This window comes from Lelliottia sp. GFLA7 (genome assembly GCF_056490165.1).
Genome location: NZ_JBWLAQ010000004.1, coordinates 1 through 115,343, shown reverse-complemented (window position 1 = coordinate 115,343; position 115,343 = coordinate 1). Strand labels below are relative to the sequence as shown.

Sequence of the window (115,343 nt, the reverse complement as noted above, 5' to 3'; positions counted from 1 at the left end):
TCGAGCTGCAAAAGGCCGGCTGCTTGTTTCACCAGTTCCAGCGTTTTGGCGTCCGTCACCCGTGTATGTTTATGGTAAATCGGTTCGTGGTGGTGAGCCGCCAGGTTGGCGTCGATCTGTGGACGAGCGCCGTAGACGACGACCAGACGAATGCCCAGGCTGTGCAACAGGCCGATATCATTGACGATACTGGAAAAGTTTTCATGTTCAATGGCTTCGCCACCCAACATGATGACAAACGTTTTTCCCCGGTGGGTATTGATGTAGGGAACGGAATGGCGAAATCCCTGGACCAACTCGGTTCTACGTTCCTTTACCACGGCACAACCCTCAGTGAATGTTTATTCGTATTTTGTGTATTTTTATTCGATTATTGCCGCGCGTGCAAGCCTAAATTCTTAGTGAACCACAGAATTTATTGAGTGATGCGTGCGTTAACGTATGATTGTTTACCCTTTTATTGATGACAGGTTATGCGTCATTCGTTAAAGTTTTCGGTCAATTTGGACGTTTTACTTATTAATTTGATGTATTGCTCGGGAGAGGCATGTCGGGATCCAAAACAGCAATAAGCCGCCGCCGTTTGTTACAAGGGGCCGGGGCGATGTGGTTGCTAAGCGTCAGTCAGGTTGCACTTGCCGCCGCAAGCCATGTTGTGGCGGTGCGCGTCTGGCCGTCTTCGACGTATACCCGCGTGACGGTAGAGTCCAATCAGGTGCTGAAATATAAGCAATTTGCTCTCAGCAACCCGGAACGCGTCGTGGTGGATATCGAAGGGGTGAATCTGAACTCTGTGCTGAAAGGTATGAGCGCGCAGATCCGCGGTGACGATCCTTATATTAAATCCGCCCGTGTTGGCCAGTTTGATCCGCAAACCGTGCGAATGGTATTCGAGCTGAAACAGAACGTGAAGCCGCAACTGTTTGCGCTGGCACCGGTTGCCGGTTTTAAAGAGCGTCTGGTGATGGATCTCTATCCGGCAAATGCGACAGATATTCAGGATCCGCTGCTGGCTCTGCTCGAAGATTACAACAAAGGCGATCTCGACAGCCATGTCCCGCCTGCGCAAAGTGGCCCTCAGCCGGGTAAAGCAGGGCGCGATCGCCCGATCGTGATCATGCTGGATCCTGGACATGGCGGAGAAGATTCTGGCGCGGTGGGCAAATATCGCACGCGCGAAAAAGATGTGGTGCTACAAATTGGCCGGCGTCTGAAAGCGCTTATTGATAAAGAAGGCAATATGCGCGCGTATATGACACGAAATGAAGATGTCTTCATTCCGCTGAAAGTGCGGGTGGCCAAGGCGCAGAAACAGCGTGCTGACCTGTTTGTCTCCATTCACGCCGATGCCTTTACCAGCCGACAGCCCAGCGGTTCGTCCGTGTTTGCTCTCTCAACCAAAGGGGCGACCAGTACGGCGGCGAGATTATTGGCGGATTCCCAGAATGCCTCGGACCTTATCGGTGGGGTGAGTAAAAGCGGTGACCGTTATGTCGATCATACTCTGTTCGATATGGTGCAATCGCTCACCATTACCGACAGCCTGAAATTTGGTAAAGCGGTGCTGGGTAAACTTGGGAATGTGAACAAGCTGCACAAGAATAGCGTGGAACAGGCAGGTTTTGCGGTATTGAAAGCCCCGGATATTCCCTCGATCCTCGTCGAAACGGCGTTTATCAGCAACGTCGAAGAGGAGCGAAAGCTCAAGACGGCGAAATTCCAGCAGGAAGTGGCTGAGTCGATTCTGGCAGGGATAAAGGCGTATTTCTCAGATGGCGCAACGTTGGCCAGAAGAGGGTAGATTCTAAAGCCGGGTTCACGCCCGGCGAATCAGCAAATCACAAACTGCAGATACAAAAAAACACCCGAAAGGGTGTCAATTGTTTAGAAGAATTGGTTGCGGGGGCCAGATTTGAACTGACGACCTTCGGGTTATGAGCCCGACGAGCTACCAGGCTGCTCCACCCCGCGTCCGTCTTTTACTCTTCCATCGAGTAAATCTTCTTACTACTTATTCTACAGCTTAGTTGGTTGCGGGGGCCAGATTTGAACTGACGACCTTCGGGTTATGAGCCCGACGAGCTACCAGGCTGCTCCACCCCGCGTCCGGTTTTACTCTTCCATCGAGTAAACTAACTAACTGCTTTACTTCTTACGACTTAATTGGTTGCGGGGGCCAGATTTGAACTGACGACCTTCGGGTTATGAGCCCGACGAGCTACCAGGCTGCTCCACCCCGCGTCCGTGGATGCGCACTATACTCGGATGACTTTTTGATGCAACCCTTTTTCAAAGAAAAAGTTAAATTAGTATGTAATTTGAACGACATCGGGCATTCGGGTTATTTAGTGCGCAAAATCTGCCTTAGGGTGCGGTATCACATTTCCTTCGCTCTGGCGGTTTGTTATCTTCATTAAGAAGACATAGGGCAACTTTAAGACGAGATATAATGAAAGGACGTTGGGCGAAGTATCTGATGACGGGCGCAATGGTAGCGATTCTTGCGGCTTGCTCTTCCAAACCGACCGATCGCGGTCAGCAATATAAAGATGGGAAATTCTCTCAGCCTTTCTCATTAGTTAACCAGCCAGATGCCGTCGGCGCACCGATCAATGCCGGTGACTTTGCCGAGCAGGTAAACCAGATCCGCAGCGCATCGCCACGTTTATATGGTTCGCAGAATAGCGTCTATAACGCTGTTCAGGACTGGTTACGTGCCGGGGGCGATACGCGCACCATGCGTCAGTACGGAATTGATGCCTGGCAGATGGAAGGTGCCGATAACTATGGCAACGTTCAGTTTACTGGTTATTACACGCCTGTCATCCAGGCGCGACACACCCGTCAGGGCGAATTCCAGTATCCTCTTTATCGTATGCCGCCAAAACGTGGGCGTCTGCCATCCCGCGCCGAAATCTATTCGGGTGCGCTGAACGAGACCTATGTGCTGGCCTACAGCAACTCCCTGATGGACAACTTCATTATGGACGTTCAGGGCAGCGGATATATTGATTTTGGTGATGGTTCGCCGCTTAACTTCTTCAGCTACTCCGGTAAAAATGGTCACGCGTATCGCAGCATTGGCAAAGTGCTGATCGACCGGGGCGAAGTAAAGAAAGAAGATATGTCGATGCAGGCGATCCGCGAGTGGGGCGAAAAACACAGCGAAGCCGAAGTGCGTGAGCTGCTGGAGCAGAATCCGTCCTTCGTATTCTTTAAGCCGCAAAACTATGCCCCTGTGAAAGGTGCAAGCGCCGTACCGTTAGTTGGCCGCGCGTCGGTGGCCTCGGATCGATCCATTATTCCGGCAGGAACCACGCTGTTGGCCGAAGTCCCACAGCTGGACAATAACGGTAAGTTCAGTGGTCAGTATGAGTTACGCCTGATGGTGGCGCTGGACGTAGGCGGCGCAATTAAAGGCCAGCACTTCGATATTTATCAAGGCGTGGGTCCTGATGCGGGCCATCGCGCGGGTTGGTATAACCACTATGGTCGCGTGTGGGTGTTGAAGCCTGCTCCTGGCGCAGGCAGCGTTTTCAGCGGCTGATTGTGGTAATATCGAGCACATAGTTTTCCTCCTTCCCCTTATGGGAGAAGGGCGGGGTGAGGGTAATTCCTCACCCTTTTTACATCTGAGGTCATATGTCTGTGGTAATCAGTGATGCCTGGCGTCAACGCTTTGGCGGTACGGCACGTTTATACGGTGAAAAAGCCCTGCAACTGTTTGCGGAGTCGCACGTCTGCGTCGTGGGCATTGGCGGGGTAGGGTCATGGGCGGCCGAAGCACTGGCGCGCACAGGTATTGGTGCCATCACATTGATTGATATGGATGATGTCTGCGTCACCAATACCAATCGTCAGATCCATGCGCTGCGCGATAGCGTCGGTCTGGCGAAATCAGAAGTCATGGCCGATCGCATTCGACTGATTAACCCCGAGTGCCGTGTGACGGTCATTGATGATTTCGTGACGGCAGAGAATGTCGCGGAATATATGAGCGCAGGTTTTAGCTATGTGATTGATGCGATTGACAGTGTCCGTCCCAAAGCGGCCCTGATTGCCTATTGCCGTCGCTATAAGGTTCCTCTGGTGACAACCGGCGGCGCGGGTGGACAGATTGATCCTACGCAGATCCAGGTCACCGATCTGGCGAAAACCATTCAGGATCCTCTGGCCGCAAAACTGCGTGAGAGGCTGAAGAGCGATTTCAACGTGGTGAAAAACAGCAAAGGAAAACTGGGCGTAGACTGCGTGTTCTCAACGGAAGCGTTGGTCTATCCACAGGCTGATGGCTCAGTTTGCGCGATGAAAAGCACTGCGGAAGGGCCAAAACGGATGGATTGTGCCTCCGGATTTGGCGCAGCCACGATGGTGACTGCGACTTTTGGCTTTGTGGCGGTGTCGCATGCGCTGAAGAAAATGATCGCCAAAGCAAACCGTCAGGCCTGAGCCTGTCGCGCCGCGTTTTGCACGGCTTCGCACAGCGCAGCAAGTCCCTGGCTGCGCGAGGCACTCAGCTGACCGCGCAGCCCCAGTTCATCAAACAGAGCCAGCGGATCGTTGTTAAGAAGATGATCCGCACTTTTGCCTTCCACCGCCGTTAACAACACGGCCAACAGACCGCGCACAATACGTCCCTCGCTGTCACCAAAGAAATGCAGCTCATTCCCTGATGCCCTAGCACCCAGCCAGACGCGGTTTTCGCAGCCTGCAATTTCTGTTGCCTGTGCTTTTAGCGCGTCGGAAAGCGGCGGAAGCTGTTTACCGAGCATAATCAGCTGACGGTATTTATCTTCCCACTGCGTGAGCGGAATAAAGGTTTGCCGTAGCGTCTCTTCAGTAATCACGCTGCCGAAGGGGTGTCCGGCTAAGGCTGAACTTGTCATTAATCCACCAAAAGTTGAAGAGCGCGGTCGACGGCGGCAACGAGGGCGTCGACGTCGTTTTGCGTATTGTAAGGCGCAAAAGAAGCGCGAAGCGTTCCGTCTACGCCGAGCGCGGCGAGAAGCGGCTGGGCGCAATGTTGTCCAGCGCGTAAAGCGATGCCGTAACCCGCGAGCAAAGTCACCAAATCGCTATGATGTACCCCGGCAAAATCAAACGCCAGCAGGCTGGAATCCTGTACGCGGAAAGAGCGAAAACCAGGGCGTTTTTTCAGTTCTTCCTCAGCGAGTGTTGCCAGCCCGCGACTCCAGTTCTCTGCTTGCACGACGTCGGTTTGCGACAGCCATTCCAGTGCGGCGCTCAAGCCAATCACGCCCGCCACGTTTGGCGTCCCGGCTTCCAGACGATAGGGTATTTCTTGCGTTTTAAACCCGTCGAAAGTCACCTCGGTGATCATCTTGCCGCCGCCCAACCATGGGCTCATTTGCGCCAACAGTTCAGCTTTGCCATACAACGCGCCGATGCCCGTTGGGCCATAGAGTTTGTGCGCGGAGAAGGCGTAGAAGTCGATATCCAGTTTTTGCACGTCAGCCGGAAAATGCACCACGCCCTGTGCGCCGTCGACCATCACGACAACATTGTTCGCATGTGCAATCTCAATGGCTCGTGCGAGATCAGGGCAGCCCCCCGTAACGTTAGACATCTGTCCCAGCGCCAGAATCCGACTGCGCGAGGTGATGAGGTCAGGCAAGCAGGCAATATCTGGCAATAAATCTGCCCCCAGCGGGAGCTTAACTACACGCGCGCCGGTTTGTTCTGCAACCATGAGCCACGGCACCAGGTTAGCGTGATGCTCTGCTTCGCTGACAATAATTTCATCACCAGGCTGCAGGCGTGGGCGCGCGTAGCATTGCGCGACCATATTGATGGCTTCGGTGGTGCCGCGCGTCCAGACGATATTTTTACCGCTTTCGGCATTTAACAACTCAGCCACCTGATCGCGCGCGGCCTCGTAACGTGCGGTCAATCGCTGGGCTTCTGCAAACTGGCTACGATGGACGTTTCCGGCGCTCAGGCTATAAAAATCCTGTGTTGCCTCGATAACGGCCAGCGGCTTTAAAGCCGTGGCAGCACTATCAAGATAAACACCGGCATCGGCCAGCGCGGGAAACTGCGCGCGAAAGTGCGCAGGGCTGAAAGCGTTCATAGAATTCCTCATTTCAATCACGGGATCGTCGCGCAAATTTCGCAAGAGGGCAAGGCAGTTGATCTGTATCGGAATTGTCTGCTTATCCTGGCACTCCCTGAGAAGCAGGTTATGCTGAATAGTGTTAGGCGAAAGCATAAGCCTGTTACTCATTAAGATTTTAATAGCATGAATTGCTAAAGGAGATAAATCATGAATAAGACTGCCGCAATCATCTCTGCCTGTGTAATGACCTTTGCGCTGAGCGCATGTTCCGGTAATAACTACGTTATGCACACCAATGATGGCCGCACCATCGTGTCAGATGGCAAACCTAAAACCGATAACGAAACCGGAATGATCTCGTATAAAGACGCGAACGGTAACAAGCAGCAGATTAACCGCTCTGATGTGAAAGAGATGGTAGAGCTGGATAAATAAGTCGCTGAATTTTAGCCAAAAAAAAGCACCGCAAATAGGCGGTGCTACATTAATCACTATGGACAGACAGGGTAAATGTACAGGAAGTGAAAAAAGGGTAGCTTTGCTACCATGATCTGAATAGCAGACCAATTGCAAACACAACAACACAACATCACAACCGCAAGCCAAAAGCCCTTCAGAACACGCATTCCAAAAAAAGCTTTTCGTTCCGGCTCAGGAAGTGCCGCCACTATAGGTATTTGCTGGTAGTTCCTCAACGGACAAATTATAATGGCTCAGATAAAAAAAACTAATAGGTTAAACGTTGTTTCCTATCTGTTAAATGCCTTTAACATCTAAGCCTGAAAACCATGTCAAAGCGATTACCACCCTTAAATGCATTACGTGTTTTTGATGCCGCAGCGCGCCATCTTAGCTTCACGCGTGCGGCCGATGAGCTTTTTGTGACACAGGCCGCAGTAAGTCACCAAATCAAGTCACTTGAGGACTTTTTGGGGCTTAAGCTGTTTCGTCGTCGCAATCGTTCATTGCTTCTGACGGAAGAAGGCCAGAGCTATTTTCAGGATATTAAAGATATTTTTTCCCAGCTAACGGAAGCCACACGTAAACTTCAGGCGCGTAGTGCCAAAGGTGCGCTGACGGTCAGTTTATTGCCCAGTTTTGCTATTCATTGGCTGGTGCCAAGACTCTCAAGCTTTAACTCAGCTTATCCGGAAATTGATGTCAGAATCCAGGCCGTAGACCGTCAGGAAGATAAACTCGCGGACGACGTCGACGTGGCGATTTTTTATGGCCGCGGCAATTGGCCGGGCCTGCGCGTCGAAAAATTATACGCAGAATATCTGTTGCCGGTCTGTTCACCTTTGCTGCTCACAGGCGACAAAGCGTTGAAAACACCTGCTGATTTAGCGCAACATACGCTTTTGCATGATGCTTCTCGCCGCGACTGGCAAACTTATACCCGCCAGTTGGGTCTAAACCATATAAATGTGCAGCATGGCCCCATCTTTAGTCACAGCGCGATGGTGTTACAGGCTGCCATACACGGGCAGGGCGTTGCGTTAGCGAACAACGTGATGGCTCAGTCCGAAATTGAGGCAGGCCGCCTGGTCTGTCCGTTTAATGATGTTCTGGTCAGCAAGAATGCTTTTTATCTGGTTTGTCATGACAGTCAGGCAGAACTGGGTAAAATAGCCGCCTTCCGGCAGTGGATACTGTTGAAGGCGGCACACGAACAAGAAAAATTCCGCTTTCGGTATGAGTAATCACTTCTTTTGTGTGCCGGGCACGCATAACTTTAGGACAGAGACATGACCAGCCGTTTCATGCTGATTTTTGCCGCAGTCAGTGGCTTTATTTTTGTCGCACTGGGCGCTTTTGGTGCGCATGTATTGAGCAAATCCTTAGGGGTTGTGGAGATGGGCTGGATTCAAACCGGCCTTGAATATCAAGCGTTTCACACGCTGGCCATCTTTGGGCTTGCAGTGGCAATGCAGCGCCGTATCAGCATTTGGTTTTACTGGAGCAGTGTCTTTATGGCGCTCGGAACCGTGCTGTTTAGCGGCAGTTTGTACTGCCTCGCACTTTCGCATTTACGCCTGTGGGCGTTTGTTACACCGGTCGGAGGCTTTAGCTTCCTGGCGGGTTGGGTATTAATGTTTATCGGAGCTATCCGTCTGAAACGCAAGGGCGTTGGTCATGAATAAGGTTGTTTTATATTGTCGCCCGGGGTTTGAGAAAGAGTGCGCCGCGGAAATCACTGATAAAGCGGCGCGCCGCGAGGTGTTCGGCTTTGCACGCGTGAAAGAGAACGCGGGCTATGTGGTCTTCGAGTGCTATCAGCCGGATGACGCCGACAAGCTGGTACGTGAGTTACCGTTCAGCTCATTAATTTTTGCCCGTCAGATGTTTGTTGCGGGTGAACTGTTGCGCGATCTGCCACCAGAGGATCGTATTTCGCCTATCTCCGGAATGCTGCAAGGCGTTGTGGAAAAGGGTGGCGATCTGCGCGTTGAAGTGGCTGATACCAACGAAAGCAAAGAGCTGATGAAGTTCTGCCGCAAATTGACCGTTCCGCTACGCGCGGCATTGCGCGAAGTGGGCGTGCTCACTAATTACGAGACGCCTAAGCGCCCTGTCGTTCATGTGTTCTTTATTGCGCCAGGCTGTTGTTATACGGGCTATTCCTACACGACAAACAATTCACCGTTTTATATGGGTATCCCGCGTCTGAGATTCCCTTCAGATGCGCCGAGTCGTTCCACGTTGAAACTGGAAGAGGCATTCCACGTCTTCATTCCTGCCGACGAGTGGGATGAACGCCTGGCGAACGGGATGCACGCGGTCGATCTGGGTGCTTGCCCTGGCGGCTGGACCTATCAGCTGGTGAAACGCAACATGTGGGTGGCTTCGGTTGATAACGGTCCGATGGCGCAAAGCCTGATGGATACCGGGCAGGTCACCTGGCTGCGTGAAGACGGCTTCCGCTATCGTCCGACCCGCAACAACATCACCTGGATGGTGTGCGATATGGTTGAAAAGCCTGCAAAAGTGGCGGCGCTGATGGCGACCTGGCTGGTGAACGGCTGGTGCCGTGAGACGATTTTTAACCTCAAATTGCCAATGAAAAAGCGCTACGAAGAGGTGTCTCAAAACCTGGCATACATTCAGGAACAGCTGAATGCTCAGGGGATTAACGCTGAGATTCAGGCGCGGCAGCTCTATCATGACCGCGAAGAAGTGACGGTGCATGTCCGTCGCTGGTGGGCGGCTGTGGGTGGTCGTCGCGACGAGCGATAATACCTTTGCCCTTCATTCTTCACGGATGAAGGGCAATTATTTAACTAACCTGAGTTGCTGCAAGTTCCCGTCTAGCTGTAAATCAATCTGTAATCTCGCCACATCCCGGCAGATAAACGCCATCTCTTTATGTGCCTCCAGCCTCTTGCGCCACTTTTCGGGTACGTCATCTATATGTGCGTAAATCCCCTCGAGATCCTGAAAATCGGTCAGCAGCTGTGCGGCACTTTTGGGACCAATGCCCGCGACGCCCGGGACTTTTGAACTGCTGATCCCAGCTAGTCCCCAGTAGTCAGGGAGTTGCTGAGGCGACACGCCAAACTCGCTGGCGATAAAAGGTGCATCAAGCCAGCGTTTCTGGAAATAATCACGAATGCGGATGGTGGGGGAAAGCAGCTGGCAATAGCCTTTGTCGGTCGAAACAATCGTTGCCTGATGGCCCGCACCCGCCACTTTTATCGCCAGCGTAGCTGCCAGATCGTCAGCTTCATTTCCTTGTGCGCCCCAGCAGGGAACGCCGCGGTGCTCGAACGCTGCGCGGATAGTGGGCATCTCGGCATGCAGGTCATCGGGCATGGGCGCACGTCCGGCTTTATAGTCCGGTAACAGCTGATGGCGCCAGCCAGTGTTACGGGCTTCGTCATCGAAGACGGCAACCACATGGGTCGGCTGACTGTGGCGGATAAGATGCTCCAGCGCGTTCAGGCAAGTGTCCTTGCAGGGCGTGCCTTGTACCGCATGAATACGGCGGATTAGATTTAACGCATCAACAATCAGCAAATGAACGGCCACAGACATTCTCCCTTTTATCCAGTCGATTAAGGGTAACACTGCGAAGAGAAGGAAACTATGAAAGGCGGAGATAGCGGGAAGGTGCCTCGCAGAACGAGGCACCTTTTGACTTAATCGCAGGTCACGATTTTCATCGCCAAACCGCCACGAGAGGTTTCGCGGTATTTAGCATTCATGTCTTTGCCCGTTTCATACATCGTTTCGATAACTTTATCGAGACAGACGCGCGGCTCGCTGGTGCGGCGCAGCGCCATACGCGAAGCGTTGACCGCTTTAACGGAGGCAATTGCGTTACGCTCAATGCAAGGCACCTGAACCTGTCCGGCGACGGGATCGCAGGTCAGCCCAAGGTTGTGCTCCATACCGATTTCTGCTGCGATGCAAACCTGCGTCGGGCTACCGCCCAACAGCTCAGTAAGGCCTGCTGCTGCCATTGAGCAGGCAACGCCGACTTCGCCCTGACAGCCAACTTCAGCGCCAGAAATGGACGCGTTCATCTTGTAAAGTGAGCCAATCGCGCTGGTCACCAGCAGATAGCGCGCCAGTGAGTTGGCGTTAACTTCACGGATAAACTTATCGTAATAAGCCAGAACCGCCGGAACGATACCGCACGCGCCATTAGTCGGTGCAGTTACCACGCGACCACCCGCAGCGTTTTCTTCATTTACCGCCAGCGCGAACATGTTGATCCAGTCAACAACGGCCATCGGGTCGGTCGTGGTTTTGTCGGTGCTGACCAGCATACGGCGCAGCGCAGCGGCACGACGCGGAACGCGCAGTTTGCCCGGCAAAACGCCTTCGGTGGTGATGCCGCGTTCAATACCGCCACGCATCACATCCCAGACGTTATTGAAGTGCTGCTCGAGCTCTTCTTTGCTGTGCAGCGCCAGTTCGTTTTTCATCATCAGGCCGGAGAGCGACAGGCCCGTTTCCTGGCAGTGACGCTGTAAATCCGCCGCGTTTTTGTACGGATAAGGCACGGCAACGGATGAATCACTCGACTGACCAAAGTGCTCTTCGTCGACGATAAAACCACCGCCGATGGAATAGTAAGTCTGGCTGTGAATAGCCTTTTCGCCTGCCAGCGCGGTAATACGCATACCGTTCTCGTGCAGGGAGAGGTTGTCGGCATGAAAATTCATGCACTTATCAACCGGGAATTCCACTTCATGCTCGCCGTTTGCCAGAAGCAGGCGGCCATGAGTGTTAACGTCCTGGATAAAACCAGGGATGGCATCGATGTCGACACTGTCCGGCAGGTTACCCGCCAGGCCCATAATGATGGCGATATCGGTGTGGTGGCCTTTACCCGTCAGGGAAAGGGAACCGTATACATCAACAACCACGCGCGTTACGTCGTGCAGAATGCCGCGTGCAATCAAGTCATCCGTGAATTGTTTACCGGCTTTCATCGGCCCGACAGTGTGAGAGCTGGAAGGACCAATACCGATTTTAAAGATATCGAATACGCTAATCATGATGCGTCCATTGCTTTCAGTCAGAGGAAGAGTGCGCCGTCCAAAGACGGCGCGGGAGGTATTAGCTGAACAGCGAGAAGAAGATAGCGGAGATAGCAATCAGACCCATAATCACAACGAATACGTTGCTGACGTGGCCGCTGTACTTACGCATCGCCGGAACTTTCTGAATCGCATACATCGGCATCAGGAACAGAATCATCGCAATGATTGGGCCGCCCAGGGTTTCGATCATGCCGAGAATGCTCGGGTTCATGGTCGCTACCGCCCAGGTGGTCAACAGCATGAACAATGCAGTGATTTTGTTCAGTTTGTTGATTTCAATGCTTTTGCCTTTACCACGCAGAGATTTAATCACCATACCGTTGAAGCCTTCACGTGCGCCGAGGTAGTGGCCCAGGAAGGATTTGGTAATAGCGATAATCGCGATGATTGGCGCCATCCACGCAATCAACGGTGCGTTAAAGTGGTTAGCCAGGTAAGACAGAATTGAAATGTTCTGTGCTTTTGCTGCTGCCAGATCCGCTGGGGACAGGCTCAATACACAGCTGAAGACGAAGAACATAACGGTAATGACCATCATGACGTGAGCGCGTGCCAGGATGCTGGAGCATTTCTTCTCTGCGCCCTGACCGTATTCTTCACGTTTCGCGACTGCGAAAGAAGAGATGATCGGGGAGTGGTTGAAGGAGAAAACCATGACCGGGATAGCCAGCCATAGGGTCATCCATAAACCGTTACCGGTGGCAGACGCACTGCTGAAGGAGAGGGTTTCCAGCGCTGAGCTGTTCCACTGTGGGATCAGGTAGCATGCCAGCACCATCAGGGCAATCACGAACGGGAACACCAGAATACTCATCGCTTTCACGATCATCTGCTCGCCGAAACGAACGATAGTCATCATGCCCACGATCAGAATCAGAGACAGAATGGCACGCGGTGGTGGCGTCATGTGCAGCTGGTGCGTCATGAAGCTTTCCACGGTGTTGGTGATCGCCACGCTGTAAACCAGCAGAATCGGGTAGATAGCGAAGAAGTAAAGCAGGGTAATCAGTTTACCTGCGCCAATACCAAAGTGTTCTTCAACAACTTCAGTGATGTCTTCGCCTGGGTTTTTGCCGGACAGAACAAAACGGGTGAGGCCGCGGTGTGCAAAGTAAGTCATCGGGAAGGCAATGATTGCCATGATGATCAGCGGAATCAGACCGCCAACGCCTGCGTTAATTGGCAGGAAAAGAACGCCAGCACCGATTGCTGTACCGTACAGGCCCAGCATCCACATGGTGTCCGTTTTGCGCCATCCACTTCTGGATTCTGTTGAAGCAATGGTGCTGGTTTGAGTGGTTTCCATCTATTTCTCCTGGAGGAAGCAATTTGTCAGGTTTCTGGTCAAATCCATTAAAAAAACGCCTGACGGTAATATGAAATTCGTTTAGTGACGGTTTTTTTATAATTTTTCCCCGTAACTATTTGCGGGCGGAAAGATACATTTAAGTAATGAATGTATCAGTGATCCTGATCCCAAATGCAATAATCCACTTATAATGTGGGCATTATTAGACCAAAAAACTGTAATTAAAACGTCAAAGCGGATTTACGGGCGCGAAGGCTACCATTAACGACATATGGCAGGATAGCTTAGTGCTCCATATACGCGTGATTGGCTGTAAACATTGGCTTTTTTAGTTTTATCTGGTGGGTAATTTAGATTAAGGCTGATAATTGACGGTTTGGAAATGTAGGTAATCGTTTGCGTGCAAGTCGAAAATGTAAATCAGATAAGTAATACCTATGATTAATCAGATGAAATTAAAAAGCCGGGTGAAAACCCGGCTTGGAATAGTGCAGTAGATTATGCGGCTACGCGCAAATTTCGTAGCAAGGGATATAGGCAGAGCCGGGCAGCTTCATTCGATGCTGTGCGACAAAGCCCTGTAGCAGGTCGTCCATGCGACGCATCATCTCGCTATCGCCGTGGATTTTGTACGGACCAAACTCTTCAATGGCACGAATGCCCACCTCTTTGACATTGCCCGCCACGATGCCGGAGAACGCACGACGCAGGTCTGCCGCCAGTACTTCAACTGGCTGATCCGGATACAGTTTAAGATTGGCCATATTTTCATGGGATGGCTCAAACGGCATTTGCAGATCCGGTGGAATACGAATTGACCAGTTAAAGCTGTAGGCATCACCCGTGTCGCGGCGGTTTTCTTTCACCAGCGGCATCGCTTTTTTCATCTGACGCGCCACTTCTGCCGCATCGTCAACAATAATGCGGTAATGGCTTCGTGCGGCTTCGCCGAGCGTATGGACAATAAATTCATCCAGAACGCGGAAATAGTCCGCGCTCTCTTTAGGGCCGGTCAGGATCAACGGAAGAATCTGGTTTTTATTGGCCGGATTCATCAGGATACCCAGCAGGTAAAGCAGTTCTTCAGCGGTACCCACACCACCCGGGAAGATGATTATCCCGTGCGCGATACGCACGAACGCCTCAAGACGTTTTTCGATATCCGGCATGATAATCAGTTCATTAACCAGCGGATTCGGCGGTTCAGCGGCAATAATAGACGGTTCGGTCATACCAATAAATCGGCCTTCTTTATAACGCTGCTGCGCGTGGCCAACCGCCGCGCCTTTCATTGGGGCTTCCATCGCGCCTGGGCCGCAGCCGGTACAAATATTCAGTTCGCGCAGTCCAAGCTGTGTGCCAACCCGGCGGGCGTAAAGATATTCCGTTTCATTGATGGAGTGGCCGCCCCAGCAGACGACCATGTTCGGCGCTTCGCCCACGTGCAGAGCACGGGCGTTACGCAGAATGGAGAACACCAGGTTAGTCATGTGGACCGAGCTTTCCAGATTTAGATGCTGGAAGCGACCGGCGTTGTGAATTTGTCCGTTAACAAACAGGATATCGCGCAGGACGGCGAACAGGTTGGCCTGCAATGAGCGAATAATTCGCCCGTCGACAAAGGCATCTTCCGGTGGGTTAATCACTTCAAGCTTTACGCCACGTTCGCGGCGTAACACGTTGATATCAAAACTTTCAAAACGAGACAGCAGCTCTTTGCTGTTATCTGTCAGACTTCCGGAGTTCAGAACGGCAAGTGAACAGTTGCGAAACAGTTGATACAGGTCACTGCTGGCCGTGCGTTTAAGCATGTCCACTTCCAGCTGAGACAACATATCCATTGAGCCAAGCGGGCTAATATGTGTAATCAAGTGAGCTCCTTATGGGACGAAGATCTTCTTTCCCTGTTGATTACAATAGCCCTGGCTTATGACGTTTCACAACCTCAAGCGCGGAATGAACCGCGCAAATCGTGAAAAAAATTACTGACGGACCAGACGCCCAATCGCGGGAGCAAATTCGGTATTGGTGCGCCACGGGTTAATATCCAGGCCGCCGCGACGGGTGTAACGCGCATAGACGCTCAGTTTTTCCGGTTGGCAGAAGCGCTGAATATCATTAAAGATACGCTCTACGCACTGCTCGTGGAATTCGTTGTGATGACGGAACGACACCAGATAGCGGAGCAGTTTTTCCCGGTCAATTTTCGGGCCACGATACTGAATCTGCACCGAGCCCCAGTCTGGCTGATGGGTGATCAGACAGTTCGATTTCAGTAAATGGCTAACCAGCGTCTCTTCCACCACTTTGCTGTCGGTGGCGTTTTCGAGATAGTCAGTGCTGAATTCGTAGTTGTCGATTTCAATATCCTGATCGTCAATGCAGGCGCCATGGAAGTGGGCGATGGGCTGTCCTTCCAGCTCGTGCAGACAATACAAGGCCACAGTCACGTTGCCCTGCGCACAGGCGCTGAGATCGCGCTCAAGCGTACGTTGCACGTCATTCCAGGAATCAAATCGTGTCTGATTAAAGCTGTTCAGGTAAAGCTTGAAGCTTTTAGATTCCACCAGGTTCACGCTGGCGTAATCCAGCTCAACGTGACCTACGGCCACCTGTGGCAAGCCGCGCGCATTCAGCCAGGAGAGTTCATAGAGCGTCCAGATATCGCCGCCGACAAAAGGTAGCGCGTCGGCGCGCAGCCCGAGTGGATCGCGATTAAGACTGCGCGGAACGCCTTGCAGCAGGCTAGCGTCGTAGGTGTCGCGGTAATCGGTTGTTTTGCCCAGCGTTAAACCCGTTAACGCCTGATGATTTTCGTAAGACATGTTTCATTGCCACTTTGCAGGTACACTATAAACCCAAGTTTATCCTGTCTGACGTGAAGAGAGAAATCGGTGGATATTGAGACTGCAAATGCCCTGACGGCATTCACTGCACGCTATTGCGACGCATGGCATGAAATGAATGGAACGTGGCCGCAAAGTGAAGAGTTATACGGTGTGCCGTCGCCATGCATTATCACCACGATGGACGACAAAATTCTCTGGCAGCCCCAGCCGTTCTCACTTGAGCAGACTGTAAATGCAGTTGAGCGCGCGATGGACATCGTGGTACAACCAGCGGTTCATGCGTTTTACACCACACAGTTTGCCGGGGATATGCAGGCTCGTTTCGCTAATGAAACGATGACGCTGCTCCAGACCTGGAGCGAAAATGATTTCCAGCGGGTTCAGGAGAATCTGATTGGGCATCTGGTGACGCAAAAACGCCTGAAACTTGCCCCGACGCTCTTTATCGCCACGCTGGACAGCGAACTGGATGTGATTGCTGTCTGTAATCTGAATGGTGAAGTCATTAAAGAAACGCTCGGCACCCGCAAACGCGACGTTCTCGCGCCCTCACTTGCGAATTTCCTCAATCAACTTGAGCCGGTTTTGTAATCCAACGCCGTACGTCTTTTGTGAGAGATCTCTTACACGGGTTGTGAGAGATCACCGTTACACGCCGCTTTGATTTCGTAAGTCTCCTCATTAAATTCGTTTACTTTCAATTGATTGATATGAATTTTAAGCGCTTTTATTGTGAGTGGGCTTGCTGTGAGCCTCTTCGGATGGGTTGTAAGACGAAGCGGAATGGGTAATCCTATACAGGTCGACAGGATGCCGACACGAGAAGCGAACATCAGGATGATGACGTTTTTCACCGAGGATACGTCAGGATGGCGCTGCAGGAAGGCTTCAGGATGAAGTAAAAAGGATCACGCAGGACGCGTAAGGGACACCTCCAGGAAGGAGAAAGAGAACCGGTCAGGATGCCCGGTGGGTCAGGAAGATCAGGACGTTTCGGGATGAAACATTCACATCAGGATGATGTGAGCAGGATGCGCGGTTTACGGACGACCAGGCCCTCGGGCCACAGGAAAAGTTGTCACGGACGAGCAGGGAGCACAAATTGTAGCTGGAATGCTGCGAAACGAACCGGGAGCACTGTTTATACAGTGCTCCCTTTTTTTGTTTCTGCGTCACGCAATGCTATGCTGCGCGCCGTTCAGTTTTTCAGTTGAGGTATTTATGACGCATCACGACAGCGTTCGTGCTCAGTTGCACGCTATCGAATCCCTTTTGCGCCACCACCAGCTGTGGCAAGAAATGGCGCCGCAGGCAGAGGCTTTCGAAAGCACGCAGCCATTTTGCCTGGATACGCTCGAGCCTTTCGAGTGGTTACAATGGGTGCTGATTCCGCGCCTGCACGCTTTGCTGGACGGCGGTCACCCCCTTCCGCATGATTTTGCCGTTAGCCCCTATTATGAAATGGCGCTCGATACGTCCCACCCGCAACGGGAAGGGGTATTGATTGAGCTGCAGCGTCTGGACAAACTCTTTGCCGGAAATAACGTATGACCATTGAGATCCTGTATCAGGATGAATGGATCGTTGCCGTTAACAAGCCGTCAGGCTGGTTGGTTCACCGTAGCTGGCTGGATCGCGATGAAAAAGTCGTGGTAATGCAAACCGTGCGCGACCAGATTGGTCAGCACGTTTTTACCGTACACCGCCTCGACAGACCCACGTCCGGCGTTTTGCTGATGGGCCTTTCCAGCGAAGCCGGACGTTTGCTCTCCCAGCAGTTCGAGCAGCATCAAATTCAAAAACGCTACCACGCTATCGTGCGTGGCTGGCTGATGGATGAAGCGACGCTCGATTATCCGTTGGTTGAAGAGCTGGATAAAATCGCAGACAAATTTGCCCGCGAAAACAAAGATCCTCAGCCTGCAGTGACGGATTACCGTGGTCTCGCCACCGTTGAAATGCCCGTTGCGACAGGGAAGTTCCCAACGACACGTTATGGTTTGGTAGAACTGGAACCCAAAACTGGACGTAAACACCAGTTGCGTCGCCATCTTTCTCACCTGCGTCATCCGATTATTGGTGACAGCAAACACGGCGATTTGCGCCAGAACCGCAGTGCGGCCGAGCACTTTGGTTGTGACCGATTGATGCTACACGCCAGCCAGCTCAGCCTGACGCACCCTTTTACCGGCGAACCGCTGGTGATTCGTGCGGGTCTGGACGATGTATGGATGCATGCGCTATCACAGTTTGGCTGGCTGGGACAACTCCCCGAAAATGAAAGGGTTGAGTTTGTCGCCAGCAACGTTCAGGATGAACAGCAAGAGCAATAATCGAGGGCGTTAAGCATGGCTGAAGTCGGAATTTTTGTCGGCACGATGTACGGCAACTCGCTACTGGTGGCCGAAGAAGCCGAAGCGATCCTGGCCGGGATGGGCCATAAAGCGACCGTCTTTGAAGATCCGGATCTGGCCGACTGGGAAAAGTACAAAAATCAGTATGTGCTGGTGGTGACCTCTACAACCGGACAGGGCGATCTGCCCGACAGCATCGTTCCGCTTTTCCAGGGCATCAAACATAAGCTGGGTTATCAGCCTGATGTTCACTACGGCATTATCGCTCTGGGTGACAGCAGTTATAGCCATTTCTGCGGCGGCGGTAAGCAGTTTGACGCGCTACTGCAGGAGCAAAGCGCTCAACGCGTCGGCGATATGCTGATGATTGATGCAAGCGAGCATCCTGAGCCTGAAAGTGAATCAAACCCCTGGGTCGAAAACTGGGGCTCGTTACTCAAATAATCTTTCGCCCTCCCGTCTGCGGAGGGCGTTATCCTCGCGTCAAGCGACCTGATTCACACTCTTCTGTTTACTTCTCTCTCTTTATTCCCGTATCTGCGTTTTCGTGAAGTCCCTTCCATTGCGTTGTGCTTATGCCTCAAACAACCTCAAACACGCCCGTCAATGTTGTGTCGTTGCACGGTGAGAGGGGCGAGAGTCCTTACATATACTTTCCTCGTCAGTTACCAAAAAGGCAGTTAGACACAATAAAACGGCACAAAGCCGTACCAAAACTGCAAACACTAACCTCTCATTCTGATTACCCTACAGGTTGTGCCGTACAGAATGAACCTGGCGAAAGCTACGATTCAGGAGTGCAACAATGAGTACATTAAGCCACGCGGCGAGCAGCGCAGAGAAGCGCACCAATGCTCGCTACTGGATAGTGGTGATGCTGTTTATCGTCACGTCCTTCAACTATGGCGACCGCGCCACACTGTCGATTGCCGGTTCTGAAATGGCAAAAGACATTGGTCTCGATGCGGTCGGTATGGGATATGTCTTCTCTGCATTTTCTTGGGCCTACGTGATTGGCCAAATCCCCGGCGGCTGGTTGCTTGACCGCTTCGGCTCAAAACGTGTCTATTTCTGGTCCATCTTTATATGGTCCCTGTTTACGCTGTTGCAGGGCTTTGTCGATGTCTTCAACGGTTTCGGCATTATCATTGCACTCTTCACCTTACGTTTCCTGGTGGGGCTGGCCGAAGCGCCATCATTCCCGGGCAATAGCCGTATCGTCGCCGCCTGGTTTCCCGCTCAAGAAAGGGGCACGGCAGTCGCGATTTTTAACTCCGCACAGTATTTCGCCACGGTGATCTTCGCGCCGATCATGGGCTGGTTAACGCATGAAGTGGGTTGGTCACATGTGTTCTTCTTTATGGGCGGCCTTGGGATCATCATCAGCTTTGTCTGGCTAAAAGTGATCCACGAACCCAATCAACATCCGGGCGTAAACAAGAAAGAGCTGGAATACATTGCTGAAGGCGGTGCGCTGATCAACATGGATCAGAAAAGTACCAAAGAAAAAGTACCGTTCAGCCAAAAATGGGGCCAGATCAAACAGCTTATCGGCTCACGCATGATGATCGGTATCTACCTCGGTCAATACTGCATCAACGCTTTGACTTACTTCTTTATTACCTGGTTCCCGGTGTATCTGGTGCAGGCACGCGGCATGTCGATTCTGAAAGCGGGCTTTATCGCCTCTGTCCCTGCGGTGTGCGGCTTTATCGGCGGCGTGCTGGGCGGGGTGATTTCAGACTGGCTGATGCGGCGTACCGGATCGCTCAACATTGCACGTAAAACGCCGATCGTGGTGGGAATGCTGCTTTCAATGTCGATGGTGTTCTGTAACTACGTCGACGTAGAGTGGATGATTGTCGGCTTTATGGCGCTGGCGTTCTTCGGCAAAGGCATTGGCGCATTGGGTTGGGCGGTCATGGCGGATACGGCGCCGAAAGAGATCAGCGGTCTCAGCGGCGGTCTGTTCAACATGTTCGGCAATATCTCCGGGATCGTCACACCGATTGCGATTGGCTATATCGTCGGCACCACCGGATCGTTTAATGGGGCGCTCATCTATGTTGGCGTTCACGCTCTGGTCGCAGTCTTGAGCTATCTGGTGCTGGTGGGCGATATCAAACGTGTGGAATTGAAACCTATTGTGGGGCGCACATAATGAATACGCAATCCAGCCCAGTGATTACCGATATGCAGGTCATTCCGGTGGCCGGCTACGACAGTATGCTGCTCAATATTGGCGGCGCGCATAATGCGTATTTCACGCGCAATATCGTGGTTCTCACCGACAGCGCCGGGAACACCGGCGTAGGGGAAGCGCCAGGCGGCGAAGTGATTCTCCAGACGCTGCTTGATGCCATTCCGATGGTCATCGGTCGGGAAATTGCCCGACTGAACAACGTGGTGCAGCAAGTGCACAAGGGCAATCAGGCGGCTGATTTCGATACGTTCGGCAAAGGTGCCTGGACGTTTGAACTGCGCGTGAACGCTGTCGCCGCGCTAGAAGCGGCGCTGCTTGACCTTCTCGGAAAAACGCTGAACGTCCCGGTGTGTGAACTGCTCGGCCCGGGCAAACAGCGCGATGCGGTGACGGTGCTGGGATATCTCTTCTACGTGGGCGATCGCACTAAAACCGATCTGCCGTATCTGGAAAACACTGCGGGCAATCATGACTGGTACCACTTGCGTCACCAGGAGGCACTGACCCGCGACGCGGTGGTTCGTCTGGCAGAAGCCGCAGAGGATCGCTATGGGTTTAAAGATTTCAAACTGAAGGGCGGCGTACTGCCGGGTGAGCAGGAAATCGAGGCCGCTCGCGCACTCAAAAAACGTTTCCCGGATGCGCGTATTACCGTCGATCCCAACGGGGCGTGGCTCCTGGATGAAGCCATTTCCCTGTGCAAAGGGCTGAACGACGTGCTGACCTATGCGGAAGATCCTTGTGGCGCGGAACAGGGTTTTTCAGGACGCGAAGTGATGGCTGAATTCCGTCGCGCAACAGGATTGCCGGTGGCGACCAATATGATCGCCACCAACTGGCGAGAAATGGGTCACGCGGTCATGCTGAATTCAGTCGATATTCCGTTGGCCGATCCGCATTTCTGGACGCTTTCAGGCGCAGTGCGTGTCGCGCAACTCTGCGACGACTGGGGCCTGACCTGGGGTTGCCACTCCAATAATCATTTTGATATCTCACTGGCGATGTTCACGCACGTTGGTGCCGCTGCGCCGGGTACGCCAACGGCCATCGACACCCATTGGATTTGGCAGGAGGGCGACGCGCGCCTGACCAAAAATCCCCTTGAGATTAAAAACGGCAAAATCGCCGTACCGGATGCACCGGGATTAGGCGTCGAACTGGACTGGGATCAAATCCATAAGGCGCATGAGCTTTACAAGAAGCTGCCAGGCGGCGCGCGTAATGATGCGGGTCCGATGCAATATCTTGTTCCCGGCTGGACATTTGACCGCAAACGCCCGGCGTTCGGTCGCCACTGATTAAAAGGATGGAATGATGAGCACTTTCTCTACCCCTGTTGTGACGTCAATGCAGATTGTCCCGGTGGCGGGCCACGACAGCATGCTGATGAACCTGAGCGGCGCGCATGCCCCGTTCTTTACCCGCAATATCGTCATCATTAAAGACAACTCAGGCCATACCGGCGTGGGTGAAATTCCGGGCGGCGAGAAGATCCGCAAAACCCTGGAGGACGCGATCCCATTAGTGGTGGGTAAAACGCTTGGCGAATACAAAAACGTCTTAAACGTGGTGCGTAACACCTTTGCCGATCGCGATGCGGGCGGTCGAGGGCTACAAACATTTGACCTGCGCACCACCATTCATGTGGTGACGGGGATCGAAGCGGCGATGCTGGATCTGCTGGGGCAGCATCTCGGCGTTAACGTCGCCTCATTGCTGGGCGAAGGCCAGCAACGGAGCGAAGTCGAAATGCTCGGCTATCTGTTCTTCGTGGGCGATCGCACACTGACGCCGCTGGAATACCAAAGCCAGCCGGACGAAAAATGCGACTGGTATCGTCTGCGTCACGACGAAGCCATGACGCCGGATGCGGTGGTACGACTGGCTGAAGCCGCCTACGAAAAATATGGCTTTAACGATTTCAAACTGAAAGGCGGCGTTCTGGCGGGGGAGGAAGAGGCTGAGTCGATTGAAGCCCTGGCGAAGCGCTTCCCGCAGGCGCGCGTCACGCTCGATCCCAACGGTGCCTGGTCGCTCAATGAAGCCATCAGCATTGGTAAGCGGCTGAAAGGCGTGCTGGCCTATGCCGAAGATCCGTGTGGCGCTGAGCAAGGGTTTTCCGGTCGTGAAGTGATGGCCGAATTCCGTCGGGCGACGGGTCTGCCAACGGCGACAAATATGATTGCCACCGACTGGCGTCAGATGGGGCACACCCTTTCGCTGCAATCGGTTGATATTCCGCTGGCCGATCCGCATTTCTGGACCATGCAAGGCTCGGTGCGTGTGGCGCAAATGTGCCACGAATTCGGGCTGACCTGGGGTTCGCACTCCAACAACCACTTTGATATTTCGTTAGCAATGTTTACCCATGTAGCTGCCGCAGCGCCAGGGAAAATCACCGCTATCGACACCCACTGGATCTGGCAGGAGGGCAACCAGCGCCTGACCAAACAGCCGTTCGAGATCAAAGGCGGAATGGTAAACGTACCCACCACCCCAGGCTTAGGCGTCGAACTCGATATGGATCAGCTAATGAAAGCGCACGAGCTGTATCAGAAGCATGGCCTGGGCGCACGTGATGATGCGATGGCGATGCAGTATTTAATCCCGGACTGGACCTTTAATAATAAGCGTCCTTGCATGGTGCGTTAGGTGTGAATGCCGGTTCCTGCGGGAGTCGGCATTTTTGCACTCTGCACGGGTGTATGCTCAACGAAGTTAACAGGCGTAAGGATGGCTTATGAAAATTGTAATCGCACCGGACTCGTATAAGGAAAGTTTGAGTGCTCTTGAGGTGGCGACGGCGATCGAGCAGGGATTTAGCAAGATCTTTCCTTCGGCGCAGTATGTCAAATTACCGGTAGCCGACGGCGGCGAAGGCACGGTCGAAGCGATGGTGGCGGCCACACAGGGCAAAATCATTAACGTCCAGGTCACCGGGCCGTTGGGCGAAAACGTTGAAGGGTTCTACGGATTATCCGGGGACGAACAAAGCGCGTTTATCGAAATGGCGGCAGCGAGCGGCCTTGAACTTGTCGCCTCATCCTTACGTAATCCACTCAAAACCACCTCCTGGGGCACAGGCGAACTCATTCGTCATGCCCTGGATGCGGGGGTAAAACACATCATTATTGGTCTTGGTGGAAGTGCCACTAACGACGGCGGAGCCGGAATGGTGCAGGCGCTGGGGGCGAAACTGCTGAGCGCCCAAGGCCATCAAATTGGGCACGGCGGCGGCGAGCTGGGCACGCTGGCACGTATTGATACCAACACGCTGGATTCCCGTCTGGCGGAGTGCTGCATCGAAGTGGCATGCGATGTCACCAACCCGTTAACCGGCGATGAAGGCGCATCAGCGGTGTTTGGCCCGCAAAAAGGGGCGACCCCGGAAATGGTCAGTAAGCTGGATCAGTCCCTGGCGCACTTTGCGCGAATCATCTCCCGCGATCTGGATAAAGACGTGCTCAATCTTGCGGGCGGCGGCGCAGCGGGTGGCATGGGCGCAGCGCTGTACGCGTTTTGCGGCGCGGAGTTACGCCAGGGCATTGAGATTGTCACCGACGCTTTGCATCTGGATAAGCATGTTGCTGATGCCGACTTAGTGATCACCGGCGAAGGGCGCATCGACAGCCAGACGATACATGGCAAAGTGCCGGTCGGCGTGGCGAAAGTCGCCAAACGTTACAACAAGCCCGTGATCGGTATTGCGGGGAGCTTGACGGCGGATGTTGGCGTGGTGCATGAGCACGGCATCGATGCGGTGTTCAGCGTGATTTATAGCGTTTGCTCTCTGGAAGATGCGTTAGAAAATGCCGCAGAAAACGTGCGCATGACCGCGAGAAATATCGCGGCGACGTTGCTGGCGGGAAAGGGGATGTAATATCCCCTGATTTTCTTATCCCAGCATTTTTCTCGCTTCGCGCGTAACGTTATCCATTTCATCCAGCAATTCGAGAAACTCTGGCTCCAGCTCTGACTCAGGCGTACCGGAACGCAACTGCTGCTCAAGCAATTGGCAGAGACTTTTCAGGCGCGGCACGCCGCTGTAGCTGCAACTGCCGTGCAATTTATGAATGGCCTCAAGCAGATCTTCCGGGTTTTCACCCACCAGCTGTTCTTCTACTTTATTCCGGATTTCCGGCAGGAAGGCGATCAGCATTTGCAGCATCTCTCGCGCTAAATCCGGTTTACCCGCCGCCTGATGCAGCGCCAGTTGCCAGTCGAGTGTGGCATTAGGATTAAAGGTCATTTCCACGGGTTCTGACGGGGCAATGTAGGCGCCCCCCGCGAGGCCGGGTTTATAGCGTAACAGCAAGCTGTGCAGCTTCTCTTCGTCGATCGGTTTCGCCAGATAATCATTCATTCCGGCACTCAACAGCTTCTCTTTTTGCCCCGCCATGGCATGAGCCGTCACTGCAATCACCGGTGTTTGCTGCTGATGTGGGAGCTGGCGAATCAACTCACAGGCGCGAATGCCATCCATGTCCGGCATCTGAATATCCATCAGTATCAGATCAAATTGCATCTGCTTCGCATGTTCCACCGCCTGTGCGCCGCTGCTGCATAGCTCAACGTGCTGCACCTGATCTTCCAGTAACACACCGATGAGTTTGAGGTTGGCCGGATTGTCATCGACAGCCATGACGCTCATTGGCAGCTTGTGGTCATCATGAGCGACGGGGAGTGCATGATGATTGATGCGGCAATATTCGGTCAGCGCTGGCAGCAGACGTGTTGCGGTCAGCGGTTTTAACAGACAGGCAGCCGCACCGTCATTTTTTAGCTCCTCCGCGTTCAGCTGCGCGTGACACGGCAGCGCCAGAAGCAGGTAATCGGTCATGGAAGCGGCTTTCGTCAGCCGCTCCTGCTGCATCGTCAGTTCGCCCGTAAAGGTGACCGGAATACCCATCAGCAAAATGTCGTAATGATCGACGGCGAGGGCAGAGAACGTGGGGCTGTATATGACCTCCAGCGGCGTAGTGCTGAGCACATCCAGCGTACTTTGGGCCGCTGCGGCGTTCGGTTCGACATAGGCCAGACGCATGCCGCGCAGGCAGTGTGTCATTGGGCCGTCGGTCACCACGTTGGGATTCAGGTCGAGACTGATATGGAACCAGAACGTCGATCCGCGATTGGGCTGGCTGTGGAAGGAGATATCCCCGCCCATCTCTTTGAGCAGTTTTTGGGTGATCACCAGCCCTAATCCTGTCCCGCCGTGGCGACGAGAAATACTGGCATCCGCCTGGCGGAAAGCCTGGAACAGCCGCGACTGATCCCGCTCAGGGATCCCAATGCCGGTATCGCGGATCTGCACCTCAATCTGGAGTTTGTTATTGCTGATCGCACGCTTTTCGACCAGAACGTCAATGTTTCCGTTTTCGGTAAATTTAATCGCGTTCCCCACCAGATTAGTGATCACCTGCTGGAGACGCAGCGGATCGCCGATGACATTATCCGGCACGTCATTTTTGATGTTCAGCGTCAGCTCAAGACCTTTGTCGTGCGAGGAGTGCGCAAGTAGCGTCACGATTTCATCCAGGGTGCTGCGCAGCGGGAAAGGAATGCTTTCGAGGATCAGCTTGCCCGCTTCCAGCTTAGAGAAATCAAGCACGTCGTTAATGATCGCCAGCAGATTATTGGCTGAACGCTCAATGGTATGCAGATGATCGCGCTGGGTGGGATTGAGCTCCGATTTTAACGTCAGGCGCGTAAAGCCAATTACCCCGTTCAGCGGCGTGCGCAGCTCGTGGGACATATTGGCGAGGAATTCTGATTTAATACGCGCGGCTTCCTGAGCGCGTTTTTTCGCTAAATCCAGCTCGACGTTCTGGATCTCCATCTGCTCAAGGGTTTCGCGCAGATCCGAGGTGGCCTGATCGACGTTATGCTGCATCTCTTCGTGATAGGCCGCCAGCGACATCGCCATCGAGTTAATGCCGTTTTTCAGCATATCCAGTTCGCCGAGCATAAACCCTTCGACACGACTGTCGAGCTGCCCGCGGCGGATACGGTCAACGGTATTCACCATATTACGAATGGGACTGGTGACGTCGCGCATTAAACGCCAGCCGAAAATGAGCGCAATCCCGATACAAAACAGCATCATCACGCTGGAGATAAATATTTCTTTGTACTGCTGGAGCCGCACTGACTTGAGATCCAACTCCAGCGCCACATATCCCAACATATTCTTGCTGGCCTTGGCGTCTGATACGGCGGATTCATCCGGCGAATAGCTCTCCGATAAAATCGGCGTACGCAGAATCATAATATCGCCACGCCTTACCACCGTCAGATGACGCGGGAAGGGCACGCCGTCGGCGATTTTCAGCTCACTGGGATCGAGATGAAAATTCGAGGTGACGAACAGGCGATTATTTTCGTCATACACGGAAATAGCGCGCACGATCTCTGAATGGCGGCGATGCAACACGCTGATGAGCTGCCCGAGAGAATCACGATTTTGCAGATTCATGCCGTATTCACTCGACACGGCCAGCGGTTCGATGATGCTGGCGCCCGCATCTTCCAGTTGACGCTGCAAGTCATTGTAACGGTGCACAACAAAGAAGATGCTCAACAGCAAACCGATCAGAACGGTCGGGGCGAGAATCAAAATCATCATGCGTGCGCGCAGGCTGTAGTTGGTCATGGCGTTCCGTTATGGGACAATTAGGGTCATTATGTTTTTTTGAGAAAATTCTCGGCGATGGCGCAATTCTACTCTGCAAAGCGACGCGTGACGACGCGTCAGATCATAACTGTTGAAGCCACAGACCTGGACCCGTTTGGTCAGGGCGTTGCGCGTCATAATGGCAAAGCCTTGTTTATTCCCGGATTATTACCGAATGAACGGGCCGAAGTCACCCTGACGGAAGACAAAAGCAAGTATTCACGTGGTCAGGTAAAACGTCGCCTTAATGATAGTCCTGAACGCGTTGCGCCACGCTGTCCGCATTTTGGCGTGTGCGGTGGCTGCCAGCAGCAGCATGCGAGCGTTGCGCTACAACAGAGCAGCAAAAGCACTGCGCTGGCGCGTCTGATGAAACATGAGGTGAATGAGATCATCTCCGGGGAGCCCTGGGGATATCGCCGCCGGGCGCGTCTGAGCCTGAGCTATGAACCCAAAACGCAAAAACTGGCGATGGGTTTTCGCAAAGCCGCCTCCAGTGACATCGTGGATGTGAAGCAGTGCCCCGTTTTGGTGCCCCATCTTGAGGCATTGCTCCCGCATTTGCGCAACTGTCTTTCTGATTTGCAGGGCGCGCGTGCGCTGGGACATGTTGAGCTAGTCCTTGCTGATAATGGGCCGCTGATGGTACTGCGCCACACTGCGCCACTTTCCGCTCCGGATCGCGAAAAACTGGAACGCTTTTCGCATTCTCATGAACTGACGCTTTTTCTCGCGCCACAAAGCGAGATACTTGAGCGCGTGTCGGGTGACGATCCCTGGTATCTCTCTGACGGACTACGCTTAACGTTCAGTCCGCGCGATTTCATCCAGGTGAACGACGGTGTGAACCAGCAGATGGTCGCGAAAGCGATTGAGTGGCTTGATATTCAGCCCGGTGACCGAGTGCTCGACCTGTTTTGCGGCATGGGGAATTTTACCTTGCCTCTGGCGCAACGAGCAGCCAGCGTCGTCGGCGTCGAAGGCGTCAATGCGCTGGTCGAAAAAGGGCAGCAAAATGCGCGTCATAACACGTTGGATAATGTGACATTCTTCCATGAAAACCTTGAAGAGGATGTCACTCAACAGCCCTGGGCGCAGCACGGTTTTGATAAAATTTTACTCGATCCCGCACGCGCGGGTGCGCCAGGCGTAATGCAGCATATAATTAAACTCGCGCCAAAACGCGTGGTCTATGTTTCCTGTAACCCAGCGACATTAGCGCGGGACAGCGAGGCATTATTAAGTGCGGGTTACCAAATTCAGCGTCTGGCAATGCTGGATATGTTCCCGCACACTGGGCACCTGGAATCAATGGTGTTGTTTCAGCTCTAGTGATTAGTTTCGGCTTGTCGAATTCGACAGGCCCTTGTCCCTAAAGGAGAGGACGATGGTTGCGGTAAGAAGTGCACATCTCAATAAAGCTGGTGAGTTTGACCCACAAAAATGGATCGCAAGTCTGGGGATTTCCAGCCAGCAGTCGTGTGAACGCTTAACCGAAACCTGGGCCTATTGTCTGCGCATGACGCAGGGCCATGCTGACGCCGATTTGGTGTTATGGCGCGGCATCGAGATGGTCGAAATCCTCTCCATGCTCAACATGGATATCGAAACGCTGCAGGCCGCGCTGCTGTTCCCACTGGCGGATGCCGACGTGGTCAGCGAAGATGTGCTGCGTGAGAGCGTAGGAAAACCCGTAGTTGAACTGATTCACGGCGTGCGCGATATGGCTGCCATTCGTCAGCTTAAAGCGGCTCACACGGACTCGGTCTCCTCCGAACAGGTTGATAACGTTCGCCGCATGCTACTGGCGATGGTGGATGATTTCCGCTGCGTCGTCATCAAGCTGGCCGAACGCGTTGCCCACCTGCGCGAAGTGAAAGATGCACCTGAAGATGAGCGCGTGCTGGCAGCAAAAGAGTGCACCAATATCTATGCGCCTCTTGCTAACCGTTTAGGCATCGGACAGCTGAAATGGGAGCTTGAGGATTACTGCTTCCGCTATCTGCACCCTGCGGAATACAAACGCATTGCCAAACTGCTGCACGAGCGCCGTATCGATCGCGAGCACTATATCGACGAGTTTGTCGGTGGATTGCGTCAGGCGATGAAAGAAGAAAACGTGCGGGCCGAAGTGTATGGCCGACCGAAACACATCTACAGCATCTGGCGCAAAATGCAGAAAAAGCATCTTGCCTTTGATGAGCTGTTTGACGTGCGCGCTGTGCGCATCGTCGCCGATCGTTTGCAGGACTGCTACGCCGCGCTGGGGATAGTGCATACTCACTTCCGTCATTTACCGGATGAGTTTGACGATTACGTCGCCAACCCCAAACCGAACGGCTATCAGTCTATTCACACCGTTGTGCTGGGTCCTGGCGGCAAAACGGTTGAAATTCAGATTCGTACCAAACAGATGCATGAAGACGCCGAGCTTGGCGTCGCGGCACACTGGAAATACAAAGAAGGCCCGTCTACCGGAACGCGTACCGGCCACGAAGATCGTATTGCCTGGCTGCGTAAGCTTATCGCCTGGCAAGAAGAGATGGCCGATTCGGGCGAATTGCTCGACGAAGTGCGCAGCCAGGTCTTTGACGACCGGGTGTATGTCTTTACGCCAAAAGGGGATGTAGTTGACCTGCCGACAGGTTCAACGCCGCTCGATTTTGCTTACCACATTCACAGCGATGTGGGGCATCGCTGCATCGGGGCGAAGATTGGCGGCCGCATCGTGCCGTTTACCTATCAGCTACAGATGGGCGATCAGATTGAAATCATCACCCAGAAACAGCCGAACCCAAGCCGCGACTGGCTAAACCCGAACCTCGGTTATGTCACTACCAGCCGTGGCCGCTCCAAAATCCATGCCTGGTTCCGTAAGCAAGATCGCGACAAAAATATCATCGCGGGTCGCCAGATTTTGGATGATGAGCTGGAACATTTAGGCATCAACCTGAAAGAAGCAGAAAAACACCTGTTGCCGCGCTACAACTTCAACGAAATGGATGAGCTGTTGGCGGCTATTGGCGGGGGCGATATTCGCCTCAACCAGATGGTGAATTTCCTGCAGTCGAAGTTCAATAAGCCGAGCGCGGCTGAACAAGATGCAGCTGCGCTGAAACAGCTTCAGCAGAAAACCTACACGCCACCGCATCGCAGCAAAGACAATGGCCGCGTAGTGGTTGAAGGTGTCGGCAATTTGATGCACCACATTGCCCGCTGCTGCCAGCCGATCCCTGGCGATGACATTGTCGGCTTTATTACTCAGGGGCGGGGAATTTCAATTCACCGTTCGGACTGCGACCAGTTGGCCGAGCTGCAATCTCATGCGCCGGAACGCATCGTGGATGCGGTGTGGGGCGAAAGCTATTCCGCCGGTTACTCGCTGGTGGTGCGCGTCACGGCCAATGACCGTAGCGGTTTGCTGCGTGACATCACCACGATTCTTGCCAATGAGAAGGTCAACGTGCTGGGCGTGGCGAGTCGTAGCGACACGCGCGAGCAGCTCGCCACCATCGATATGACGATCGAAATCTACAACCTGCAGGTGCTGGGCCGCGTGCTTGGCAAACTGAACCAGGTGCCGGATGTGATTGACGCCCGTCGTCTGCACGGCGGTTAATCCTCTTTTATCAGCCGGGTAAGGCGTCATTGCCGCCCGGCGTTTCTCATTTTTACCAGGAACTCCTCATGACCCAAATCGACCGCCTGCTCGGCATAATGAAACGCCTGCGTGACCCGGAAAACGGCTGTCCGTGGGACAAAGAGCAGACTTTCGCCACCATCGCGCCTTACACCCTCGAAGAAACGTACGAAGTGCTGGACGCTATTTCGCGCGAAGATTTTGACGATCTGCGCGGCGAACTGGGCGACCTGCTGTTCCAGGTGGTGTTTTACGCGCAAATGGCTCAGGAAGAAGCGCGTTTCGATTTCGACGATATTTGCGCTGCCATCAGTGACAAACTTGAGCGTCGTCACCCGCACATCTTTGGTGAGGCGACAGCAAACAACAGTACCGAAGTGCTGGCCCGTTGGGAGCAAATCAAAAGTGCTGAACGGGCTGAAAAATCGCAGCATTCCGCGCTGGATGATATCCCGCTGAACCTGCCAGCGCTCATGCGCGCCCATAAAATTCAGAAACGTTGCTCAACCGTAGGGTTTGACTGGACCTCATTAGGACCGGTGCTGGATAAAGTGCATGAAGAAATTGATGAAGTGATGCACGAAGCAAAGCAGGCCGTGGTTGATGAAGCCAAACTGGAAGAGGAGATGGGCGATTTACTTTTTGCGACGGTTAATTTATCCCGTCATTTAGGGGTAAAAGCGGAAACCGCGCTGCAAAAAGCCAACCTTAAATTTGAGCGTCGTTTCCGCGAAGTTGAGCGCATTGTCGCCGCCCGAGGCCTGGAAATGACCGGTGTTGACCTCGATTTGATGGAAGAGGTGTGGCAGGAAGTAAAACGCCAGGAACATGATCTCTAACGAAATTTCGCGATCAAGCGCATTATGTGTGATTTTTTAAATGACAAGCGCTTGATTTGCGTCAAAAACAATTACCCAAAAGCGGCTATTTTCTCACTCCCTATGTTTGTCAAAGCCTGAGTCAGGAGACGGAGAATGAAAGTTTGTGGCACTCGCCGTGTTCGGGTATACTACTTTCCCGTCCTGGTTATTCCATCATTCCAACCTAACTTCTCAGGTTCAGCATGACAACGAACTATATTTTTGTGACCGGCGGGGTTGTATCCTCTCTGGGTAAAGGCATTGCCGCAGCCTCTCTCGCGGCCATTCTTGAAGCCCGTGGCCTCAATGTGACCATGATGAAATTGGATCCGTACATCAACGTCGATCCAGGCACCATGAGCCCAATCCAGCACGGTGAAGTGTTCGTTACCGAAGACGGCGCTGAAACCGATCTGGACTTAGGTCACTACGAGCGCTTCATTCGTACCAAAATGAGTCGCCGCAACAACTTCACTACGGGTCGTATCTACTCTGACGTTCTGCGTAAAGAGCGCCGTGGCGACTACTTAGGCGCAACCGTTCAGGTTATCCCGCATATCACCAATGCAATCAAAGAGCGCATCGTTGCCGGTGGCGAAGGCCACGACGTTGTGCTGGTTGAAATTGGCGGTACGGTCGGTGATATCGAATCTCTGCCATTCCTGGAAGCGATTCGTCAGCTGGCGGTAGATATTGGCCGCGAACACGCGCTGTTTATGCACCTGACGCTGGTGCCTTACATGGCCGCTGCCGGTGAAGTGAAAACTAAACCGACTCAGCACTCCGTGAAAGAACTGCTCTCTATCGGTATCCAGCCGGATATCCTGATTTGCCGTTCCGATCGTGCCGTTCCAGCTAACGAACGTGCGAAAATTGCATTGTTCTGTAACGTTGCTGAAAAGGCTGTAATTTCTCTAAAAGACGTCGATTCCATTTATAAAATCCCGGGCCTGTTGAAATCACAGGGTCTGGACGATTATATTTGTAAACGATTCAGCTTGAACGTTCCTGAAGCTAACTTGTCCGAATGGGAACAGGTTATTTACGAAGAAGCGAATCCGGCAGGCGAAGTGACTATCGGTATGGTTGGCAAGTACATTGAACTGCCAGATGCCTATAAGTCAGTCATCGAAGCGCTGAAACACGGTGGTCTGAAGAATCGCGTCACTGTTAACATCAAGCTGATTGATTCGCAGGATGTTGAAACGCGCGGCGTCGAAATTCTGAAAGATCTGGATGCTATTCTGATCCCTGGCGGCTTCGGCTACCGCGGTGTAGAAGGCAAGATCGCTACCGCACGCTTTGCGCGTGAAAATAATATTCCTTACCTTGGCATTTGCCTGGGTATGCAGGTTGCATTGATTGAGTTTGCTCGTAACGTAGTGGGTATGGAAAACGCGAACTCTACGGAATTTGTGCCAGACTGTAAGTACCCTGTTGTGGCGCTTATCACCGAATGGCGTGATGAAGACGGTAACGTCGAAGTCCGTACCGAGAAGAGCGATCTGGGTGGCACGATGCGTCTTGGCGCACAGGCTTGTCAGGTTTCTGAAGACAGTCTGGTTCGCAAGATGTATGGCTCGACAACCATTACCGAGCGCCATCGTCACCGCTACGAAGTCAACAACATGCTGTTGAAACAAATTGAAGCCGCGGGTCTGCGTATTGCGGGCCGTTCCGGGGATGATCAGTTAGTCGAGATCATTGAAGTGCCAAACCATCCTTGGTTTGTTGCTTGTCAATTCCACCCGGAATTTACTTCAACGCCGCGTGATGGGCATCCGCTGTTTGCAGGCTTTGTGAAAGCCGCCAGCGAGTATCAGAAGCGCCAGGCGAAGTAAAAAAAGTTAGAACGGCAACGCGTACCTTGGGTACGCGTTGTTTGTCTGGAGTTTTAGTTTAACTTGTACTGAGGAAAATCTAATGTCCAAAATTGTTAAAGTCATCGGTCGTGAAATCATCGACTCCCGTGGTAACCCTACCGTAGAAGCTGAAGTTCACCTTGAAGGTGGTTTCGTTGGTATGGCTGCTGCGCCGTCAGGTGCTTCTACTGGTTCCCGCGAAGCGCTGGAACTGCGCGATGGCGACAAATCCCGTTTCATGGGCAAAGGCGTACTGAAAGCTGTTGGCGCGGTAAACGGCCCAATCGCTCAGGCTGTTCTTGGCAAAGATGCCAAAGACCAGGCTGGTATCGACAAGATCATGATCGATCTGGACGGTACTGAAAACAAATCTAACTTCGGTGCGAACGCAATCCTGGCTGTGTCTCTGGCAACGGCTAAAGCGGCTGCTGCTTCTAAAGGTCAGGCGCTGTTCGAACACATCGCTGAACTGAACGGCACCCCAGGCAAATACTCTATGCCGGTTCCGATGATGAACATCATCAACGGTGGTGAGCACGCGGATAACAACGTTGATATTCAGGAATTCATGATTCAGCCAGTTGGCGCGAAATCCCTGAAAGAAGCGGTTCGTATGGGTTCTGAAGTGTTCCATAACCTGGCTAAAGTTCTGAAAGCTAAAGGTATGAGCACTGCTGTTGGTGACGAAGGTGGCTATGCGCCAAACCTGGGTTCCAACGCAGAAGCACTGGCTGTTATCGCTGAAGCTGTTAAAGCTGCAGGTTATGAGCTGGGCACCGACATCACTCTGGCGATGGACTGTGCAGCATCTGAATTCTACAAAGACGGTAAATACGTTCTGGCTGGCGAAGGCAACAAAGCGTTCACCTCTGAAGAATTCACTCACTTCCTGGAAGATCTGACCAAACAGTACCCAATCGTTTCTATCGAAGACGGTCTGGACGAATCTGATTGGGACGGTTTTGCATACCAGACTAAAGTTCTGGGCGACAAAATCCAGCTGGTTGGTGACGATCTGTTCGTAACCAACACCAAGATCCTGAAAGAAGGTATCGACAAAGGCATCGTTAACTCCATCCTGATCAAATTCAACCAGATCGGTTCTCTGACCGAAACTCTGGCTGCGATCAAAATGGCGAAAGACGCTGGCTACACTGCCGTTATCTCTCACCGTTCAGGCGAAACTGAAGACGCTACCATCGCTGACCTGGCTGTTGGTACCGCTGCTGGCCAGATCAAAACGGGTTCTATGAGCCGTTCTGACCGCGTTGCTAAATACAACCAGCTGATTCGTATCGAAGAAGCACTGGGCGAAAAAGCGCCGTACAACGGTCGTAAAGAGATCAAAGGTCAGTAATACTGAGCTTTTGATTTTAAGAAAAACCCGCTTCGGCGGGTTTTTTTATGCCTGAATTACAGCAACAGGGGAAGCGTCGCACTGGCCGTTTGCTGACTGGCGTCACCATACCGATCGTCCAGCGAAATCATGGTCGTTGCCAGAAGCTCCACAAGCAGCATCACGCCGACTTTGGCATTCAGCGCACCCGCGCTGAGCGGGCCTTCAGGCTTCGCTGCTACCAGCAACATATCGCTTAAAGATGTCAGCGGGCTTCGCGGCGTATTACTCAGCGCCAGTACGTGTGCGCCACGTTTTCGCGCGAGTTTCACGACGTGTAAAAGATCCCGTGTCGAGCCAGAACTCGAAATGGCCACCACCAGATCATCAGACGTTAAGGTCGTCGCATTCATCGACGCACGATGCATATCGCTAAATAACTGCGCCGGCTTGCCGAGGCGAAGCAATTTGTAGTGCAGGTAATCCCCGATAATCGCGCTTGCCGCCACGCCATAAATATAAACGGAACGCGAATGGTGTAATGCCTGAGCGGCTTTTAACAGAATCTCCCGGTCGAGCAGACGAGAAGTATCCTGTAGCGCCAAAATCGACTCTTCGACGATTTCGTCAATCTCATCGCCTTTCTTTAGCGGCACGTGTTCACGCTGAACATCCAGCGCCAGCGCCATCTTAAATTCGGTATATCCCTTGCACCCTAGCGTGCGGCATAGCCGCGTCACGCTCGCTTCGCTGGTGTCGCTTTCGCGCGCCAGCTCGGTAATCGTCAGGTAGAGCACTCTGGAAGGATCGTTCAGGACAAACGATCCCAACTTTTGCTGTGTCGGGCTGTATCCAGAGACGCCCTGGCGCAGCCTGAGCAGCAGATTTTCATTTTCTGACATGCCTGATCCTTGATGCGTTTTTCTACCGGCTAGTGTGGCGGAAAGCGGGGGAAAGATGCCAGTCATTTTAAAAAAGTATGATCCACATCCGCCTTTCTGGTGATAATTTTCATTTTATTATTTTTACGTGGTAAAAATTTTCATCAGTTAATGGGGGAGTGAAAATAATGATGCAAATGTTCATCGGTGCCTCATCAGGCGCGTGGTTTGAAAAGGCCCAGCGGTTTGGTAAGTCGTTTATGTTACCGATTGCCGTGTTGCCTGCGGCGGGTTTGCTGTTAGGAATTGGCGGCGCGTTATCAAATCCGAACACGCTTACGGCCTATCCATTTCTCGATATCGGCTGGCTGCAGGCCATTTTCACCATTATGAGCAGCGCGGGTTCGATTGTTTTTGCAAACCTGTCGGTGCTGTTTGCGGTTGGCGTTGCGGTTGGTCTGGCAAAAACGGACAAAGGCACGGCTGGGCTTGCAGCATTGCTCGCGTTCCTGGTGATGAATGCCACCATCAATGCATTGCTGATTCTGACGGGCAAGCTCGCGCTGGAAAATCCAGGTGCCGTGGGGCAGGGGATGACCCTTGGCATTCAGACGCTGGAGACCGGCGTCTTTGGTGGCGTGGTGATGGGTCTGGTCACCTGCACTCTGCATCATCGGTTCAATAAAATCGCGCTGCCGCCGTTCCTCGGCTTCTTCGGCGGCTCACGCTTTGTGCCGATTATCAGCTCTCTGGCAGCCATCGTCGTCGGCGCGGCGATGACGGTTGTGTGGCCGCACTTTCAGAAACTGATCTTTGGCCTCGGTGGCCTGGTGGATGCGACGGGTTATCTCGGCACGCTACTGTACGGTTTTATCCTGCGGATGCTCGGCCCGTTTGGTTTGCACCATATTTTCTATCTGCCTTTCTGGACGACGGCGCTGGGCGGCAGTGAGATCGTTAACGGTCATCTGGTCGAAGGCACGCAGCGGATCTTCTTTGCACAGCTTGCCGATCCGAATACCCAACAATTTTACCTCGGCACTTCACGTTTTATGTCCGGGCGCTTTATCACCATGATGTTCGGCCTGCTCGGGGCGTGTCTGGCGATGTATCACACTGCCAAACCCGAGAATAAAAAGCGCGTCGCGGGGCTGCTGATTTCTGCGGCGTTGACCTCTTTCCTGACGGGCATTACCGAGCCGATTGAGTTCTCGTTCCTGTTCGTGGCACCGGTGCTTTATGTCATCCACGCGTTCTTCGATGGACTGGCATTTATGCTCGCCCACATTCTGCATATCACCATTGGACAGACATTTTCCGGCGGCTTTATCGATTTCATCCTGTTTGGCGTCCTGCAAGGCGAGGCCAAAACGAACTGGATGTATGTTCCGCTGGTCGGCGTGCCGTGGTTCTTCCTCTATTACTTCACCTTCCGCTTCATGATCACCCGATTTGGCTACGCCACGCCGGGACGCGAAAAAGAGGCGGTGGTCGAAAGCACGCTCCTACAAAGTGAACGCGCGGCGGCGGTGATCGCCGGGCTTGGCGGCAGAGAGAATCTTGAAGAGGTGGACTGCTGTGCAACGCGGTTGCGCGTGACGGTCAAGGATGGCGGAAAGGTCAATGAGGCCGCGCTAAAAGCCACTGGCGCACGCGGTGTGATCGTCCGCGGTAACGGCGTTCAGGTCATTTACGGCCCGCATGTCACCATTATCAAAAACGAAGTTGAAGAGATTTTATCGTGATGAAGACTGTACTGGATGTATTGAAAGGCAAATTAATCGTCTCATGTCAGGCGCTGGAAAACGAACCGCTGCACAGCCCGTTCATTATGTCGCGCATGGCACTGGCCGCGGCGCAGGGCGGTGCGGCAGCGATTCGGGCCAACAGCGTGGTGGATATCGCCGCCATTAAACAGCAGGTTTCCCTGCCGGTGATTGGCATCATTAAGCGCGATTATCCGGGCAGCGAGGTGTTTATTACCGCGACGCTCAAGGAGATCGATGAACTGATGACGGTGAAACCAGAGATTATCGCGCTGGACGCCACCGCCCGACCGCGTCCGGATGGACAAACGCTGGAATCGTTTGTCGGGCAAATCCGCGCGCGCTATCCTTCGGTGCTGTTGATGGCGGATATCGCTACGCTGGCGGAAGCGAAAGAGGCGCAAGCGTTAGGCTTTGATTGCGTAGGCACCACACTTTACGGCTATACGGCGGAAACGCAGGGCCATTCGCTTCCCGAAAATGACTGTGAGTTTTTACGCGATGTGGTGGCTGCCGTGAATATTCCTGTCGTGGCTGAAGGCAATGTCGACACGCCTGAGCGTGCTGCGCGGTGCCTTGCGCTAGGCGCTCACACGGTTGTGGTGGGGGGCGCTATTACGCGTCCTCAGCAAATCACGACACGTTTCGTCGCGGCGATTGAGGCACACAGCATCGATCGGGCATGAAACATGGGCGGGGATCTGCGATAATTAACGATTATCCCCAAAGTGAGATGACTATGCAGTACCCGATTAACGAGATGTTCCAAACCCTGCAAGGCGAGGGTTACTTCACTGGCGTTCCTGCTATTTTTATTCGTTTACAGGGATGCCCGGTTGGCTGTGCCTGGTGTGATACCAAACATACGTGGGACAAACTGGCAGATCGGGAAGTATCGCTGTTTAGCATTCTTGCCAAAACCAAAGAAAGCGATAAATGGGGAGCCGGGAGCGCAGAAGATCTGCTGGCGATAATTGGTCGTCAGGGATGGACGGCGCGCCACGTGGTGATAACCGGCGGTGAACCATGCATTCACGATCTCATGTCGCTGACCGATTTGCTGGAAAAGAACGGCTACAGCTGCCAGATTGAAACCAGCGGCACGCATGAAGTGCGCTGCTCTCACACCACCTGGGTGACTGTATCGCCAAAAGTGAACATGCGCGGTGGCTACGACGTACTTTCGCAGGCGCTTGAGCGTGCCGATGAGATTAAGCATCCGGTTGGCCGCATGCGTGATATCGAAGCGCTGGATGAACTGCTAGCGACGTTGACCGATGAAAAGCAGCGAATCATCGCCCTTCAGCCGATCAGTCAGAAAGATGACGCGACGCGTCTGTGCATTGAAACCTGCATCGCCCGCAACTGGCGATTGTCGATGCAGACGCACAAGTATCTGAATATTGCCTGAAAAAAAGCCCGGTCATTTCGCCGGGCTTTTTCTTACTCTCCGCGATACACGCAGCCTGCGGTACACGTCTCTTTGATCATCACCGAGCTTAACAGCGGCAGCAGCGGTTTCATCTGATCCCAGATCCATTTTGCCAGCACTTCGCTGGTTGGGTTTTCCAGCCCGGGAATATCATTCAGATAGTAATGATCGAGGCGATCGTACGTCGGCTTAAACGCCGCTTTCAGTTCGGAGAAGTCCATAATCCAGCCAGTATGTGGATCGACTTCACCAGTAATCTCAAGACGCACCATAAAAGAGTGTCCGTGCAGACGGCCACATTTATGCCCTTGCGGGACATGCGGGAGGTGATGGGCGGCTTCGAAGATGAAATCTTTAAACAGTGTGGTGGACATCATGTGCTCTCAGTAGTGCGGAAAAAACCGCCGCATAGTACCGGAAAGCACATTTTTAATCATTAACTAAAACGGCCATCATTCGTAGTGCAGTTGCTCGGGGCAGATTTGGTAAATTTTATGGTTATATTTCAGTAGGTTGATTAACCAGTTTTGTTGTTAACAACCATGACTAAAACAGGTTAGTTCTTTTGGTTATTTGTTATTTCCATCCCTTCTTTAATTGTTATTATCCCCGCCGTTAACCTTATCTTCAGTTTGGATTTTATGCCCGTCATACTTCAGTTGTCGCTGCGTTGGCTGCAACTCGAACTATTCAGGACATATTACTTGAAGTCCGCTTTGCTACTGGAACATAACGACGCATGACAACACAGGCCCCACCTTCGAATTTGCTTCCTCTTAACCCGGAGCAACTGGCGCGCCTTCAGGCGGCCACCACTGATTTTTCACCTACTCAGCTTGCCTGGGTTTCCGGCTATTTCTGGGGAATGCTCAATCAGCAGCCTGGAGCGGTCGTGAATGCGCCAGCCACAGCGGTTGAAATTCCGGCTATTACGCTGATCTCTGCTTCGCAAACGGGTAATGCCCGTCGCGTGGCGGAAGCGCTACGTGACGATCTGCTCGCCGCCAAACTGAACGTGAACCTGGTGAACGCCGGGGATTATAAATTTAAACAAATCGCGTCAGAAAAACTGGTTGTCGTTGTGGCGTCTACGCAGGGCGAAGGCGAACCGGCCGAAGAAGCGGTCGCACTGCATAAATTCCTGTTCTCGAAAAAAGCGCCAAAACTCGACGGCACCGCGTTTGCCGTGTTTGGTCTGGGCGATACGTCCTATGAGTTCTTCTGCCAGTCTGGCAAAGATTTCGACAGCAAGCTGGCGGAACTGGGCGCAGAGCGTCTGCTGGATCGCGTGGATGCCGACGTTGAGTATCAAGCCGCGGCCGCCGAATGGCGCGCACGGATTGTGGATGTGCTGAAAGCGCGCGTACCGAAGGATACGCCAGCACAGGCGGCGATCAGTGCTTCGGGTGCGGTCAATGAAGTCTCTACCAGCCCGTATACCAAAGAAGAGCCGCTGGTTGCGAGCCTGTCCGTAAATCAAAAAATTACCGGTCGCGATTCGGAAAAAGACGTTCGTCATATCGAAATTGATCTGGGTGATTCCGGCTTGCGCTACCAGCCGGGCGATGCGCTCGGCGTCTGGTATCAAAACGATCCTGCATTAGTGAAAGAGTTGGTGGAACTGCTGTGGCTGAAAGGCACCGAGCAGGTCAGCGTCGATGGTAAAACGCTGCCGCTTTCCGAAGCGCTACAGTGGCATTTTGAGCTGACGGTTAACACCGCCAATATTGTCGAGAATTACGCCACGCTGACCCGCAGCGAAACGCTGCTGCCGCTGGTGGGCGACAAAGCCAAACTGCAGCATTACGCCGCAACCACCCCAATTGTCGATATGGTGCGATTCTCTCCGGCACAGCTGGACGCCGAGGCCTTAATCGGTCTGCTGCGCCCGTTAACGCCGCGCCTCTATTCCATTGCCTCGTCTCAGGCAGAAGTGGAAAGCGAAGTGCATATCACCGTAGGGGCCGTACGCTTTGATATCGAAGGGCGTGCGCGAGCGGGCGGGGCATCCAGTTTCCTGGCCGATCGCGTTGAGGAAGAGGGCGAAGTCCGCGTCTTTATTGAGCATAACGATAACTTCCGCCTGCCAGCGAACCCTGAAACACCGGTTATCATGATTGGTCCAGGCACCGGTATCGCACCGTTCCGCGCGTTTATGCAGCAGCGTGCCGCCGAGGAAGCGCCAGGCAAAAACTGGCTGTTCTTTGGCAACCCGCACTTTACGGAAGATTTCCTTTATCAGGTTGAGTGGCAGCGCTACGTCAAAGAAGGCGTGCTCTCGCGCATCGATCTGGCGTGGTCTCGTGACCAAAAACAAAAAATATACGTACAAGACAAACTGCGCGAACAGGGCGCAGAGCTGTGGGCGTGGATCAATAACGGTGCCCACCTTTATGTCTGCGGCGACGCCAATCGTATGGCGAAAGACGTTGAGCAGGCTTTGCTGGAAGTGATTGCCGAATTCGGTGGTATGGATATCGAAACGGCGGATGAATTTTTAAGTGAGCTGCGCGTAGAGCGCCGTTATCAGCGAGATGTCTACTAATGAGTGAAAAACACCCTGGCCCACTGGTGGTCGAAGGCAAACTGACTGACGCCGAGCGCATGAAGGTTGATAGTAACTATCTGCGCGGCACCATTGCCGAAGATTTAAACGACGGTCTGACCGGCGGTTTCAAAGGCGACAACTTCCTGCTGATCCGCTTCCACGGTATGTATCAGCAGGATGACCGCGATATTCGTGCAGAACGTGCGGAACAAAAGCTGGAGCCGCGTCATGCGATGCTGCTGCGCTGCCGTCTGCCGGGTGGGGTCATCACCACGAAACAGTGGCAGGCGATTGATAAATTCGCCCACGACAACACGATTTACGGCAGTATTCGTCTGACCAACCGTCAGACCTTCCAGTTTCACGGCATTCTGAAAAAGAACGTGAAGCCGGTACACCAGATGCTGCATTCCGTCGGGCTGGACGCGCTGGCGACTGCGAACGACATGAACCGTAACGTGTTGTGTACCTCCAACCCGTATGAGTCAGAGCTGCACGCCGAGGCGTATGAATGGGCGAAGAAGATCTCTGAACATCTGCTGCCGCGCACCCGCGCGTATGCGGAGATCTGGCTCGATCAGGAAAAAGTCGCGACCACAGATGTCGAGCCGATTCTGGGTCAGACCTATCTGCCGCGTAAATTTAAAACCACGGTGGTCATTCCGCCGCAGAATGATATCGATCTGCACGCCAACGACATGAACTTCGTGGCGATTGCGGAAAACGGCAAGCTGGTTGGCTTTAACCTGCTGGTGGGCGGCGGTTTGTCCATCGAACACGGCAACAAGAAAACTTACGCACGCACCGCGAGCGAATTTGGTTATATCCCGCTGGAGAACACGCTGGCCGTGGCTGAAGCGGTAGTGACCACCCAGCGCGACTGGGGTAACCGTACCGATCGTAAAAATGCGAAAACCAAATATACGCTGGAGCGCGTCGGCGTAGAGACGTTCAAAGCAGAAGTCGAACGTCGCGCGGGGATCACCTTTGAGCCTATCCGTGCGTATGAATTTACCGGTCGTGGCGATCGCATCGGCTGGGTCAAAGGCATCGACAATAAATGGCACCTGACGCTGTTTATCGAAAACGGCCGTATTCTGGATTATCCGGGCCGTCCGCTGAAAACCGGTCTGCTGGAAATTGCTAAGATTCATAAAGGCGAGTTCCGCATCACTGCGAATCAGAACCTGATTATTGCCGGCGTGCCGGAGAGTCAGAAAGCGAAGATCGAGAAGCTGGCGCGCGAACATACGCTGATGGATGGCGTTAAGCCTCAGCGTGAGAACTCCATGGCCTGCGTTTCATTCCCAACCTGTCCGCTGGCGATGGCGGAAGCCGAGCGTTTCCTGCCGTCCTTCACCGATAAAGTGGAAGCGGTGCTGGCGAAACACGGTATTCCGGATGAGCATATCGTGATGCGCGTGACGGGTTGCCCGAACGGCTGCGGCCGTGCGCTGCTGGCCGAGCTTGGGCTGGTGGGTAAAGCGCCGGGTCGCTACAACGTGCATCTGGGCGGCAACCGCAGCGGAACGCGCATTCCGCGTATGTATCGCGAAAACATTACTGAACCCGAAATTCTCGATTCACTTGACGAGCTTGTCGGGCGCTGGGCGAAAGAGCGTGAAGCGGGTGAAGGCTTCGGCGACTTTACGGTGCGTGCGGGCATCATTCGCCCTGTGCTCGATCCCGCCAGAGATTTTTGGGAATAAAAGAGAGGTAGCTATGTCCTTACTCGATCTGAATGCCCTTAACGATTTACCGAAAGTGGAACGCATTCTGGCATTGGCGGAAACCAACGCCAAACTGGAAAAACTGGATGCCGAAGGACGCGTGGCGTGGGCGCTGGAAAACCTTCCAGGCGAGTATGCGCTCTCATCAAGTTTTGGTATTCAGGCGGCGGTGAGTTTGCACCTGGTGAACACGATCCGCCCGGATATTCCGGTGATCCTCACGGATACGGGCTATCTGTTTCCGGAAACCTATCAGTTCATTGATGAGCTGGCAGATAAGCTCAAGCTGAACCTCAAAGTTTATCGCGCGGAACAGAGTGCGGCGTGGCAGGAAGCGCGCTACGGCAAGCTGTGGGAGCAGGGCGTTGAGGGCATTGAGAAATACAATGACATCAACAAAGTCGAGCCGATGAACCGGGCGCTTGAAGAGCTGAATGTGAAAACGTGGTTTGCGGGTCTGCGTCGCGAGCAGTCCGGCAGTCGCGCCAGCTTGCCGGTGTTGGGCATTCAGCGCGGCGTGTTCAAAGTGCTGCCGATTATCGACTGGGATAATCGTACTGTTTATCAGTATCTGCAGAAGCACGGGCTGAAATACCATCCGCTGTGGGATCAGGGCTATCTTTCAGTGGGTGACACTCACACCACACGGAAATGGGAGCCGGGAATGGCGGAAGAAGAGACGCGATTCTTTGGGCTTAAGCGCGAATGCGGATTGCACGAGGGGTAATTTTTCCCTCACCCTCTCCCAAAGGGAGAGGGAACTGTTCCGAGCGCTAATTTGTTCCCTCTCTGCCATTGGTAGAGGGGGGTGCACAGAGCTTTTTTCGACTCTCCAACAAGGAGAGGGAATCACCCGGAGATGTCTTTTCGCCTCACGCGCAGGTTGAGAGAGTCGTCTGATACTGTCCTTTCTCCTTACCCGCAGGTTGAGAGAATCACTCGGTACTGTTTTTCTCCCTCTCCCTGTGGGAGAGGGGCGGGGTGAGGGCATCAGACCGCACTACGCTTTATTCGCTTTTGCCAGCTCTTTGACCAGCGGTAGCATCACTTTCACCACGTCGCGAGTGCGCCGCTCAATGCGTTGCGGGAGCGCCGTGTCAATGTACTGCTGGTTGTCGAGTCGCACGTCATGCCAGCTCGTTCCGTCCGGGAATGCTTTCGATTTAGTCCGCTGCTGATACCCGTCTTTTTTGCCTAAAGACCAGTTGGTCGCTTCGACGTACAGCACCGGAATACCCGCTTTATCAAATATTTCACCGTCGGTACAACATCCCGTGCCTTTTGGGTAATTCGGGTTGCGTCCTGGATTGATCGCCGCCTGAATGCCCTGACCCCGGGCAATCGCCAGCGCGCGGTCGCGCGTAAGCTTGCGTACTGAGTTTGGCGTCGTTTTGCCGCTGTTGAAATAGAGTTTGTCGCCCACGATCAGGTTATCGAGATTAATCACCAGCAGGGTATTTTTCTTCTCAGCCGTGCTCATGCGATTAAGCAGATTCTCCGCGCCGAGTTTACCCTCTTCTTCACCGCTGGTGGCGACAAAGCGAATGCCGTATTTCGTCGGGGTATTTTTCAGACGTTCGGCCAGCTCAAGCATGACACCCAAACCCGCTGCGTTATCGTCCATTCCCTGTAGCGTCAGGCCGCCGAGATTATGATCGGTATCCTCATCGCTCATCGGCGCGAAGGTATCCAGGTGCGCCATGATGATAATTTGCTGCGCTGTCTTACCTTCATGCGCAGCAATGACCGTACTGCCGGTCACGTTGTGCCAGTTTTTACTGTTGTTGCGCGAAGTATAAATGTATCGGCTGTGAAAGGCGCGAATATCGCTCTGGTAGCCCATGTCGGCAAACTGTTGGCGCAGATAATCAGCGGAGAGCATTTCTGCTGGCGTGCCGGTCATCCTTCCTGGAAAAACGGTGGCAATGTGGCGCGCCTGCGTTGAGGCGATTTCACCGAAAGCGTTAGCTGTTGCGTGAGCCGGAAGAATAAAGCAAACGCCGAACGCCAGGGCAGCGATACGGTGGCGCATTGCGGAAAACATAGTGAGTCCTTAAAAAACAGCGCTAATTTTAACTCGCCTAGTATGAAACTGTGATCGCGCTTACACAATTTCATTTGCTCTTAAACGCCCGAAATTCCGCGTGTTAAGCACTTTTTGATATTAGCTTTTCCAGGTCGTTATTCCATTGAGTAACTACTCATTCCAATTCGTAATTTCATTCACCCTGAGTCGCCCCCTATAGTCCCACTATTCCTGTTTGTGAGTGAGTTGTCACATCGCACCCTGTCTGTCCGCATCAAAGCCTATCCGGAGCTTGCGACCGACACCGTCAATATCGTGAACATCTTGCCAAAAATGCCCCCATGCCCGCCCTGAATGTGGCGGGAGAATAAGGAACGGTTATGGACCAAAAACGACTTACCCACCTGCGGCAACTCGAAGCAGAAAGCATTCATATCATCCGCGAGGTGGCTGCCGAATTCTCCAATCCCGTGATGATGTATTCCATCGGGAAAGACTCCAGCGTGATGCTGCATTTGGCGCGTAAAGCGTTTTATCCGGGGACGCTACCGTTCCCGCTGCTGCATGTGGATACCGGCTGGAAATTCCGTGAGATGTACGAATTCCGCGACCGTACCGCGAAAGCTTATGGCTGCGAACTGCTGGTGCATAAAAACCCGGAAGGCGTGGCGATGGGCATCAACCCGTTTGTACACGGCAGCGGTAAGCATACCGACATCATGAAAACCGAAGGGCTAAAGCAGGCGCTGAACAAATACGGTTTTGATGCTGCGTTTGGCGGCGCGCGCCGTGACGAAGAGAAATCCCGCGCTAAAGAGCGTATTTACTCTTTCCGCGATCGCTTCCATCGCTGGGACCCGAAAAATCAGCGCCCTGAGCTGTGGCATAACTACAACGGTCAGATTAACAAAGGCGAAAGCATCCGCGTGTTCCCGCTGTCTAACTGGACCGAACTGGATATCTGGCAGTACATCTATCTGGAAAATATCGACATCGTTCCGCTGTATCTGGCGGCAGAGCGTCCGGTGCTGGAGCGCGACGGCATGCTGATGATGATCGATGACGATCGGATTGATTTGCAGCCTGGCGAAGAGATCAAAAATCAGATGGTGCGTTTCCGTACTCTCGGCTGTTGGCCGCTGACCGGCGCCGTGGAATCAAACGCGCAAACGCTGCCGGAGATCATCGAAGAGATGTTGGTCTCCACCACCAGCGAGCGGCAGGGGCGCGTCATTGACCGCGATCAGGCCGGCTCAATGGAGCTGAAGAAACGCCAGGGTTATTTCTAAGGAGCCGCCATGAACACCACGATTGCACAACAAATTGCTGATGAGGGCGGCGTCGAAGCGTATCTGCACGCTCAGCAGCACAAAAGCCTGCTGCGTTTTCTGACTTGCGGCAGCGTCGATGACGGCAAAAGCACGCTGATTGGTCGTCTGCTGCATGACACCCGTCAGATTTACGAAGACCAACTCTCCTCGCTACATAACGACAGCAAGCGTCACGGTACGCAGGGCGAAAAGCTCGACCTGGCCTTGCTGGTGGACGGCCTTCAGGCTGAGCGCGAGCAGGGCATTACCATTGACGTGGCTTATCGTTATTTCTCCACCGAAAAACGCAAATTTATCATTGCCGATACCCCAGGCCACGAACAGTACACCCGTAACATGGCGACCGGGGCCTCGACCTGTGAACTGGCGATTCTGCTGATGGATGCGCGCAAAGGCGTGCTGGATCAAACGCGTCGCCACAGCTTTATCTCCACGCTGTTGGGGATCAAGCATCTGGTCGTTGCGGTCAATAAAATGGATTTGGTGAACTTCAGCGAAGAGGCTTTCGAAGCAATCCGCGAGAGCTACCTGACGTTTGCCGAGCAGTTGCCAGGTCATCTGGATATTCGCTTTGTGCCGCTTTCGGCGCTGGAAGGGGATAACGTCGCTTCTCAGAGCGTCAATATGCCGTGGTACAGCGGCCCAACGCTGCTGGAAGTGCTTGAAACCGTCGAAATTCAGCGCGTAGTGGAAAACCAGCCGATGCGTTTCCCGGTGCAATACGTGAACCGTCCGAACCTCGATTTCCGGGGTTTCTCCGGCACGATCGCGTCGGGCACTGTGAAGGTCGGCCAGCGCGTTAAAGTCCTGCCGTCGGGCGTGGAATCGGCGATTACCCGTATTGTCACCTTTGACGGTGACTTGCAGGAAGCGGGCGCGGGTGAAGCGGTGACGCTGGTGCTGAAAGATGAGATTGATATCAGCCGTGGCGATCTGCTGCTGGATGCCGAGGAAAGTGTCCCTGCGGTGCAAAGCGCGTCGCTGGACGTGGTGTGGATGGCGGAGCAACCGCTGACCGCGGGCCAGAGCTACGACGTTAAAATCGCGGGTAAGAAAACACGAGCACGCGTAGACGGTATTCAATATCAGGTGGACATCAACAGTCTGGCGCAGCATAAAGCGGATGAGTTACCGCTGAACGGCATTGGCCTGGTGGATTTCACGTTTGACGAACCGCTGGTGCTCGATAAATACCAGCACAACCCGGTCACCGGTGGTTTGATCTTTATCGACAGGCTGACCAACGTCACTGTGGGCGCAGGGCTGGTAAACGAACCGCATCTGCAGGCCAACGCGACGCCGTCAGAATTCAGCGCGTTTGAGCTGGAGCTGAATGCCCTGGTGCGCAAGCACTTCCCGCACTGGGGCGCGCGCGATCTGCTGGGAGGCAAGTGATGGCTCAGCATGATGAGAACGTCGTCTGGCATCCTCATCCGGTGACTGTCGCTCAGCGCGAACAACTCCACGGTCACCGTGGGGTTGTGCTGTGGTTTACCGGGCTGTCTGGCTCCGGTAAATCGACGGTTGCGGGCGCGCTGGAAGAGGCCCTGCATCAGCAGGGCGTTAGCACCTATCTGCTGGACGGTGACAACGTGCGTCATGGCCTGTGCAGCGATTTGGGTTTTAGCGATGACGATCGCAAAGAGAATATTCGCCGCGTCGGTGAAGTGGCGAGCCTGATGGCCGATGCGGGGCTGGTGGTGCTCACGGCGTTTATCTCGCCGCATCGCGCGGAACGTCAAATGGTGCGCGAGCGAGTCGGACACGATCGTTTTATCGAAGTTTTCGTTGATACGCCGCTGGCGATTTGCGAAACGCGCGATCCGAAAGGGTTGTATAAAAAGGCGCGTGCCGGAGAACTGAAGAATTTCACGGGGATTGATGCGGTTTACGAAGCGCCTGAATCGCCTCAAATTCACCTGGATGGTCAACAATTGGTAACAAATTTAGTCAGCCAATTATTAGACCTGCTCCGCCAGGACGATATTATCAGATCCTGAGACGGTATCGGATAGTGAGCTATCCGATTGTCATCGGCCACAGGATTCGTTATGCGCAACAGTCAGAATTACATTATCAGCGGGTCGGAAACGCTATCGACCAATGACGAGACGACCTGGTCACTGCCTGGGGCCGTGGTCGGCTTCGTCTCGTGGTTGCTGGCGCTCGGCATTCCGTTCCTGATCTATGGCCGCAACACGCTGTTTTTCTTCCTCTACACTTGGCCGTTCTTTTTGGCGTTGATGCCCGTTGCGGTTGTGGTCGGCATTGCGCTGCACTCTCTGCTCAATGGCAAACTGCTTTACACCACTCTGATTACGATTGTGGCGGTTGTCGCCATCTTCGGTCTGCTGTTTTTATGGCTGATGGGTTAAGTTCAGCCATAATTCAAATCGTAACGAATAATGTGCCTTTGTTGTGCTTACGTATCCGTGGCAAAAATGTGGTACATTTGCCCGCGATGTTGCGGCATCTCCGTCGCCCCAGAGTAGAGTCAGGGGCAAAGTTGTGGGATGATGATGCCGTTTTTCAGGGGGCAGGATGGGTAAACTAACGCTGCTGTTGCTGGCCTTGCTGGTCTGGCTGCAGTATTCGCTGTGGTTCGGTAAGAATGGTCTTCATGACTACGGTCGCGTTAACGATGACGTGACGGCGCAGCAGGCAACGAACGCAAAACTTAAAGCGCGAAACGATCAACTTTTTGCCGAAATTGATGACCTCAATGGCGGGCAAGAGGCGATTGAGGAACGCGCACGTAACGAACTCAGTATGACTAAACCGGACGAAACCTTTTATCGTCTGGTGCCGGATGCGTCTAAACGCAACCAGGGCTCAGCACAAAATAATCGATAATCAGGCCCAGGATTACGACATGGCAGTGACTTTTTCGGATGTATGCGCCGTGGTACCGGCCGCTGGCTTTGGTCGGCGCATGCAGACAGAGTGCCCTAAGCAATACCTTTCAATCGGTGATAAAACGATCCTTGAGCATACCGTGGCGGCACTGCTGGCGAATCCACGGGTGACGCGCGTCGTTATCGCTATCAGTCCGGGCGATGCCCGTTTTGCCGCGTTACCGCTGGCGAATCATCCGCAAATTACCGTTGTTGACGGTGGCACAGAACGTGCCGACTCGGTGCTGGCAGGCATTCGGGCGGCGGGGAATGCCGCGTGGGTGTTGGTTCACGATGCCGCGCGTCCGTGTTTACATCCGGACGATCTCGCACGTTTGCTGGCGATCAGCCAGACAAGTACTGTGGGCGGTATTCTGGCCGCGCCGGTGCGCGACACCATGAAGCGTGCGGCACCAGGGCTGAATCATATTGCTCACACCGTTGAGCGCGTTGATCTTTGGCACGCGCTGACGCCCCAATATTTCCCTCGCGAACTGCTCCACGACTGCTTAACCCGTGCGCTCAATGAAGGCGCAACCATCACCGATGAAGCCTCGGCGCTGGAATATTGTGGTTTCCATCCAGAGCTTGTAGAAGGACGCGCTGATAATATCAAAGTGACGCGCCCCGAAGATTTACAGCTCGCGGAATTTTATCTTACCCGTATGACCTATCAGGAGAACGCATAATGCGAATTGGACACGGTTTTGACGTACACGCCTTTGGCGGCGTTGGCCCGATTATCATTGGCGGCGTGCGCATCCCTTATGAAAAAGGGTTGCTTGCACACTCCGACGGCGATGTGGCGCTGCACGCCCTGACCGACGCCCTGCTGGGTGCTGCGGCGCTGGGCGATATCGGCAAGCTGTTCCCGGATACCGATCCGGCCTTTAAAGGGGCGGATAGCCGCGAACTGTTGCGCGAAGCCTGGCGACGTATTCAGGCGAAGGGCTACACGCTCGGCAACGTGGACGTGACCATTATTGCGCAGGCGCCAAAAATGCTGACGCATATCCCGCAGATGCGCGTGTTTATTGCTGAAGATCTGGGTTGTCATATGGACGACGTGAATGTTAAAGCGACCACCACCGAAAAACTTGGCTTTACCGGGCGCGGTGAAGGCATCGCCTGCGAAGCGGTTGCGCTGCTGGTGAAGGCGGCCAAATGACAGCGTTTGAGAATCTAACCTGGCTGCACGGAAAACCGCAGGGCGCTGGCCTGCTAAAAGCCAATCCTGAAGATTTCGTGGTGGTAGAAGATTTGGGTTTTGAGCCTGACGGTGAGGGTGAACACATCCTCGTGCGTATTTTGAAAAATGGCTGTAACACCCGTTTTGTCGCCGACGCGCTCGCGAAATTCCTTAAAATCCACGCCCGCGAAGTGAGTTTTGCTGGTCAGAAAGACAAACACGCCGTAACGGAACAGTGGCTTTGCGCCCGCGTTCCCGGCAACGCGATGCCTGATTTGAGTCAATTTGAGCTTGAAGGCTGTAAAGTGCTGGAATATGCCCGGCATAAACGCAAGCTGCGTTTAGGCGCGCTCCAGGGCAATGCTTTCACTTTGATTCTACGCGACGTGACAGATCGTGACGACGTCGAAAAACGCCTGGCCGCAATCGCGGAGCAGGGCGTGCCGAACTACTTCGGCGCACAGCGTTTCGGTATTGGCGGCAGTAATTTGCTGGGTGCGCTGCGCTGGGCGCAAAGCGATGCGCCGGTGCGTGATAGGAATAAGCGCAGTTTTTGGTTGTCTGCGGCCCGCAGTGCGTTGTTTAATCAGATTGTGAGTGAACGGCTGAAAAAACCGGACGCGAATCAAGTTGTTGTCGGCGATGCGCTACAATTAGCGGGACGCGGCAGTTGGTTTGTGGCTACGGCGGAAGAAATGACCGATGTACAGACGCGCGTCGATAATAAAACGCTGATGATTACCGCCGCGATGCCCGGCTCGGGAGAGTGGGGCACGCAGGGCGATGCGCTCGCGGCTGAACAGGCGGCGATTGCGGATGCGCCAGAATTACAATCATTGCTGATGCGGGAGAAAGTCGAGGCGGCGCGCCGTGCGATGCTACTCTATCCGCAGATGCTTAGCTGGAACTGGTGGGACGACGTGACCGTCGAGTTACGCTTCTGGCTACCGGCAGGTAGCTTCGCCACCAGCGTTGTCAGGGAACTTATCAACACCTCGGGTGATTATGCGAATATTGCTGAGTAACGATGATGGGATACATGCGCCGGGCATTCAGACGCTGGCGAAATACCTGCGCGAGTTTGCCGACGTGCAGGTTGTTGCTCCTGACCGTAACCGCAGCGGGGCGTCTAATTCATTGACGCTGGAATCGTCACTTCGTACGTTTGCGTTTGAGAATGGCGATATCGCCGTGCAAATGGGCACGCCGACCGACTGCGTGTTTTTGGGCGTCAATACGCTGATGCGTCCTGGGCCGGATGTGGTCGTGTCGGGGATTAACGCGGGGCCAAATCTGGGTGACGACGTGATTTACTCAGGGACCGTCGCCGCAGCGATGGAAGGCCGCCATTTGGGATTCCCTGCGCTGGCGGTTTCCCTGAATGGCCACCAGCACTACGATACGGCCGCAGCGGTAACCTGTTCGATTCTGCGTGCGCTCAGCCGTGAACCGCTGCGCACCGGGCGTATTTTGAATATCAACGTTCCCGATCTGCCTCTTGACGAAATCAAAGGCATTCGCGTAACGCGCTGTGGCAGTCGACATCCGGCTGACCAGGTGATTCCGCAGCAGGATCCGCGCGGCAATACGCTTTACTGGATCGGTCCTCCTGGCGATAAATGCGACGCTGGCCCGGATACCGATTTTGCGGCTGTCGATGAAGGGTATGTGTCCGTCACGCCGTTGCACGTAGATTTAACGGCGTACAACGCGCAAGATGTGGTGTCAGGCTGGCTTGAACGTGCCGGGGTGAACACGCAATGGTAAGTCAACGTGTACAAGCACTTCTGAATCAATTGCGCACCCAGGGCATCGCCGACGAGCGTGTGCTGGAGGCTATCGCGCAGGTACCGCGCGAGAAATTTGTGGATGAGGCGTTTGAACACAAAGCGTGGGAAAACGTGGCCTTACCCATAGGACAGGGGCAGACAATTTCTCAGCCCTATATGGTCGCGCGCATGACGGAATTACTGGAGCTGACACCGGAGTCTCGCGTTCTCGAAATTGGAACGGGATCGGGCTATCAGACGGCGATTCTGGCGCATCTCGTTCATCATGTCTGCTCTGTTGAACGAATCAAAGGCTTGCAATGGCATGCGCGCCGTCGTCTTAAACAGCTTGATTTACATAATGTTTCAACACGTCACGGTGACGGATGGCTGGGGTGGCAGGCTCGCGCTCCGTTTGACGCTATTATCGTGACGGCAGCACCGCTTGAAATCCCCGCTGCGCTCTTGTCGCAGCTGGATAATGGCGGCATTCTCGTGTTACCCGTGGGCGATGAACATCAGCTGTTAAAGCGTGTTCGTCGGCGGGATGGCGAGTTTATCATCGATACTGTAGAAGCCGTGCGTTTTGTGCCTCTCGTGAAGGGAGAGCTGGCCTGAGACTCGGAATTTTCCAGGGTTTTTCAGGAAAATTCAGCGTATGGTGAGGCGCAAACCGTTTGTGCGATTACGGTTAATTTTAAGTCACTGGTAGTTAACACATTCCTGGGGGATAAATGAGCGCGGGAAGCCCAAAATTCACCATCAGCCGTGTTGCGGCATTGTCACTGGTTTCGCTTTGGCTGGCGGGTTGTACGAATTCAAATAACGCCCCTGCTCCGGTGAGCTCTGTCGGTGGTAACAGCGGTTCCGGAAGTTCGTCCGGCGGAATGCTAATTACCCCTCCACCCAAAATGGGCACAGCAACAACACAACAAAATCCGCCAATTCAGCCGATGCAGCCTCCTGCTGCGCAGCCAACGCAGATTCAACCAGTGCAACAGTCTGTGCAGACCGAGAATGGCCGCATAGTCTATAACCGTAAGTATGGGAACATTCCTAAAGGAAGCTATACCGGCGGCAGCACTTATACCGTTAAACGTGGCGATACGCTTTTCTATATCGCGTGGATCACCGGGAACGATTTCCGTGACCTCGCGCAGCGAAATAGCGTGCAAGCCCCGTATGGTCTGGAAGTTGGGCAAACGCTTCAGGTCGGTAATGCGACCGGTACGCCATTGACGCCAGGCAACTCTGTATCTGCAGCGGATGTTACCGCTCAAAATAACAGCGTTAAACCTGCGCAAAATACAAGCGCAGTGGTTGCTTCGCAACCCACAATTACGTATTCTGAGGACTCAGGTGAACAGAGTGCTAACAAAATGTTGCCGAATAATAAGGCGTCTGCGACTGTCGTCACAGCACCGACTACGGCACCTGTGGTTAGCTCTACCGTACCGACTGCCAGCAGTATGACCTCCAGTGCGCCTATCTCTACCTGGCGCTGGCCAACTGACGGCAAAGTATTCGAGAACTTCTCTTCCTCCGAGGGGGGAAATAAAGGGATCGATATCGCAGGAAGTAAGGGACAGGCTATCACCGCGACCGCAGATGGACGCGTTGTATATGCCGGTAACGCTCTGCGCGGTTACGGTAATCTTATTATCATAAAACATAACGATGATTACCTGAGTGCCTACGCCCATAACGATACAATGCTGGTCCGGGAGCAACAAGAAATCAAGGCGGGGCAAAAAATCGCTACCATGGGTAGCACCGGAACCAGTTCTACACGCTTGCATTTTGAAATTCGTTACAAGGGGAAATCCGTAAACCCGCTGCAGTATTTGCCGCAGCGATAATTTGACGGGGCATACCACTTCAGGATGTCTCGTTCAGGGATCACGGGTAGGAGCCACCTTATGAGTCAGAATACGCTGAAAGTTCATGATTTAAATGAAGACGCGGAATTTGATGAGAACGGAACCGAGTCTTTTGATGAGAAAGTCTTAGTTGAAGAGGAACCCAGTGATAACGATTTAGCTGAAGAAGAGCTGTTATCGCAGGGCGCCACACAGCGTGTGCTTGACGCGACTCAGCTTTACCTTGGGGAGATTGGTTATTCCCCACTGCTAACAGCCGAAGAAGAAGTGTATTTCGCGCGTCGCGCACTGCGTGGAGATGTTGCCTCACGCCGTCGCATGATTGAAAGTAACTTGCGCCTGGTTGTGAAAATTGCCCGTCGTTATAGCAATCGTGGTCTGGCACTGCTGGATCTGATTGAAGAGGGTAACCTGGGCTTGATCCGCGCCGTTGAGAAGTTTGACCCTGAACGTGGGTTCCGATTCTCAACTTACGCAACCTGGTGGATTCGTCAGACCATCGAACGGGCAATCATGAACCAAACCCGTACGATCCGTTTGCCGATTCACATCGTCAAAGAGTTGAACGTCTACCTGCGTACTGCGCGCGAGTTGTCCCATAAACTGGACCACGAGCCAAGTGCAGAAGAGATTGCCGAGCAACTCGATAAACCGGTTGATGACGTAAGCCGTATGCTGCGTCTCAATGAGCGCATTACCTCAGTCGACACCCCGCTGGGTGGCGATTCCGAAAAAGCGCTGCTGGACATCCTGGCCGATGAAAAAGACAACGGCCCGGAAGACACCACGCAAGATGATGATATGAAGCAAAGTATCGTCAAATGGCTGTTCGAACTGAACGCCAAACAGCGTGAAGTGCTGGCACGTCGTTTCGGTCTGTTAGGGTATGAAGCTGCGACACTGGAAGATGTTGGCCGTGAGATTGGCCTGACGCGTGAACGTGTTCGTCAGATTCAGGTTGAAGGTTTGCGTCGCCTGCGTGAAATTCTGCAGGGGCAAGGACTGAATATCGAAGCGCTGTTCCGTGAGTAAGACACTTTTCATCAAAAAAAGGCCGGTCGAAAGACTGGCCTTTTTCTTTTATGGCGCTACGGCAACGCTGCTTCGTGCGGGTTGCGCTACCTGATTTTACGCCATCCCGATTAAGCACCGTCGCTGACCGGCGCGCCTTACTGGCATTTTCCAGCAGAGTCTGTAATTCGCGATAGTGAATCGCCGAACCGTGACTTTCGCTTTCAAGTGCCTTTAATTCTTTGGGGCAGGAAAGCTAGCCTTGCATCATTTTTTTAATCAATTCAGCAAACTGTGTACGCTCATCCGCGCTAAGTTTGCCTAAAAAGGCTTCATCAACCTTGTTCCCCGTTGGTTTACAGCGCTCCAGTAAACTCTCACCCTCAGGCGTTAGAAAGACAAATCTTCTGCGTTTGTCCGCCGGATCGGCCTCTCGCTTAACCAGACCACGACCCTCCATACGGCTTAGCATCTCTGCCAGTGTAGCTTTGGTGCTGACAGCGACTTCAGTCAGCGCGACCTGCTCAATCCCTGGATGTTCGTCAATAGAACGCAGCACCGCATATTGTGGCTTTGTTAATTCCGGCAGAGCATTCTGCCAGTGCGCAGTATGTTGTTGAAAAAGTTGACGCAGCAGGTGGAACGCTTCTTGTCTCAGTTCCATGAACTCTCCAGGATAAAAATTCTGCCCCTATGATAGCCGCTATTGCGAATAAATTTAACGCGACTTTCCCATACAAATAATGTGATCGTATACGAACGATCTTGTCAGACGCATTTTTGAAGCGTATTTTAATTATAAAGTTCGTATGCGAACAAATATATTGAGGCGATGAATGAGACTGATTGTTGGGATGACCGGGGCAACCGGTGCGCCGTTAGGTGTCGCTTTACTTCAGGCGCTGCGGGAAATACCTGACGTCGAAACGCATCTGGTGATGTCGAAATGGGCCAAAACCACGATTGAACTGGAGACGCCTTATACCGCTCAGGAGGTCGCTTCTTTGGCTGATTTTACGCATAGCCCAGCCGACCAGGCCGCCACTATCTCATCCGGTTCGTTTCGTACCGAAGGCATGATTGTTATCCCATGCAGTATGAAAACACTGGCTGGCATTCGCGTGGGTATGCCGAAGGGTTGATAGGGCGCGCCGCAGACGTGGTGTTAAAAGAGGGGCGAAAGCTGGTTCTTGTTCCACGGGAAACGCCCCTCAGTACTATTCATCTGGAAAATATGTTGGCCCTTTCCCGCATGGGGGTGGCGATGGTGCCGCCAATGCCAGCGTATTACAACCATCCGCAGAGTGCCGATGACATCACTCAGCACATTGTGACTCGGGTACTCGATCAGTTTGGACTGGAACATAAAAGCGCGTGTCGCTGGAACGGTCTGCAAGCGGCAAAGCATTTTTCACAGGAGAATAAAGATGGCATTTGATGATTTGAGAAGCTTTTTGCAGGCGCTCAATGAGCAAGGGCAACTGCTGAAAATAGAGGAAGAGGTCAATGCAGAACCCGATCTCGCCGCGGCGGCCAATGCGACCGGACGCATTGGCGAAGGTGCACCCGCGCTATGGTTTGACAACATTCGTGGGTTTACCGATGCTCGTGTAACGATGAACACCATTGGTTCATGGCAAAACCACGCCATCTCTTTGGGGCTGCCGCCTAACACGCCAGTCAAAAATCAGATTGATGAGTTTATCCGTCGATGGGATAAATTCCCGGTGACACCAGAGCGCCGGGCGAATCCGGCCTGGGCTGAGAATACTGTCGATGGGGATGAGATTAACCTTTTTGATATTTTGCCACTGTTCCGTCTGAACGACGGCGATGGTGGTTTTTATCTCGATAAAGCCTGTATGGTCTCACGCGATCCGCTCGATCCGGATCATTTCGGCAAGCAAAACGTGGGTATTTACCGCATGGAGGTGAAAGGTAAACGCAAGCTTGGCCTACAGCCTGTGCCAATGCACGATATCGCGCTGCATCTGCATAAAGCGGAAGAGCGCGGCGAAGATTTGCCGATTGCGATCACGCTCGGAAACGATCCTATTATCACCCTGATGGGGGCCACGCCCCTCAAATACGATCAGTCTGAATACGAAATGGCGGGCGCACTTCGCGAAAGCCCGTACCCCATTGCGACCGCACCGCTTACTGGTTTCGACGTCCCGTGGGGCTCAGAGGTCATTCTTGAAGGGGTTATTGAGAGTCGTAAGCGTGAAATCGAAGGGCCGTTTGGTGAATTCACCGGGCACTACTCCGGCGGGCGTAACATGACCGTCGTGCGTATTGATAAGGTCTCTTACCGCTCGAAACCTATTTTTGAATCGCTCTATCTCGGGATGCCGTGGACGGAGATCGACTACCTGATGGGCCCGGCGACCTGCGTGCCTCTGTATCAACAGTTGAAAGCAGAATTCCCGGAAGTACAGGCTGTGAATGCGATGTATACCCACGGGCTGCTGGCCATCATCTCTACCAAAAAACGCTACGGTGGTTTTGCTCGCGCGGTGGGGTTGCGTGCCATGACCACGCCGCACGGTTTGGGCTATGTGAAGATGGTGATCATGGTTGATGAAGATGTCGACCCGTTCAATCTTCCGCAGGTGATGTGGGCGCTTTCGTCAAAGGTCAATCCGGCAGGTGATCTGGTACAGCTACCGAATATGTCCGTGCTGGAACTCGATCCTGGCTCCAGCCCGGCGGGAATCACTGACAAAATGATTATCGATGCCACGACTCCGGTTGCGCCGGATAACCGTGGTCACTACAGCCAGCCGGTTCAGGATTTACCTGAAACCAAAGCCTGGGCTGAAAAACTGACTGCGATGCTGGCCGCACGCCAATAAGGAGGAAGAAATGATTTGTCCACGTTGTGCCGATGAACATATTGAAGTGATGGCGACGTCGCCGGTAAAAGATGTCTGGACGGTTTACCAGTGTCAGCACTGTCTGTATACCTGGCGCGATACTGAACCGCTGCGCCGCATCAGCCGCGAACACTATCCTGAAGCGTTTCGTATGACGCAGAAAGATATTGATGACGCTCCGCAGGTGCCAGCTATACCGCCGCTACTGTCCGATTATCATCGCTAATACAGCCCCTCTTCCCTTATCAGGAAGAGGGTTTTTTGGTTTATACCAGACTTTTCAAACGATAAATCCATTCCAGCGCCTGACGCGGTGTCAGGGAATCCGGATCGAGATTTTCGAGCGCTTCCACCGCAGGAGATGTCTCTTCCGCTGTCATCAGCAACGACATTTGCGAGCCATCTACCTGAGTGGCAGCCGCATTTGGCGATAAGCTTTCCAGTTCCCGCAGTTTCTGACGCGCACGTTTAATCACTTCTTTTGGCACACCGGCCAGTGCAGCAACGGCAAGGCCGTAACTCTTGCTCGCAGCGCCATCCTGAACCGTATGCATGAACGCGATGGTGTCCCCGTGCTCCAACGCATCCAAATGCACGTTCGCCACGCCTTCCATTTTCTCGGGTAGCTGTGTTAGCTCGAAATAATGCGTCGCAAAAAGGGTCAGCGCTTTGATCTTATTCGCCAGACTTTCGGCGCAAGCCCACGCCAGAGAAAGTCCATCATAGGTTGATGTCCCGCGACCAATCTCATCCATCAGCACCAGACTGTTTTCTGTCGCGTTATGCAGAATATTCGCCGTCTCGGTCATTTCGACCATAAAGGTTGAGCGGCCGCTTGCCAGATCGTCCGCAGCACCCACGCGGGTGAAGATACGATCGATAGGACCGATTTCCACTTTCTGCGCGGGAACGTAGCTACCAATGTATGCCAGCAGGGCAATCAAGGCAGTCTGTCGCATATACGTACTTTTACCGCCCATGTTCGGACCGGTAATAATCAGCATACGGCGTTGCGGAGAAAGATTGAGCGGGTTGGCAATAAAGGGTTCGCGTAATACCTGCTCGACAACGGGATGACGCCCCTCAGTAATACGAATGCCGGGTTTATCAATAAACGTTGGGCAGGCGTAATTTAGCGTGTCGGCGCGTTCTGCCAGGTTTATCAGCACATCCAGCTCAGCCAACGCACTTGCGCTCGCCTGTAAATCAGCAAGGTGCGGCATCAGCATATCGAACAGCTCTTCATAAAGCTGTTTTTCAAGCGCCAGCGCTTTCCCTTTGGAGGTGAGAACTTTGTCCTCATACTCTTTCAGTTCAGGAATGATGTAACGCTCGGCGTTCTTGAGGGTCTGCCGACGGACATAGTGAATGGGTGCATGGTGGCTCTGACCCCGGCTGATTTGAATGTAATAGCCGTGGATGGCGTTGTAGCCCACTTTCAACGTATCAAGCCCCAAACGCTCACGCTCGCGGATTTCCAGCTTATCGAGATAATCCGTTGCACCATCAGCCAGAGCACGCCATTCATCGAGTTCCTCGTGATAGCCAGGAGCAATGACCCCGCCATCGCGAACCAGAACCGGGGGAGCTTCCACGACCGCGCGTTCCAGTAATTCGCACAGCTCGGTGAATTCACCCATCGTTTCGCGCAGTTTTTGCACGGGAGCGCTGTTCACTTCAGCCAGCTGTGCACGTAACGTGGGAAGCTGCTGGAAGGCATGACGCATGCGGGCCAGATCGCGTGGGCGCGCGGTGCGCAACGCGAGACGGGCAAGAATACGTTCTAAATCGCCTACCTGGCGCAGCACGGGTTGGAGCTCTGTAAAGCGATCCTGTAACGCACCGATGGTTTGCTGACGACTGACCAGCACGTTTGTGTCACGCACGGGCATATGCAGCCAGCGCTTGAGCATCCGGCTACCCATTGGTGTGACGGTACTGTCGAGCACGGCGGCGAGGGTGTTTTCCACGCCACCGGCGAGATTCTGCGTGATTTCGAGATTACGACGTGTGGCCGCATCCATGATGATGCTGTCCTGCTGGCGTTCCATCGTAATCGATCGGATATGGGGCAGGGTGGTGCGCTGCGTATCTTTTACGTATTGCAACAGACAGCCTGCGGCGCACAGACCACGCGGCGCATTCTCAACGCCAAAGCCAATCAGATCCCGCGTACCAAACTGCAGGTTTAACTGCTGACGTGCGGTATCAATTTCAAATTCCCATAACGGACGGCGACGCAGGCCTCGACGGCCATCAATCAATGCCATCTCCGCAAAATCTTCGGCGTACAGCAGTTCGGCTGGATTAGTCCGTTGTAATTCCGCCGCCATGGTTTCGCGATCGGCGGGTTCACTCAAGCGAAAACGACCGGAGCTAATATCCAGCGTGGCATAACCATAACCTTTACTGTCCTGCCAGATCGCGGCCAGCAGGTTATCCTGACGCTCCTGCAACAGCGCTTCGTCACTAATAGTACCAGGTGTGACGATGCGAACCACTTTGCGTTCCACCGGACCTTTTGACGTGGCCGGATCGCCAATCTGTTCGCAAATTGCGACGGACTCGCCTTGGTTAACGAGCTTCGCCAGGTAGTTTTCTACAGCATGATGCGGAATGCCCGCCATCGGAATCGGTTCACCCGCCGATGCGCCACGCTTGGTCAGCGAGATGTCGAGCAGCTGTGACGCGCGTTTTGCATCGTCATAGAAAAGCTCGTAAAAATCCCCCATACGATAAAAAAGCAGGATTTCAGGATGCTGAGCTTTGAGTTTCAGATACTGCTGCATCATTGGCGTATGCGCGGTCAAATTTTCGATTGTGCTCATGGAGTTCAGATATCCATTTCATTGAAATTATTGCGTTTTGTGCGACCTGCTGGCCGTTAGTTACCTCTATTGTCGCATGAACAAATGACAGGGGGCAGCAAAATGTCGAGACTTTATGCTGTGTCTTCTTCCATCAACTCAATGAGCAATTTTCCGTGCTCGACTCTCACTCTGACCTGTGAATTTGTTTTAAACCCTGCTTTTTCGAGCCAGTCGCCTTTTAGGCTCAGTGCCGCGTGAACGCTGTAGCGCTTTGGAATTTTGGTATTACGATCTTCATGGCGCTTTCTGAAGTAGCCCACTTTGAGATGGCGTTGAGACGGGGTGATCGTGATATCAGACATACAGGCTCCATTAACAGCAGGCGAAAAGGGAATGAAAATGCCTGTATAAAATGCCAGTAATTTTGTGAGGGCACAAATCTATAACTGGAAGCTGCCTTCAGAAAATGAAATGCAACAAATGAAATCAGGCTGAAAAGCCGAGTTTAAAGATGTATTATTTATGCACATTATTAACGGATAATCTGTCATGTCAGGAAAACGTATCTCTCGTGAAAAAGAGACGATCAGCAAAATGATCGCGCTCTACGAAACACAGTGCCCTCAGGCATCTCGCGACCCTGGGCATTATCAGGCTTTGAACACGTATGCAGATAAACGGCTGGATAAATGCGTATTTGGAGAAGAGAAGCCAGCCTGTAAGCAGTGTCCTGTCCACTGCTACCAACCTGCAAAACGTGAAGAGATGAAACAGGTAATGCGCTGGGCCGGACCGCGCATGTTATGGCGTCACCCGCTCCTCACTGTCCGTCATTTGATTGATGACCGCCGCCCGGTGCCGGAACTGCCCGAGAAATGCAGACCCAAAAATAAGGCTTAAGCTTTGCGAGCGTGCGCGCCTTGCATCGGGCGACAAATGATCACCATCGCTATCGCACTACACAGCGGGAAAAAGGCTAACTGCAACCAGGGAAAAATCGCTTCTTTCGATGGCACTAAAGCGTGATCGAGTTGACCACCGAAAAGGAAATTCCCCGCCAGCACAGCGCAACCCCCGGCCGTGGCGAGTGCGCCATAATGTGCGCCAAGCGTTGTCTCATCAGCAAACCAGGGGATTAGATCTTTGGCGGCGGGCACCAGCAGCATCTGCCCCAGCGTTAACAGCGTGACAAAACAGGCGGACGGCGCAAGTCGGAGCCACCCCGCAGGCGGGACGGTTGCCGCGAAAAGGGCAACGCTGACAAAGGAGGCTGAGACGAAGATGAACCCAAATGGAAGGATCCTGGTGGGACCCATACGACGAGCAAAACGTGCCAGCGGCAGTTGAAAAGCAATAATCAATATCGAGGCCAGCATAAACAGCGGTCCCAGATCTTTTTCGCTACCGCCTGCACGTTGAATTTCCACGGGCAGCGCCAGATAAAGTTGGTTATAACTCAGTAACCATGAGCTGTAGGCGATAATGAAAGCGACAAATCGCGGCCGACGAAAGGTGGTCCACCAGGGTGTCATTTCAAGCTTCTGTTTTTTTGCTGGAGCTGAAGGCAACGCGAAAAATAGGACGATCAACGCCACAACAAAAACACCCGCGCCAGCCAGTGCGACCTGGCGGAAACCAAGACCTGTCATGAGTGCCCCGGCAACCGGCCCAAGCACGGCCCCCAGTTCACCACACACGGCAAACAGGGCAAACCACTCCGCGCGACTGCGTTTGCCCCGCGCCTCGCTTTGTGTTCCGGCTTTCGCCAGCAATGCTTCAATGGAGGGGGAAAACAGCGCCCCGCCAATTCCGGTCAGACAGGCTCCCAATATAATCGGCCAAAGCGATTGCCCAAACGCCAGCAGCAAATAACCCGACACGCGAATAAGGCAGCCGGCCAGGATCACGATACGCGCGCCAAATCGGTCTGAAAGCGCACCGCCGACGATAAACATTCCTTGTTGGGAAAAGGTCCGCAGCCCAAGGATCAGCCCAATCAGCCCGCCAGAGAGCATCATGTCTTCGCGCAAAAAGATCGCAAGAAAGGGAACGACGGCATAAAAACCGATGTTGAAAACAAACTGGCTGCCCAGTAAAACAGTCGGCCAGACTTGCGTAGCTGGCCGAAAGAGAGGCAAAGACATGCGGATTACCCGGCGTTAAGCGATGTAGTGGATGTGTTTTTTGCCATGAAACGGTGAAATTTCGATTTTCGTTTCGACCCGAAAGACATCCCACAACAGCGTTTCAGTCAGGATCTCATCGGGTGTTCCCGAGGCAACAATTTCCCCATTTTGCATCACGATGAGTGCATCGCAGAACATCGACGCATGGTTGAGATCGTGGATGGCCACAATGCTGGTGACGGGTAATTCGCTGATGAGTTTCATCAGCTGTATTTGATGATGAATATCCAGATGGTTCGTGGGTTCATCGAGCAAGATCTCGGTTGGCGTCTGCGCAAGCGCGCGAGCAATGTGCACGCGCTGGCGTTCACCGCCGGACAAACTTTGCCAGCCTTGCTCGCTCTTTTTGAGCATATCCACACGTTCCAGCGCAGCGGTGACGGTTTCATCGTCCTGCGCACCCCAGTTCGAAAAAGGCGAATGATGGGGGATTCGGCCGAGTTTTACCACGTCACGAACGCGCATATTCGCTTCTGTCATGCCGTGCTGTTCAACAAAGGCCACCCGGCGTGCCAGCTGTTTTTTAGCGATCTGGCTGATGTTTTTATCGTCCAGTGTGACGCAGCCCGAATGGGGCCGGCGCAAGCCTGCCAGAACGCGCAGCAAAGAGGATTTACCTGAACCATTTGGGCCAAGTAGCCCAACCGTTTGCCCACGAGAAACCTTCAGTGAGACATTGTTGACGATAACTTTTTTACCCACCTTCCAGGTAATATTTTCGGCAGTGATGCTCATCACTTATTCCTTGAACGATAGATAATAAGGGCAAAGAACGGCACGCCAACCAGGGCGGTGACCACGCCGACCGGCAGGCTTTGCGGTGCAATCAGCAGACGAGACGCAATATCGGCAAGCACCATCAGAATGGCACCCGCCAGGGCGCTGGCGATGAGTAACGTGCGATGCAGCGGGCCAAAGAAATAGCGCATCACATGCGGAACGACCAGGCCGACAAATCCAATAGAGCCCGCCATGCTGACAATGGTTGCGGTAATCAGCGCAGTGACGGTGAACAGAATCAAACGCACCCAAGGGACGGCGATCCCAAGGGACGCTGCGGCATCATCGCCAAACGTAAAGGCATCCAGCGCACGGGAATAGTAAAGACAGATAGCCAGGCCGGTCAGCACCACAATCAGCACCAGTTGGAGCTCAGGCCATCTGACGCCGCTAAAACTGCCCAGCAGCCAGAACATCACATCACGGGCCTGCTGAGCGCTGGCGGAGGTACTGATGGTGTAGGCGGTGATGGCATTAAACAGCTGCGAGGCGGCAACACCCGCCAGGATAGTACGCTCGTTACCGCCACGCGCGCCATTCGTCAGAAACGCGACAAACACAAAAGCAGCAAAGGCACCGGCGAACGCGCCCGCGGAGAGCGAAACGGCGCCCGTTCCGATACCTAATACCACAACAGACACTGCGCCCGTGGAGGCCCCCGCGGAGACCCCAAGAACATAGGGTTCTGCGAGCGCATTTTTCAACAGGCTCTGGAGTACCGCTCCACAAATGGCCAGTCCCGCACCGCAGCAGGCCGCAACCAGCGCACGGCTCAGGCGGAAGTCCCAAATCACACTTTCAAAAATGCGACTCAGCGGCACATCGGTGAATCCCATTTTATTGCCGATCGCGTAGAACACGGTTTGCAGCGGGATCGACAGCTCACCCACGCTGACGCCAATGGCGATCACCAGAATAAGCAAGGCAATAGAAAGGATGCAGGATGTGCCAAGAAACACCCCCTGCCGTGCCTGTTGAGCGGCTGAACTCATTAGTTCAGCCCCATCTTTCTAAGCTGTTCGCCAACCTGTTCTGCGCCGTAAATGGTACGGATAGTGGGGTTCATGGCCTGACCGTCCATCACCACGATATGACCTTTTTTGACGGCATCAAGCTGACTAACCGCCGGATCGCTTTTCAGGAATTTGATTTTTTCTTCCGCGTTATCCAGAACCCAACGGTTACGATCGAGGCTTGAGACGACGATGACGTCAGGGTTTGCTGCGATGATGCTTTCCCAGCCCACGGTTGGCCATTCGGTTTCAGAGGTAATGGCGTTGTGTCCGCCCAGCACATTCGCGATAAAGCCGGATGCGCCATTTTTGCCGCCCACGTAGGCGTCTGCAGAAGGGGACGCGCTGGAGAACCAGAACACAAATGAAAGGTCTTTTTTGTTTTTACCAAATTCGGCACGCAGATCGGCTTCGCGTTTTTTGAAATCGGCAATCACCGCCTGACCGCGCGCTTCAACGTTGAAAATTTTAGCGAAATCTTCAATTTCCTGGTACAGGAACGTCATGTCCCAGAGTTTTTGACGGCTACCGTACATGTCGCCAACGCCCTTTTTGGTGGCGCACATGCCGGGTGAAACATAGCTGTTAACGCCAACGGTCGCGAGATCTTCTCGTTTCGCCACTTTGCTTTCAGGGCCCAGCAATAACGGCAACTGTGCCGGAACAAAATCAGGATTCTGGGCGAGAACAGACTCAAGTGTCGGGATTTCGACCGTCAGCAGTTTGATTTTGGCATTTTTCTCAGCCAGTTCCGGCAGCACTTTGGTTGGCCAAAAAGCGCTGGCAGCGATCTTATCCTGCAGTCCCAACAGCAGTAAAATTTCGACGGTATTCTGACCTAGCGCGACAACGCGCTCAGGGGCTTTGGTGAAGGTTTGCGTGTACCCGCAATTCTCAATAGTCAGAGGATAAGTGGTTGCATATGCACAGCTAACCGAAGCGAATGCCAAGCCTAAGGCGCTGAGGACCTTTTTCATAAAACGCTATCCTTCATCAATTGATTGTTTATTAGCAGGGCAGGGGATTTTAATGATAATGAAACTCATTTTAACGGGTGGGATTTATACAATTTAAAATATATCGTGTCAATCACTGATAATAACGTGTTGTTATTAATTAGGAATTATGATGGCTGGAGAAATGAATGCCGTGCATAACACGGCATTGAGAAGGGAATCAGAGCAACATATCTTTTTCGATGCCCAAACGTTTCATTCGCGAGAGCAATGTTGTGCGCTTCAAACCGAGACGTTGTGCGGCGCCTTTTGGCCCGGCGACGACGCCGTTGGTCTCTCTTAAAATACGGACAATCAGCTGATACTCGTCCTCACCGTCCTGCGCCATTTCCCGTGTGGGCAACGGCGGCTCTGAGATCATGACTTCCGGGATCGATAGCTGTAGCACGTTGCCACGCGTCAACAGAACGGCACGTTCAATCACATTTTCCAGTTCACGAACGTTGCCCGGCCACTCCATCGCGGAAAGGGTGCGCAGCGTTTCCGCCGGAATACTGTCGATATTGCGTCCCATCCGACGAGCAATTTTAGCGGTAAAGGCTTTCACCAGCAGCGGGATATCGTCCGGGCGTTCGCGTAGCGGTGGTAAGCAAATTGGGAACACGTTCAGACGGTAATAAAGGTCGTTACGAAATTCGCGGTCGGCGACCATTTTTTTCAGATCGCGATTGGTCGCGGCAATCAGCCGGACATTGGTTTGAATGAGTTTGTTACTTCCCAGACGTTCAAACTCTTGCTCTTGTAACACTCGCAGCAGTTTTGGCTGCAATTCCAGCGGCATATCACCCACTTCATCCAGGAATAGCGAGCTTTTATCCGCCAGTTCAAAGCGGCCAATGCGCTGGGTGCTGGCGCCGGTAAACGCACCGCGTTCATGACCGAACAAATCGCTTTCGAGTAAGCCCGCGGGCATCGCCGCGCAGTTCATCTTCACCATCCGGCGGCTGTTGCGGTTGCTAAGATTATGAATCGCGCGGGCGATCAGCTCTTTACCGGTGCCCGTTTCCCCGAGGATTAACACCGTGCTGTCGCTTTGCGCCACCATCTCAACTTGCTTCAGAACGCTGTACATGGCATCACTGCGGCCAATGATTTCACCGAATTCACTGTCGACATTATTAAGCTGCTCGGTCAGCGCCAGGTTTTCGTCCACCAGCCGCTCTTTCAGGCGATGAATTTCCTGGTACGCCAGCGCGTTGTCGAGTGCAATGGCAATGCGCTCCGCGATTTGGCGCAGCAGCTTAAGGTTGGTCGTGGTAAAGGCTTGTTCTTCGCACTGCGCCAGTTTTAACACGCCGAGCATGGTATTGCCGGACATCAGCGGCAGCAGGCACAGCGTCTGAATCTGGTTCCCCCAACACTGGAAAAGCATCCGCTCGTAAGGTGCCAGCTCGTCCCGTTCACTCAGATTCAGCAGCAGCATCTCTTTGCTTTTAAATACCCGCTCGGAAAGCGTTCCCGCCTCATCCACTTCGCTTTGTTCGTGCGCAGGATGGGTTTCATCGAGATAGTGAGTTGAGTGGATGGTCAGCTTGCCCTTGCGATGGCCGCGCAACACGATACTTATCGCGTCGATTTTAAAATAGTGGTGGATCTCTTTGGCGACTTCACTCACCAGCTCGTCCATGTCCAGTCTGGACAATACCGCATTGGTGATGGCGACGAGAATGCGGAAGTTATCGCGCTCGCGGCTTAACAGATCGTAATCGACGTTATCGGTGACGCGGCTGTGGATCTGCTCGGCCACTACGCTGACAATCTGCGTGAACGTATGCAGGCGCTCATATTCCGCCTCGCTCCACGGTTGATCGGTGTTGCGGATAAATTCGCAGCCACCAAAAATCCGCCCTTCTACGGTGAGCGGCAGCAGGCAATAATGGCCAAAAGGCGAATACAAATTGCTCTTTGCAAGCAGCGGCCAGGCCTGCTGGAATTCGTCGAAGTTGCAGTGCAGGGCGTCCGGGCGTGACAAAATACGGCGCACCGGACCATTCGCCAGCATGGTTTCGTCTTCATATTCGACGGACTTACCGTTGTCGCGCGTCGCAAAGTAGCTGGCACGACGGCTTGCGCTGTGCCACAGCACGATAGCGGCACTGTCTGCCAGCGCAGACTGCCGCACCAGACGCGTCAGGGCTTCGCTGAGCGAACCCAGATCGGGCTGCTGTAACAGTGTGCGCGTAATATCGAACAGCCCTTGCTGTCCAAGATCGCTCATCGGTGTATACGACATATTGCTTCCAAAGAAACGGGCAAAAAAATAAGAGTGCTGACCACGTTTAGCGCGGTTCTAGCAAATTCGGGGTAACGGTTCCGCGTGCGGTAAATCCAGCGTGCGTTTAATGCCGTAAAGCCCGGTCAGGCGCACCCCTTTGCGCTCAACCACTTCACCAATCACGGCAGCATCTTGACCAAGTGGATGCGCGCGCAGCTGCGTCAGTACGGCTTCTGCTGCAGAACGCTCGACGCCGATTAACAGTTTGCCTTCGTTGGCAAAGTTTAGCGGATCAAGGCCAAGAAGTTCGCACAGGCCACGCACGGCAGTTTTGACCGGCAGATGTTGCTCTATCAGCTCAATGCCGCAGCCGCTGCTGGCAGCAAATTCGTGGGCAACCGCATTCACTCCCCCGCGCGTCGCGTCGCGCAGGGCTTTGATACCCGGAATGTGACGGAGCGTCTGGATAAGTGGCGTCAACACGGCGCAGTCGCTGCGCAATTCACCGTCCAGACCCAGACCTTCTCGCAGGTTTAAAATCGTTGCGCCATGACAGCCCAACGTGCCGCTCACGATCAGCACATCGCCGACCGCCAACCGTTGTGCGCCCCAGTGAACGTCCGCGGGGATGGCGCCCAGTCCGGCAGTATTAATAAACAGTTTATCCGCCGCGCCGCGCTGCACGACTTTGGTGTCACCGGTGACGATAGCGATACCCGCTTCGCGTGCGGTGCTTGCCATGCTTTGGACGACGGTTTTTAGCGTGTCCATCGCCAGCCCTTCTTCGAGGATAAAGCCGCACGAAAGATAGCGGGGGATTGCGCCGCTGACGGCCACGTCATTCGCCGTACCGCATACCGCGAGCTTGCCGATATCGCCGCCCGGAAAGAACAGCGGATCAATCACGTAGCTGTCGGTCGAGAACGCCAGCCTGTCGCCCTGCGTGGTCAGTGTCGACAGGGCAATGCGCGCCTGATCTTCCTGCTCCGCCAGCCACGGATTGGCAAACGCTTCCAGAAACAGTTGGCTGATGAGCTGCTGCATCGCCTGGCCACCGCTGCCGTGCGCCATTTCAACCGTGTTCATGCTTCACACTCCTGATTGCGATACTGATACCATGCGGCGCAGGCGCCTTCGGAAGAGACCATCAGCGCGCCAAATGCGGTTTGCGGATTGCAGGTGTTGCCAAATAACGGGCACTGATGCGGTTTGCATTTACCGGTCAGGACCGCTCCGCAGCGGGCTCGCGGGTCATCACAAACCTGCTGTGGCTGCGGGCGAAAATGCGCTTCGGCGTCGAACGCGCGATACGCGGGGGTTAAATGCACGCCAGATTCAGCAATCAGTCCCAGACCGCGCCATTCGCTGTCACCTTCTACGGCAAAAACCTCGGCGATGGCGTTTTGCGCCAGCGGATTTCCCGCATCTGGCACGACGCGGCGATACTGATTTTCGACCACGCTCAGGGCTGCTATTTTCTGCTCAACCAGCATGTTGACGCCTTGCAGTAGATCAAGTGGTTCGAAACCAGCGACCACTAATGGCCGATGATAGTCCGCTGCAATAAAACCGTAAGCCTCTGTACCAATCACCATACTGACGTGACCGGGTGCTAAAAAAGCATCAATTCCGTTATCGGGTTCTTCCAGCAGGCTACGCAGCGTGGGGATCAGCGTGATGTGCTGGCAAAAAAAGAAGAAGTTATCGAGACCTTTTGCTTTTGCCTGTTGCAGGGTAATGGCTGTGGCGGGCATGGTGGTTTCAAACCCCAGGCCGAAAAACACCACTTTGCGCGTTGGATTTTCAGCCGCGAGCTTCAGAGCATCCACGGGTGAATAGACGATTCGCACATCCGCACCGCGCGCTCTGGCCTGTAACAGTGAGCCTTTTTTGCCCGGCACGCGCATCGCATCGCCAAAGGTGCAAAAAATCACCTCAGGCTGGCTGGCGATTTCGATGCAATTATCGATACGGCCCATCGGCAGCACGCACACCGGACAGCCCGGACCGTGGATAAACTCGATGTTTTCCGGCAGCAGCTGGTCAAGGCCAAATTTGAAGATGGCATGCGTGTGCCCGCCGCACACTTCCATAATCCGCAGCGGACGCTGTGCGGTGTAATCGAGTAATGTTGCCCGGGTTTTAAGGTGGGCGATAAGCCGCATCACCTGTTCCGGCGCGCGATATTCATCAACGTAGCGCATCGCTATCGCTCCTCGCCGTACAGCAGCGCGCCGACGTCCGGCTCGACTTCAAACATATTTTGCAGCGCCGCCAGGGTATCGCGGGCTTCGTCCTCGTCGATCAGGCTCATCGCAAAGCCCACGTGAACCAGCACCCACTGACCAAGACGCGATGCGCCGGTTTCGTCCACGCACCCGACCAGGGTGAGATCGACGTCGCGCAGCACGCCGCAGACTTCTACTTTTGCCTGGTTTCCATCGATGGAATGAATTTGTCCCGGAACGCCTATGCACATCGTTCGTTCTCCAGCCACGCGAGCCAGCTTTCCATGCCGTCTCCGCTTGTAGCGGACACTAGCAGGATCTGAATATCCGGGTTCACTTCGCGCGCGTACGCCAGGCATTTATCGACATCGAAATTCAGATACGGCAGCAGGTCGATTTTATTGAGCAGCATCAGCGAGGCAGCGGCAAACATATGCGGATATTTCAGCGGCTTGTCTTCCCCTTCGGTGACGGACAGCACTGCAACTTTGTGACGCTCGCCCAGATCAAAGCTCGCCGGACACACCAGATTGCCGACGTTTTCAATAAACAGAATGCCGTTATCGGCCAGCGGCAGACGCGGCGCAGCGTCGGCAATCATTTGCGCATCCAGATGACAGCCCTTACCGGTATTGACCTGAATAGCCGGGGTGCCGGTTTCGCGGATGCGTGCGGCGTCATTCACGGTTTGCTGATCGCCTTCGATAACCGCGCACGAGACGCTGCCGTTCAGGTGCTTGAGCGTTTCGGTTAGCAGAGTGGTTTTGCCTGAGCCGGGGCTAGAAACCAGGTTCAGCACCAGCTGTTGACGAGCGGCAAAGCGCGCGCGATTACGTGCAGCCAGCTGATTGTTTTTGTCCAGCACGTTGATTTCGACTTCCAACATTTTGCGCTGGCTCATGCCTGGCGAATGCGTCCCCGCTTCGCCGTGGCCGTAATGCAGATCGCCCGCATCCGACTGCTTCGGTGTGAACCGAATGCCGGTTAACGCCGCCGTGACGCGCGGTGCAGGGGAGAAAGGGGCGGAGCGAAACGCGGAGTGCGGGCGATGCTCATCGCCCTCGATATACAGGTTGCCTTCGGCGCAACCGCAGGTACTACACATGATTTACTCCTGGTCTATTTCGAGGCGCTGGATCTGCAAACCGTCGTCCGCCACGATGCGCAGCCCGACGTTCTGGCACTGCGGACAGAGGCGCACTTTAGAGGAGAGCAGCGTGACGTATTGCTGGCAGTGTTCACACCAGCATTCGGCCTGCTGTTCTTCTATATACAGCTGACAGCCTTCTGCCAGCGTGTCGCGGCACACCAGCTCAAAGCAAAAGGTGAGGGCGCTGGTTTCGACGCAGGAAAACGCCCCCACTTTCAGCCACACACCTGTCACGCGTTTCGCGTTGTGCGCTTTTGCCTGCTGTTCGATTAACTCCAGCGCTCGCTGGCAGAGGGTGATTTCGTGCATGACGCCTCCTCAATGATTTGCCCCATTAATGCAATAACGATGCCAGCTTAATTTTGATTAGGGTGTGACGATGACGCTGCTGACGAAATGACACGTCGACAGGCTGTCATTGACAGTTTGGATTGGATTAAATTCTATAAATTTCAACATGATAAAAATTGGCACAAAATCTGCTTAACAGCCGTATCTCCATTAACCGGATACCTGAGATGACTATTTGGGAAATTAGCGAAAAGGCGGATTACATCGCGCAACGCCATCAATCACTGCAGGAACAATGGCAGCATTACTGTAATTCGCTGGTTCAGGGGATCACCCTGTCAAAAGCGCGTCTGCATCACGCCATGAGCTGTGCGGCACAAGAGGATTTGTGCTTTGTCCTGTTCGGCCACTTCATGATTTACGTCACCCTGGCGGACACGTTTAACAGCCACACCATTCAGTACTTCGTCGAGACTAAAGAGGGCGAAAGAGAGCTGATTGCGCAGGCGCAGTTGATGGCCGACGGCATGGTTGACGGTCACGTTAGCAACCGCGATCGCCAGCAGGTGCTTGAACACTATCTGGAAAAAATCGCACCTGTTTACAACAACCTCTATTCCGCGGTTGAGCACGATTTACCGGTGGATTTAAAAGCGCTGGTGAGCGAGCCGCGCACCGTCTGATGTTTACGTGTCGAGACGTGTCGATATGACACTTTTTCGTCAAAAATGACTATGTCCTGAGGACTCCCCGGTGAACCGTTTTGTAATAGCTGACTCGACGGTCTGCATTGGCTGTCATACCTGTGAAGCGGCGTGTTCAGAAACGCACCGCCTGCACGGGTTGCAGTCGATGCCACGTTTGAAAGTCATGCGCAATGAGAAAGAGTCTGCGCCGCAGCTCTGCCATCATTGTGAGGACGCCCCCTGCGCGGGTGTCTGTCCTGTCAACGCCATCACCCGCGTTGAGGGTGCTGTGCAGCTCAATGAAAGCCTGTGCGTGAGCTGCAAACTGTGCGGCATCGCCTGTCCATTTGGTGCCATTGAATTTTCCGGCAGCCGTCCGCTGCACATTCCTGCCAATGCTAATTCGCCAAAAGCGCCCCCTGCGCCACCGGCTCCGGCGCGCGTCAGTACGCTGCTGGATTGGGTGCCTGGCGTGCGTGCCGTGGCGGTGAAATGCGATTTGTGCAGCTTTGACGAGCAAGGCCCAGCCTGTGTTCGCACCTGTCCGACAAAGGCGCTGATTCTGGTGAATATTCGTGATATTGCGCGCAGCAGCAAACGCAAACGTGAGCTGACCGTGAATACCGATTTCGGCGATCTGTCGCTGTTTCAGACGCAAAATGAGGGGGCGAAATGAACGCTGTCGATTTAGTTATCAGCGCTGTAGCGTGCCTGACGGTGACGGCGGTTCTGTCACTTCTCCTCTCGTTTTATAAACCGCTGAGCGGCTGGGTTGCCGGGCTTGGCGGCGCAGTGGGCAGCGTGATGACGTTCGCTGCGGGTGTTGTCGTGTTGACGCGCGGGCTGAGTGCCGCGGCGGTGATTCCTGTTATCCATCACAGCATTGCCCTTACGCCGCTCAACGCCATCTGGCTGGTGACCTTTGGTTTGTGCGGGCTGTTTATCAGCCTGTTTAACATCGACTGGCATCGTCATTCGCAGACCAAACCGAACGGGCTGTTGGTCAATTTGCTGCTGGCGACCGCCATTTGTGCCGTAGTCGCCAGCAATCTCGCGGCGCTGGTGGTGATGTCCGAAATCATGGCGTTATGCGGGGTGTTTCTCACCGGATGCACGCAGTCTGGCAAGCTGTGGTTTGCGCTGGGACGCCTGGGAACGCTGCTGCTGGCGCTGGCGTGCTGGTTAACGTGGCAACGCTACGCCACGCTGGATCTGGTGTTGATCAATGAACGCACGCAGTTGTTGCCATTAGGTGCCGACATCTGGCTGCTGGGGATGGCTGGCTTCGGTTTACTGGCGGGGATTATTCCGCTGCACGGCTGGGCTCCCCAGGCACATGCGAACGCTTCTGCTCCTGCCGCGACGCTGTTTTCAACCGTGGTGATGAAAGTCGGTCTGTTCGGCATGTTGACGCTGACGCTGGTGGGTGGACAACCGCCACTGTGGTGGGGCGTGGTGCTGTTGCTGGTCGGGATGCTCACCGCTTTCGTGGGCGGACTGTATGCCCTGATGGAGCACAATATCCAGCGTTTGCTGGCGTACCACACGCTCGAAAACATCGGCATCATTTTGCTGGGCTTTGGCGCAGGCGTGACCGGGCTTGCATTGAACCAACCGACCTTGATTGCGGCCGGATTTATCGGCGGGCTCTACCACCTCATCAACCACAGCCTGTTTAAAAGCACTCTGTTTCTGGGCGCGGGCAGCGTCTGGTTCCGCACCGGGCATCGCGACATCGAAAAGCTCGGCGGGATCGGCAAAAAAATGCCGCTTATCTCGCTTGCCATGCTGGTCGGGCTGATGGCGATGGCCGCACTGCCGCCGCTGAACGGCTTTGCGGGCGAATGGGTTATCTACCAGTCGTTCTTTGCGCTCGGCCAGAGCGACGTGTTTATTGCACGCCTTCTTGGCCCGCTATTGGCGGTGGGTTTAGCCATTACCGGGGCGCTGGCGGTGATGTGTATGGCGAAAGTGTATGGGGTGACGTTCCTGGGCGCGCCACGTACCCGTGAAGCCAGACAGGCCTTTAGCGCACCTTTCCTGATGACGACGAGCGTGGTTCTGCTGGCGATGTGCTGTATCGCTGGCGGCGTTGCAGCGCCGTGGCTGCTGCCGCTGTTGGGAACGGCTGTTCCGCTGCCGCTGACGACAGCGCACACCACCGTTTCTCAACCGATGATTGCGCTGCTGCTGATTGCCGCGCCACTGCTGCCGTTCGTGCTGATGCTGTTCTTCAAACGCGATCGCCTGCCTGCCCGTTCGCGCGGCGCGGCATGGGCCTGCGGGTATGAACACGAAGAATCCATGGTGATCACCGCCCACGGCTTTGCGATGCCGGTAAAAGAAAACTTTTCTGCCGTGCTGAAACTGCGCGAAAAGCTCAATCCGGTGGGCTGGGTTCCTGGCTGGCAGAGCACTGCCGCACCCGGCTTATTCCGTCGCCTCGCCGTGATCGAACTGGCGGTGCTGGTGGTGATTGTGATTTCACGAGGAGCCTGACATGAGTTTGTTACTGGCATTACTTCAGGCGCTGGTGTTGTTCGCCGTCGCGCCACTGCTCTCTGGCGTGACCCGCGTGGCGCGTGCGCGGATGCATAACCGTCGTGGTCCAGGCGTGCTGCAGGAATATCGTGACCTCTTCAAGCTGATGGGGCGTCAAAGCATTGCGCCCGATGCGGCGGGCTGGGTGTTTCGTCTGACGCCGTTCGTGATGGTCGGCGTGATGCTGACCATTGCCACCGCGCTGCCGGTGGTGACCGTGTGGTCACCGTTGCCTGTTTTGGGCGATCTGATCACCCTGATTTACCTCTTTGCTATCGCGCGCTTTTTCTTTGCCATTGCGGGCCTGGATACCGGCAGTCCGTTTACCGGCATCGGGGCCAGCCGCGAGGCAATGCTGGGCGTATTAGTGGAGCCGATCCTGCTACTGGGATTGTGGGTCGCCGCGCAGGTCGCGGGATCTACCCATATCAGCTTTATCACCGATACCGTCTATCACTGGCCCGTTGCGCGGAGCATCCCGCTGATTCTGGCGCTGTGCGCCTGCGCGTTTGCCACTTTTATCGAGATGGGCAAACTGCCGTTCGACCTCGCGGAAGCGGAGCAAGAGCTGCAGGAAGGCCCGCTCACCGAATACAGCGGCTACGGCTTTGCGGTACTGAAGTGGGGCATCAGCCTCAAACAGCTGGTGGTATTGCAGATGTTTGTCGGGGTCTTTTTCCCGTGGGGCCAAATGATCCACTTTTCCGTTGGCGGTCTGCTGCTGGCCGTGGTGATTGCCGCGCTCAAGCTGATGGCTGGCGTCCTCATTATCGCCCTGTTTGAAAACAGCATGGCGCGACTGCGGTTTGTTGCCACCTCACGCATTACCTGGGCTGGTTTTGGTTTTGCATTTTTAGCATTCGTCTCCTTGCTGGTGGCGTGATTACAGAGAGTCAGAGCATGTCAGAAGAAAAAACAGGTCAAAACTATCTCGCCGCGCTGCATCAGGCTTTCCCCGGCGTAGTGCTGGAAGAGTCCTGGCAGACCAAAGATCAGATAACCGTCACCATCAAGGTGAACTATCTGCCCGAAGTGGTGGAGTTTCTTTATTACCAGCAGGGCGGCTGGCTGTCGGTGCTGTTTGGTAACGATGAGCGTCAGCTGTGCGGCAATTACGCGGTCTACTACGTGATGTCGATGGAGCAGGGTGTGAAGTGCTGGCTCACCGTACGCGTCGAAGTGGATCCGAATAAACCGGAATATCCGTCCGTCACGCCGCGCGTGCCCGCGGCCGTCTGGGGCGAGCGCGAAGTGCGCGACATGTACGGTCTTGTGCCGGTGGGTCTGCCGGATGAGCGCCGTCTGGTATTGCCGGACGACTGGCCGGACGAACTCTATCCGCTGCGTAAAGACAGCATGGATTATCGCCAGCGCCCAGCGCCGACAACCGACAGTGAAACCTACGAATTCATTAACGAGCTGGGCAGCAAAAAGAACAACGTGGTGCCGATTGGCCCGCTACACGTCACCTCCGATGAACCGGGCCATTTCCGTTTGTTCGTCGACGGTGAAAACATTATCGACGCCGATTACCGCCTGTTCTATGTCCATCGCGGTATGGAAAAACTGGCGGAAACCCGCATGGGTTACAACGAAGTCACCTTCCTGTCTGACCGCGTGTGCGGCATCTGCGGCTTTGCCCACAGCACCGCCTATACCACCTCGGTCGAAAACGGCATGGGAATTGTGGTGCCGGAACGTGCGCAGATGATCCGCGCCATTTTGCTGGAAGTGGAACGTCTGCATTCGCACCTGCTCAACCTGGGGCTGGCCTGCCACTTTGTCGGTTTTGATTCCGGATTTATGCAGTTCTTCCGCGTGCGTGAAGCCTCCATGAAAATGGCCGAGATCCTGACCGGCGCGCGTAAAACCTACGGCCTGAATCTGATCGGCGGGATTCGTCGCGATCTGCTGAAAGACGACATGATCCAGACCCGCCTGCTGGCTCAGCAGATGCGCCGCGACGTGCAGGAGCTGGTCGATATGTTGCTCAGCACGCCAAACATCGAACAGCGTACCGTGGGCATTGGTCGTCTTGATCCGCAAATCGCCCGCGATTTTAGCAACGTCGGCCCGATGGTTCGCGCTAGCGGTCACGCTCGCGATACCCGCACCGATCACCCGTTCGTGGGTTATGGCCTGCTGCCTATGACGATTCACACCGAACAGGGTTGCGACGTGATTTCGCGTCTGAAAGTTCGCATCAACGAAGTGTTTACCGCGCTGAATATGATCGATTTTGGTCTGGATAACCTGCCGGGCGGCCCGCTGATGGTCGAAGGTTTTACCTATATCCCTAACCGCTTTGCTCTGGGTTTTGCCGAAGCGCCGCGCGGAGATGACATTCACTGGAGCATGACCGGCGACAACCAGAAGCTGTACCGCTGGCGCTGTCGTGCGGCGACTTACGCCAACTGGCCGACGCTGCGCTATATGCTGCGCGGCAACACCGTCTCTGATGCGCCGCTGATCATCGGTAGCCTGGATCCGTGCTACTCCTGCACCGATCGCATGACGGTGGTCGATGTGCGTAAAAAGAAAAGCAAAGTGGTGGCGTACAAAGAGCTTGAACGCTACAGCATCGAGCGCAAGAACTCGCCGCTGAAATAAGGACGCGTGATGTTTACCTTTATCAAAAAAGTGGTCAAAACCGGCACGGTTACCAGCAGTTATCCGCTGGAGCCGATTCCGGTCGATAAAAACTTTCGCGGCAAACCTGAACACAATCCGCAGCAGTGCATTGGTTGCGCTGCCTGTGTGAATGCCTGCCCGTCGAATGCGTTGACGGTTGAAACGGATCTGGCCACCAAAGAGCTGGCCTGGCAGTTCAACCTTGGGCGCTGCATTTTTTGCGGTCGCTGCGAAGAGGTTTGTCCGACGGTCGCGATTAAGCTGTCGCAGGAGTACGAACTGGCGGTGTGGAAAAAAGAAGATTTTCTCCAGCAGTCGCGCTTTGCCCTGTGTCATTGCCGGGTGTGCAGTCGTCCTTTCGCCGTGCAAAAAGAGATCGACTACGCCATTGCGCTGCTGAAACACAACGGTGACGTCCGCGCAGAACATCACCGCGAAAGCTTTGAAACCTGCCCGGACTGCAAACGCCAAAAATGCCTGTTGCCGTCCGACCGCATTGATTTAACTCGCCATATGAAAGAGGCCAGCTGATGAGCCATTTACTCGGCCCGCGCGACGATAACGGTATTCCGGTGCCGATGACGGTGGATGAATCCATCGCCAACATGAAGGCGTCGCTGCTGAAAAAAATCAAACGCTCTGCCTACGTTTATCGCGTCGACTGCGGCGGGTGCAACGGCTGCGAGATTGAAATCTTCGCCACGCTGTCACCGCTTTTTGATGCCGAACGGTTTGGCATCAAAGTCGTCCCGTCGCCGCGTCATGCTGATATTTTGCTGTTTACCGGCGCGATGACCCGCGCGATGCGCTCACCTGCGCTGCGCGCCTGGCAGTCTGCGCCCGATCCAAAAATTTGTATTTCTTACGGTGCCTGCGGTAACAGCGGCGGGATTTTCCACGACCTTTACTGCGTGTGGGGCGGCACCGACAAAATCGTGCCGGTCGATGTCTATATTCCTGGCTGTCCGCCGACGCCCGCGGCCACGCTGTACGGTTTCGCCATGGCGCTGGGTCTGCTGGAGCAGAAAATCCACGCTCGCGAGCCGGGTGAAATCGACAATCAGCCCGCGACGATCCTGCATCCGGACATGGTGCAGCCGCTGCGCGTTAAAGTCGATCGCACTGCGCGCAGGCTGGCGGGATATCGCTATGGTCGCCAGATTGCCGACGATTATCTGCGTCTGCTGAGCCAGGGCGAACATCAGGTGACACGCTGGCTGGAGGCAGAAAACGATCCGCGTCTGAATGAGATCGTTGCCAATTTAAATCAGGTGGTTGATGAGGCGCGTATCTGATGAGTGAAAGGGTGGTGTTCAGTCAACTGAGCCGTAAGTTTATCGACGAAAACGATGCCACGCCGGATGCGGCGCAGCAGGTGGTTTATTACAGCCTGGCGATTGGTCACCACCTCGGGGTGATCGACTGCCTCGAAGCGGCGTTAAGTTGCCCGTGGCAAGAATACCTGGCGTGGATCGGCACACTGGAGGCGGGGAGCACCGCGCGGCGCAAGATGGAAGGCGTGCCGAAATATGGCGAAATCGTTATCGACAGTAACCATATCGCGATGCTGGCAAACGCGTTTGATGCGGCACTCGCTGTGCAATCCCCCGAGCAGCAGGCGTGGAGCAAAACCCTGCTCAGCATGCTGCACGATATTCATCAGGAGAGCGCCATCTACCTGATGGTGAGGAGGATACGTGACTGACGTTTTACTGTGTGTCGGCAATAGTCTGATGGGCGATGACGGCGCAGGTCCGCTGCTGGCGGAAATGTGCGCCGCACATCCGCAAGGAAACTGGATTGTGATTGATGGCGGCAGTGCGCCGGAAAACGATGTCGTCGCCATTCGTGAAATGCGCCCGGACCGGGTGTTGATTGTGGATGCCACTGATATGGGACTGAATCCCGGCGAAATCCGCCTGGTTGATCCGGACGATATCGCCGAGATGTTTATGATGACGACCCACAATATGCCGCTCAATTATCTGGTCGATCAGATTAAAGAAGATGTGGGTGAGGTGCTGTTTTTAGGCATTCAGCCGGATATTGTCGGTTTTTATTATCCGATGACGCCACAGATCAAAGCGGCGGTAGAGGTGGTTTATTCGCGTCTTGCGCAGTGGAAAGGGGATGGGGGATTCGATCAGCTGTAAGTTGTTGCCCTCACCCTAACCCTCTCCCACGGGGAGAGGGAATTTTTCTCTCACTCTGTTGAGTCGCTGCCTTTCTCCCTCTCCCTGTGGGAGAGGGCGGGGTGAGGGCATCAGGCTAATCCAGATCCGCGCCGTTACTCGCAATCACCTTTTTGTACCACCAGAACGATTTCTTACGAATGCGATCCAATGAACCGTTGCCCGCATCGTCACGATCCACATAAACAAACCCGTAGCGCTTGCTCATTTCGCCCGTCGATGCCGCCACCAAATCGATACAGCCCCAGGACGTGTAACCGATAAGCGGCACGCCGTCTTCGATCGCATCGCCCATTGCGCGGATGTGTTCGCGCAGGTAGCTGATGCGGTAGTCGTCGTTGATCTCGCCGTTAGCGTCAAATTCGTCTTTGGCGCCCAGGCCGTTTTCGACCAGGAATAACGGCTTCTGATAGCGGTCGTACATCATGTTCATGGTGATGCGCAGGCCCAGCGGGTCGATGCCCCAGCCCCATGCGCTCACTTCGATGTGCGGATTACGCAGCGATTTGACGATGTTTGCCGCGCTGGTGTTATTGGCGTTCATATCCGCCGAGGCGCAGCGAGAGGCGTAATAGCTGAACGACACAAAATCGACGGTGTTTTTCAGCAGCTCGTCATCGCCTGGGTCTTTAACAATCGTCACCCCTTTTTCGCGAAATACGCGGGCGGAGTAGGCCGGATAGCTGCCGCGTGCCTGCACGTCGATAAAGAACAGGTTTTCGCGGTCTTTCTCCAGCGCCATCCACACGTCTTCCGGTTTGCAGGAGTAAGGATAGAAATTACCGCCCGCCAGCATGCAGCCAACCTGGTTTTCTGCGTTCACTTCATGGGCGATTTTGGTCGCCAGCGCGCTTGCGACCAGCTCGTGGTGCGCGGCCTGATATTTCACCTGATCTTCGTTTTCACCTTCTTCAAACACCAGCCCGGCACCGGAGAACGGGCTATGGAGCATGATGTTGATTTCATTGAAGGTCAGCCAGTACTTCACCAGACCGTTAAACTCTTCAAAACAGGTGCGGGCATAACGGGCGAAGAAATCGACCATTTTGCGGTTACGCCATGAACCGTATTCCGTGACCAGATGCATTGGCACGTCAAAGTGGCACAGGGTCACCAGCGGTTCGATGTTGTGCTTTCTGCACTCTTCAAACACTGCGCGATAAAAGGCGATGCCTTCCTGATTGGGCAGCGGCTCGTCGCCGTTCGGATAGAGACGGCTCCAGGCAATCGAGGTGCGGAAAACCGTAAAACCCATCTCCGCCATCAGGGCGATGTCTTCTTTGTAGCGATGGTAAAAATCAATCGCCTCGTGGCTTGGGTAAAATTCATCCTCGCGCAGCGCAAAACGTTTTTCCTTACCGACCTTCACCGCCAGGCGATTGGCGCCGTGGGGGATCATATCGACCGTGGTCAGCCCTTTTCCGCCTTCGCGGTACGCGCCTTCACTCTGGTTGGCGGCCAGTGCGCCGCCCCATAGAAATCCTTGTGGAAAAACAGACATTTTTACCTCGCTATTCATTTTATGCTCGTGCTTCCTGTGCCTGAACCGGCGCGGTTTGCAGGGCGCGTGCTTTTTCTGCATCGTCTTCGACCGGGATATCCTCAAAGCCGAGGATCAGGGTCAGAACAAACGATAACACCACCGCCAGCGCCATCACGCCAAACACCCATACGATAGTCATCGGGTTGGCCGGATCAAAGAACTGTACGCTGGTAAACAGCCCTGGAGCCGCCATCGAATGGCTGGCAAGACCGGCAATTCCAGCGACTGCGCCGCAGATGAAACCGCTGATTAAACTCGCAATCAGCGGGCGTTTCAGACGGATTGCCACGCCGTACAGCGCGGGTTCAGAAATACCCGCCATGATGGCAGACGCTGCCGCCGCTAACGCCGTCTGGCGCAGCTCCGGGTTTTTGGTCTTCCAGGCGACCGCCAGAGAAGAACCACCGAGCGACAGGTTTGCGCCAATCTCAGATGGCATTACCATCCCTTCTTTGCCCGTTTCGGCAATGGTCTGGATAATCGTCGGGGTAAACACGCGGTGCATCCCGGTCATCACTAGCAGCGGCCACAATGCGCCCATAATCGCGACCGACAGCCAGCCCAGATAGCCGTGAACAGTGTAAACCAGCGCGGAGATGGCGCTACCGATCCAGATCCCAAGCGGGCCAATTAAGACGATGGCGAGCGGAGCCGCAATCAGCACGATCAGCATCGGTTTGAGGAAGTTTTTGGTCACCGCAGGGGTAATTTTGTCTACCCACACTTCGATGTACGACAGACACCAGGTCATGACCAGCGCCGGGATCACGGTATAAGTGTATTTCACCGCCGTTACCGGAATAAACGCGAACTCAACGTGCTCGCCCTGCGCGGCTTTCGCCATCAGCTCAATAAAGCTCGGATGCACCAGCACGCCTGCGATGGCAATCGCCAGCGACACGTTGGTTTTGAATTTAATCGCAGCGGACGCGGCCACCATCAGCGGCAGGAAGAAGAACGCGCCGTCGCCGATAACCGTCAGAATAGTCAGGGTCGGCGCGCCTTTTGGCAGCACTCCGGTCATTTCCAGAATCATGGCCAGCAGCTTCACCATGGAGCCGCCAATGATCGCCGGGATCAGCGGAGACATCGTGCCGATCAACGCGTCCAATATTCCGGCCCCGATGCGGCGCAGCGTGAGTTTTTGCGGCCCCTGCGGTTGTGCGGGCTGCATTCCTGCCGGGAGCAGGCTCACCACTTCGCGATACGCTTGTGAAACGGTGTTGCCGATAATCACCTGGCACTGATTGTCATTGCGCACTACGCCGAGCACGCCGCTAATGCTTTTCAGCGTTGCGCTGTCCACTTTACTTTCGTCGTGCAGAACGAAACGCAGGCGCGTCATACAGTGGGTGACGGCAGCGACGTTGTCTTTTCCGCCGAGCGCGCTGACGACATCGTTCGCCAGTGCAGCATAATTTTTGGCCATCGGGTGAGATCCTGTTGTCGTTTTGAGAATGGATAGGAAACCGGTTTCACAAAATCATGAATAGTTTTCTCGTATGAAACAAGATGGAAATATGTACATTTTTTACATTCGTGATAACGATCACTTTGGCGTATCGAAAGCGTGATATTCGCGCTGCGACATTGTTTACGCAGTGCAGTACACTGCGGCACATCAGGTTTTGAGGAAAAATACAATGACCACGATGCTGGAAGTGGCGAAGCGGGCAGGGGTGTCGAAAGCGACGGTTTCGCGGGTGCTGTCGGGCAATGGCTATGTGAGCCAGGAGACCAAAGATCGCGTTTTTCAGGCGATTGAAGAGAGCGGCTACCGGCCCAATTTGCTGGCGCGAAATCTGGCAACAAAACGGACGCAAACCCTCGGGCTGGTGGTGACCAACACCTTGTATCACGGCGTTTATTTTAGCGAGCTGTTGTTTCACGCCGCGCGAATGACCGAAGAGAAAGGTCGGCAGCTGATTCTGGCCGATGGCAAGCACAGCGCCGATGAGGAGCGCGAAGCGATTCAGTATCTGCTGGATATGCGCTGCGATGCGATCATCATCTATCCGCGCTTTTTGAGCGTGGAGGAGATGGATGACATCATCCAGAAACACGAGCAGCCGATAATGGTGCTAAACCGCCGCCTGCGTAAAAACAGCAGCCATTGCGTCTGGTCAGATCATAAAGCCTCGTGTCAGGCGGCGGTGTCGCAGCTGATCGACATGGGGCACCGGGACATCGCGTTTATCACCGGATCGCTGGATTCCCCCACCGGTATTGAGCGCCTTTCCGGGTACAAAGACGCGCTGGCTCAGCATCACATTCCCCTGAACGACGCTTTGATCGTGGAAGGGAAATGGAACCCTGAAAGCGGAGCGGCGGGCGTTTCGACCCTGCTGTCGCGCGGTGAGACCTTTACCGCGCTGGTGGCCAGCAATGACGACATGGCGATTGGCGCAGTGAAACAGTTGCACGACAGCGGCATCGCCACGCCGGGCCAGGTTTCTGTTATTGGTTTCGATGATGTGGCTATAGCGCCGTATATCATTCCATCGCTTTCCAGCGTGCGGATTCCGGTGACGGAGATGATCAAAGAGACCATTAGCCGCCTGATTTTTATGCTCGACGGCGGCGACTTTACCTTGCAACAAACCTTCTCGGGTGAACTGATCCTGCGTGACTCGGTGATAGCCGGTCCACATGTCTAGCATCGACAGATGTCATCGTCACTTGTGTCGATGACAGACCTCTGCTCTTGATAAATCCCGTAAAATCAGGCCACTAAAACATGGCACGGTTTATGTATGTTTTGCCGCATGAATGTCATGCTGGAGAAGCAAATGAACCGTTTTATTATGGCTGATGCAAGTAAATGTATTGGCTGCCGTACCTGCGAAGTGGCGTGTGTGGTGTCACATCAGGCGCAGCAGGATTGTGCGTCCCTTACCCCCGAATCTTTTCTGCCGCGTATTCATGTCATTAAGGGCGTGAATATCTCGACGGCGGCGATCTGTCGTCAGTGCGAAGATGCACCGTGCGCCAACGTCTGCCCTAACGGTGCCATTAATCGTGAAAATGGTTTTGTACAGGTGATGCAGGAACGCTGTATTGGCTGCAAAACCTGCGTGGTGGCGTGTCCGTATGGCGCGATGGAAGTGGTTGTGCGCCCGGTAGTACGCAACAGTGGTGCGGGTCTGAACGTGCGTGCGGACAAAGCCGAAGCCAACAAATGCGATTTGTGCCATCACCGTGAAACCGGCCCGGCGTGTATGGAAGCCTGTCCGACACATGCGCTGGTGTGTGTGGATCGCAATAAACTCGAACAGATGAGCGCCGAAAAACGCCGTCGTGCGGCGTTTGATACCTCGGCAGCCATGCTGTTCTGACGATGAGTGGCGGCGGGGTACAGTTGCGGGTGCGCGGCAAAGTCCAGGGCGTCGGTTTTCGCCCGTTCGTCTGGCAACTGGCGAATCAGCTGCATTTGTGCGGTGATGTCTGCAACGATGGCGAAGGCGTGCTGGTGCGTTTGTCGGGCGATGCGGTAGCGTTTACCGAGCAGCTCTTGCAACAGTGTCCGCCGCTGGCACGTATTGACGAAGTGGAGACACAGCCCTTCCGCTGGCCGCGTCCGCCTGCGGATTTCACTATCCGGCACAGTGCGGGTGGGGCGATGGCAACCCAAATCGTGCCGGATGCCGCCACGTGCCCGGCGTGCCTTGCGGAAATGCGCGACCCGCGTGAGCGCCGCTATCGCTATCCGTTTATCAACTGTACCCACTGCGGGCCGCGCTTTACCATTATTCGCGCTATGCCCTACGACCGTCCGGCAACGTCGATGGCGCATTTCCCGCTTTGCGCCCCGTGCGAAGAGGAGTACCGGAATCCCGCCGATCGCCGTTTCCATGCCCAGCCTGTCGCTTGCCCGGACTGCGGACCGGAACTCGAATGGCGCTCGGGTGACGAACGTTTTTCACATGAAAACGCGCTGCAGGCGGCGGTAAAATTGCTCAAAGCCGGTGGAATTGTCGCCATCAAAAGTCTCGGCGGTTTTCACCTGGTATGCGATGCACGCAATATTCAGGCGATCTCACGGTTGCGGGAGCGCAAACATCGCCCGGCTAAACCGCTGGCGGTTATGGTGGCGGATGTCGCGCGTTTACCCGCCCCCATTCAGAAATTATTACGATCACCTGCCGCGCCCATTGTCCTGACATCAAAAACATTTCTCCCTGAGCTGCCGCATGAGATTGCGCCTGGTCTGGACACAATTGGCGTGATGCTCCCTTCGAATCCGCTACAGCATTTGCTGATGGATGACATGGCCTGTCCGCTGGTAATGACGTCCGGAAACCTCAGCGGTAAACCCCCTGCGATGACCAATCAGCAAGCGCTGGATGACTTGGGCACTTTCGCTGACGGATTTTTGCTGCACAACCGCGACATTTTGCAGCGAATGGATGATTCCGTTGTGGACGACGAAGGCGCGATGCTGCGTCGTGCGCGGGGCTACGTGCCGGATGCGATAGCGTTGCCTGATGGGTTTACGGATATTCCGCCAATGCTGGCGCTGGGCGCAGACATGAAAAATACGTTTTGTCTGTTGCGCGGCGGGCAGGCGGTGCTGAGCCAGCATTTTGGCGATCTGGGCGACGAGGGCGTTGAGAGCCAATGGCGCGGCGCGCTTGCGGTAATTCAGCAGATGTATGATTTCCGCCCTGAGCACATCGTGTGTGACGCGCACCCGGGCTATCGCAGCGCACAATGGGCGACCAAAATGGCGCTGCCAAAACAGACGGTGTTGCATCATCATGCCCATGCGGCGGCGTGTCTGGCCGAAAATGGCTGGCCGCTGGAGGGCGGCGATGTTATCGCGCTGACGCTCGACGGTATCGGAATGGGTGAAAACGGTGCGCTGTGGGGCGGCGAGTGCCTGCGGGTGAATTATCTGACCTGCGAACACGTGGGCGGATTGCCTGCCGTAGCGCTGCCAGGCGGCGATCTGGCGGCGCGGCAGCCGTGGCGAAATCTGCTCGCACACTGCCTGGCATTTGTTCCTGACTGGCTATCGCGGCCTGAAACGCGCCCAGTGCAACAGCAAAACTGGCCGCTGCTGGCTACCGCAATTGCCAGGGGCATCAACGCGCCGCTGGCGTCTTCCTGCGGACGGTTATTTGATGCCGTGGCCTGTGCGCTTGCGATTGCGCCAGAGGTGCAAAGCTATGAAGGCGAAGCGGCCTGCAAACTGGAAGCGCTGGCGACGCGGTGCGCCGGCGTTCAACATCCCGTTACGATGCCGCTTAAAAATACTGTGCCTGACTTAGCCACATTCTGGCAGCAGTGGCTCAACTGGCAGGCGGAACCCGATGAACGCGCATGGATATTTCATGACGCGCTGGCGAAAGGGCTGGCAGATTGGGTTCGCTATCACGCCGAACGGCTGTCTCTTTCCACGATTTGCTTTAGCGGTGGCGTGCTGCATAACCGATTGCTGCGGGCACGCCTGCAATTTTACCTCGCGGACTTCCAACTGCTTTTCCCCTCGAAATTGCCTGCGGGCGATGGGGCGATCTCTTTCGGGCAAGCGGTAGTCGCCGCCGCCCGCATCTGCTCACAAAGGAACTCACATGTTACGACTCATCCGTAGCGAACCCCGCGCGGCGCTTTTGCTCTCAATTCTGGCAATGGCGAATCTGCTTGCCTGGGGCTGGGCGTGGCGAACGTTTAGCGGCAGTACGGCGCTGATGGCAGCCAGCCTGCTGGCGTGGTGTTACGGGCTGCGGCACGCGGTTGATGCCGATCATATTGCCGCCATTGATACCGTGACGCGTAAAATGATGCAGCAAGGCCAACGACCTTCGGGCATCGGGGCGTGGTTCTCTTTGGGTCACTCCACGATTGTGGTGCTGGCGACGATAGCCATTGCCGCCACGGCGACGGCATTTCAAAAGAACATGACCTGGTTTCACGAAACGGGCAGCGTGATTGGTACCGCTGTCTCCGCGACGTTCCTGCTGGCGATGGCGCTGGTCAATATGGTGATTTTACGTGGCGTCTGGCGCAGTTTTCAGGCGCTGAAAAAAGGGCGCGTGACGCGTGTTGACGCAGAGCTCCCGGTGACGGGCGGCGTGATGAGCAGGTTATTTGGCGCGACGTTCCGGTTGGTGAGCAAAAGCTGGCAGATGTATCTGGTCGGTTTCCTGTTTGGACTGGGGTTTGACACTGCCACCGAAATTGGCGTGCTGGGGATCTCGGCCGCCAGCGCATCACACGGAATGTCAGTCTGGTCGATTATGATTTTCCCAGCGCTGTTTGCCAGCGGGATGGCGCTGATTGATACGATTGATAATTTACTGATGGTCGGGGCTTACGGTTGGGCGTTCAATAAACCGCAGCGCAAGCTCTATTACAATATGACCATCACCGGCACCTCGGTCGTGGTGGCGCTATTTATCGGCGGGCTGGAAGCATTGGGCCTGCTGATGGATAAGTTCCGGCTTAGCGGCGGCATCTGGAATGGCGTGGCGATGGTCAACGATAACCTGGGTAACGCGGGATTTTTCGTGGTCGGTTTGTTTATTGCCTGCTGGTTAATCTCGATGCTGAATTACCGTTGGCGTGGTTACGATGCGCTTGAATACCAAAAGTGTGAATAAAAAAAGCCCCGGGACACCGGGGCTGCGGATCATAAAATCCTAACGTTAAGCAAGAGGGGCAAGAGACTGAGGGTTAAACGGGTAACGATTTCAGCAGAGCGAAAGCCTCCTTCATGCGATCTTCGCTGACCACAAAGGCACGGAGCTGACCGTCATTATCCATTCCACGCGCCACCATCCCTTGTGTTTCAAGCGTAATTTGCCAGTTCAGATCCTGACGCTGCGTTTCGCCTGCGAGATGCAGCGGCAATTCAGGCGTTTTCACTTTCACCAGCATGGCGGGTAATTTCAGCGGTGTGCTCGCGCCAAGCAGATTTTTCGCTAAATACATCGCGCTGATCTGAATGGGTTGCAGGAATGGCAGCACCTGGCCGTTTATTTCTGCACAATCTCCCAGCGCATAAATATCGGGCTGTGTGGTTTGCAGATAGCTGTCGACCTTCACACCGAGATGGGTTTCTGCGCCGGCCCGGCGGGCGAGCGCGGTTTCTGGACGCAAACCGGTTGCGGCAACTACGACGTCGATTTCCACGCTGCGGTTCCGGTCGAGCTTCGCGCGAATCCCGGTGTCGGTTTTTGTCAGGCTCTGTAACTGTGATTTCAGCAGCTGATGCACGCCCATATCCGTCAGGCGATGCTGTAAGCGACTGCTGACTTCTGCCGGCATCAGGGCTGATAAAATACGGGCAGCATGATCAACCAGCGTCACGGATTTACCAGCGCGGCAAAAATCCATTGCCAGTTCGGTGCCTATCAGGCCCCCGCCAACAATCATCACCCGCTGGGCGTCGCGAAGCGTGGTTTCGCAAGCCTTGTACTCCTGCTGACTGTTTAGCGTCAGCATGAGCTCATGTCCTTCAATTAGCGGCACAAAAGCCGACGCACCCGTTGCCAGCACCAGTTTATCGTAATGCCACTGTTTATCTTTGGCCTTCACACAGTGCGCGGCGGCGTCGATATCGGTTACCCAGGTGTAAGGGAAAAGACGCAGGTTGAACTGTTCGGCAAACTCCCCCGCCGTCTGGCGGGTGAGGTCGTCTGCACGCTGGCTCTGGCTGATGACGTGGCTGAGATCCGGCTTGTTGTACTCGTCCATACTGTCAGCGGCGATGAGCGTCAGCGGCACATTCGCGTCTTGTTTGCGGATATTTTTCACCAGCTGACGGGCGGCAAAACCCGAGCCGATGATCACGATTCCGTGGCTCATTTTGCCTCCGTTGCCAGGACGTCAAAAACGTCTTTACCGAGTGAACATTCCGGGCACAGGAAATTATCCGGTACGTCGCTCCACGGCGTGCCTGGCGCAACGTCCTGAAGCGGCTCGCCCAATGCAGGATCGTAAACCCACTGGCAAACGCTGCACTGCATGCAGGGGCCAAGATCTGCTGTCGCAGCGGCGGCGCAGGCGCAATTTTCCTGCTGTTGTGCCGGTTTGACTGAAGCTTCCGGCAATGGAGCGAGCGCCCACTGACGTGCAATTTCACGGCCATGCTGGCGGCAAATTTCCAGCGCATCGACGTCCGGGCGCCATTTCGCTTTCAGGCTCATCGACATTTCGAAACCGGCATCTTGCAAGCGCGTGGACAGGCGATCAACCGCGCCGCCGCTCCAGCCGTGGGAGCCAAAAGCACTGGCCCGTTTGTTACGAAAACGCAGGCCCGTCATCTCTTCGACCAGACCGGCAATCTTCGGCATCATCACGTTGTTCATGGTCGACGTTCCCACCAGCACGCCTTTGGAGCGGAAAACGTTGGTCAGGATTTCGTTTTTATCGCTGCGCGCCACGTTGAAGATTTTCACCGCCACGTTCGGGTCAACTTCATTAATACCCTGAGCAATGGCGTCTGCCATCATGCGGGTGTTGTTGGACATGGTGTCGTAAAACAGGGTGATGCGGTCTTCCTGATAATCCGCCGCCCATTTCAGATACAGTTCCACAATTTGCGTTGGGTTTTCGCGCCACACCACGCCGTGGGAGGTGGCAATCATATCCACTGGCAAATTGAAGCCGAGAATCTCAGTGATTTTTGGCGTCACCAGACGGCTGAAAGGCGTCAGGATGTTGGCGTAATAGCGCTGGCACTGTTCAAACAGTTCGGTCTGATCCACTTCGTCGTTGAACAGGCGCTCGTCGCAGTAGTGCTGACCAAAAGCGTCATTGCTGAACAACACCGCGTCACCCGTCATGTAAGTCATCATGCTGTCGGGCCAGTGCAGCATCGGGGTTTCAACGAAGATCAGCTGTTTGCCGTTGCCAATATCCAGCGAGTCACCGGTTTTGACCGTGTGGAAGTTCCACTCCGGATGGTGGTGATGGCCGTTGATAGAGTCGATGGCGTTGGTGGTGCAGTAAATCGGGATGTTTGGGATGTAGGACATCAGCTCGGTCAGCGCACCGGCGTGGTCTTCTTCCGCATGATTAATGATGATGTAGTCGATGGCGTCCAGATCGATTTCGCTACGCAGGTTCTGCACGAACTCGCGGCTGAATTTGTGATCGACGGTATCGATCAGGACGTTTTTACCTTCACGAATCAGATAGCTGTTGTAGCTGCTGCCGCGCAGAGTTTTGTATTCGGTACCATGAAAATCACGCACTTCCCAGTCACGTTGGCCGACCCAATGAATGTTATTTTTAACCAGAATAGACATAGCAACCTCAAATTAACACGGTGTTTTTAACTAAGATGATTTGCTTATATCAAGTTGCGTGCCAACTATTTAAGTTATTGATTTTAGTTCTTTTTAAAAATAATAACTCATGATGGGTAGTCAAAGTGACTATCTTGTTTGCTGTCAATATGACAACATATATTGTCAAAATGACAGCGAGGCGAAAATGAGTTTTTCTGTAGAGGTGCTGGCGAGAATCGCCATTGAACTGCAAACCGGTATTGGCCATCAGGATCGCTTTCAGCGGCTGATCTCCACGCTGCGCCACGTGCTGGATTGTGATGCGTCAGCGCTGCTGCGCTACGAAGGACGGCAGTTTATTCCGCTGGCGATCGACGGGCTGGCGCACGACGTGCTGGGGCGTCGTTTTACGCTGGAAGGGCACCCGCGTCTGGAGACGATTGCCCGTGCGGGTGACGTGGTGCGATTCCCGGCGGACAGCGATTTACCCGATCCTTACGATGGATTAATCCCTGGGCAAGAGAGCCTGAAGGTCCACGCCTGTATCGGCTTGCCGCTGTTTGCCGGACAGAATCTGATTGGTGCGTTAACGCTCGATGGCCTTGAGCCGGATCAGTTCGATACGTTTAGCGATGAAGAGCTGCGCCTGATTGCTGCGCTGGCCTCTGGCGCGCTCAATAATGCGCTGCTGATCGAACAACTGGAAAGTCAGAATATTATGCCGGGCAGTCCGGTCGCGTTCGAGCACGTCGCGCATACGGAAATGATCGGCCTGTCGCCAGGGATGATGCAGCTGAAAAAGGAGATCGAAATTGTTGCGGCGTCCGATCTCAACGTGCTGATCGGCGGTGAAACAGGCACCGGAAAAGAGCTGGTGGCGAAATCGATTCATGAAGCTTCGCCGCGAGCGGTCAATCCGCTGGTGTATCTGAACTGCGCCGCGCTGCCCGAAAGCGTGGCGGAAAGTGAGCTATTCGGGCATGTCAAAGGGGCGTTTACCGGCGCAATCAGCAACCGCAGCGGCAAGTTTGAAATGGCCGATAACGGCACTCTGTTCCTTGATGAAATCGGTGAGCTGTCGCTGGCGCTCCAGGCCAAGCTGCTGCGCGTGTTGCAGTACGGTGATATTCAGCGCGTCGGCGACGATCGCAGTTTGCGCGTCGACGTGCGCGTGCTGGCGGCGACCAACCGCGATCTGCGCGAAGAGGTGCTGGCCGGGAATTTTCGTGCCGATCTGTTCCATCGTTTAAGCGTATTTCCGCTGTCAGTCCCGCCGCTGCGCGAGCGTGGCGAAGACGTAGTGCTTCTGGCAGGCTTTTTCTGCGAGCAGTGCCGGTTAAAAATGGGATTATCACGCGTGGTGTTAAGCCCCGGCGCGCGTAGCCATTTGTTAAGTTACGGCTGGCCGGGAAACGTGCGTGAGCTGGAACATGCCATTCATCGTGCAGTGGTCCTGGCACGTGCCGCGCGTTTGGGCGACGACGTGGTGATCCACGCGCGACATTTTGCTTTGCATGATGAGGCAGCGCCTGCCGTGGCGCAGGAACTCCCGGCGATAGCCCATGAAAATCTGCGTGAGGCGACGGAAGCGTTTCAACGCCAGATGATTACCCGTGCGCTTGATCAAAATGGACGTAGCTGGGCGGCTTGCGCGCGAGCGCTTGAGATGGACGTCGCCAACCTGCATCGGCTGGCGAAACGCCTGGGGCTAAAGGGCTAAATAATCCCGGCTTGATAGAAATCTTGCAGGTTGATGGCACCGCAAAGCTTGCCGCTGTCGTCAACGACAGGTGCCGCGGTGATTTTACGTTTCATTAAGATCTCTTTGGCTTCGATGGCGCGGCTTTCGGCGTTTAACGTCAGTCCGCCAGCGGTCATTGCCTCACTGACGATAGCCTCCAGACCGCCGCCACCGACCAGCCAGCGGCGAAGGTCGCCATCGGTGAAGACACCTTTAACCAGACCCGTTTCGTCACAGACCGCGACCAGTCCCAGCCCGGTGCGGCTCAACTCCAGCATTGCGTCCATGACGCTGGTGCTGAGTTTGACCTGAGGAACGGCCTCTTCGGTACGCATCAAATGGTGAACTTTATTGAGCAGACGCGCGCCCAGCGCCCCCGCTGGGTGAGAGCGTGCAAAATCTTCTTCATTAAAACCGCGCGCCTGCATGACGGCCATCGCCAGCGCATCGCCCATCATCAGGGTATTAACGGTGCTGGATGTTGGCGCGAGGTGCATCGGGCAGGCTTCGCGTTCAACGGAAATATCCAGCGTCGCTTTTGCGGCCAGCGCCAGCGGTGAGCGGGACTTTCCGGTCATCGCCAGCAGCGCAACGGATTTTTCCTGCAAACGCGGAATGATCAAATCCAGCTCTTTTGCCGAGCCGGAATAGGAGATAAACAGCATCACGTCACGGCTTTCGATCATCCCCAGATCGCCATGCAGGGCTTCTGCCGGATGGACAAAAAAGGCAGGTGTACCGGTGCTGGCGAGTGTCGCGGCAATTTTCTTACCGATATGCCCGGATTTACCAATGCCTGCGACAATCACTTTGCCTTCACATTGAATAATGGTGTTGGCTGCACGGACAAAATCATCGCCCAGCCTTTCTGGCAGGCGGCTGGCTTCCTGCAGTTCCAGCATTAATGTCTGACGGCCTGTGTTTAGCAGAAAATCACTCATTTTTATCTCCGGTTATAATCCCTTGCGCTTCGTGCCCTGGCAGAACGACAGAAACGTGGCTGCGCCCATGATAGTGCATTCTCCTGGTGGGGATCCTGCCCAATACCGAAAGATTTTGCTTCGCGCCACAGAACTCCTTCCTTGAGGTGTCGCGGATGCTTTACCATACTTGCCACTTATCGAATTCTTTCAATGGATGTCTCATGGTCAAGCGTCGTTACGCAGCGCTCATTCCCGCGCTGATTATGCTTGCTGCCTGTAGCAGCAAACCGAAAACAGAGGAAGTTCAACAGACGGCTGGCGCGCCCTCCGGCGGTTTTCTGCTGGAGCCGCAGCACAATGTCATGCAGATGGGCGGTGATTTCGCCAACAACCCTGCGGCCGAACAGTTCATCGATAAGATGGTGAGCAAGCACGGTTTTAATAGACAGCAACTGCACGAAATTTTGTCCCAGGCCAAACGTCTGGATTACGTGCTGCGCCTGATGGACAGACAAGCGCCAACCGCGCAGGCGCCCACAGGGCCGAACGGTGCGTGGCTGCGCTATCGTAAACAGTTCATCACCCCGGACAACGTGCAAAACGGCGTGGCATTCTGGAATCAATATGAAGATGCGCTGAACCGCGCATGGCAGGTTTACGGCGTTCCGCCTGAAATCATCATCGGCATTATTGGCGTGGAAACCCGCTGGGGCCGCGTGATGGGCAAAACGCGCATTCTTGATGCGCTGGCGACGCTCTCCTTTAACTATCCGCGCCGCGCAGAATATTTCTCATCAGAGCTGGAAACCTTCTTGCTGATGGCGCGCAACGAGCAGGACGATCCGCTGGATCTGAAAGGCTCATTCGCGGGCGCAATGGGTTACGGCCAGTTTATGCCGTCGTCCTATAAAGAATACGCCGTGGACTTTAACGGTGACGGGCATATCAATCTGTGGGATCCGGTGGATGCCATCGGTAGCGTGGCGAATTACTTCAAAGCACACGGCTGGGTGAAAGGCGAGCCGGTCGCCGTGCAGGCCAACGGTCAGGCGCCTGGGCTGGAAAATGGTTTCAAAACCAAATACAGCGTGGCGCAACTGGCGTCAGCCGGGTTAACGCCGATGCAGCCGCTGAATAATAATCAGCAGGTGAGTTTGCTGCGTCTGGATATTGGTACGGGTTATCAATATTGGTACGGGCTGCCGAATTTCTACGTGATTACCCGCTACAACCACAGCACGCACTACGCGATGGCGGTGTGGCAATTGGGTCAGGCGGTTGCGCTGGCGCGTGTGCCTGCGGCGTCTCCGTTTAGTCAGTAAGTTTCCCACCGCTGAATGATTTGCCGGAGCAGGGTTTCATCTCCGGCAAATCATCAGGTCGTTGTTTGATACTTAGCGCCTCATCTTTACTGCTACCGCTAAGAAGTGCAGCGGTAACATTTCGCCACACTCCATCATCATCTTCTGCATTTACATCTGCGCCGCGATTTATTAATGTTATGTTATAACATAAATATCGGTGTCAATATGTCTATTTCACTTCTCTCTCTTTCCGCGCTGGCGCGACTCCTGATGGCGTTCGGGTTGATAGCGATTATCGCTTTGGCGGTGCGCTGGGCGGTGATCCTCCCATGATTGAGCTACAAAATCTGGTGGCCGGATATGACGGCCAGCCGGTCACTCAGGCGCTGAATGGCGTCATTGAGCGCGGCAGTATGACGGCGATTGTCGGCGCGAATGGCTGCGGGAAATCGACGCTGCTGAAAACGCTCGCGGGGTTTATTCCTCCGGTGAGCGGCGCATTTCGCTGGCCGGAAAAACATCCGGTTATCGGCTGGCTGGCGCAGCGCCACTCGCTGGAAGCGCAATTTCCCCTGACCGTTCAGGATGTGGTGAGTATGGGCTGCTGGCCTGGTATCTCTTTATTGTCGGGGTTGCAGCGTAAAACGCGTTTGCGTATCGCCAGCGCGCTCGAGCGGGTGGGGCTGCAGGCGCAGGCTGCATCGACGATTGATGAACTCTCCGGTGGTCAGTTCCAGCGCATGCTCTTTGCCCGAGTGCTGGTGCAGAACGCGCCGCTGGTGATGCTTGATGAGCCTTTCACTGGCGTGGATGAAACCACCTGTAACGTGCTAATGGAATTGATGCTGGATATGTATTTGCAAGGGCAAACCGTCCTGGCGGTGTTGCATGACAGCGAGCGCGTGGCGCGCCATTTCCCCCAGACGCTGCGACTTGATACCAGCACGGCTTGTTGGGCAACCGTGCGCGCGAGGGTGGCATGATCTGGCATCTTTTTTTTCAGCCATTTATTGAATACGGATTTATGCGTCGTGCGTTGGTGGTGTGCCTGGCACTTTCTGTGAGTACCACGATGCTGGGCGTTTTTTTACTTCTCCGCCGTATGAGTCTGATGGGCGACGCCTTGTCGCACGCCATTTTACCCGGTGTCGCAGTGGGGTATTTGCTCAGCGGGATGTCATTGCTGGCGATGAGTGTGGGTGGGTTTATTGCCGGAATTATCGTTGCGCTGATTGCCGGTTTGGTCAGTCGTCGCACGCCGCTAAAAGAGGATGCCAGCTTTGCGGGGCTATACCTTTGCTCGCTGGCGCTGGGCGTCACGCTGGTTTCGCTTCGCGGTTCTAATGTCGATCTCTTGCACCTGCTTTTTGGCTCCATTCTGGCAGTCGATAACGACGCGGCGCTCTTTGTGGCGGGCGTCTGCATATTCACCTTATTGATGCTGGCGATTTTCTATCGCGGGCTGGTCACCGAAGCATTCGATACCGCCTGGTTGCAGGTTAATTCTCGCGTGTTGCCCGGACTGTTACATGGGCTGTTTCTTGCCTTGCTGGTGCTTAACCTCGTCGCCGGATTTCAGGTACTTGGCACGCTGATGGCGGTAGGGCTAATGATGCTGCCCGCCGTTGCTGCACGCTGCTGGATGCGAACATTGCCGGGGCTGTTACTCATGGCGGGCATCAGCGGGATTTTTTGTGCCTGGCTTGGGCTGAGCCTGTCGTGGGCGGTCAGTTTGCCTGCCGGGCCGTCTATCGTATTGACCGCCAGCGCATTGTTTATTTTTTCCGTTTTATTTGGCTCGCGCAGCAATCTGCGTGCGCTTTTTCAACGCAAGGGGAAGTGAAGATGAAACGTACAGGGGTAATGATTGCGCTGTTGCTGGGGTTCATGACGCAGAGCGCGCTGGCTAAGACACTGAATGTGGTGACGAGTTTTTCGATTCTCGGCGACATTACGCAGGAAGTGGGCGGCAAGCATGTGAGTGTGACGACGCTGGTTGGCCCGGATGGCGATCCACATACCTTTGAGCCCTCACCAAAAGACAGTGCGGCGCTGAGTAAGGCAGATGTGGTGGTGGTGAACGGTTTGGGGCTGGAAGGTTGGCTCGACCGGCTGGTCAAAGCGTCAGGGTTTAAAGGGACACTGGTGGTGGCTTCTTCTGGAGTCAAAACCCACACCTTAGAAGAGGAGGGCAAAAGTGTCACCGACCCTCACGCCTGGAATAGTGCGGCTAACGGTGCGTTGTATGCGCAAAATATTCTCGCAGGTCTGATGCAAGCCGATCCGCAAGATAAAGCGGCGCTGGAGGCTTCTGGTCAGGCGTATATCGCTCAGCTAACGCAGCTAGATAGCTGGGCAAAAACGCAGTTTAGTCAGATTCCCCAGCAAAAACGCAAAGTGCTAACCAGCCATGATGCGTTCGGCTATTTTAGCCGTGCTTACGGGGTGAACTTTATTGCTCCGCAGGGGCTTTCTTCCGAGAGCGAGGCGAACGCTGCGCAGGTGGCCGCAATCATCGATCAAATTAAGGCAGACGGCGTGAAGACTTGGTTTATGGAAAACCAGCTCGATCCGCGTCTGGTAAAACAAATTGCCACTGCAACGGGCGCACAGCCAGGCGGAGAGCTTTACCCTGAGGCGCTGTCGGCCAAAGGTGGCGTGGCGGATACCTACGTCAAAGCCTTTCGCCATAACGTCAAAACGATTGCGGATAGCATGAAGTAATTTTTTTTTAAGCCGATGCCATCGCATCGGCTTTTTCTGAAGCCTCCTCGTAAAACCTGAACCTCATCTCCCTATCTCACGAGAAAGTGCTACATTGTGCTGCATGTTTTTCAGGAGCCGAAAGCGATGATGACTGACCATGAATTGATGCAGCTGAGCGAAGTGGTAGGGCTGGCGTTGAAGCAGCGTGGCGCTACGCTGACAACGGCGGAATCCTGTACTGGTGGATGGGTAGCAAAAGTGATTACGGATATCTCGGGCAGCTCCGCGTGGTTCGAACGCGGCTTTGTGACCTACAGCAACGAAGCCAAAGCCCAGATGATTGGGGTGCGTGAACCGACCCTTGAACAACACGGCGCGGTGAGCGAGCCGGTGGTGGTTGAAATGGCAATCGGGGCGCTTAAAGCCGCGCAGGCGGATTTTGCGATTTCTGTCAGCGGTATTGCCGGACCCGATGGCGGTAGCGATGTGAAACCCGTTGGCACCGTCTGGTTTGGTTTCGCTACGGCACAAGGTCAGGGAGTCACCCGCAGGGAGTGCTTCAGCGGCGATCGCGAAAGCGTGCGGCGCCAGGCAACGGAATACGCGTTAAAAACGCTCTGGCAACAATTTCTACAAAACACTTGATACTGTATGACCATACAGTATAATTGCTTCAACAGAACAGTTTTCACCTCCCGGGAATACGTAAGCGGATTTCCGGCATGACAGGAGTAATAATGGCTATCGACGAAAACAAACAGAAAGCGTTGGCGGCAGCGCTGGGCCAGATCGAAAAGCAATTCGGTAAAGGCTCCATCATGCGCCTGGGTGAAGACCGTTCCATGGATGTGGAAACGATCTCCACGGGTTCGCTTTCTCTGGACATCGCACTGGGTGCGGGTGGCCTGCCAATGGGTCGTGTCGTAGAAATCTACGGACCGGAATCGTCGGGTAAAACCACGCTGACCTTACAGGTTATTGCTTCAGCACAACGCGAAGGCAAAACCTGTGCGTTTATCGATGCAGAACACGCGCTGGATCCCGTGTATGCCCGTAAACTCGGCGTAGATATCGACAATCTGCTGTGTTCTCAGCCGGATACCGGTGAGCAGGCGCTGGAAATTTGTGACGCGCTGGCACGCTCTGGTGCGGTTGACGTTATCGTTGTTGACTCCGTTGCGGCACTGACGCCGAAAGCGGAAATCGAAGGCGAAATCGGTGACTCTCACATGGGCCTTGCGGCACGTATGATGAGCCAGGCAATGCGTAAACTGGCCGGTAACCTTAAGCAGTCTAATACGCTGCTGATCTTCATCAACCAGATCCGTATGAAAATTGGTGTGATGTTTGGTAACCCAGAAACCACTACCGGTGGTAACGCACTGAAATTCTATGCCTCCGTTCGTCTGGATATCCGTCGTATCGGCGCAGTGAAAGATGGCGATAACGTGATCGGCAGCGAAACCCGCGTGAAGGTTGTGAAGAATAAAATCGCCGCACCATTCAAGCAGGCTGAATTCCAGATCCTTTATGGTGAAGGTATCAACTTCTTTGGCGAGCTGGTTGACCTCGGCGTGAAAGAGAAGCTGATTGAAAAAGCAGGCGCCTGGTACAGCTACAACGGTGAAAAGATTGGTCAGGGTAAAGCGAATGCTATTTCCTGGTTGAAAGAGAACCCAGCAGCAGCGAAAGAAATTGAGAAGAAAGTGCGCGAACTTCTCCTCAATAACGAAGATTCTAAACCGGACTTCGTTGTTGATGCCGCAGATGCTGAAGAAACCAACCCAGATTTCTAATCATCTGGTGTAAAAACAAGGGCTGCGATTGCGGCCCTTTTTGCATTTGTCATACAGCAGGTTTTATATGAGTGAATCGAAACCGCGTCGTCCTGCACACGCCCGTTTATTAGACCGTGCCTTACGGATTCTGGGCGTACGCGATCACAGTGAACAAGAACTGCGACGCAAACTAGCCGCCCCCGTCATAGGTAAAAATGGCCCGGAAGCGATTGATGCAATCGAGGAAGACTATGATCGCGTGATCGCCTGGTGCTATGAGCACAGCTACCTTGATGACACCCGTTTTGTGACGCGCTTTATCGCCAGCCGGAGCCGTAAAGGTTACGGTCCCGCACGCATCCGTCAGGAACTTAATCAGAAAGGGATCGCTCGCGACGCAACAGAACAGGCGATGCGTGAATGCGATATAGACTGGGGTGAACTGGCGAGGGATCAGGCCGTTCGTAAGTACGGTGAACCTTTGCCGAGTGAATTTTCAGAAAAAGTAAAAATCCAGCGTTTCTTACTCTATCGTGGCTACCTGATGGAAGATATTCAGGCGATATGGCGTAATTTTACCGATTGAACGCATGCTGCATTTTACTTCCCTCCAAAGAAAACTTATCTTATTCCCACTTTTTCCAGTAGCTGGCCCATCCAATCTTCAACAGGAACAGGCTGGCTGCGACATTTCGTTAGCTTGATTTCAGGATAATTATGAGCAAGAGCACCGCTGAGATCCGTCAGGCGTTTCTCGATTTTTTCCATAGTAAGGGACACCAGGTAGTTGCCAGCAGCTCCCTGGTACCGAACAATGACCCGACTCTGCTGTTTACCAACGCCGGGATGAACCAGTTCAAGGATGTATTCCTTGGTCTCGATAAGCGTAATTATTCCCGTGCGACAACCTCACAGCGTTGCGTACGTGCGGGCGGTAAACATAACGATCTGGAAAACGTCGGCTACACCGCACGTCACCACACTTTCTTCGAGATGCTGGGTAACTTCAGCTTCGGCGACTATTTCAAACACGACGCTATCCAATACGCATGGGAATTGCTGACTGGTGAAAACTGGTTCAACCTGCCGAAAGAGCGTCTGTGGGTTACCGTTTATGAAACCGACGACGAAGCTTACGAAATCTGGGAGAAAGAAGTCGGCATCCCGCGTGAGCGTATTATTCGTATCGGTGATAACAAAGGCGCGCCCTATGCGTCAGACAACTTCTGGCAGATGGGTGATACCGGTCCTTGCGGTCCGTGCACCGAGATCTTCTACGATCACGGCGACCACATCTGGGGCGGGCCCCCGGGAACAGCAGAAGAAGACGGCGATCGCTATATTGAGATCTGGAATATCGTCTTCATGCAGTTCAACCGTCAGATTGACGGCACGATGGAGCCACTGCCAAAACCGTCCGTTGATACGGGCATGGGTCTGGAACGTATTGCCGCTGTTCTGCAACACGTTAACTCCAACTACGATATCGATCTGTTCAGCACGCTGATTAAGTCTGTTGCTGAAGTGACCGGCGCTAGCGATCTGAGCAATAAATCTCTGCGCGTTATCGCAGACCACATTCGTTCTTGTGCGTTCTTGATTGCTGATGGCGTGATTCCGTCGAATGAAAACCGTGGTTATGTGCTGCGTCGTATCATTCGTCGTGCTGTTCGTCATGGCAACATGCTGGGCGCGAAAGACACTTTCTTCTATAAACTCGTGGGTCCACTGGTTGGCGTCATGGGCGATGCAGGCGAAGAGCTGAAACGTCAGCAATCGCAGGTTGAGCAGGTCCTGAAAACAGAAGAAGAACAGTTCGCTCGCACCCTGGAGCGCGGTCTGGCGCTGCTGGACGAAGAACTTTCTCAGTTGACTGGCGATACGCTGGATGGCGAAACCGCCTTCCGTCTGTACGACACCTATGGCTTCCCGGTTGACCTGACGGCTGACGTTTGCCGCGAGCGCAACATCAAGGTGGACGAAGCGGGCTTTGAAGCCGCGATGGAAGAACAGCGCCGTCGTGCGCGTGAATCCAGCGGTTTTGGTGCGGATTACAATGCCATGATCCGTGTGGACAGCGCATCTGAATTCCAGGGTTACGATCGCCTGGAATTGAACGCGAAAGTCACCGCCCTGTTTGTCGACGGCAAAGCCGTAGACAGCATTAGCGCAGGCCAGGATGCCGTTGTCGTTCTCGACAAAACCCCATTCTATGCGGAATCCGGTGGTCAGGTCGGCGATAAAGGCGAACTGAAAGGGAACGGCTTTAGCTTCTCTGTCAGCGATACCCAGAAATATGGTCAGGCAATTGGTCATATCGGCAAACTTGATTCCGGTTCTCTGAAAGTCGGTGAGGGCGTTCAGGCCGAAGTCGACGAAGCACGTCGCGAACGTATTCGTCTGAATCACTCTGCAACGCACCTGATGCACGCTGCACTGCGTGACGTTCTGGGAACGCATGTTGCGCAGAAAGGTTCTCTGGTTAACGACAAAATCCTGCGTTTCGACTTCTCTCATTTTGAAGCGATGAAACCGTCTGAAATTCGCGCGGTTGAAGATATGGTCAACGCGCAGATCCGTCGTAACCTGCCTATCGAAACCAACATCATGGATCTCGAGGCGGCCAGAGCCAAAGGTGCGATGGCGCTTTTTGGCGAGAAATATGATGAGCGCGTTCGCGTGCTGAGCATGGGTGATTTCTCAACCGAACTCTGCGGCGGAACTCACGCTTCCCGTACCGGTGATATCGGCCTGTTCCGTATCCTATCCGAATCGGGTACAGCGGCGGGTGTGCGTCGTATCGAAGCGGTAACAGGTGAAGGCGCGATCGCCAGCCTGCACGCTGAAAGCGATCAGTTGCACGATATTGCTCAACTGTTGAAAGGTGACAGCCACAACCTGGGTGAGAAAGTGCGTAGCGCGTTGGAACGCAGTCGCCAGCTCGAAAAAGAGCTGCAGCAGCTCAAAGAGCAAGCAGCTGTTCAGGAAAGTGCGAATCTGTCCAGCAAAGCGGTTGATATTAAAGGTGTTAAACTGCTGGTCAGTGAACTGGCAGGCGTTGAACCTAAGATGCTTCGTACTATGGTTGATGATCTGAAGAACCAGCTTGGTTCGACAATTATCGTTCTGGCGACAGCGGTCGACGGTAAGGTTTCTCTGATTGCGGGCGTCTCTAAGGATGTGACCGACCGTGTGAAAGCAGGGGAATTGATTGGTATGGTCGCTCAGCAGGTCGGCGGCAAAGGTGGCGGTCGTCCGGACATGGCGCAAGCCGGTGGTACGGATGCAGCGGCACTTCCAGCGGCATTGGCCAGCGTTGAAAGCTGGGTAAGCGCTAAACTGTAATAATTACAAAGCGTAAACAGACGCCATGACCTCGCGGTTATGGCGTATTGGTTACTACGCTATCGACAATGATAAAGTCAGGTTGAGTTTGTGTATATCGGCTAAACTTACGTTTAACAGAATGTGATGCCGTGACTGCTTACACTTTACGTGTTTGTCATCGCTTACTTTTTGGCGTTATATGATGGATAATGCCGGGATACAAGAGACCCGACTCTTTTAATCTTTCAAGGAGCAAAGAATGCTGATTCTGACTCGTCGAGTTGGTGAGACCCTCATGATTGGGGATGAGGTCACCGTGACAGTTCTAGGGGTAAAGGGTAACCAGGTTCGTATTGGTGTGAATGCCCCTAAAGAAGTCTCTGTCCATCGTGAAGAGATCTACCAGCGTATCCAGGCTGAAAAATCCCAGCAGTCCAGTTACTGATATTATCGCGTCTCGCTTTCCGGCGAGACGCAACCCTCTCACTATTGTTCCTGCATAAAGTTACCGTTCTATTTCATTCGCTCAACTTTTCACGCTCTCCCGAAACTTATCTCATCCAAAATCTGTCTCTTCCCCTGCAGAAGGCTGCTTTAACGTGTGCAAAATCCGCTTATAAAACACCCTCTTTGTGGTTTTTACATGCGAATTGCCTGTGATTTGTGCAAACGATAAATGTCTGTGGAAAATTGTTTGACTTATAAGTCCCAGAAAGTAATATATGCGCCACGCAGCGACGAAGAGCTCTTAACAAGTTCTGCGAAGCACTCGCAAGAGGCGTTGTGTGGTGAGGTGGCCGAGAGGCTGAAGGCGCTCCCCTGCTAAGGGAGTATGCGGTCAAAAGCTGCATCCGGGGTTCGAATCCCCGCCTCACCGCCATTTTGCATCCGTAGCTCAGCTGGATAGAGTACTCGGCTACGAACCGAGCGGTCGGAGGTTCGAATCCTCCCGGATGCACCATCTTCTTAGAGATAACAGTGGCACTGTTATTTCATGGTCCGCGAAATTATCGCGAGTACCAAGGAAGATAACGTTGCTTTAGCAACGGCCAGAAGGGTGAGGCGCAGCCGAGTAATCCTCCCGGATGCACCATCTATTACTTCATATTGCTTTCGAAGTGATATGACGTATCAAGCAGTACCATAGTAAATCCCGATGCATCCGTAGCTCAGCTGGATAGAGTACTCGGCTACGAACCGAGCGGTCGGAGGTTCGAATCCTCCCGGATGCACCATTTACTATTTCTGAACGCAGTACCCTGATGCATCCGTAGCTCAGCTGGATAGAGTACTCGGCTACGAACCGAGCGGTCGGAGGTTCGAATCCTCCCGGATGCACCATTTATTATTTCTGAACGCAGTACCCTGATGCATCCGTAGCTCAGCTGGATAGAGTACTCGGCTACGAACCGAGCGGTCGGAGGTTCGAATCCTCCCGGATGCACCATCTTCTCCAAATTCACAGCAAGTCTCTTCGTTCATGGTCTGCGAGTCTATCGCGAGTGCCAGGAAGGATAGCGTTGCGTCAGCAACGGCCCGAAGGGCGAGGCAATCCCAAGTCATCCTCCCGGATGCATCCTCTAATGTTCACCCCCCTAAATTATTTCATCAGCTATCACTCTCACTGTCAGCGACAAAAATCCTTGTTTACGTTAAAGTAACGCTTTGTTAATCGTTGGGCGAGAGCACGATGTACGCACAGTATGACGGTCTGATCTTCGATATGGATGGCACTATCCTGGACACCGAACCCACTCATCGTAAAGCGTGGGATGATGTTCTGAGTCGTTACGGAATGCGTTTCGATTTACAGGCAATGGTGTCGCTTAATGGCTCGCCAACCTGGCGTATCGCTCAGGCAGTGATTGAACTTAATCATGCCGATCTGGATCCATACCTGCTCGCTCGCGAAAAAACCGACGCCGTCAAAGTGATGCTTTTGGACACAGTTCGTCCGCTTCCGCTGATTGACGTTGTCAAAGAGTGGCATGGCCGTCGCCCAATGTCAGTGGGGACGGGCAGTGAAAGCGCGGTTGCCGAAGCCTTGCTCAATCATCTAGGACTGCGTCACTTTTTTTCGGCAGTGGTCGCAGCCGATCATGTCGAAAATCACAAACCCGCGCCGGACACTTTTCTACTGTGTGCAGAGTTAATGGGTGTTGCCGCGTCTCGGTGTGTGGTTTTTGAAGATGCAGACTTTGGTATTCAGGCCGCGCGTGCCGCCGGAATGGATGCTGTGGATGTTCGCTTACTGTGAGTGACTTACTGTCACTTGCTTCGTTATTTGCCAGCAGTTTTTTAAGTGCCACACTCTTACCGGGTAACTCCGAGGTTGTGCTGGTCGCGATGCTGTTGTCAGGCGTAAGTCAGCCCGGGTTGTTGGTCTTAATAGCAACAATGGGTAATAGCCTTGGAGGGCTGACTAACGTTATTCTTGGTCGTTTCTTTCCGCTACGTGAAAAATCACGCTGGCAGGAAAAGGCAGCAGGCTGGCTTAAACGCTATGGTGCTGCCACGCTTTTATTAAGCTGGTTGCCTGTTATAGGGGATTTGCTGTGTCTGCTGGCAGGGTGGATGCGCATCTCATGGGGGCCAGTGCTCTTTTTTTTATGCCTTGGTAAGGCGTTGCGCTATGTCCTTGTGGCACTGGCAACACTCCAGGGCATGACGTGGTGGCACTAATTGGTGGAATGAATAAACGACCTTCAATCGTCAACCATTACAATTATGCTGGATAACTATTATTGACAGGCGGGAGGTCAATTTGATCCCGGACGTATCACAGGCGCTAGCCTGGCTGGAAAAGCACCCTCAGGCCCTGAAGGGTATACAGCGCGGGCTTGAGCGCGAGACACTGCGCGTAAACGCGGATGGCAGTTTAGCAACAACCGGTCACCCCGAGTCGTTAGGCTCTGCGTTGACACATAAATGGATCACGACCGATTTTGCCGAAGCGCTGCTGGAATTTATCACTCCGGTTGATGGTGATCTCGATCATATGCTGACGCTAATGCGTGATGTCCACCGCTACACCGCCCGTCAACTGGGTGATGAGCGCATGTGGCCACTCAGCATGCCTTGCTACATTGAGCAGGGTCAGGATATTGAGCTGGCGCAATACGGCACGTCGAATATCGGTCGACTGAAAACGCTGTACCGTGAAGGCTTAAAAAACCGCTATGGCGCGTTGATGCAAACCATCTCCGGCGTGCATTACAACTTCTCGTTGCCGATGGCGTTCTGGCAGGCAAAATGCGGCGAAACGGATAAAGAAGCGATCTCAGCGGGTTATTTCCGCTTGATTCGTAACTACTACCGTTTCGGCTGGGTGATCCCGTACCTGTTCGGTGCTTCGCCAGCGATTTGCTCCTCCTTCCTGCAGGGCAAACCGACCACGCTGCCGTTCGAAAAGACCGACTGCGGCATGTACTATCTGCCGTACGCCACCTCATTACGCCTCAGCGATCTGGGTTATACCAATAAGTCGCAAAGCAATCTCGGTATTACGTTTAACGATTTGCATGAGTATGTGGCAGGATTGAAGCGGGCGATCAAAACCCCGTCGGAAGAGTACGAAACTATCGGGCTCGAAAAAGACGGTAAACGCCTGCAAATTAACAGCAACGTTTTGCAGATTGAAAACGAGCTGTATGCGCCGATTCGCCCGAAACGCGTCACGCGCAGCGGCGAAGCACCGTCAGATGCGCTGGAGCGCGGCGGCATCGAGTATATCGAAGTCCGTTCCCTGGACATCAACCCGTTCTCGCCAATTGGCGTTGACGAGCAGCAGATCCGTTTCCTCGATCTGTTTATGGTCTGGTGTGTCCTGGCGGATGCGCCGGAAATGAGTTCTGACGAGTTATTGTGTACGCGTACCAACTGGAATCGCGTGATCCTGGAAGGACGCAAACCTGGCCTGACATTAGGCATTGGTTGTGAAACGGCGCAGTTCCCGCTGGCAAAAGTGGGCAAAGATCTATTCCGCGATCTCAAACGTGTCGCGCAGACGATGGACAGCCTTTACGGTGGTGAGGAATATCAAAAAGTGTGCGACCAACTGGTCGAGAGCTTTGATAACCCTGAGCTGACGTTCTCGGCACGCATTCTGCGTTCTATGATTGATCAAGGCATTGGTGGCACAGGCCGAACGCTCGCTGCGCAGTACCGTGACATGTTGCAGCAAGAGCCGCTGGAAGTATTGAGCGAAGAAGATTTCGTTGCAGAACGCGAAGCATCTATTGCGCGCCAGCGTGAGGTTGAAGCGGCGGACGCTGAATCGTTCGAAGCGTTTTTGGCGAAACACGCATGACAGAAAAGAAAATGGCCACATCGCTGTGGCCAAAATAACATCTCTGAAATCAGGGATGATGATAACAAATGCGCGTCTTTCATATACTCAGACGTGCAGTTGAACAAAGAGTTCATTTTATTTTAAAAATAATCACTATCGGAGGTGACGTATGCCGTTATTAGATAGCTTCACAGTCGACCATACCCGTATGGAAGCCCCTGCTGTACGTGTGGCAAAAACCATGCATACCCCGAGCGGCGACGCGATCACCGTGTTTGACCTGCGTTTTTGCGTGCCAAATAAAGAAGTGATGCCAGAAAAAGGCATTCACACGCTGGAGCATCTGTTCGCAGGCTTTATGCGCGATCACCTGAACGGTAACGGTGTAGAAATCATCGACATCTCTCCGATGGGCTGCCGTACCGGTTTCTACATGAGCCTGATTGGCACCCCTGAAGAAACGCGCGTGGCGGATGCCTGGAAAGCGGCGATGGCCGACGTGCTGAAAGTTAAAGAGCAGAACCAGATCCCAGAGCTGAACGTCTACCAGTGCGGTACGTATCACATGCACTCTCTGGACGAAGCGCAGGAGATCGCTCGTCATATTCTCGATCGTGATGTTCGCGTGAACAGTAACGAAGAGCTGGCGCTGCCAAAAGAAACGCTGAAAGAGTTGCACATTTAGTGCGCCATTCCCCTCTCCTCAGGGAGAGGGAAGCCTAACCCATGACCACCACCACAACCTTCTCGTTTACCCAACGCCCTTTGGTTCCTTACGCTCATGATTATCGTCATGGTGATAGCGAGCCGAACCATCAGCACGATTGCGCCCAGCTACTGCATAGCCTGAGCGGGGTCGTTCGCGTTGATACGGTTGCAGGATGTTGGGTTGTTCCGCCTGGCCGTGGCGTCTGGTTGCCCGCAGGCACGCAGCATGCGATTCGCATCACCGGCAACGTGGCGGTGCGCACGCTATTTATCGATCCGCTTGCCCGCGCCGATCTGCCGGCGTCTTGCCAGATCGTGCAGATCTCGCCGTTACTGCGCGAGCTAATTGTCGCCTCGCTCGATCTCCCTGAATCTTATTCTCCCGGTAGCCGCGATGAGCGGGTCTACGAACTGATTCTGGATGAAATCCGCACCATGCCTGTCCTGCCGTTTCATCTTCCTGAACCGCAAAGCGAACCACTGCGCCAGCTCTGTCAGCAGATCCGACAGGACCCCGGCTTAGCCTGGAGCAGCGCGCAGGCCGCGAGCCTGACGAGCATGAGTGAACGCACCCTTAACCGCCATTTTCAGCAACAAACCGGGTTAAGCTATGGGGAGTGGACGAGAAGGGCGCGTCTGGTTGAAGCTCTGCTGCGCCTGGCGCAAGGCCAGCCGGTATTACGCGTTGCGCTGGACTTAGGTTACGGCAGCCACAGCGCTTTCACGGCGATGTTTCGCCGGGTGATGGGCATTTCTCCCAGCGATTATTTCAAAGACGTCTAACCGACGGCGTTAAACAGCGCCTGAATTGACGCGCGCGCCACGTCGCTATCAATCCCCACGCCCCATCGACTGGTACCATCCTGGAACAGACAGCGAATGTACGCCACTGAGCGGCTGTCGCTGCGCTCCCCCAGTGAATGCTCGTGATAATCTTTTATCACAAACGGCTTATCCAGCCAGCGGCTGATGCCATTGGCAGCGGCCGACAGTAAACCGTTTCCGTGGCCCTCAAGCTGGCGTGTCCCACCCCCGGTGACCACCGTAGCGGCCAGGCGCAACTGTCCGTCCTGCTGACTCTCACTGCGATACGTTTGCAGGATAAAGTGCCCAGAAGGCACCAGCCCGTAACGGCTGCGGAAAAGCTGCCAGAGCGCGTTTTGCGTCATCTCTTTTCCCTGACTGTCGGCCTCCTGCTGCACATGCTGGCTAAAATCTTGCTGCAGCGCACGCGGCAATTTCAGGCCGTGATTCTGCTCAATCAGCCACGCGCTGCCGCTTTTTCCTGACTGGCTGTTCACGCGGATCACCGCTTCGTAGGAACAGCCAATATCCTGTGGATCGACCGGCAGATAGGGCATCTCCCAGCGATCGTCCGGCTGACGCGCGTCGAAGCCTTTTTTAATCGCATCCTGATGTGAACCTGAAAATGCGGTATATGCCAAACGCCCCGCCCACGGATGACGTGGATGCACCGGGAGCTGATTACAGCTTTCCACCACCTCCACGACCTGATTCATATCGCTGAAATCCAGATCCGGGCTGACGCCCTGGGAGTACAAATTCATCGCCAGCGTCACCAGACAGACGTTGCCCGTACGCTCGCCGTTGCCAAACAGACAGCCCTCCACGCGATCCGCACCGGCCATCATCGCCAGTTCGGCACAGGCCACGCCCGTACCGCGATCGTTATGCGGATGAACGCTAATACACACCTCGCTGCGACGGCTAAAGTGACGACAGAAATATTCAATCTGATCGGCATACACATTCGGCGTGTTCACTTCAACGGTCGCGGGCAGGTTGATAATCATCGGGCGCTCGGCGCACGGCTGCCAGATGTCGGCCACGGCCTCACAAATTTCCAGCGCAAACTCTGGCTCGGTAAAGCAGAACGTTTCCGGGGAATACTCATATTGCCAGCGCGTTTGTGGATTCTCTTCGCAGAGCTGTCGGATCAGGCGCGTGGAACGGGTTGCCAGCGCAATAATCTGGTCTTTATCCATGCCAAAAACCAGGCGACGGAACAGCGGGGCGGTGGCGTTATACAGGTGAACGGTGGCCTTTTTCGCACCGCGCAGCGATTCAAAGGTGCGAAGAATCAAATCCTCCCGCGCCTGGGTCAAGACCTGAATCGTGACGTCATCGGGAATGCGATTCTCATCGATCAGCTGGCGAACAAACTGAAAGTCAGTTTGCGATGCGGATGGGAACGCGACTTCAATTTCTTTAAAACCGCAGCCGAGGAGTAAATCCCAGAATTGCAGTTTACGTGCGCTGTCCATCGGTTCGGCGAGGGCCTGATTGCCATCGCGCAAATCGGTGGAAAGCCAGCGCGGGGCATGGGTGATGCGTTGCTCAGGCCAGCGACGGTCGGGCAGGGAGATGGCGGGGAAAGGCTGATATTTTTGTGCGGGTTGTTTCAGCATGATGCGCTCCTGTTGTCTTTTCACTATCGTGAAGCGATTTCAGGAGCGCTGCTTTATCAGAACTGACAGATGCTATAGAGAAACGGACAACTTTCTCGTCGGTGGAACCGGTTAGTGCGCACCGCTTCCACCGCCACCCGCGCCGAATGGCGGTTTGGCAAACCATATCAGGCTCAGGAGCAGGATAAATATCCCCGCCGAAATCCAGAAAATCTCGTTCGCGGAGATAATCAGACCCTGATTGGTTATCTGCTGGGCGATCCAGCCGGACGCCTGCTGCTGCGTCATGCCCATTCCTTCGAGCTGGCTGTACATCTGCTGCGCGTTCGGATTGTAGACGTTAACCGATTCCGTCAGCTGGGCGTGGTGCAACGATTCCCGGCTGGTCCACAAGGTGGTGGTAATCGACGTTCCGATTGAGCCTGCCAGCGTTCGAGTAAAGTTCGACAAACTCGAGGCCGCCGCCATACGCTCAGGCGGCAAGCCGGACAGCGTGATGGTGGTCAGTGGCATAAAGAAGCACGCCACGGCAAAGCCCTGAATAAACTGCGGCCACGCGGACGCGCCAAAGTCCATTCCCGGTTCGAACGTGTAGGCACGCCAGTAGAAACAGACGGCATACATAATAAAGCTGAACGTCACCAGCCTGCGCATGTCGAGTTTATGCGCGAAACGACCGATAATCGGCGACAGCAGGACCGGAATCAACCCCACCGGCGCAGACGCCAGACCCGCCCAGGTTGCCGTATAGCCGTATACCTCCTGCAATAGCTGCGGAAGCAGCACAATCGCGCCGAAGTAGAGCATATAGGCGAGACTGATACACAGGCAGCCGATGGTAAAGTTTCGCGACTTAAACAACGACAAATCGACTATCGGGTTATCGTCCGTCAGCTCCCAGACAATCAGGAAGCTTATCGCGACCACCGCCACGACGGTCAACACGATAATCTCTTGCGAGGCAAACCAGTCCAGCTCTTTACCGCGGTCGAGCATGATCTGCAGGCTACCGATCCCCAGCACCAGCAGTGCCAGCCCCACGCCGTCAATGCGTCGCTGCTCGGTCTTGGTCTCGCGACCGCGCAGCGTTTGCAGCGTGAGCAGCACGACGACCGCGCCAATCGGCACGTTGATAAAGAAGATCCAGCCCCAGTGATAGTTATCACTGATAAATCCACCGAGAATCGGTCCGCAAATCGGCGCGACGATAACCGTCATCGACCACAGCGCCAGCGCGATAGAGCGTTTGGCGGGGGGATAGTTGTTCAGCAGCAAACTTTGCGACAGCGGAATCAACGGCCCCGCCACAATCCCTTGAATGACGCGGAAGAAGATCAGCATCGTCAGGCTGTTGGACATCCCACAAGCCCATGAGGCGAGGACGAACAATACCGTCGACCACATGAACAATTTCACTTCGCCGACGCGTTTTGCCAGCCAGCCCGTGATCGGAATCGAGATCGCATTCGCGACCCCGAACGAGGTGATCACCCAGGTCCCCTGGCTCAGTGACGAGCCAAGGTTACCGGCGATGGTTGGGATCGCCACGTTTGCGATGGTGGAGTCCAGCACCTGCATGAACGTCGCCAGTGACAGCGCGATGGTCATGATGACCAGTGGCGCGCCTTCCAACGGTTTTTGCGGTTTTTGCTGTTGCATAACGCTCACCTTCGGATTAACCGGCGTTCGCTTTCACGATGTCATCGATCAGCTTATTGACGGGATCAAGGCTGATTTCACGGGCATTACTTTCGTAAGCCGGATTAGTACGCACCTGGTTCGCCAGCATTTGGCCGTCACGATTGGTGGTATCTACGGTCACCAGCGTGGACAACCCGATACGCAGCGGATGATCCGTCAGCTGTTTTTGATCCAGTTCGATACGCACCGGTAAACGCTGGACCACTTTGATCCAGTTGCCGGTCGCGTTTTGCGCAGGCAGCAGAGAGAACGCGCTCCCGGTACCCATATCCAGACCGACCACTTTCCCGGTATATTCCACGTCATCGCCGTAAATATCACTGACGATAGTCGCCGTCTGGCCGATACGCATATGCGCGAGCTGCGTCTCTTTAAAGTTTGCATCTACCCACAGATTATTAGCCGGAACCACCGCCATCAGCGGCGTAGTCGGGCTAATCTGCGCGCCAGGCTGCACGGAACGGCGTGATACGTAGCCGGTCATCGGGCTGACAATTTTGGTTCGTTGCAAGGCAAGCCAGGCGTTGCGCACTTCTGTCGCAGCCTGTTTCACCGCAGGCTGATCTTCCAGGTTGGTGCCCAGAATCATCGCCTGATTCGCGTTGTACTGTTGGATTGCCACGTCAAGCTGTGCCTGTGCACTGGCCACGGCATCACGCGCGTGCTGCAGCTCTTCGCGACCAATCAGGTTCGCCGTGCCAAGCGGTACGCGACGGTTCAAATCGCTTTGCGCCTGTGCCAGCGCGGTTTTCTGCACGTCGATGCTGGCCTGCAATTGCTTGCTGTTAATCATCGACTGACGTGTTTGACGCACGCTGGAGGCCAGCTCGGTCTGCGCCTTTTCAAACGCCTGTTGAGCATCGGTCGGATCGAGCGTAACCAGCACATCGCCTTTTTGCACAAAGTCGGTATTGTCAGCCCAGACTTTCGTCACGCTGCCCGACACCTGGGCCATAATCTGAACCTGGTTCCCTGCCACGTATGCATCATCCGTTTCCTGAATATGACGCAGAACTAAAAACCAATAGATACCATATGCCACAGCAATAATAATAAAGAGCAAGGTCAGCAGCAGAAGGGCACTCTTACGTTTGCCTTTCTTGTTAGCTGGTTGCTGCGGGGGAATATTCTCCGCATTTGCGCTCATTGTTGTTCTCCACGATCTTCTTATTTTCACATCGGCTGAGCCGACCTGTTGTCAGAAAGGCCAGCAGTTTGATGTGCTGGCCTGTCAGTTATTGTTAAACCTGGATGTTTGAGCGTGTCGTCGTGTTAGCTCAGCGCCTCAAGAATGACGCCATCTTCATCCATCTGATCCAGACGGGTGAGGAGCTTACGGGTGATTTGCTCTAGCTGATCGCGCTCGGTAGTGCTCAGCGCCGACCAGAGTTGGTGCAGGCAGTTGTGCTGAGGTGGCAGCACACCGCGCAGGAATTCGTGACCTTTGTCGGTCAATTGTAGATGCAAACAACGGCGGTCGTTGTCGCTTTCACGGCGCTCAATCCAGCCGCGTTTTTCCAGCTCATCGGCGATGCGAGTGGCATTGGTACGCGATGAACCCAGCGCACAGCTCAGTTCGGACGGCTGAATGCTGTGATCTTCCTGAGACTCCAGGGTAATCAACGCCATAAATAACGTCTCGTTAATCCCTTGAGCTTTCAGCATTTTATTGCGGTTTTCCAGCAGTTTGCCTTGCATGTGCATGCACAGGCGAGTCAGCAGAATTTCCTGATACGGGAAGTCCTCGTGACGACTGGCGCGAAATTTAAGCATTTGTTCAATGGGGGTAAACGAACTATCCATTTGGGCATGACCTCATTAATTACAGTCGATATAGTAACGACAGTGACAAATAATGTAAATGAATTATTTGTGCGGTTATATCCGCCAAACTTATATCACTGTCAGCAAGTGCCGGGTGAATCCGTGACCCGGTGAGCACAGAAACGGAAGGGCAAACGCCCACGAAAGACGGGGTCGGGCGATGAGAAACAGCATGAGGTTTCAAACGGATAGGATGTAATATCAACTTGGAGGAGCTGGGAGCAGCCTGTAGGTCTGAACTGTTCATGCGGTAATCTAATATGTCACCCATATTAAAATTTCTGGGATAAATGATTACGTTAACCTTAACAGACTGCAGGGCTCCTTAACACCCTAAGAAGCCCAAACCGATGTAAAGCTTAGTTAATTGCTTCCTGGAGGTGATATCCGCGCCACCAGATGAGTAAGTTGATGACGGCAACGAGTGTTCCTGCCAGACACACACCCGTCCACCCAGCGTGTTGCCACGCCGATGCGGAAATCAGAGACCCCGCTGCGCCACCGATGAAGTAGCTGGTCATGTAACCGGCCGTCAGGCGGTTACGCGCCTCGGGTTGCAGGCGATAGATAACCGTCTGGTTAGTGATATGCACACCCTGAACCGTCAGGTCGAGCACCAGAATCCCAACAATCAGTGCCATCACTGAAAAATGGCCGTACCAGATAGCCGCCCATGAAAGCAGCAGCAGAATCAGCCCTGCGGTGGTGGTCAGGTGCGATTTGCCTTTATCCGCCAGCCCACCGGCAGGACGTGCGCCTAACGCGCCCGCCGCGCCCGCCAGACCAAACAGGCCAATCATGCCTTCGGAATAGTTAAACGGCGGCGAGGCCAGCAGGAACGCCATCGACGTCCACAAAATGCTGAAGTTGGCGAAGGTGAAACAACCAAGCAACGCGCGGGTACGCAGCAGTTTATCTTGTGTGAACAAGCTGAACACGGACCCAAGCAGCTGCGGATAATTCAGGTGATTTTCCTGCTTCACTTTTGGCAATCCGCGCCACAGCGCCAGGGCCATGATCACCATAAGCACCGACGCCACCCAGTAAACGGTGCGCCAGCCGCCGAGGCTTGCCAGCAATCCCGCCACCGTTCGCGCCAGCAAGATCCCGAGCAATAAACCACTCATGATGGTCCCGACCACTTTGCCGCGTTTATCAGGCGCTGCCAGCGTTGCCGCCAGAGGCACCAGAATTTGTGCGACAACCGAGAATAACCCCGTGAGCGCGGTGCCGATAATCATCATCGTGAGTGACTGGCTGGATGCGGTGATCAGCATGCCGCCAGCGGCCAGCAGCGTCATGGAGACAATCAGCCTGCGGCGTTCAAACATATCGCCCAGCGGCACCAGGAACAGCAAACCGGCGGCGTAGCCCAGCTGTGCAGCGGTCACAATAAATCCCGCGGAGCTGGCTGAGAGGGAAAAGGCGCGCGCGATGGTGTCCAGCAGCGGTTGTGCGTAGTAGTTACTGGCGACCGCCAGGCCTGTTGCCACAGACATTAAAAGGATCAGTGCTGGGCTAAGCCCTTGAGTTGTTTTTGTCATTAGATTCAGGAATCGTGAGTTAAGTGATTATTTTTCCAGAAACCAATCATAACGGATGATGATGAATGTTGGGGAATTGTTGCGTGGTGGATTGTGCGGTTTTGGTTGAGTGGGGTGTGTTCCCCTCACCCTGTGAGGGCCAAGGGAACCTCAGAGAGTGAAGGTTTGCACAACGTACTCCCTCTCCATTCAGGGAGAGAGCTGGGATGAGTCGGAACAGGTGACTTTGTGTTTCTCCCTCTCCATTTAGGGAGAGGGTTGGGGTGAGGGGGAGCAGGTGATTCGGAGGTGTGTTCCGTTCACCATACGAACTCAGTTCCATTGTCATACCTGAACCAGTGAACGTGTTAAGGGGGCTATCGTGTATGAACCGGTCACATGGGTAACAGGTTATAACGGTACGGTAAACAGCTGACGGAGGTTTGCCGTGCCCTGGACTGAGACTGTTACCATGCAACGTTTGCAGTTTGTCGCGACCTGCCTTGAAGGCAACCTTCCCGTT

104 protein-coding genes, 8 tRNA genes and 1 pseudogene (1 of these 113 running past the window's edge) are annotated in these 115,343 nt (G+C 54.2%); 75 read left to right on the top strand and 38 right to left on the bottom strand.

Annotation, left to right across the window (positions count from 1 at the left end; all coding sequences use genetic code 11):
* Positions 1–320, bottom strand: the 5' portion of a protein-coding gene (argA, locus tag AC07RN_RS13600) for an amino-acid N-acetyltransferase (RefSeq protein ID WP_015960254.1). 1,012 nt of this gene lie to the left of the window's left edge; only the first 320 of its 1,332 coding nucleotides appear in the window; its start codon is at positions 318–320; its stop codon lies beyond the left edge, outside the window.
* 227 nt (positions 321–547) lie between these two features.
* Between argA and amiC the strand changes: the two genes are divergently transcribed.
* Positions 548–1,801 carry an N-acetylmuramoyl-L-alanine amidase AmiC gene (amiC, locus tag AC07RN_RS13595; protein ID WP_015960253.1) on the top strand — a complete coding sequence of 418 codons (1,254 nt, stop codon included), beginning with the start codon at positions 548–550 and terminating at the stop codon, positions 1,799–1,801.
* 93 nt (positions 1,802–1,894) lie between these two features.
* On the opposite strand, the gene AC07RN_RS13590 is transcribed toward amiC, so the two are convergent.
* The 3 genes from AC07RN_RS13590 to AC07RN_RS13580 form a co-directional block, all read right to left on the bottom strand.
* Positions 1,895–1,971, bottom strand: a tRNA-Met gene (locus tag AC07RN_RS13590).
* 57 nt (positions 1,972–2,028) lie between these two features.
* A tRNA-Met gene (locus AC07RN_RS13585) sits at positions 2,029–2,105 on the bottom strand.
* 59 nt (positions 2,106–2,164) lie between these two features.
* Positions 2,165–2,241: transfer RNA gene (locus tag AC07RN_RS13580), tRNA-Met, on the bottom strand.
* A gap of 208 nt (positions 2,242–2,449) precedes the next feature.
* Here AC07RN_RS13580 and mltA point away from each other — a divergent pair.
* Positions 2,450–3,547, top strand: coding sequence for a murein transglycosylase A (gene mltA, locus AC07RN_RS13575; RefSeq protein ID WP_478336605.1), 1,098 nt, complete (start codon positions 2,450–2,452; stop codon positions 3,545–3,547).
* Positions 3,548–3,642: 95 nt separating this feature from the next.
* The gene (gene tcdA / locus AC07RN_RS13570) at positions 3,643–4,449 is read left to right on the top strand and encodes a tRNA cyclic N6-threonylcarbamoyladenosine(37) synthase TcdA (protein ID WP_478336604.1); all 807 of its coding nucleotides are present in this window, start codon (positions 3,643–3,645) and stop codon (positions 4,447–4,449) included.
* Here tcdA and csdE read toward each other — a convergent pair.
* On the bottom strand, positions 4,440–4,886 hold the full coding sequence (gene csdE / locus AC07RN_RS13565; protein WP_015960250.1) for a cysteine desulfurase sulfur acceptor subunit CsdE: 447 nt from the start codon (positions 4,884–4,886) through the stop codon (positions 4,440–4,442). The two genes, tcdA and csdE, sit on opposite strands and share 10 nt — an antisense overlap.
* Positions 4,886–6,091, bottom strand: a complete 1,206-nt coding sequence (csdA, locus tag AC07RN_RS13560) for a cysteine desulfurase CsdA (protein ID WP_015960249.1) — start codon at positions 6,089–6,091, stop codon at positions 4,886–4,888. Before csdA ends, csdE begins: the two co-directional genes overlap by 1 nt.
* Before the next feature lie 192 nt (positions 6,092–6,283).
* Between csdA and AC07RN_RS13555 the strand changes: the two genes are divergently transcribed.
* From AC07RN_RS13555 to rlmM, 4 genes are all read left to right on the top strand, one after another.
* Positions 6,284–6,511, top strand: a complete 228-nt coding sequence (locus tag AC07RN_RS13555) for a YgdI/YgdR family lipoprotein (RefSeq protein ID WP_015960248.1) — start codon at positions 6,284–6,286, stop codon at positions 6,509–6,511.
* Positions 6,512–6,864: 353 nt separating this feature from the next.
* Positions 6,865–7,779 carry a glycine cleavage system transcriptional regulator GcvA gene (gene gcvA / locus AC07RN_RS13550; RefSeq protein ID WP_015960247.1) on the top strand — a complete coding sequence of 305 codons (915 nt, stop codon included), beginning with the start codon at positions 6,865–6,867 and terminating at the stop codon, positions 7,777–7,779.
* Positions 7,780–7,824: 45 nt separating this feature from the next.
* Positions 7,825–8,220: a DUF423 domain-containing protein gene (locus AC07RN_RS13545; protein WP_015960246.1), complete on the top strand. Its 396-nt coding sequence runs from the start codon at positions 7,825–7,827 to the stop codon at positions 8,218–8,220.
* Positions 8,213–9,313 carry a 23S rRNA (cytidine(2498)-2'-O)-methyltransferase RlmM gene (rlmM, locus tag AC07RN_RS13540; protein WP_015960245.1) on the top strand — a complete coding sequence of 367 codons (1,101 nt, stop codon included), beginning with the start codon at positions 8,213–8,215 and terminating at the stop codon, positions 9,311–9,313. The genes AC07RN_RS13545 and rlmM overlap by 8 nt, the downstream gene beginning before the upstream one ends.
* Before the next feature lie 36 nt (positions 9,314–9,349).
* Here rlmM and xni read toward each other — a convergent pair whose 3' ends face one another.
* The 5 genes from xni to queF all read right to left on the bottom strand — a co-directional run bounded on the left by xni (position 9,350) and on the right by queF (position 15,762).
* Positions 9,350–10,105 carry a flap endonuclease Xni gene (gene xni / locus AC07RN_RS13535; RefSeq protein ID WP_478336603.1) on the bottom strand — a complete coding sequence of 252 codons (756 nt, stop codon included), beginning with the start codon at positions 10,103–10,105 and terminating at the stop codon, positions 9,350–9,352.
* Positions 10,106–10,215: 110 nt separating this feature from the next.
* A complete protein-coding gene (locus tag AC07RN_RS13530; protein ID WP_235133969.1) occupies positions 10,216–11,583 on the bottom strand; it encodes an L-serine ammonia-lyase in 1,368 nt (455 codons plus the stop codon).
* Between the two features lie 61 nt (positions 11,584–11,644).
* Positions 11,645–12,934, bottom strand: a complete 1,290-nt coding sequence (locus AC07RN_RS13525) for an HAAAP family serine/threonine permease (protein WP_478336602.1) — start codon at positions 12,932–12,934, stop codon at positions 11,645–11,647.
* Positions 12,935–13,443: 509 nt separating this feature from the next.
* A complete protein-coding gene (gene ppnN, locus AC07RN_RS13520) occupies positions 13,444–14,808 on the bottom strand; it encodes a nucleotide 5'-monophosphate nucleosidase PpnN (protein WP_478336601.1) in 1,365 nt (454 codons plus the stop codon).
* A gap of 111 nt (positions 14,809–14,919) precedes the next feature.
* Positions 14,920–15,762 (bottom strand): NADPH-dependent 7-cyano-7-deazaguanine reductase QueF, encoded by an 843-nt coding sequence (gene queF / locus AC07RN_RS13515; protein WP_478336600.1) that lies wholly within the window; start codon positions 15,760–15,762, stop codon positions 14,920–14,922.
* A 69-nt stretch (positions 15,763–15,831) separates the two neighbouring features.
* Between queF and syd the strand changes: the two genes are divergently transcribed.
* From syd to AC07RN_RS13475, 8 genes are all read left to right on the top strand, one after another.
* Positions 15,832–16,377, top strand: coding sequence for a SecY-interacting protein (gene syd, locus AC07RN_RS13510; RefSeq protein WP_478336599.1), 546 nt, complete (start codon positions 15,832–15,834; stop codon positions 16,375–16,377).
* Positions 16,378–17,007: 630 nt separating this feature from the next.
* Positions 17,008–17,337: a YqcC family protein gene (locus tag AC07RN_RS13505; protein WP_133631277.1), complete on the top strand. Its 330-nt coding sequence runs from the start codon at positions 17,008–17,010 to the stop codon at positions 17,335–17,337.
* On the top strand, positions 17,334–18,119 hold the full coding sequence (truC, locus tag AC07RN_RS13500) for a tRNA pseudouridine(65) synthase TruC (RefSeq protein ID WP_478336598.1): 786 nt from the start codon (positions 17,334–17,336) through the stop codon (positions 18,117–18,119). The genes AC07RN_RS13505 and truC overlap by 4 nt, the downstream gene beginning before the upstream one ends.
* Before the next feature lie 15 nt (positions 18,120–18,134).
* Complete coding sequence (locus AC07RN_RS13495) at positions 18,135–18,584, top strand: flavodoxin (protein ID WP_478336597.1); 450 nt, start codon at positions 18,135–18,137, stop codon at positions 18,582–18,584.
* 361 nt (positions 18,585–18,945) lie between these two features.
* The gene (locus AC07RN_RS13490; RefSeq protein WP_478336596.1) at positions 18,946–20,301 is read left to right on the top strand and encodes an MFS transporter; all 1,356 of its coding nucleotides are present in this window, start codon (positions 18,946–18,948) and stop codon (positions 20,299–20,301) included.
* Positions 20,301–21,641 carry an enolase C-terminal domain-like protein gene (locus AC07RN_RS13485; RefSeq protein ID WP_478336595.1) on the top strand — a complete coding sequence of 447 codons (1,341 nt, stop codon included), beginning with the start codon at positions 20,301–20,303 and terminating at the stop codon, positions 21,639–21,641. The genes AC07RN_RS13490 and AC07RN_RS13485 overlap by 1 nt, the downstream gene beginning before the upstream one ends.
* A gap of 13 nt (positions 21,642–21,654) precedes the next feature.
* On the top strand, positions 21,655–22,995 hold the full coding sequence (gene gudD / locus AC07RN_RS13480) for a glucarate dehydratase (protein WP_478336594.1): 1,341 nt from the start codon (positions 21,655–21,657) through the stop codon (positions 22,993–22,995).
* An 88-nt stretch (positions 22,996–23,083) separates the two neighbouring features.
* The gene (locus tag AC07RN_RS13475) at positions 23,084–24,223 is read left to right on the top strand and encodes a glycerate kinase (protein WP_478336593.1); all 1,140 of its coding nucleotides are present in this window, start codon (positions 23,084–23,086) and stop codon (positions 24,221–24,223) included.
* Between the two features lie 15 nt (positions 24,224–24,238).
* On the opposite strand, the gene barA is transcribed toward AC07RN_RS13475, so the two are convergent.
* Positions 24,239–26,995 carry a two-component sensor histidine kinase BarA gene (barA, locus tag AC07RN_RS13470; RefSeq protein ID WP_478336592.1) on the bottom strand — a complete coding sequence of 919 codons (2,757 nt, stop codon included), beginning with the start codon at positions 26,993–26,995 and terminating at the stop codon, positions 24,239–24,241.
* Positions 26,996–27,052: 57 nt separating this feature from the next.
* On the opposite strand from barA, the gene rlmD reads away from it, so the two are divergent.
* From rlmD to eno, 5 genes are all read left to right on the top strand, one after another.
* Entirely contained in the window at positions 27,053–28,348 is a 1,296-nt protein-coding gene (gene rlmD / locus AC07RN_RS13465; RefSeq protein ID WP_478336591.1) for a 23S rRNA (uracil(1939)-C(5))-methyltransferase RlmD, read from the top strand.
* Positions 28,349–28,403: 55 nt separating this feature from the next.
* Entirely contained in the window at positions 28,404–30,635 is a 2,232-nt protein-coding gene (gene relA / locus AC07RN_RS13460; protein ID WP_015960229.1) for a GTP diphosphokinase, read from the top strand.
* A 68-nt stretch (positions 30,636–30,703) separates the two neighbouring features.
* Positions 30,704–31,495 (top strand): nucleoside triphosphate pyrophosphohydrolase, encoded by a 792-nt coding sequence (gene mazG, locus AC07RN_RS13455; protein WP_059177668.1) that lies wholly within the window; start codon positions 30,704–30,706, stop codon positions 31,493–31,495.
* 224 nt (positions 31,496–31,719) lie between these two features.
* Positions 31,720–33,357 (top strand): glutamine hydrolyzing CTP synthase, encoded by a 1,638-nt coding sequence (pyrG, locus tag AC07RN_RS13450; protein ID WP_015960227.1) that lies wholly within the window; start codon positions 31,720–31,722, stop codon positions 33,355–33,357.
* 82 nt (positions 33,358–33,439) lie between these two features.
* Positions 33,440–34,735, top strand: coding sequence for a phosphopyruvate hydratase (gene eno, locus AC07RN_RS13445; RefSeq protein ID WP_449553896.1), 1,296 nt, complete (start codon positions 33,440–33,442; stop codon positions 34,733–34,735).
* A 56-nt stretch (positions 34,736–34,791) separates the two neighbouring features.
* Here eno and AC07RN_RS13440 read toward each other — a convergent pair whose 3' ends face one another.
* Positions 34,792–35,616 (bottom strand): MurR/RpiR family transcriptional regulator, encoded by an 825-nt coding sequence (locus AC07RN_RS13440; protein WP_478336590.1) that lies wholly within the window; start codon positions 35,614–35,616, stop codon positions 34,792–34,794.
* A 167-nt stretch (positions 35,617–35,783) separates the two neighbouring features.
* Here AC07RN_RS13440 and AC07RN_RS13435 point away from each other — a divergent pair, with 167 nt between their 5' ends.
* Genes AC07RN_RS13435 through queE form a run of 3 tightly spaced genes read left to right on the top strand, consistent with a single transcriptional unit; the run spans position 35,784 to position 38,772 of the window.
* Positions 35,784–37,340: a PTS transporter subunit EIIC gene (locus AC07RN_RS13435; protein WP_478336589.1), complete on the top strand. Its 1,557-nt coding sequence runs from the start codon at positions 35,784–35,786 to the stop codon at positions 37,338–37,340.
* Positions 37,340–38,047: an N-acetylmannosamine-6-phosphate 2-epimerase gene (locus AC07RN_RS13430; protein ID WP_478336721.1), complete on the top strand. Its 708-nt coding sequence runs from the start codon at positions 37,340–37,342 to the stop codon at positions 38,045–38,047. Before AC07RN_RS13435 ends, AC07RN_RS13430 begins: the two co-directional genes overlap by 1 nt.
* 53 nt (positions 38,048–38,100) lie before the next feature.
* A complete protein-coding gene (gene queE / locus AC07RN_RS13425) occupies positions 38,101–38,772 on the top strand; it encodes a 7-carboxy-7-deazaguanine synthase QueE (protein ID WP_133631266.1) in 672 nt (223 codons plus the stop codon).
* Positions 38,773–38,804: 32 nt separating this feature from the next.
* Here the strand turns inward: queE and queD are convergent, their stop codons facing one another.
* Positions 38,805–39,170 carry a 6-carboxytetrahydropterin synthase QueD gene (gene queD, locus AC07RN_RS13420; protein WP_449553895.1) on the bottom strand — a complete coding sequence of 122 codons (366 nt, stop codon included), beginning with the start codon at positions 39,168–39,170 and terminating at the stop codon, positions 38,805–38,807.
* Between the two features lie 362 nt (positions 39,171–39,532).
* Between queD and cysJ the strand changes: the two genes are divergently transcribed.
* Genes cysJ through cysH form a run of 3 tightly spaced genes read left to right on the top strand, consistent with a single transcriptional unit; the run spans position 39,533 to position 43,798 of the window.
* The gene (gene cysJ / locus AC07RN_RS13415; protein WP_478336588.1) at positions 39,533–41,338 is read left to right on the top strand and encodes an NADPH-dependent assimilatory sulfite reductase flavoprotein subunit; all 1,806 of its coding nucleotides are present in this window, start codon (positions 39,533–39,535) and stop codon (positions 41,336–41,338) included.
* Entirely contained in the window at positions 41,338–43,050 is a 1,713-nt protein-coding gene (gene cysI, locus AC07RN_RS13410) for an assimilatory sulfite reductase (NADPH) hemoprotein subunit (protein ID WP_478336587.1), read from the top strand. Before cysJ ends, cysI begins: the two co-directional genes overlap by 1 nt.
* A gap of 13 nt (positions 43,051–43,063) precedes the next feature.
* Positions 43,064–43,798: a phosphoadenosine phosphosulfate reductase gene (cysH, locus tag AC07RN_RS13405; RefSeq protein WP_015960218.1), complete on the top strand. Its 735-nt coding sequence runs from the start codon at positions 43,064–43,066 to the stop codon at positions 43,796–43,798.
* A gap of 273 nt (positions 43,799–44,071) precedes the next feature.
* Here cysH and AC07RN_RS13400 read toward each other — a convergent pair whose 3' ends face one another.
* Positions 44,072–45,115: an aminopeptidase gene (locus AC07RN_RS13400; RefSeq protein ID WP_478336586.1), complete on the bottom strand. Its 1,044-nt coding sequence runs from the start codon at positions 45,113–45,115 to the stop codon at positions 44,072–44,074.
* A 362-nt stretch (positions 45,116–45,477) separates the two neighbouring features.
* Between AC07RN_RS13400 and cysD the strand changes: the two genes are divergently transcribed.
* From cysD to rpoS, 12 genes are all read left to right on the top strand, one after another.
* Positions 45,478–46,386, top strand: a complete 909-nt coding sequence (cysD, locus tag AC07RN_RS13395; RefSeq protein WP_015960216.1) for a sulfate adenylyltransferase subunit CysD — start codon at positions 45,478–45,480, stop codon at positions 46,384–46,386.
* A 9-nt stretch (positions 46,387–46,395) separates the two neighbouring features.
* Entirely contained in the window at positions 46,396–47,823 is a 1,428-nt protein-coding gene (gene cysN, locus AC07RN_RS13390; RefSeq protein ID WP_235133954.1) for a sulfate adenylyltransferase subunit CysN, read from the top strand.
* Complete coding sequence (gene cysC, locus AC07RN_RS13385) at positions 47,823–48,428, top strand: adenylyl-sulfate kinase (RefSeq protein ID WP_235133953.1); 606 nt, start codon at positions 47,823–47,825, stop codon at positions 48,426–48,428. Before cysN ends, cysC begins: the two co-directional genes overlap by 1 nt.
* A gap of 51 nt (positions 48,429–48,479) precedes the next feature.
* The gene (locus AC07RN_RS13380) at positions 48,480–48,803 is read left to right on the top strand and encodes a DUF3561 family protein (protein WP_015960213.1); all 324 of its coding nucleotides are present in this window, start codon (positions 48,480–48,482) and stop codon (positions 48,801–48,803) included.
* Between the two features lie 166 nt (positions 48,804–48,969).
* Entirely contained in the window at positions 48,970–49,281 is a 312-nt protein-coding gene (gene ftsB / locus AC07RN_RS13375) for a cell division protein FtsB (protein WP_015960212.1), read from the top strand.
* 19 nt (positions 49,282–49,300) lie between these two features.
* Positions 49,301–50,011, top strand: a complete 711-nt coding sequence (gene ispD, locus AC07RN_RS13370; RefSeq protein ID WP_478336585.1) for a 2-C-methyl-D-erythritol 4-phosphate cytidylyltransferase — start codon at positions 49,301–49,303, stop codon at positions 50,009–50,011.
* Positions 50,011–50,490, top strand: coding sequence for a 2-C-methyl-D-erythritol 2,4-cyclodiphosphate synthase (gene ispF / locus AC07RN_RS13365; protein ID WP_015960210.1), 480 nt, complete (start codon positions 50,011–50,013; stop codon positions 50,488–50,490). The genes ispD and ispF overlap by 1 nt, the downstream gene beginning before the upstream one ends.
* Positions 50,487–51,536, top strand: coding sequence for a tRNA pseudouridine(13) synthase TruD (truD, locus tag AC07RN_RS13360; RefSeq protein WP_478336584.1), 1,050 nt, complete (start codon positions 50,487–50,489; stop codon positions 51,534–51,536). Before ispF ends, truD begins: the two co-directional genes overlap by 4 nt.
* Positions 51,517–52,278, top strand: a complete 762-nt coding sequence (surE, locus tag AC07RN_RS13355) for a 5'/3'-nucleotidase SurE (protein ID WP_015960208.1) — start codon at positions 51,517–51,519, stop codon at positions 52,276–52,278. The genes truD and surE overlap by 20 nt, the downstream gene beginning before the upstream one ends.
* Positions 52,272–52,898, top strand: coding sequence for a protein-L-isoaspartate(D-aspartate) O-methyltransferase (locus AC07RN_RS13350; protein ID WP_015960207.1), 627 nt, complete (start codon positions 52,272–52,274; stop codon positions 52,896–52,898). The genes surE and AC07RN_RS13350 overlap by 7 nt, the downstream gene beginning before the upstream one ends.
* 116 nt (positions 52,899–53,014) lie before the next feature.
* Positions 53,015–54,139 carry a murein hydrolase activator NlpD gene (nlpD, locus tag AC07RN_RS13345; RefSeq protein WP_015960206.1) on the top strand — a complete coding sequence of 375 codons (1,125 nt, stop codon included), beginning with the start codon at positions 53,015–53,017 and terminating at the stop codon, positions 54,137–54,139.
* A gap of 60 nt (positions 54,140–54,199) precedes the next feature.
* The gene (gene rpoS, locus AC07RN_RS13340) at positions 54,200–55,192 is read left to right on the top strand and encodes an RNA polymerase sigma factor RpoS (RefSeq protein ID WP_015960205.1); all 993 of its coding nucleotides are present in this window, start codon (positions 54,200–54,202) and stop codon (positions 55,190–55,192) included.
* Between the two features lie 235 nt (positions 55,193–55,427).
* On the opposite strand, the gene AC07RN_RS13335 is transcribed toward rpoS, so the two are convergent.
* Positions 55,428–55,835 (bottom strand): MarR family winged helix-turn-helix transcriptional regulator, encoded by a 408-nt coding sequence (locus tag AC07RN_RS13335; protein ID WP_407439288.1) that lies wholly within the window; start codon positions 55,833–55,835, stop codon positions 55,428–55,430.
* A 172-nt stretch (positions 55,836–56,007) separates the two neighbouring features.
* Between AC07RN_RS13335 and AC07RN_RS13330 the strand changes: the two are divergent.
* The 3 genes and pseudogenes from AC07RN_RS13330 (at position 56,008) to AC07RN_RS13320 (ending at position 58,273) form a co-directional block, all read left to right on the top strand.
* Positions 56,008–56,609 (top strand): annotated as a pseudogene (locus AC07RN_RS13330) (non-oxidative hydroxyarylic acid decarboxylases subunit B).
* Positions 56,599–58,026 carry a non-oxidative hydroxyarylic acid decarboxylases subunit C gene (locus AC07RN_RS13325; RefSeq protein WP_478336583.1) on the top strand — a complete coding sequence of 476 codons (1,428 nt, stop codon included), beginning with the start codon at positions 56,599–56,601 and terminating at the stop codon, positions 58,024–58,026. Before AC07RN_RS13330 ends, AC07RN_RS13325 begins: the two are co-directional and overlap by 11 nt.
* Before the next feature lie 10 nt (positions 58,027–58,036).
* A complete protein-coding gene (locus AC07RN_RS13320; protein WP_478336582.1) occupies positions 58,037–58,273 on the top strand; it encodes a non-oxidative hydroxyarylic acid decarboxylases subunit D in 237 nt (78 codons plus the stop codon).
* Between the two features lie 40 nt (positions 58,274–58,313).
* Here AC07RN_RS13320 and mutS read toward each other — a convergent pair whose 3' ends face one another.
* Positions 58,314–60,875 (bottom strand): DNA mismatch repair protein MutS, encoded by a 2,562-nt coding sequence (gene mutS, locus AC07RN_RS13315; RefSeq protein ID WP_478336581.1) that lies wholly within the window; start codon positions 60,873–60,875, stop codon positions 58,314–58,316.
* Positions 60,876–60,988: 113 nt separating this feature from the next.
* Complete coding sequence (locus tag AC07RN_RS13310; protein ID WP_015960203.1) at positions 60,989–61,219, bottom strand: SymE family type I addiction module toxin; 231 nt, start codon at positions 61,217–61,219, stop codon at positions 60,989–60,991.
* A gap of 187 nt (positions 61,220–61,406) precedes the next feature.
* Between AC07RN_RS13310 and AC07RN_RS13305 the strand changes: the two genes are divergently transcribed.
* Complete coding sequence (locus tag AC07RN_RS13305; protein WP_478336580.1) at positions 61,407–61,757, top strand: nitrous oxide-stimulated promoter family protein; 351 nt, start codon at positions 61,407–61,409, stop codon at positions 61,755–61,757.
* Here AC07RN_RS13305 and AC07RN_RS13300 read toward each other — a convergent pair.
* From AC07RN_RS13300 to hypA, 10 genes are all read right to left on the bottom strand, one after another.
* Entirely contained in the window at positions 61,754–63,001 is a 1,248-nt protein-coding gene (locus tag AC07RN_RS13300) for an MDR family MFS transporter (RefSeq protein ID WP_478336579.1), read from the bottom strand. The genes AC07RN_RS13305 and AC07RN_RS13300 overlap by 4 nt on opposite strands.
* Positions 63,002–63,016: 15 nt before the next feature.
* Complete coding sequence (gene eitC, locus AC07RN_RS13295) at positions 63,017–63,778, bottom strand: siderophore ABC transporter ATP-binding protein EitC (protein WP_015960200.1); 762 nt, start codon at positions 63,776–63,778, stop codon at positions 63,017–63,019.
* A complete protein-coding gene (locus AC07RN_RS13290; protein ID WP_478336578.1) occupies positions 63,778–64,815 on the bottom strand; it encodes a FecCD family ABC transporter permease in 1,038 nt (345 codons plus the stop codon). Before AC07RN_RS13290 ends, eitC begins: the two co-directional genes overlap by 1 nt.
* Positions 64,815–65,813 (bottom strand): siderophore ABC transporter substrate-binding protein EitA, encoded by a 999-nt coding sequence (eitA, locus tag AC07RN_RS13285; RefSeq protein ID WP_015960198.1) that lies wholly within the window; start codon positions 65,811–65,813, stop codon positions 64,815–64,817. Before eitA ends, AC07RN_RS13290 begins: the two co-directional genes overlap by 1 nt.
* A 199-nt stretch (positions 65,814–66,012) precedes the next feature.
* Positions 66,013–68,085, bottom strand: a complete 2,073-nt coding sequence (flhA, locus tag AC07RN_RS13280; RefSeq protein WP_478336577.1) for a formate hydrogenlyase transcriptional activator FlhA — start codon at positions 68,083–68,085, stop codon at positions 66,013–66,015.
* 57 nt (positions 68,086–68,142) lie between these two features.
* Entirely contained in the window at positions 68,143–69,153 is a 1,011-nt protein-coding gene (gene hypE, locus AC07RN_RS13275) for a hydrogenase expression/formation protein HypE (protein WP_478336576.1), read from the bottom strand.
* On the bottom strand, positions 69,150–70,271 hold the full coding sequence (gene hypD / locus AC07RN_RS13270; RefSeq protein WP_478336575.1) for a hydrogenase formation protein HypD: 1,122 nt from the start codon (positions 70,269–70,271) through the stop codon (positions 69,150–69,152). The genes hypE and hypD overlap by 4 nt, the downstream gene beginning before the upstream one ends.
* Before the next feature lie 2 nt (positions 70,272–70,273).
* Positions 70,274–70,546 (bottom strand): HypC/HybG/HupF family hydrogenase formation chaperone, encoded by a 273-nt coding sequence (locus AC07RN_RS13265; RefSeq protein ID WP_235133945.1) that lies wholly within the window; start codon positions 70,544–70,546, stop codon positions 70,274–70,276.
* Positions 70,537–71,400 (bottom strand): hydrogenase nickel incorporation protein HypB, encoded by an 864-nt coding sequence (hypB, locus tag AC07RN_RS13260; RefSeq protein WP_478336574.1) that lies wholly within the window; start codon positions 71,398–71,400, stop codon positions 70,537–70,539. The genes AC07RN_RS13265 and hypB overlap by 10 nt, the downstream gene beginning before the upstream one ends.
* 3 nt (positions 71,401–71,403) lie before the next feature.
* Positions 71,404–71,754, bottom strand: a complete 351-nt coding sequence (gene hypA / locus AC07RN_RS13255; protein ID WP_015960192.1) for a hydrogenase maturation nickel metallochaperone HypA — start codon at positions 71,752–71,754, stop codon at positions 71,404–71,406.
* A gap of 209 nt (positions 71,755–71,963) precedes the next feature.
* Between hypA and hycA the strand changes: the two genes are divergently transcribed.
* From hycA to hycI, 9 genes are all read left to right on the top strand, one after another.
* The gene (hycA, locus tag AC07RN_RS13250) at positions 71,964–72,419 is read left to right on the top strand and encodes a formate hydrogenlyase regulator HycA (protein ID WP_015960191.1); all 456 of its coding nucleotides are present in this window, start codon (positions 71,964–71,966) and stop codon (positions 72,417–72,419) included.
* Between the two features lie 70 nt (positions 72,420–72,489).
* Positions 72,490–73,098: a 4Fe-4S dicluster domain-containing protein gene (locus tag AC07RN_RS13245; protein ID WP_015960190.1), complete on the top strand. Its 609-nt coding sequence runs from the start codon at positions 72,490–72,492 to the stop codon at positions 73,096–73,098.
* Positions 73,095–74,921, top strand: a complete 1,827-nt coding sequence (gene hycC, locus AC07RN_RS13240; RefSeq protein ID WP_478336573.1) for a formate hydrogenlyase subunit 3 — start codon at positions 73,095–73,097, stop codon at positions 74,919–74,921. Before AC07RN_RS13245 ends, hycC begins: the two co-directional genes overlap by 4 nt.
* Position 74,922: 1 nt before the next feature.
* Positions 74,923–75,846, top strand: a complete 924-nt coding sequence (locus tag AC07RN_RS13235) for a respiratory chain complex I subunit 1 family protein (protein WP_015960188.1) — start codon at positions 74,923–74,925, stop codon at positions 75,844–75,846.
* 17 nt (positions 75,847–75,863) lie between these two features.
* Positions 75,864–77,573, top strand: a complete 1,710-nt coding sequence (locus tag AC07RN_RS13230) for a hydrogenase large subunit (RefSeq protein WP_131486182.1) — start codon at positions 75,864–75,866, stop codon at positions 77,571–77,573.
* 9 nt (positions 77,574–77,582) lie between these two features.
* On the top strand, positions 77,583–78,125 hold the full coding sequence (locus tag AC07RN_RS13225; protein WP_235133942.1) for a formate hydrogenlyase complex iron-sulfur subunit: 543 nt from the start codon (positions 77,583–77,585) through the stop codon (positions 78,123–78,125).
* Entirely contained in the window at positions 78,125–78,889 is a 765-nt protein-coding gene (locus tag AC07RN_RS13220; protein ID WP_478336572.1) for an NADH-quinone oxidoreductase subunit B family protein, read from the top strand. Before AC07RN_RS13225 ends, AC07RN_RS13220 begins: the two co-directional genes overlap by 1 nt.
* A complete protein-coding gene (locus AC07RN_RS13215) occupies positions 78,889–79,299 on the top strand; it encodes a formate hydrogenlyase maturation HycH family protein (RefSeq protein ID WP_407437305.1) in 411 nt (136 codons plus the stop codon). Before AC07RN_RS13220 ends, AC07RN_RS13215 begins: the two co-directional genes overlap by 1 nt.
* Positions 79,292–79,747, top strand: coding sequence for a hydrogenase maturation peptidase HycI (gene hycI / locus AC07RN_RS13210; RefSeq protein ID WP_478336571.1), 456 nt, complete (start codon positions 79,292–79,294; stop codon positions 79,745–79,747). Before AC07RN_RS13215 ends, hycI begins: the two co-directional genes overlap by 8 nt.
* Before the next feature lie 115 nt (positions 79,748–79,862).
* Here hycI and AC07RN_RS13205 read toward each other — a convergent pair whose 3' ends face one another.
* Together AC07RN_RS13205 and ascF are read right to left on the bottom strand one after the other, a co-directional pair.
* A complete protein-coding gene (locus tag AC07RN_RS13205) occupies positions 79,863–81,287 on the bottom strand; it encodes a 6-phospho-beta-glucosidase (RefSeq protein ID WP_478336570.1) in 1,425 nt (474 codons plus the stop codon).
* A 19-nt stretch (positions 81,288–81,306) separates the two neighbouring features.
* Complete coding sequence (ascF, locus tag AC07RN_RS13200) at positions 81,307–82,758, bottom strand: PTS cellobiose/arbutin/salicin transporter subunit IIBC (RefSeq protein WP_015960181.1); 1,452 nt, start codon at positions 82,756–82,758, stop codon at positions 81,307–81,309.
* Between the two features lie 214 nt (positions 82,759–82,972).
* Between ascF and AC07RN_RS13195 the strand changes: the two genes are divergently transcribed.
* The 4 genes from AC07RN_RS13195 (at position 82,973) to AC07RN_RS13180 (ending at position 87,931) form a co-directional block, all read left to right on the top strand.
* Positions 82,973–83,986 (top strand): LacI family DNA-binding transcriptional regulator, encoded by a 1,014-nt coding sequence (locus AC07RN_RS13195; protein ID WP_015960180.1) that lies wholly within the window; start codon positions 82,973–82,975, stop codon positions 83,984–83,986.
* Positions 83,987–84,118: 132 nt separating this feature from the next.
* Positions 84,119–84,664 (top strand): electron transport protein HydN, encoded by a 546-nt coding sequence (hydN, locus tag AC07RN_RS13190; RefSeq protein ID WP_015960179.1) that lies wholly within the window; start codon positions 84,119–84,121, stop codon positions 84,662–84,664.
* A gap of 2 nt (positions 84,665–84,666) precedes the next feature.
* Complete coding sequence (hypF, locus tag AC07RN_RS13185; protein WP_478336569.1) at positions 84,667–86,922, top strand: carbamoyltransferase HypF; 2,256 nt, start codon at positions 84,667–84,669, stop codon at positions 86,920–86,922.
* The gene (locus tag AC07RN_RS13180) at positions 86,903–87,931 is read left to right on the top strand and encodes a HoxN/HupN/NixA family nickel/cobalt transporter (protein WP_478336568.1); all 1,029 of its coding nucleotides are present in this window, start codon (positions 86,903–86,905) and stop codon (positions 87,929–87,931) included. Before hypF ends, AC07RN_RS13180 begins: the two co-directional genes overlap by 20 nt.
* Positions 87,932–88,004: 73 nt before the next feature.
* Here the strand turns inward: AC07RN_RS13180 and norW are convergent, their stop codons facing one another.
* Positions 88,005–89,138: an NADH:flavorubredoxin reductase NorW gene (gene norW, locus AC07RN_RS13175; protein WP_478336567.1), complete on the bottom strand. Its 1,134-nt coding sequence runs from the start codon at positions 89,136–89,138 to the stop codon at positions 88,005–88,007.
* Positions 89,135–90,583, bottom strand: a complete 1,449-nt coding sequence (gene norV / locus AC07RN_RS13170; protein WP_478336566.1) for an anaerobic nitric oxide reductase flavorubredoxin — start codon at positions 90,581–90,583, stop codon at positions 89,135–89,137. The genes norW and norV overlap by 4 nt, the downstream gene beginning before the upstream one ends.
* Positions 90,584–90,770: 187 nt before the next feature.
* Here norV and norR point away from each other — a divergent pair, with 187 nt between their 5' ends.
* Positions 90,771–92,285, top strand: a complete 1,515-nt coding sequence (norR, locus tag AC07RN_RS13165) for a nitric oxide reductase transcriptional regulator NorR (RefSeq protein WP_478336565.1) — start codon at positions 90,771–90,773, stop codon at positions 92,283–92,285.
* Here norR and gutQ read toward each other — a convergent pair.
* Positions 92,282–93,247, bottom strand: coding sequence for an arabinose-5-phosphate isomerase GutQ (gene gutQ, locus AC07RN_RS13160; RefSeq protein WP_015960173.1), 966 nt, complete (start codon positions 93,245–93,247; stop codon positions 92,282–92,284). The genes norR and gutQ overlap by 4 nt on opposite strands.
* Positions 93,248–93,450: 203 nt before the next feature.
* Between gutQ and mltB the strand changes: the two genes are divergently transcribed.
* From mltB to AC07RN_RS13065, 19 genes are all read left to right on the top strand, one after another.
* A complete protein-coding gene (gene mltB, locus AC07RN_RS13155) occupies positions 93,451–94,551 on the top strand; it encodes a lytic murein transglycosylase B (RefSeq protein WP_478336564.1) in 1,101 nt (366 codons plus the stop codon).
* Between the two features lie 311 nt (positions 94,552–94,862).
* Entirely contained in the window at positions 94,863–95,516 is a 654-nt protein-coding gene (locus tag AC07RN_RS13150) for a metal ABC transporter ATP-binding protein (protein WP_478336563.1), read from the top strand.
* Positions 95,513–96,376, top strand: coding sequence for a metal ABC transporter permease (locus tag AC07RN_RS13145; RefSeq protein ID WP_478336562.1), 864 nt, complete (start codon positions 95,513–95,515; stop codon positions 96,374–96,376). The genes AC07RN_RS13150 and AC07RN_RS13145 overlap by 4 nt, the downstream gene beginning before the upstream one ends.
* 2 nt (positions 96,377–96,378) lie before the next feature.
* Complete coding sequence (locus AC07RN_RS13140) at positions 96,379–97,257, top strand: metal ABC transporter substrate-binding protein (RefSeq protein ID WP_478336561.1); 879 nt, start codon at positions 96,379–96,381, stop codon at positions 97,255–97,257.
* A gap of 129 nt (positions 97,258–97,386) precedes the next feature.
* Entirely contained in the window at positions 97,387–97,884 is a 498-nt protein-coding gene (pncC, locus tag AC07RN_RS13135; protein ID WP_478336720.1) for a nicotinamide-nucleotide amidase, read from the top strand.
* 92 nt (positions 97,885–97,976) lie between these two features.
* Entirely contained in the window at positions 97,977–99,035 is a 1,059-nt protein-coding gene (gene recA / locus AC07RN_RS13130) for a recombinase RecA (RefSeq protein ID WP_015960167.1), read from the top strand.
* 67 nt (positions 99,036–99,102) lie between these two features.
* Positions 99,103–99,603 (top strand): recombination regulator RecX, encoded by a 501-nt coding sequence (gene recX / locus AC07RN_RS13125; protein WP_478336560.1) that lies wholly within the window; start codon positions 99,103–99,105, stop codon positions 99,601–99,603.
* Positions 99,604–99,734: 131 nt separating this feature from the next.
* Positions 99,735–102,362: an alanine--tRNA ligase gene (gene alaS / locus AC07RN_RS13120; RefSeq protein WP_478336559.1), complete on the top strand. Its 2,628-nt coding sequence runs from the start codon at positions 99,735–99,737 to the stop codon at positions 102,360–102,362.
* A gap of 241 nt (positions 102,363–102,603) precedes the next feature.
* The gene (gene csrA / locus AC07RN_RS13115) at positions 102,604–102,789 is read left to right on the top strand and encodes a carbon storage regulator CsrA (RefSeq protein WP_000906486.1); all 186 of its coding nucleotides are present in this window, start codon (positions 102,604–102,606) and stop codon (positions 102,787–102,789) included.
* 342 nt (positions 102,790–103,131) lie between these two features.
* Positions 103,132–103,224 (top strand) — tRNA-Ser (locus AC07RN_RS13110).
* A gap of 4 nt (positions 103,225–103,228) precedes the next feature.
* Positions 103,229–103,305: transfer RNA gene (locus tag AC07RN_RS13105), tRNA-Arg, on the top strand.
* Positions 103,306–103,502: 197 nt separating this feature from the next.
* A tRNA-Arg gene (locus AC07RN_RS13100) sits at positions 103,503–103,579 on the top strand.
* Positions 103,580–103,608: 29 nt separating this feature from the next.
* Positions 103,609–103,685: transfer RNA gene (locus tag AC07RN_RS13095), tRNA-Arg, on the top strand.
* Between the two features lie 29 nt (positions 103,686–103,714).
* Positions 103,715–103,791: transfer RNA gene (locus AC07RN_RS13090), tRNA-Arg, on the top strand.
* 243 nt (positions 103,792–104,034) lie between these two features.
* Positions 104,035–104,601 carry a fructose-1-phosphate/6-phosphogluconate phosphatase gene (yqaB, locus tag AC07RN_RS13085; protein WP_478336558.1) on the top strand — a complete coding sequence of 189 codons (567 nt, stop codon included), beginning with the start codon at positions 104,035–104,037 and terminating at the stop codon, positions 104,599–104,601.
* Positions 104,598–105,026 carry a YqaA family protein gene (locus tag AC07RN_RS13080; protein ID WP_015960163.1) on the top strand — a complete coding sequence of 143 codons (429 nt, stop codon included), beginning with the start codon at positions 104,598–104,600 and terminating at the stop codon, positions 105,024–105,026. The genes yqaB and AC07RN_RS13080 overlap by 4 nt, the downstream gene beginning before the upstream one ends.
* An 82-nt stretch (positions 105,027–105,108) precedes the next feature.
* Positions 105,109–106,653 carry a glutamate--cysteine ligase gene (gene gshA, locus AC07RN_RS13075; RefSeq protein WP_478336557.1) on the top strand — a complete coding sequence of 515 codons (1,545 nt, stop codon included), beginning with the start codon at positions 105,109–105,111 and terminating at the stop codon, positions 106,651–106,653.
* Positions 106,654–106,804: 151 nt separating this feature from the next.
* The gene (gene luxS, locus AC07RN_RS13070; protein WP_478336556.1) at positions 106,805–107,320 is read left to right on the top strand and encodes an S-ribosylhomocysteine lyase; all 516 of its coding nucleotides are present in this window, start codon (positions 106,805–106,807) and stop codon (positions 107,318–107,320) included.
* Between the two features lie 41 nt (positions 107,321–107,361).
* Positions 107,362–108,126 (top strand): AraC family transcriptional regulator, encoded by a 765-nt coding sequence (locus AC07RN_RS13065; RefSeq protein ID WP_478336555.1) that lies wholly within the window; start codon positions 107,362–107,364, stop codon positions 108,124–108,126.
* On the opposite strand, the gene leuA is transcribed toward AC07RN_RS13065, so the two are convergent.
* From leuA to AC07RN_RS13040, 5 genes are all read right to left on the bottom strand, one after another.
* Entirely contained in the window at positions 108,123–109,772 is a 1,650-nt protein-coding gene (gene leuA / locus AC07RN_RS13060; protein ID WP_478336554.1) for a 2-isopropylmalate synthase, read from the bottom strand. The genes AC07RN_RS13065 and leuA overlap by 4 nt on opposite strands.
* A 111-nt stretch (positions 109,773–109,883) precedes the next feature.
* Positions 109,884–111,431, bottom strand: a complete 1,548-nt coding sequence (emrB, locus tag AC07RN_RS13055; RefSeq protein WP_015960158.1) for a multidrug efflux MFS transporter permease subunit EmrB — start codon at positions 111,429–111,431, stop codon at positions 109,884–109,886.
* Positions 111,432–111,447: 16 nt separating this feature from the next.
* Positions 111,448–112,620, bottom strand: coding sequence for a multidrug efflux MFS transporter periplasmic adaptor subunit EmrA (emrA, locus tag AC07RN_RS13050; RefSeq protein ID WP_015960157.1), 1,173 nt, complete (start codon positions 112,618–112,620; stop codon positions 111,448–111,450).
* Positions 112,621–112,745: 125 nt separating this feature from the next.
* Positions 112,746–113,276 carry a multidrug efflux transporter EmrAB transcriptional repressor EmrR gene (gene emrR / locus AC07RN_RS13045; protein WP_015960156.1) on the bottom strand — a complete coding sequence of 177 codons (531 nt, stop codon included), beginning with the start codon at positions 113,274–113,276 and terminating at the stop codon, positions 112,746–112,748.
* A 380-nt stretch (positions 113,277–113,656) separates the two neighbouring features.
* Positions 113,657–114,841: an MFS transporter gene (locus tag AC07RN_RS13040; RefSeq protein WP_015960155.1), complete on the bottom strand. Its 1,185-nt coding sequence runs from the start codon at positions 114,839–114,841 to the stop codon at positions 113,657–113,659.
* Between the last annotated feature and the right edge of the window lie 502 nt (positions 114,842–115,343).

Coding starts and splice junctions, on each gene's coding strand:
- AC07RN_RS13065 (WP_478336555.1), top strand. CDS start 107,362: ATGACCACCACCACAACCTTCTCGTTTACCCAACGCCCTTTGGTTCCT.
- ispF (WP_015960210.1), top strand. CDS start 50,011: ATGCGAATTGGACACGGTTTTGACGTACACGCCTTTGGCGGCGTTGGC.
- AC07RN_RS13215 (WP_407437305.1), top strand. CDS start 78,889: ATGAGTGAAAGGGTGGTGTTCAGTCAACTGAGCCGTAAGTTTATCGAC.
- rpoS (WP_015960205.1), top strand. CDS start 54,200: ATGAGTCAGAATACGCTGAAAGTTCATGATTTAAATGAAGACGCGGAA.
- cysH (WP_015960218.1), top strand. CDS start 43,064: ATGTCCTTACTCGATCTGAATGCCCTTAACGATTTACCGAAAGTGGAA.
- AC07RN_RS13300 (WP_478336579.1), bottom strand. CDS start 63,001: ATGTCTTTGCCTCTCTTTCGGCCAGCTACGCAAGTCTGGCCGACTGTT.
- hycC (WP_478336573.1), top strand. CDS start 73,095: ATGAACGCTGTCGATTTAGTTATCAGCGCTGTAGCGTGCCTGACGGTG.
- ispD (WP_478336585.1), top strand. CDS start 49,301: ATGGCAGTGACTTTTTCGGATGTATGCGCCGTGGTACCGGCCGCTGGC.
- mltB (WP_478336564.1), top strand. CDS start 93,451: ATGGTCAAGCGTCGTTACGCAGCGCTCATTCCCGCGCTGATTATGCTT.
- flhA (WP_478336577.1), bottom strand. CDS start 68,085: ATGTCGTATACACCGATGAGCGATCTTGGACAGCAAGGGCTGTTCGAT.
- nlpD (WP_015960206.1), top strand. CDS start 53,015: ATGAGCGCGGGAAGCCCAAAATTCACCATCAGCCGTGTTGCGGCATTG.
- recA (WP_015960167.1), top strand. CDS start 97,977: ATGGCTATCGACGAAAACAAACAGAAAGCGTTGGCGGCAGCGCTGGGC.
- gcvA (WP_015960247.1), top strand. CDS start 6,865: ATGTCAAAGCGATTACCACCCTTAAATGCATTACGTGTTTTTGATGCC.
- emrR (WP_015960156.1), bottom strand. CDS start 113,276: ATGGATAGTTCGTTTACCCCCATTGAACAAATGCTTAAATTTCGCGCC.
- tcdA (WP_478336604.1), top strand. CDS start 3,643: ATGTCTGTGGTAATCAGTGATGCCTGGCGTCAACGCTTTGGCGGTACG.
- AC07RN_RS13335 (WP_407439288.1), bottom strand. CDS start 55,835: ATGGAACTGAGACAAGAAGCGTTCCACCTGCTGCGTCAACTTTTTCAA.
- AC07RN_RS13440 (WP_478336590.1), bottom strand. CDS start 35,616: ATGTCAGAAAATGAAAATCTGCTGCTCAGGCTGCGCCAGGGCGTCTCT.
- AC07RN_RS13400 (WP_478336586.1), bottom strand. CDS start 45,115: ATGTTTTCCGCAATGCGCCACCGTATCGCTGCCCTGGCGTTCGGCGTT.
- AC07RN_RS13220 (WP_478336572.1), top strand. CDS start 78,125: ATGAGCCATTTACTCGGCCCGCGCGACGATAACGGTATTCCGGTGCCG.
- gutQ (WP_015960173.1), bottom strand. CDS start 93,247: ATGAGTGATTTTCTGCTAAACACAGGCCGTCAGACATTAATGCTGGAA.
- AC07RN_RS13525 (WP_478336602.1), bottom strand. CDS start 12,934: ATGGAAACCACTCAAACCAGCACCATTGCTTCAACAGAATCCAGAAGT.
- truD (WP_478336584.1), top strand. CDS start 50,487: ATGACAGCGTTTGAGAATCTAACCTGGCTGCACGGAAAACCGCAGGGC.
- AC07RN_RS13430 (WP_478336721.1), top strand. CDS start 37,340: ATGAAGACTGTACTGGATGTATTGAAAGGCAAATTAATCGTCTCATGT.
- hypA (WP_015960192.1), bottom strand. CDS start 71,754: ATGCACGAAATCACCCTCTGCCAGCGAGCGCTGGAGTTAATCGAACAG.
- mutS (WP_478336581.1), bottom strand. CDS start 60,875: ATGAGCACAATCGAAAATTTGACCGCGCATACGCCAATGATGCAGCAG.
- AC07RN_RS13350 (WP_015960207.1), top strand. CDS start 52,272: ATGGTAAGTCAACGTGTACAAGCACTTCTGAATCAATTGCGCACCCAG.
- truC (WP_478336598.1), top strand. CDS start 17,334: ATGACCATTGAGATCCTGTATCAGGATGAATGGATCGTTGCCGTTAAC.
- barA (WP_478336592.1), bottom strand. CDS start 26,995: ATGACCAACTACAGCCTGCGCGCACGCATGATGATTTTGATTCTCGCC.
- hycA (WP_015960191.1), top strand. CDS start 71,964: ATGACTATTTGGGAAATTAGCGAAAAGGCGGATTACATCGCGCAACGC.
- leuA (WP_478336554.1), bottom strand. CDS start 109,772: ATGCTGAAACAACCCGCACAAAAATATCAGCCTTTCCCCGCCATCTCC.
- AC07RN_RS13310 (WP_015960203.1), bottom strand. CDS start 61,219: ATGTCTGATATCACGATCACCCCGTCTCAACGCCATCTCAAAGTGGGC.
- norV (WP_478336566.1), bottom strand. CDS start 90,583: ATGTCTATTCTGGTTAAAAATAACATTCATTGGGTCGGCCAACGTGAC.
- AC07RN_RS13230 (WP_131486182.1), top strand. CDS start 75,864: ATGTCAGAAGAAAAAACAGGTCAAAACTATCTCGCCGCGCTGCATCAG.
- hypF (WP_478336569.1), top strand. CDS start 84,667: ATGAGTGGCGGCGGGGTACAGTTGCGGGTGCGCGGCAAAGTCCAGGGC.
- csrA (WP_000906486.1), top strand. CDS start 102,604: ATGCTGATTCTGACTCGTCGAGTTGGTGAGACCCTCATGATTGGGGAT.
- relA (WP_015960229.1), top strand. CDS start 28,404: ATGGTTGCGGTAAGAAGTGCACATCTCAATAAAGCTGGTGAGTTTGAC.
- mazG (WP_059177668.1), top strand. CDS start 30,704: ATGACCCAAATCGACCGCCTGCTCGGCATAATGAAACGCCTGCGTGAC.
- gudD (WP_478336594.1), top strand. CDS start 21,655: ATGATGAGCACTTTCTCTACCCCTGTTGTGACGTCAATGCAGATTGTC.
- eitC (WP_015960200.1), bottom strand. CDS start 63,778: ATGAGCATCACTGCCGAAAATATTACCTGGAAGGTGGGTAAAAAAGTT.
- mltA (WP_478336605.1), top strand. CDS start 2,450: ATGAAAGGACGTTGGGCGAAGTATCTGATGACGGGCGCAATGGTAGCG.
- AC07RN_RS13545 (WP_015960246.1), top strand. CDS start 7,825: ATGACCAGCCGTTTCATGCTGATTTTTGCCGCAGTCAGTGGCTTTATT.
- AC07RN_RS13320 (WP_478336582.1), top strand. CDS start 58,037: ATGATTTGTCCACGTTGTGCCGATGAACATATTGAAGTGATGGCGACG.
- cysJ (WP_478336588.1), top strand. CDS start 39,533: ATGACAACACAGGCCCCACCTTCGAATTTGCTTCCTCTTAACCCGGAG.
- norW (WP_478336567.1), bottom strand. CDS start 89,138: ATGAGCCACGGAATCGTGATCATCGGCTCGGGTTTTGCCGCCCGTCAG.
- eno (WP_449553896.1), top strand. CDS start 33,440: ATGTCCAAAATTGTTAAAGTCATCGGTCGTGAAATCATCGACTCCCGT.
- AC07RN_RS13435 (WP_478336589.1), top strand. CDS start 35,784: ATGATGCAAATGTTCATCGGTGCCTCATCAGGCGCGTGGTTTGAAAAG.
- hypD (WP_478336575.1), bottom strand. CDS start 70,271: ATGCGCTACGTTGATGAATATCGCGCGCCGGAACAGGTGATGCGGCTT.
- ascF (WP_015960181.1), bottom strand. CDS start 82,758: ATGGCCAAAAATTATGCTGCACTGGCGAACGATGTCGTCAGCGCGCTC.
- cysI (WP_478336587.1), top strand. CDS start 41,338: ATGAGTGAAAAACACCCTGGCCCACTGGTGGTCGAAGGCAAACTGACT.
- AC07RN_RS13505 (WP_133631277.1), top strand. CDS start 17,008: ATGACGCATCACGACAGCGTTCGTGCTCAGTTGCACGCTATCGAATCC.
- AC07RN_RS13180 (WP_478336568.1), top strand. CDS start 86,903: ATGTTACGACTCATCCGTAGCGAACCCCGCGCGGCGCTTTTGCTCTCA.
- eitA (WP_015960198.1), bottom strand. CDS start 65,813: ATGAAAAAGGTCCTCAGCGCCTTAGGCTTGGCATTCGCTTCGGTTAGC.
- AC07RN_RS13325 (WP_478336583.1), top strand. CDS start 56,599: ATGGCATTTGATGATTTGAGAAGCTTTTTGCAGGCGCTCAATGAGCAA.
- pyrG (WP_015960227.1), top strand. CDS start 31,720: ATGACAACGAACTATATTTTTGTGACCGGCGGGGTTGTATCCTCTCTG.
- yqaB (WP_478336558.1), top strand. CDS start 104,035: ATGTACGCACAGTATGACGGTCTGATCTTCGATATGGATGGCACTATC.
- queE (WP_133631266.1), top strand. CDS start 38,101: ATGCAGTACCCGATTAACGAGATGTTCCAAACCCTGCAAGGCGAGGGT.
- AC07RN_RS13150 (WP_478336563.1), top strand. CDS start 94,863: ATGATTGAGCTACAAAATCTGGTGGCCGGATATGACGGCCAGCCGGTC.
- hypE (WP_478336576.1), bottom strand. CDS start 69,153: ATGAACACGGTTGAAATGGCGCACGGCAGCGGTGGCCAGGCGATGCAG.
- AC07RN_RS13140 (WP_478336561.1), top strand. CDS start 96,379: ATGAAACGTACAGGGGTAATGATTGCGCTGTTGCTGGGGTTCATGACG.
- AC07RN_RS13305 (WP_478336580.1), top strand. CDS start 61,407: ATGTCAGGAAAACGTATCTCTCGTGAAAAAGAGACGATCAGCAAAATG.
- hydN (WP_015960179.1), top strand. CDS start 84,119: ATGAACCGTTTTATTATGGCTGATGCAAGTAAATGTATTGGCTGCCGT.
- cysC (WP_235133953.1), top strand. CDS start 47,823: ATGGCTCAGCATGATGAGAACGTCGTCTGGCATCCTCATCCGGTGACT.
- csdA (WP_015960249.1), bottom strand. CDS start 6,091: ATGAACGCTTTCAGCCCTGCGCACTTTCGCGCGCAGTTTCCCGCGCTG.
- rlmD (WP_478336591.1), top strand. CDS start 27,053: ATGGCGCAATTCTACTCTGCAAAGCGACGCGTGACGACGCGTCAGATC.
- AC07RN_RS13040 (WP_015960155.1), bottom strand. CDS start 114,841: ATGACAAAAACAACTCAAGGGCTTAGCCCAGCACTGATCCTTTTAATG.
- AC07RN_RS13265 (WP_235133945.1), bottom strand. CDS start 70,546: ATGTGCATAGGCGTTCCGGGACAAATTCATTCCATCGATGGAAACCAG.
- AC07RN_RS13225 (WP_235133942.1), top strand. CDS start 77,583: ATGTTTACCTTTATCAAAAAAGTGGTCAAAACCGGCACGGTTACCAGC.
- AC07RN_RS13490 (WP_478336596.1), top strand. CDS start 18,946: ATGAGTACATTAAGCCACGCGGCGAGCAGCGCAGAGAAGCGCACCAAT.
- hypB (WP_478336574.1), bottom strand. CDS start 71,400: ATGTGTAGTACCTGCGGTTGCGCCGAAGGCAACCTGTATATCGAGGGC.
- AC07RN_RS13530 (WP_235133969.1), bottom strand. CDS start 11,583: ATGATTAGCGTATTCGATATCTTTAAAATCGGTATTGGTCCTTCCAGC.
- amiC (WP_015960253.1), top strand. CDS start 548: ATGTCGGGATCCAAAACAGCAATAAGCCGCCGCCGTTTGTTACAAGGG.
- recX (WP_478336560.1), top strand. CDS start 99,103: ATGAGTGAATCGAAACCGCGTCGTCCTGCACACGCCCGTTTATTAGAC.
- AC07RN_RS13380 (WP_015960213.1), top strand. CDS start 48,480: ATGCGCAACAGTCAGAATTACATTATCAGCGGGTCGGAAACGCTATCG.
- AC07RN_RS13235 (WP_015960188.1), top strand. CDS start 74,923: ATGAGTTTGTTACTGGCATTACTTCAGGCGCTGGTGTTGTTCGCCGTC.
- AC07RN_RS13145 (WP_478336562.1), top strand. CDS start 95,513: ATGATCTGGCATCTTTTTTTTCAGCCATTTATTGAATACGGATTTATG.
- csdE (WP_015960250.1), bottom strand. CDS start 4,886: ATGACAAGTTCAGCCTTAGCCGGACACCCCTTCGGCAGCGTGATTACT.
- AC07RN_RS13290 (WP_478336578.1), bottom strand. CDS start 64,815: ATGAGTTCAGCCGCTCAACAGGCACGGCAGGGGGTGTTTCTTGGCACA.
- AC07RN_RS13475 (WP_478336593.1), top strand. CDS start 23,084: ATGAAAATTGTAATCGCACCGGACTCGTATAAGGAAAGTTTGAGTGCT.
- queF (WP_478336600.1), bottom strand. CDS start 15,762: ATGTCTTACGAAAATCATCAGGCGTTAACGGGTTTAACGCTGGGCAAA.
- luxS (WP_478336556.1), top strand. CDS start 106,805: ATGCCGTTATTAGATAGCTTCACAGTCGACCATACCCGTATGGAAGCC.
- AC07RN_RS13485 (WP_478336595.1), top strand. CDS start 20,301: ATGAATACGCAATCCAGCCCAGTGATTACCGATATGCAGGTCATTCCG.
- pncC (WP_478336720.1), top strand. CDS start 97,387: ATGACTGACCATGAATTGATGCAGCTGAGCGAAGTGGTAGGGCTGGCG.
- norR (WP_478336565.1), top strand. CDS start 90,771: ATGAGTTTTTCTGTAGAGGTGCTGGCGAGAATCGCCATTGAACTGCAA.
- emrB (WP_015960158.1), bottom strand. CDS start 111,431: ATGCAACAGCAAAAACCGCAAAAACCGTTGGAAGGCGCGCCACTGGTC.
- queD (WP_449553895.1), bottom strand. CDS start 39,170: ATGATGTCCACCACACTGTTTAAAGATTTCATCTTCGAAGCCGCCCAT.
- surE (WP_015960208.1), top strand. CDS start 51,517: ATGCGAATATTGCTGAGTAACGATGATGGGATACATGCGCCGGGCATT.
- alaS (WP_478336559.1), top strand. CDS start 99,735: ATGAGCAAGAGCACCGCTGAGATCCGTCAGGCGTTTCTCGATTTTTTC.
- cysD (WP_015960216.1), top strand. CDS start 45,478: ATGGACCAAAAACGACTTACCCACCTGCGGCAACTCGAAGCAGAAAGC.
- AC07RN_RS13495 (WP_478336597.1), top strand. CDS start 18,135: ATGGCTGAAGTCGGAATTTTTGTCGGCACGATGTACGGCAACTCGCTA.
- ftsB (WP_015960212.1), top strand. CDS start 48,970: ATGGGTAAACTAACGCTGCTGTTGCTGGCCTTGCTGGTCTGGCTGCAG.
- AC07RN_RS13195 (WP_015960180.1), top strand. CDS start 82,973: ATGACCACGATGCTGGAAGTGGCGAAGCGGGCAGGGGTGTCGAAAGCG.
- emrA (WP_015960157.1), bottom strand. CDS start 112,620: ATGAGCGCAAATGCGGAGAATATTCCCCCGCAGCAACCAGCTAACAAG.
- cysN (WP_235133954.1), top strand. CDS start 46,396: ATGAACACCACGATTGCACAACAAATTGCTGATGAGGGCGGCGTCGAA.
- rlmM (WP_015960245.1), top strand. CDS start 8,213: ATGAATAAGGTTGTTTTATATTGTCGCCCGGGGTTTGAGAAAGAGTGC.
- AC07RN_RS13555 (WP_015960248.1), top strand. CDS start 6,284: ATGAATAAGACTGCCGCAATCATCTCTGCCTGTGTAATGACCTTTGCG.
- AC07RN_RS13205 (WP_478336570.1), bottom strand. CDS start 81,287: ATGTCTGTTTTTCCACAAGGATTTCTATGGGGCGGCGCACTGGCCGCC.